The 109,631-nt window shown below is 67.7% G+C and carries 114 protein-coding genes, 2 tRNA genes, 2 riboswitches and 1 other annotated feature (1 of these 119 running past the window's edge); of the genes, 42 read left to right on the top strand and 74 right to left on the bottom strand.

The features are described 5' to 3' along the window. Window positions 1-357: the 3' portion of a DUF1501 domain-containing protein gene (locus tag ACODSC_RS00580; protein ID WP_488810819.1), read on the top strand. Its footprint begins 846 nt before the window's first position; only the last 357 of its 1,203 coding nucleotides appear in the window; its start codon lies off the left edge, out of view; it ends in the stop codon at window positions 355-357. A gap of 48 nt (window positions 358-405) precedes the next feature. Continuing rightward, window positions 406-469: a sequence feature (sul1 is cis-regulatory element that is thought to sense ions involved in sulfur or methionine metabolism; They are found in Alphaproteobacteria), on the top strand. 39 nt (window positions 470-508) lie between these two features. Beyond that, entirely contained in the window at window positions 509-1,993 is a 1,485-nt protein-coding gene (locus ACODSC_RS00575; RefSeq protein ID WP_488810817.1) for a SulP family inorganic anion transporter, read from the top strand. 6 nt (window positions 1,994-1,999) lie between these two features. Here the strand turns inward: ACODSC_RS00575 and ACODSC_RS00570 are convergent, their stop codons facing one another. Continuing rightward, the gene (locus tag ACODSC_RS00570) at window positions 2,000-2,239 is read right to left on the bottom strand and encodes a hypothetical protein (protein ID WP_488810815.1); all 240 of its coding nucleotides are present in this window, start codon (window positions 2,237-2,239) and stop codon (window positions 2,000-2,002) included. Between the two features lie 237 nt (window positions 2,240-2,476). Here ACODSC_RS00570 and ACODSC_RS00565 point away from each other — a divergent pair, with 237 nt between their 5' ends. Then, on the top strand, window positions 2,477-2,689 hold the full coding sequence (locus ACODSC_RS00565; protein ID WP_008260410.1) for a cold-shock protein: 213 nt from the start codon (window positions 2,477-2,479) through the stop codon (window positions 2,687-2,689). A 554-nt stretch (window positions 2,690-3,243) separates the two neighbouring features. On the opposite strand, the gene ACODSC_RS00560 is transcribed toward ACODSC_RS00565, so the two are convergent. From ACODSC_RS00560 to ACODSC_RS00535, 6 genes are all read right to left on the bottom strand, one after another. Continuing rightward, a complete protein-coding gene (locus ACODSC_RS00560) occupies window positions 3,244-3,798 on the bottom strand; it encodes an NADPH-dependent FMN reductase (RefSeq protein ID WP_488810812.1) in 555 nt (184 codons plus the stop codon). Between the two features lie 67 nt (window positions 3,799-3,865). Continuing rightward, window positions 3,866-5,080 (bottom strand): M16 family metallopeptidase, encoded by a 1,215-nt coding sequence (locus tag ACODSC_RS00555; protein ID WP_488810810.1) that lies wholly within the window; start codon window positions 5,078-5,080, stop codon window positions 3,866-3,868. Window positions 5,081-5,127: 47 nt separating this feature from the next. After that, window positions 5,128-5,829, bottom strand: a complete 702-nt coding sequence (locus ACODSC_RS00550; protein ID WP_488810808.1) for an SURF1 family protein — start codon at window positions 5,827-5,829, stop codon at window positions 5,128-5,130. Beyond that, the gene (locus tag ACODSC_RS00545; RefSeq protein WP_488810806.1) at window positions 5,826-6,227 is read right to left on the bottom strand and encodes a DUF983 domain-containing protein; all 402 of its coding nucleotides are present in this window, start codon (window positions 6,225-6,227) and stop codon (window positions 5,826-5,828) included. Before ACODSC_RS00545 ends, ACODSC_RS00550 begins: the two co-directional genes overlap by 4 nt. Beyond that, window positions 6,224-7,132, bottom strand: a complete 909-nt coding sequence (locus ACODSC_RS00540; protein WP_488810804.1) for a cytochrome c oxidase subunit 3 — start codon at window positions 7,130-7,132, stop codon at window positions 6,224-6,226. The genes ACODSC_RS00545 and ACODSC_RS00540 overlap by 4 nt, the downstream gene beginning before the upstream one ends. 96 nt (window positions 7,133-7,228) lie before the next feature. Continuing rightward, the gene (locus tag ACODSC_RS00535) at window positions 7,229-7,930 is read right to left on the bottom strand and encodes a hypothetical protein (protein ID WP_488810802.1); all 702 of its coding nucleotides are present in this window, start codon (window positions 7,928-7,930) and stop codon (window positions 7,229-7,231) included. Between the two features lie 165 nt (window positions 7,931-8,095). Between ACODSC_RS00535 and ACODSC_RS00530 the strand changes: the two genes are divergently transcribed. After that, the gene (locus tag ACODSC_RS00530; RefSeq protein ID WP_488810800.1) at window positions 8,096-8,773 is read left to right on the top strand and encodes a basic secretory protein-like protein; all 678 of its coding nucleotides are present in this window, start codon (window positions 8,096-8,098) and stop codon (window positions 8,771-8,773) included. Here the strand turns inward: ACODSC_RS00530 and ACODSC_RS00525 are convergent. The 6 genes from ACODSC_RS00525 to coxB all read right to left on the bottom strand — a co-directional run bounded on the left by ACODSC_RS00525 (window position 8,770) and on the right by coxB (window position 13,688). After that, entirely contained in the window at window positions 8,770-9,201 is a 432-nt protein-coding gene (locus ACODSC_RS00525) for an NUDIX domain-containing protein (protein ID WP_488810798.1), read from the bottom strand. The two genes, ACODSC_RS00530 and ACODSC_RS00525, sit on opposite strands and share 4 nt — an antisense overlap. An 11-nt stretch (window positions 9,202-9,212) precedes the next feature. Further along, window positions 9,213-9,758 (bottom strand): cytochrome c oxidase assembly protein, encoded by a 546-nt coding sequence (locus tag ACODSC_RS00520; protein ID WP_488810796.1) that lies wholly within the window; start codon window positions 9,756-9,758, stop codon window positions 9,213-9,215. Continuing rightward, window positions 9,755-9,928: a hypothetical protein gene (locus ACODSC_RS00515; RefSeq protein WP_488810794.1), complete on the bottom strand. Its 174-nt coding sequence runs from the start codon at window positions 9,926-9,928 to the stop codon at window positions 9,755-9,757. The genes ACODSC_RS00520 and ACODSC_RS00515 overlap by 4 nt, the downstream gene beginning before the upstream one ends. 4 nt (window positions 9,929-9,932) lie before the next feature. Further along, on the bottom strand, window positions 9,933-10,898 hold the full coding sequence (cyoE, locus tag ACODSC_RS00510; RefSeq protein ID WP_488810792.1) for a heme o synthase: 966 nt from the start codon (window positions 10,896-10,898) through the stop codon (window positions 9,933-9,935). Between the two features lie 90 nt (window positions 10,899-10,988). After that, window positions 10,989-12,674 carry a cytochrome c oxidase subunit I gene (gene ctaD, locus ACODSC_RS00505; protein ID WP_488810790.1) on the bottom strand — a complete coding sequence of 562 codons (1,686 nt, stop codon included), beginning with the start codon at window positions 12,672-12,674 and terminating at the stop codon, window positions 10,989-10,991. 15 nt (window positions 12,675-12,689) lie between these two features. Beyond that, the gene (gene coxB, locus ACODSC_RS00500) at window positions 12,690-13,688 is read right to left on the bottom strand and encodes a cytochrome c oxidase subunit II (protein ID WP_488812116.1); all 999 of its coding nucleotides are present in this window, start codon (window positions 13,686-13,688) and stop codon (window positions 12,690-12,692) included. Between the two features lie 254 nt (window positions 13,689-13,942). Here coxB and ACODSC_RS00495 point away from each other — a divergent pair, with 254 nt between their 5' ends. The 5 genes from ACODSC_RS00495 to ACODSC_RS00475 all read left to right on the top strand — a co-directional run bounded on the left by ACODSC_RS00495 (window position 13,943) and on the right by ACODSC_RS00475 (window position 17,755). Beyond that, a complete protein-coding gene (locus ACODSC_RS00495) occupies window positions 13,943-14,287 on the top strand; it encodes a PadR family transcriptional regulator (protein WP_159846234.1) in 345 nt (114 codons plus the stop codon). Next, complete coding sequence (locus ACODSC_RS00490; RefSeq protein WP_488810788.1) at window positions 14,284-14,883, top strand: DUF1700 domain-containing protein; 600 nt, start codon at window positions 14,284-14,286, stop codon at window positions 14,881-14,883. The genes ACODSC_RS00495 and ACODSC_RS00490 overlap by 4 nt, the downstream gene beginning before the upstream one ends. After that, window positions 14,880-15,662: a GIN domain-containing protein gene (locus ACODSC_RS00485; RefSeq protein WP_488810786.1), complete on the top strand. Its 783-nt coding sequence runs from the start codon at window positions 14,880-14,882 to the stop codon at window positions 15,660-15,662. Before ACODSC_RS00490 ends, ACODSC_RS00485 begins: the two co-directional genes overlap by 4 nt. A 249-nt stretch (window positions 15,663-15,911) precedes the next feature. Then, window positions 15,912-16,916: a UbiA family prenyltransferase gene (locus tag ACODSC_RS00480; protein WP_488810784.1), complete on the top strand. Its 1,005-nt coding sequence runs from the start codon at window positions 15,912-15,914 to the stop codon at window positions 16,914-16,916. Between the two features lie 14 nt (window positions 16,917-16,930). Further along, window positions 16,931-17,755 (top strand): DUF3298 and DUF4163 domain-containing protein, encoded by an 825-nt coding sequence (locus ACODSC_RS00475; RefSeq protein WP_488810782.1) that lies wholly within the window; start codon window positions 16,931-16,933, stop codon window positions 17,753-17,755. 132 nt (window positions 17,756-17,887) lie between these two features. Here ACODSC_RS00475 and ACODSC_RS00470 read toward each other — a convergent pair whose 3' ends face one another. From ACODSC_RS00470 to ACODSC_RS00460, 3 genes are read right to left on the bottom strand one after another with little or no spacing between them, the layout of a single operon-like run. Next, window positions 17,888-18,814, bottom strand: a complete 927-nt coding sequence (locus ACODSC_RS00470) for an alpha/beta fold hydrolase (RefSeq protein WP_488810780.1) — start codon at window positions 18,812-18,814, stop codon at window positions 17,888-17,890. 39 nt (window positions 18,815-18,853) lie between these two features. Beyond that, the gene (locus tag ACODSC_RS00465; RefSeq protein WP_039244155.1) at window positions 18,854-19,054 is read right to left on the bottom strand and encodes a helix-turn-helix transcriptional regulator; all 201 of its coding nucleotides are present in this window, start codon (window positions 19,052-19,054) and stop codon (window positions 18,854-18,856) included. Next, window positions 19,051-19,458, bottom strand: a complete 408-nt coding sequence (locus ACODSC_RS00460; RefSeq protein ID WP_488810778.1) for a hypothetical protein — start codon at window positions 19,456-19,458, stop codon at window positions 19,051-19,053. Before ACODSC_RS00460 ends, ACODSC_RS00465 begins: the two co-directional genes overlap by 4 nt. Window positions 19,459-19,585: 127 nt before the next feature. On the opposite strand from ACODSC_RS00460, the gene ACODSC_RS00455 reads away from it, so the two are divergent. Beyond that, window positions 19,586-20,554, top strand: a complete 969-nt coding sequence (locus tag ACODSC_RS00455; RefSeq protein ID WP_488810776.1) for a fatty acid desaturase family protein — start codon at window positions 19,586-19,588, stop codon at window positions 20,552-20,554. Further along, window positions 20,551-21,201, top strand: coding sequence for a class I SAM-dependent methyltransferase (locus tag ACODSC_RS00450; protein WP_488810774.1), 651 nt, complete (start codon window positions 20,551-20,553; stop codon window positions 21,199-21,201). Before ACODSC_RS00455 ends, ACODSC_RS00450 begins: the two co-directional genes overlap by 4 nt. 15 nt (window positions 21,202-21,216) lie before the next feature. On the opposite strand, the gene ACODSC_RS00445 is transcribed toward ACODSC_RS00450, so the two are convergent. Then, window positions 21,217-21,813, bottom strand: a complete 597-nt coding sequence (locus ACODSC_RS00445; protein ID WP_488810772.1) for a type 1 glutamine amidotransferase domain-containing protein — start codon at window positions 21,811-21,813, stop codon at window positions 21,217-21,219. Window positions 21,814-21,951: 138 nt separating this feature from the next. On the opposite strand from ACODSC_RS00445, the gene ACODSC_RS00440 reads away from it, so the two are divergent. The 3 genes from ACODSC_RS00440 (at window position 21,952) to pgm (ending at window position 24,978) form a co-directional block, all read left to right on the top strand. Then, window positions 21,952-22,332 (top strand): hypothetical protein, encoded by a 381-nt coding sequence (locus ACODSC_RS00440; RefSeq protein WP_488810770.1) that lies wholly within the window; start codon window positions 21,952-21,954, stop codon window positions 22,330-22,332. Window positions 22,333-22,427: 95 nt separating this feature from the next. Then, window positions 22,428-23,279, top strand: coding sequence for a KPN_02809 family neutral zinc metallopeptidase (gene ypfJ / locus ACODSC_RS00435; protein ID WP_488810768.1), 852 nt, complete (start codon window positions 22,428-22,430; stop codon window positions 23,277-23,279). Window positions 23,280-23,340: 61 nt separating this feature from the next. Further along, complete coding sequence (gene pgm / locus ACODSC_RS00430) at window positions 23,341-24,978, top strand: phosphoglucomutase (alpha-D-glucose-1,6-bisphosphate-dependent) (RefSeq protein WP_488810766.1); 1,638 nt, start codon at window positions 23,341-23,343, stop codon at window positions 24,976-24,978. 4 nt (window positions 24,979-24,982) lie between these two features. On the opposite strand, the gene ACODSC_RS00425 is transcribed toward pgm, so the two are convergent. Next, window positions 24,983-25,927: a retropepsin-like aspartic protease gene (locus ACODSC_RS00425; protein WP_488810764.1), complete on the bottom strand. Its 945-nt coding sequence runs from the start codon at window positions 25,925-25,927 to the stop codon at window positions 24,983-24,985. 347 nt (window positions 25,928-26,274) lie between these two features. On the opposite strand from ACODSC_RS00425, the gene thrC reads away from it, so the two are divergent. Further along, window positions 26,275-27,663, top strand: a complete 1,389-nt coding sequence (gene thrC, locus ACODSC_RS00420; RefSeq protein WP_488810762.1) for a threonine synthase — start codon at window positions 26,275-26,277, stop codon at window positions 27,661-27,663. A 147-nt stretch (window positions 27,664-27,810) separates the two neighbouring features. On the opposite strand, the gene ACODSC_RS00415 is transcribed toward thrC, so the two are convergent. The 3 genes from ACODSC_RS00415 to ACODSC_RS00405 form a co-directional block, all read right to left on the bottom strand. Then, complete coding sequence (locus ACODSC_RS00415; RefSeq protein ID WP_488810761.1) at window positions 27,811-28,119, bottom strand: CsbD family protein; 309 nt, start codon at window positions 28,117-28,119, stop codon at window positions 27,811-27,813. A 358-nt stretch (window positions 28,120-28,477) separates the two neighbouring features. Continuing rightward, window positions 28,478-29,422, bottom strand: coding sequence for a homoserine kinase (gene thrB, locus ACODSC_RS00410; protein ID WP_488810759.1), 945 nt, complete (start codon window positions 29,420-29,422; stop codon window positions 28,478-28,480). Window positions 29,423-29,425: 3 nt separating this feature from the next. Next, complete coding sequence (locus ACODSC_RS00405; RefSeq protein WP_488810757.1) at window positions 29,426-31,171, bottom strand: amino acid kinase family protein; 1,746 nt, start codon at window positions 31,169-31,171, stop codon at window positions 29,426-29,428. Window positions 31,172-31,589: 418 nt separating this feature from the next. Then, a riboswitch (SAM riboswitch) is annotated at window positions 31,590-31,706 on the top strand. A gap of 75 nt (window positions 31,707-31,781) precedes the next feature. On the opposite strand from ACODSC_RS00405, the gene metX reads away from it, so the two are divergent. The 3 genes from metX (at window position 31,782) to ACODSC_RS00390 (ending at window position 34,130) form a co-directional block, all read left to right on the top strand. Beyond that, a complete protein-coding gene (gene metX / locus ACODSC_RS00400) occupies window positions 31,782-32,822 on the top strand; it encodes a homoserine O-succinyltransferase MetX (RefSeq protein WP_488810755.1) in 1,041 nt (346 codons plus the stop codon). After that, on the top strand, window positions 32,819-34,003 hold the full coding sequence (gene metB / locus ACODSC_RS00395) for a cystathionine gamma-synthase (protein ID WP_488810754.1): 1,185 nt from the start codon (window positions 32,819-32,821) through the stop codon (window positions 34,001-34,003). The genes metX and metB overlap by 4 nt, the downstream gene beginning before the upstream one ends. 52 nt (window positions 34,004-34,055) lie before the next feature. Then, window positions 34,056-34,130: transfer RNA gene (locus ACODSC_RS00390), tRNA-Glu, on the top strand. Between the two features lie 294 nt (window positions 34,131-34,424). Here the strand turns inward: ACODSC_RS00390 and ACODSC_RS00385 are convergent. After that, the gene (locus ACODSC_RS00385; RefSeq protein WP_488810752.1) at window positions 34,425-34,682 is read right to left on the bottom strand and encodes a hypothetical protein; all 258 of its coding nucleotides are present in this window, start codon (window positions 34,680-34,682) and stop codon (window positions 34,425-34,427) included. 222 nt (window positions 34,683-34,904) lie between these two features. Between ACODSC_RS00385 and ACODSC_RS00380 the strand changes: the two genes are divergently transcribed. Both ACODSC_RS00380 and galE read left to right on the top strand, forming a co-directional pair. Continuing rightward, a complete protein-coding gene (locus tag ACODSC_RS00380) occupies window positions 34,905-35,171 on the top strand; it encodes a hypothetical protein (RefSeq protein WP_488810750.1) in 267 nt (88 codons plus the stop codon). A gap of 114 nt (window positions 35,172-35,285) precedes the next feature. Next, entirely contained in the window at window positions 35,286-36,302 is a 1,017-nt protein-coding gene (gene galE, locus ACODSC_RS00375; protein WP_488810748.1) for a UDP-glucose 4-epimerase GalE, read from the top strand. On the opposite strand, the gene ACODSC_RS00370 is transcribed toward galE, so the two are convergent. The 4 genes from ACODSC_RS00370 to ACODSC_RS00355 form a co-directional block, all read right to left on the bottom strand. After that, the gene (locus ACODSC_RS00370) at window positions 36,303-37,202 is read right to left on the bottom strand and encodes a hypothetical protein (protein ID WP_488810746.1); all 900 of its coding nucleotides are present in this window, start codon (window positions 37,200-37,202) and stop codon (window positions 36,303-36,305) included. It lies immediately after the preceding gene. 41 nt (window positions 37,203-37,243) lie between these two features. Further along, the gene (carA, locus tag ACODSC_RS00365) at window positions 37,244-38,410 is read right to left on the bottom strand and encodes a glutamine-hydrolyzing carbamoyl-phosphate synthase small subunit (protein ID WP_488810744.1); all 1,167 of its coding nucleotides are present in this window, start codon (window positions 38,408-38,410) and stop codon (window positions 37,244-37,246) included. 82 nt (window positions 38,411-38,492) lie between these two features. Beyond that, window positions 38,493-40,730: a glycoside hydrolase family 3 N-terminal domain-containing protein gene (locus tag ACODSC_RS00360; protein WP_488810743.1), complete on the bottom strand. Its 2,238-nt coding sequence runs from the start codon at window positions 40,728-40,730 to the stop codon at window positions 38,493-38,495. A 246-nt stretch (window positions 40,731-40,976) separates the two neighbouring features. After that, on the bottom strand, window positions 40,977-41,777 hold the full coding sequence (locus ACODSC_RS00355) for a ZIP family metal transporter (protein ID WP_488810741.1): 801 nt from the start codon (window positions 41,775-41,777) through the stop codon (window positions 40,977-40,979). Window positions 41,778-41,844: 67 nt separating this feature from the next. Here ACODSC_RS00355 and proB point away from each other — a divergent pair, with 67 nt between their 5' ends. Both proB and ACODSC_RS00345 read left to right on the top strand, forming a co-directional pair. Further along, entirely contained in the window at window positions 41,845-43,014 is a 1,170-nt protein-coding gene (gene proB / locus ACODSC_RS00350; RefSeq protein ID WP_488810739.1) for a glutamate 5-kinase, read from the top strand. Then, window positions 43,011-44,288, top strand: coding sequence for a glutamate-5-semialdehyde dehydrogenase (locus ACODSC_RS00345; protein WP_488810737.1), 1,278 nt, complete (start codon window positions 43,011-43,013; stop codon window positions 44,286-44,288). Before proB ends, ACODSC_RS00345 begins: the two co-directional genes overlap by 4 nt. Window positions 44,289-44,460: 172 nt before the next feature. Here ACODSC_RS00345 and ACODSC_RS00340 read toward each other — a convergent pair whose 3' ends face one another. Next, window positions 44,461-46,890, bottom strand: a complete 2,430-nt coding sequence (locus ACODSC_RS00340) for a membrane-bound PQQ-dependent dehydrogenase, glucose/quinate/shikimate family (RefSeq protein WP_488810735.1) — start codon at window positions 46,888-46,890, stop codon at window positions 44,461-44,463. 228 nt (window positions 46,891-47,118) lie between these two features. Between ACODSC_RS00340 and ACODSC_RS00335 the strand changes: the two genes are divergently transcribed. The 5 genes from ACODSC_RS00335 (at window position 47,119) to ACODSC_RS00315 (ending at window position 55,259) form a co-directional block, all read left to right on the top strand. Continuing rightward, a complete protein-coding gene (locus tag ACODSC_RS00335) occupies window positions 47,119-48,546 on the top strand; it encodes an NAD(P)-dependent oxidoreductase (protein ID WP_488810733.1) in 1,428 nt (475 codons plus the stop codon). Then, the gene (gltB, locus tag ACODSC_RS00330) at window positions 48,543-53,057 is read left to right on the top strand and encodes a glutamate synthase large subunit (RefSeq protein WP_488810731.1); all 4,515 of its coding nucleotides are present in this window, start codon (window positions 48,543-48,545) and stop codon (window positions 53,055-53,057) included. The genes ACODSC_RS00335 and gltB overlap by 4 nt, the downstream gene beginning before the upstream one ends. Before the next feature lie 35 nt (window positions 53,058-53,092). Next, entirely contained in the window at window positions 53,093-54,406 is a 1,314-nt protein-coding gene (locus ACODSC_RS00325; RefSeq protein ID WP_488810729.1) for an ammonium transporter, read from the top strand. A 115-nt stretch (window positions 54,407-54,521) separates the two neighbouring features. Then, window positions 54,522-54,944, top strand: a complete 423-nt coding sequence (locus ACODSC_RS00320) for an Hsp20 family protein (protein WP_488810727.1) — start codon at window positions 54,522-54,524, stop codon at window positions 54,942-54,944. A gap of 63 nt (window positions 54,945-55,007) precedes the next feature. Continuing rightward, complete coding sequence (locus ACODSC_RS00315; protein WP_488810725.1) at window positions 55,008-55,259, top strand: DUF1150 family protein; 252 nt, start codon at window positions 55,008-55,010, stop codon at window positions 55,257-55,259. A 21-nt stretch (window positions 55,260-55,280) separates the two neighbouring features. Here ACODSC_RS00315 and ptsN read toward each other — a convergent pair whose 3' ends face one another. The 8 genes from ptsN to ACODSC_RS00275 form a co-directional block, all read right to left on the bottom strand. Then, window positions 55,281-55,748, bottom strand: a complete 468-nt coding sequence (gene ptsN / locus ACODSC_RS00310; RefSeq protein ID WP_488812114.1) for a PTS IIA-like nitrogen regulatory protein PtsN — start codon at window positions 55,746-55,748, stop codon at window positions 55,281-55,283. 79 nt (window positions 55,749-55,827) lie between these two features. Continuing rightward, window positions 55,828-56,490 (bottom strand): ribosome hibernation-promoting factor, HPF/YfiA family, encoded by a 663-nt coding sequence (gene hpf, locus ACODSC_RS00305; RefSeq protein WP_488810723.1) that lies wholly within the window; start codon window positions 56,488-56,490, stop codon window positions 55,828-55,830. Between the two features lie 75 nt (window positions 56,491-56,565). Continuing rightward, window positions 56,566-58,065: an RNA polymerase factor sigma-54 gene (rpoN, locus tag ACODSC_RS00300; RefSeq protein ID WP_488810721.1), complete on the bottom strand. Its 1,500-nt coding sequence runs from the start codon at window positions 58,063-58,065 to the stop codon at window positions 56,566-56,568. A gap of 249 nt (window positions 58,066-58,314) precedes the next feature. Continuing rightward, complete coding sequence (gene lptB, locus ACODSC_RS00295) at window positions 58,315-59,109, bottom strand: LPS export ABC transporter ATP-binding protein (RefSeq protein WP_488810719.1); 795 nt, start codon at window positions 59,107-59,109, stop codon at window positions 58,315-58,317. Between the two features lie 27 nt (window positions 59,110-59,136). Beyond that, a complete protein-coding gene (locus ACODSC_RS00290) occupies window positions 59,137-59,634 on the bottom strand; it encodes an LptA/OstA family protein (RefSeq protein WP_488810717.1) in 498 nt (165 codons plus the stop codon). 2 nt (window positions 59,635-59,636) lie between these two features. Next, entirely contained in the window at window positions 59,637-60,296 is a 660-nt protein-coding gene (gene lptC / locus ACODSC_RS00285) for an LPS export ABC transporter periplasmic protein LptC (protein WP_488810715.1), read from the bottom strand. Between the two features lie 7 nt (window positions 60,297-60,303). Further along, window positions 60,304-60,918 carry a ribonuclease D gene (locus tag ACODSC_RS00280; RefSeq protein ID WP_488810713.1) on the bottom strand — a complete coding sequence of 205 codons (615 nt, stop codon included), beginning with the start codon at window positions 60,916-60,918 and terminating at the stop codon, window positions 60,304-60,306. Between the two features lie 144 nt (window positions 60,919-61,062). Beyond that, window positions 61,063-61,149, bottom strand: a tRNA-Leu gene (locus ACODSC_RS00275). A 224-nt stretch (window positions 61,150-61,373) separates the two neighbouring features. Here ACODSC_RS00275 and ACODSC_RS00270 point away from each other — a divergent pair. The 3 genes from ACODSC_RS00270 (at window position 61,374) to ACODSC_RS00260 (ending at window position 64,308) form a co-directional block, all read left to right on the top strand. Further along, entirely contained in the window at window positions 61,374-62,285 is a 912-nt protein-coding gene (locus ACODSC_RS00270; RefSeq protein WP_488810711.1) for a WecB/TagA/CpsF family glycosyltransferase, read from the top strand. Between the two features lie 100 nt (window positions 62,286-62,385). Next, on the top strand, window positions 62,386-63,624 hold the full coding sequence (locus tag ACODSC_RS00265) for an FAD/NAD(P)-binding protein (RefSeq protein WP_488810709.1): 1,239 nt from the start codon (window positions 62,386-62,388) through the stop codon (window positions 63,622-63,624). A 147-nt stretch (window positions 63,625-63,771) separates the two neighbouring features. Continuing rightward, window positions 63,772-64,308 carry a polysaccharide biosynthesis/export family protein gene (locus tag ACODSC_RS00260; RefSeq protein WP_488810707.1) on the top strand — a complete coding sequence of 179 codons (537 nt, stop codon included), beginning with the start codon at window positions 63,772-63,774 and terminating at the stop codon, window positions 64,306-64,308. Between the two features lie 8 nt (window positions 64,309-64,316). Here ACODSC_RS00260 and ACODSC_RS00255 read toward each other — a convergent pair whose 3' ends face one another. From ACODSC_RS00255 to flgB, 4 genes are all read right to left on the bottom strand, one after another. Further along, window positions 64,317-64,697, bottom strand: coding sequence for a VOC family protein (locus ACODSC_RS00255; protein ID WP_488810705.1), 381 nt, complete (start codon window positions 64,695-64,697; stop codon window positions 64,317-64,319). A 61-nt stretch (window positions 64,698-64,758) separates the two neighbouring features. Beyond that, window positions 64,759-65,073 (bottom strand): flagellar hook-basal body complex protein FliE, encoded by a 315-nt coding sequence (gene fliE / locus ACODSC_RS00250; protein ID WP_488810703.1) that lies wholly within the window; start codon window positions 65,071-65,073, stop codon window positions 64,759-64,761. 10 nt (window positions 65,074-65,083) lie between these two features. Next, the gene (gene flgC, locus ACODSC_RS00245; protein ID WP_488810701.1) at window positions 65,084-65,503 is read right to left on the bottom strand and encodes a flagellar basal body rod protein FlgC; all 420 of its coding nucleotides are present in this window, start codon (window positions 65,501-65,503) and stop codon (window positions 65,084-65,086) included. Window positions 65,504-65,516: 13 nt separating this feature from the next. Further along, window positions 65,517-65,924 carry a flagellar basal body rod protein FlgB gene (gene flgB / locus ACODSC_RS00240; RefSeq protein WP_488810699.1) on the bottom strand — a complete coding sequence of 136 codons (408 nt, stop codon included), beginning with the start codon at window positions 65,922-65,924 and terminating at the stop codon, window positions 65,517-65,519. A gap of 144 nt (window positions 65,925-66,068) precedes the next feature. Between flgB and ACODSC_RS00235 the strand changes: the two genes are divergently transcribed. From ACODSC_RS00235 to ACODSC_RS00225, 3 genes are all read left to right on the top strand, one after another. Next, window positions 66,069-66,344, top strand: a complete 276-nt coding sequence (locus ACODSC_RS00235; protein ID WP_488810697.1) for a FliO/MopB family protein — start codon at window positions 66,069-66,071, stop codon at window positions 66,342-66,344. Further along, complete coding sequence (gene fliP / locus ACODSC_RS00230; RefSeq protein WP_488810695.1) at window positions 66,341-67,153, top strand: flagellar type III secretion system pore protein FliP; 813 nt, start codon at window positions 66,341-66,343, stop codon at window positions 67,151-67,153. Before ACODSC_RS00235 ends, fliP begins: the two co-directional genes overlap by 4 nt. Window positions 67,154-67,267: 114 nt before the next feature. Beyond that, window positions 67,268-67,546, top strand: a complete 279-nt coding sequence (locus ACODSC_RS00225; protein ID WP_087120554.1) for an HU family DNA-binding protein — start codon at window positions 67,268-67,270, stop codon at window positions 67,544-67,546. Window positions 67,547-67,736: 190 nt separating this feature from the next. Here the strand turns inward: ACODSC_RS00225 and ACODSC_RS00220 are convergent, their stop codons facing one another. Then, on the bottom strand, window positions 67,737-70,580 hold the full coding sequence (locus tag ACODSC_RS00220) for a tetratricopeptide repeat protein (RefSeq protein ID WP_488810692.1): 2,844 nt from the start codon (window positions 70,578-70,580) through the stop codon (window positions 67,737-67,739). A 134-nt stretch (window positions 70,581-70,714) separates the two neighbouring features. Between ACODSC_RS00220 and ACODSC_RS00215 the strand changes: the two genes are divergently transcribed. Then, window positions 70,715-71,104 carry a DUF983 domain-containing protein gene (locus ACODSC_RS00215; protein ID WP_488810690.1) on the top strand — a complete coding sequence of 130 codons (390 nt, stop codon included), beginning with the start codon at window positions 70,715-70,717 and terminating at the stop codon, window positions 71,102-71,104. Here ACODSC_RS00215 and ACODSC_RS00210 read toward each other — a convergent pair. The 27 genes from ACODSC_RS00210 to ACODSC_RS00080 form a co-directional block, all read right to left on the bottom strand. Next, window positions 71,101-71,679: a nucleotidyltransferase family protein gene (locus ACODSC_RS00210; RefSeq protein ID WP_488810688.1), complete on the bottom strand. Its 579-nt coding sequence runs from the start codon at window positions 71,677-71,679 to the stop codon at window positions 71,101-71,103. The genes ACODSC_RS00215 and ACODSC_RS00210 overlap by 4 nt on opposite strands. Window positions 71,680-71,831: 152 nt before the next feature. Then, window positions 71,832-72,677, bottom strand: coding sequence for a bifunctional hydroxymethylpyrimidine kinase/phosphomethylpyrimidine kinase (thiD, locus tag ACODSC_RS00205; RefSeq protein WP_488810686.1), 846 nt, complete (start codon window positions 72,675-72,677; stop codon window positions 71,832-71,834). Further along, a complete protein-coding gene (locus tag ACODSC_RS00200; protein ID WP_488810684.1) occupies window positions 72,674-73,018 on the bottom strand; it encodes a DMT family transporter in 345 nt (114 codons plus the stop codon). The genes thiD and ACODSC_RS00200 overlap by 4 nt, the downstream gene beginning before the upstream one ends. A 55-nt stretch (window positions 73,019-73,073) precedes the next feature. Continuing rightward, window positions 73,074-73,898, bottom strand: a complete 825-nt coding sequence (gene folP, locus ACODSC_RS00195) for a dihydropteroate synthase (protein WP_488810682.1) — start codon at window positions 73,896-73,898, stop codon at window positions 73,074-73,076. Then, window positions 73,895-74,197 carry a winged helix-turn-helix domain-containing protein gene (locus tag ACODSC_RS00190; RefSeq protein WP_488810680.1) on the bottom strand — a complete coding sequence of 101 codons (303 nt, stop codon included), beginning with the start codon at window positions 74,195-74,197 and terminating at the stop codon, window positions 73,895-73,897. Before ACODSC_RS00190 ends, folP begins: the two co-directional genes overlap by 4 nt. A gap of 3 nt (window positions 74,198-74,200) precedes the next feature. Beyond that, the gene (locus ACODSC_RS00185; protein ID WP_488810678.1) at window positions 74,201-74,854 is read right to left on the bottom strand and encodes a hypothetical protein; all 654 of its coding nucleotides are present in this window, start codon (window positions 74,852-74,854) and stop codon (window positions 74,201-74,203) included. Window positions 74,855-74,916: 62 nt separating this feature from the next. After that, window positions 74,917-76,131, bottom strand: coding sequence for an acyltransferase family protein (locus ACODSC_RS00180; protein ID WP_488810676.1), 1,215 nt, complete (start codon window positions 76,129-76,131; stop codon window positions 74,917-74,919). A 323-nt stretch (window positions 76,132-76,454) separates the two neighbouring features. Beyond that, the gene (gene ftsH / locus ACODSC_RS00175; RefSeq protein WP_488810674.1) at window positions 76,455-78,413 is read right to left on the bottom strand and encodes an ATP-dependent zinc metalloprotease FtsH; all 1,959 of its coding nucleotides are present in this window, start codon (window positions 78,411-78,413) and stop codon (window positions 76,455-76,457) included. An 85-nt stretch (window positions 78,414-78,498) separates the two neighbouring features. After that, a complete protein-coding gene (gene tilS, locus ACODSC_RS00170; RefSeq protein ID WP_488810672.1) occupies window positions 78,499-79,743 on the bottom strand; it encodes a tRNA lysidine(34) synthetase TilS in 1,245 nt (414 codons plus the stop codon). After that, window positions 79,734-80,579: a tetratricopeptide repeat protein gene (locus ACODSC_RS00165; protein WP_488810670.1), complete on the bottom strand. Its 846-nt coding sequence runs from the start codon at window positions 80,577-80,579 to the stop codon at window positions 79,734-79,736. Before ACODSC_RS00165 ends, tilS begins: the two co-directional genes overlap by 10 nt. 57 nt (window positions 80,580-80,636) lie before the next feature. Continuing rightward, complete coding sequence (locus ACODSC_RS00160; RefSeq protein ID WP_488810668.1) at window positions 80,637-81,785, bottom strand: DUF3667 domain-containing protein; 1,149 nt, start codon at window positions 81,783-81,785, stop codon at window positions 80,637-80,639. A 115-nt stretch (window positions 81,786-81,900) separates the two neighbouring features. After that, on the bottom strand, window positions 81,901-82,464 hold the full coding sequence (gene pal / locus ACODSC_RS00155) for a peptidoglycan-associated lipoprotein Pal (RefSeq protein WP_488810666.1): 564 nt from the start codon (window positions 82,462-82,464) through the stop codon (window positions 81,901-81,903). Between the two features lie 139 nt (window positions 82,465-82,603). Continuing rightward, window positions 82,604-83,986 (bottom strand): Tol-Pal system beta propeller repeat protein TolB, encoded by a 1,383-nt coding sequence (gene tolB, locus ACODSC_RS00150; RefSeq protein WP_488810664.1) that lies wholly within the window; start codon window positions 83,984-83,986, stop codon window positions 82,604-82,606. 105 nt (window positions 83,987-84,091) lie between these two features. Further along, a complete protein-coding gene (locus tag ACODSC_RS00145) occupies window positions 84,092-84,958 on the bottom strand; it encodes a hypothetical protein (protein ID WP_488810662.1) in 867 nt (288 codons plus the stop codon). Between the two features lie 6 nt (window positions 84,959-84,964). Beyond that, window positions 84,965-85,420, bottom strand: coding sequence for an ExbD/TolR family protein (locus ACODSC_RS00140; protein WP_409716589.1), 456 nt, complete (start codon window positions 85,418-85,420; stop codon window positions 84,965-84,967). Window positions 85,421-85,423: 3 nt separating this feature from the next. Beyond that, on the bottom strand, window positions 85,424-86,176 hold the full coding sequence (gene tolQ / locus ACODSC_RS00135) for a protein TolQ (protein ID WP_476694845.1): 753 nt from the start codon (window positions 86,174-86,176) through the stop codon (window positions 85,424-85,426). 139 nt (window positions 86,177-86,315) lie between these two features. Next, entirely contained in the window at window positions 86,316-86,747 is a 432-nt protein-coding gene (locus ACODSC_RS00130) for a hypothetical protein (RefSeq protein WP_488810659.1), read from the bottom strand. Between the two features lie 25 nt (window positions 86,748-86,772). Continuing rightward, window positions 86,773-87,234 carry a tol-pal system-associated acyl-CoA thioesterase gene (gene ybgC / locus ACODSC_RS00125; protein WP_488810657.1) on the bottom strand — a complete coding sequence of 154 codons (462 nt, stop codon included), beginning with the start codon at window positions 87,232-87,234 and terminating at the stop codon, window positions 86,773-86,775. 9 nt (window positions 87,235-87,243) lie between these two features. Then, window positions 87,244-87,624: a hypothetical protein gene (locus tag ACODSC_RS00120; RefSeq protein ID WP_488810655.1), complete on the bottom strand. Its 381-nt coding sequence runs from the start codon at window positions 87,622-87,624 to the stop codon at window positions 87,244-87,246. Next, window positions 87,621-89,090, bottom strand: coding sequence for an alpha/beta hydrolase (locus tag ACODSC_RS00115; protein ID WP_488810654.1), 1,470 nt, complete (start codon window positions 89,088-89,090; stop codon window positions 87,621-87,623). Before ACODSC_RS00115 ends, ACODSC_RS00120 begins: the two co-directional genes overlap by 4 nt. A 55-nt stretch (window positions 89,091-89,145) precedes the next feature. Further along, window positions 89,146-90,177: a Holliday junction branch migration DNA helicase RuvB gene (gene ruvB / locus ACODSC_RS00110; RefSeq protein WP_488810652.1), complete on the bottom strand. Its 1,032-nt coding sequence runs from the start codon at window positions 90,175-90,177 to the stop codon at window positions 89,146-89,148. Window positions 90,178-90,292: 115 nt separating this feature from the next. Beyond that, a complete protein-coding gene (gene ruvA, locus ACODSC_RS00105) occupies window positions 90,293-90,910 on the bottom strand; it encodes a Holliday junction branch migration protein RuvA (RefSeq protein WP_488810650.1) in 618 nt (205 codons plus the stop codon). After that, complete coding sequence (ruvC, locus tag ACODSC_RS00100; RefSeq protein WP_488810648.1) at window positions 90,907-91,425, bottom strand: crossover junction endodeoxyribonuclease RuvC; 519 nt, start codon at window positions 91,423-91,425, stop codon at window positions 90,907-90,909. Before ruvC ends, ruvA begins: the two co-directional genes overlap by 4 nt. Window positions 91,426-91,472: 47 nt before the next feature. Next, on the bottom strand, window positions 91,473-92,165 hold the full coding sequence (locus ACODSC_RS00095) for an MgtC/SapB family protein (RefSeq protein ID WP_488810646.1): 693 nt from the start codon (window positions 92,163-92,165) through the stop codon (window positions 91,473-91,475). An 82-nt stretch (window positions 92,166-92,247) separates the two neighbouring features. Beyond that, on the bottom strand, window positions 92,248-92,766 hold the full coding sequence (locus ACODSC_RS00090) for a hemerythrin domain-containing protein (RefSeq protein WP_488810644.1): 519 nt from the start codon (window positions 92,764-92,766) through the stop codon (window positions 92,248-92,250). Window positions 92,767-92,857: 91 nt separating this feature from the next. Beyond that, window positions 92,858-94,201: a hypothetical protein gene (locus ACODSC_RS00085; protein WP_488810642.1), complete on the bottom strand. Its 1,344-nt coding sequence runs from the start codon at window positions 94,199-94,201 to the stop codon at window positions 92,858-92,860. Between the two features lie 131 nt (window positions 94,202-94,332). Beyond that, window positions 94,333-95,106: a YebC/PmpR family DNA-binding transcriptional regulator gene (locus tag ACODSC_RS00080; protein ID WP_488810640.1), complete on the bottom strand. Its 774-nt coding sequence runs from the start codon at window positions 95,104-95,106 to the stop codon at window positions 94,333-94,335. 137 nt (window positions 95,107-95,243) lie between these two features. Here ACODSC_RS00080 and ACODSC_RS00075 point away from each other — a divergent pair, with 137 nt between their 5' ends. Then, a complete protein-coding gene (locus ACODSC_RS00075) occupies window positions 95,244-95,444 on the top strand; it encodes a hypothetical protein (RefSeq protein ID WP_488810638.1) in 201 nt (66 codons plus the stop codon). A gap of 463 nt (window positions 95,445-95,907) precedes the next feature. On the opposite strand, the gene ACODSC_RS00070 is transcribed toward ACODSC_RS00075, so the two are convergent. Further along, window positions 95,908-96,342, bottom strand: a complete 435-nt coding sequence (locus ACODSC_RS00070; RefSeq protein ID WP_488810636.1) for an acyl-CoA thioesterase — start codon at window positions 96,340-96,342, stop codon at window positions 95,908-95,910. Between the two features lie 138 nt (window positions 96,343-96,480). On the opposite strand from ACODSC_RS00070, the gene ACODSC_RS00065 reads away from it, so the two are divergent. Further along, window positions 96,481-97,611, top strand: coding sequence for a zinc-dependent alcohol dehydrogenase family protein (locus ACODSC_RS00065; protein ID WP_488810634.1), 1,131 nt, complete (start codon window positions 96,481-96,483; stop codon window positions 97,609-97,611). On the opposite strand, the gene ACODSC_RS00060 is transcribed toward ACODSC_RS00065, so the two are convergent. The 4 genes from ACODSC_RS00060 to ACODSC_RS00045 all read right to left on the bottom strand — a co-directional run bounded on the left by ACODSC_RS00060 (window position 97,608) and on the right by ACODSC_RS00045 (window position 101,020). Next, the gene (locus ACODSC_RS00060; protein ID WP_488810632.1) at window positions 97,608-98,453 is read right to left on the bottom strand and encodes a ribokinase; all 846 of its coding nucleotides are present in this window, start codon (window positions 98,451-98,453) and stop codon (window positions 97,608-97,610) included. The two genes, ACODSC_RS00065 and ACODSC_RS00060, sit on opposite strands and share 4 nt — an antisense overlap. Next, on the bottom strand, window positions 98,450-99,403 hold the full coding sequence (locus ACODSC_RS00055) for a nucleoside hydrolase (protein ID WP_488810630.1): 954 nt from the start codon (window positions 99,401-99,403) through the stop codon (window positions 98,450-98,452). Before ACODSC_RS00055 ends, ACODSC_RS00060 begins: the two co-directional genes overlap by 4 nt. 226 nt (window positions 99,404-99,629) lie before the next feature. After that, a complete protein-coding gene (gene cuyB, locus ACODSC_RS00050; protein WP_488810628.1) occupies window positions 99,630-100,304 on the bottom strand; it encodes a cysteate racemase in 675 nt (224 codons plus the stop codon). A gap of 137 nt (window positions 100,305-100,441) precedes the next feature. Beyond that, the gene (locus tag ACODSC_RS00045) at window positions 100,442-101,020 is read right to left on the bottom strand and encodes a hypothetical protein (RefSeq protein WP_488810626.1); all 579 of its coding nucleotides are present in this window, start codon (window positions 101,018-101,020) and stop codon (window positions 100,442-100,444) included. Window positions 101,021-101,103: 83 nt separating this feature from the next. On the opposite strand from ACODSC_RS00045, the gene ACODSC_RS00040 reads away from it, so the two are divergent. Then, entirely contained in the window at window positions 101,104-101,514 is a 411-nt protein-coding gene (locus ACODSC_RS00040; RefSeq protein ID WP_488810624.1) for a hypothetical protein, read from the top strand. Window positions 101,515-102,922: 1,408 nt separating this feature from the next. On the opposite strand, the gene ACODSC_RS00035 is transcribed toward ACODSC_RS00040, so the two are convergent. Then, a complete protein-coding gene (locus tag ACODSC_RS00035; RefSeq protein ID WP_488810622.1) occupies window positions 102,923-103,159 on the bottom strand; it encodes a DUF3253 domain-containing protein in 237 nt (78 codons plus the stop codon). A gap of 14 nt (window positions 103,160-103,173) precedes the next feature. Continuing rightward, complete coding sequence (gene cuyA, locus ACODSC_RS00030) at window positions 103,174-104,172, bottom strand: D-cysteate sulfo-lyase (protein WP_488810620.1); 999 nt, start codon at window positions 104,170-104,172, stop codon at window positions 103,174-103,176. Between the two features lie 86 nt (window positions 104,173-104,258). On the opposite strand from cuyA, the gene ACODSC_RS00025 reads away from it, so the two are divergent. The 5 genes from ACODSC_RS00025 to ACODSC_RS00005 all read left to right on the top strand — a co-directional run bounded on the left by ACODSC_RS00025 (window position 104,259) and on the right by ACODSC_RS00005 (window position 109,617). Further along, window positions 104,259-105,089, top strand: coding sequence for a TIGR02587 family membrane protein (locus tag ACODSC_RS00025; protein ID WP_488810618.1), 831 nt, complete (start codon window positions 104,259-104,261; stop codon window positions 105,087-105,089). Between the two features lie 6 nt (window positions 105,090-105,095). After that, window positions 105,096-105,473: a hypothetical protein gene (locus ACODSC_RS00020; RefSeq protein WP_488810616.1), complete on the top strand. Its 378-nt coding sequence runs from the start codon at window positions 105,096-105,098 to the stop codon at window positions 105,471-105,473. Between the two features lie 16 nt (window positions 105,474-105,489). Next, window positions 105,490-105,598: riboswitch (TPP riboswitch) on the top strand. Between the two features lie 137 nt (window positions 105,599-105,735). Further along, window positions 105,736-107,565 (top strand): phosphomethylpyrimidine synthase ThiC, encoded by a 1,830-nt coding sequence (gene thiC / locus ACODSC_RS00015; protein ID WP_488812112.1) that lies wholly within the window; start codon window positions 105,736-105,738, stop codon window positions 107,563-107,565. Between the two features lie 58 nt (window positions 107,566-107,623). Further along, window positions 107,624-109,357 carry an ATP-dependent nuclease gene (locus ACODSC_RS00010; protein ID WP_488810614.1) on the top strand — a complete coding sequence of 578 codons (1,734 nt, stop codon included), beginning with the start codon at window positions 107,624-107,626 and terminating at the stop codon, window positions 109,355-109,357. An 83-nt stretch (window positions 109,358-109,440) separates the two neighbouring features. Then, on the top strand, window positions 109,441-109,617 hold the full coding sequence (locus tag ACODSC_RS00005) for a hypothetical protein (protein ID WP_488810612.1): 177 nt from the start codon (window positions 109,441-109,443) through the stop codon (window positions 109,615-109,617). Window positions 109,618-109,631 lie beyond the last annotated feature (14 nt).

Below are 109,631 nucleotides of genomic sequence, written 5' to 3'. Positions count from 1 at the left end.
CTGGTCACGGGTCTGAAGGACGGGCTGGGCGAAACATGGTCGCGCACCGTCGTCGTCGTCGCCACCGAATTCGGCCGCACCGCCCGCGCCAACGGCACGCAAGGCACCGACCACGGCACCGGCTCGTCGCTTTTGCTGGCGGGCGGGGCGGTGAAGCGCGGCGGTCCCATCGGCGACTGGCCGACCCTGGCCGACAACCGCCTGTTCGAGGACCGCGACCTGGCGCCGACCCTGGACATCCGTTCGGTGTTCAAGGGCGTGCTGCGCGACCACCTGGGCGTCGAACGCGCCGCCCTGGACGGCCGCGTCTTCCCCGGCAGCGCCGCCGAGGCCCCGGTGCTGGAGGGCCTGGTCTAGCCGCCCACTTGCTTTTTGCGGCGCAACATCGCATCAGGACGCCATCACCTTGGACCCGGCCCTGTTCGCAGGCGACGGGTGGCTATCCCCGCCGCCGATCCGCTGGGAAACCGAGCTGTCGGAGTACAGCTCATCCAGATGAAATCCTGAAATGTCCATCATCGCCTCCGCGCGCCAGCAATGGCTCGCCAATCCTCGCCGCGACCTGCTGGCGGGGACCGTCGTGGCCCTGGCCCTGATCCCGGAAGCCATCGCCTTCTCGATCATCGCCGGCGTCGATCCCGCCGTCGGCCTCTACGCCAGCGTGGTCATCGCCGTGACCATCGCCTTCGTCGGCGGGCGCCCGGCCATGATCTCGGCCGCCACCGGCGCCATGGCCCTGCTGATGGTCACGCTGGTTCGCGACCACGGCCTGGAATATCTGTTTGCCGCCTCGATCCTGTGCGGGGTGTTCCAGATCGTCATCGGCGTGCTGAAACTGGGCCGCTACATCAAGTTCGTCAGCCGCAGCGTCATGACCGGCTTCGTCAACTCCCTGGCCATCCTGATCTTCCTGGCCCAGATGCCCGAACTGATCGGCAGGGGCTGGATCACCTACGCCCTGGTCGCGGCGGCCCTGGTCGTCATCTACGGCTTCCCCCGCATCACCAAGGCCGTGCCCTCGCCCCTGGTCGCGATCGTCGCCATCAGCGCGGTGGTGATCGTGATGAAGCTGGACGTGCGCACCGTCGGCGACATGGGCCAGATGCCCACGACCCTGCCGATGTTCCATTTACCGGCCGTGCCCCTGACCTGGGACACCTTCGTCATCATCGCCCCCATCTCGGCGACCCTGGCCTTCGTCGGCCTGCTGGAAAGCCTGCTGACCGCCAATCTGATCGACGACATCACCGACACCCCGTCCGACAAGGACCGCGAGACGCGCGGCCAGGGCATCGCCAACATCCTGTCGCCCCTGTTCGGCGGCATGGCCGGCTGCGCCATGATCGGTCAGTCGATGATCAACGTCACCTCCGGCGCACGCGGGCGGCTGTCGACCCTGTGGGCCGGGCTGTTCCTGCTGTTCCTGATGCTGGTGCTTCAGGACTGGGTCGCGCAGATCCCCATGGCGGCCCTGGTCGCGGTCATGATCATGGTCTCGGTCGGGACGTTCGACTGGTCCTCGGTACGGAACCTGCGCACCCTGCCCTTCCAGTCTTCGGTGGTCATGATCGCCACGACCGTCACGGTGGTCGCCACCCATGACCTGTCCAAGGGCGTGATCCTGGGCGTCCTGCTGTCGGCCGTCTTCTTCATGCGCAAGGTCGGCAAGACCGTCGCCGTGACCGAAATCGAGACGCCGGAGGACGGCGTGCTGCGATATCGCGTCACGGGCCAGCTGTTCTTCGCCTCGGCCGACCTGTTCGCCGCCAGCTTCGAGCACCACGGCCACCCCAGCCGCGTCGAGATCGACATGACGGACGCCCATCTTTGGGATCTGACCGGTGTGGCGGCGGTGGACAAGGTCGTCTTCCGTTACCGCCGACAGGGCGCCCAGGTGGACGTCATCGGCATGAACCAGGCGGCCAGAACCCTGGTCGAACGTGTCGGGCGGTTCGAGAAGGAGCACCTGCCGGCGGGCGCCGGCGGGCACTGAGGACGGTCAGGCGGCGTCCGACGCCGCCTCCGCCTCGGCTTCGGCCCCGGCGTCTGCGGCCGCGTCGGCCTTGGGCATCTTGCAGATGCGGTTCAGGTCCGCCCGGATCGAGCTGCCCTGGAAATGCGAGATCTCCGCGCCGGAATAACCCTCGCCGGACAGGGCTTTGACGACATCGCCGGTGTTCAGGCAGTCGGGCGTACGGGCGAGCTGGTAAGCGCGCTCCACGACGTGGGTGCGGTTCATGGTAAGAGCCTTTCGTAGGCCACATCAACGCGCGGCAAGCTAAACCGTTCCGGCTGTTGAATTTCCTTCACACGGGCCACGCTTGCATTTGTCACAAAGGTCTGCGCACATAGGCTTCGTCGATCTCTCTGCGTAACGCCCACTCTCTCTGCGAACGCACGAGTCAAGGCCGCTCCCATTCAGACCCGACAGGCCGCAGGGGCGTTCCCTCGGTCAACTTCTAACGGAGGTCTCAAAATGGCTACCGGCACTGTCAAATGGTTCAACCCGACCAAGGGTTACGGCTTCATCCAACCCGACGACGGCGGCAAGGACGTCTTCGTCCACATCTCGGCCGTCGAAGGCGCTGGCCTGCGCGGCCTGGATGAAAACCAGAAGGTTTCCTACGAGCTGGAACGCGACAAGCGTTCTGGCAAGGAATCGGCTGGCCAGCTGCAAACCATCGGCTGATTTCAGCTTCACGGCTGATATGGCGACGGCGGCTCCTCACGGAGCCGCCGTTTTCAATTCCGGGTCTAGGCGGCCTCTGACAGAGGCTCGTCGCCCAGGGACCGATCGACAGGTCCCAGGCTGCAATCCTCGGCCCAGACGGCCTTCGGATCGGTCGTCGGTTCGAGACGGGGTGGATCGGGCCGCCTCATACGCGCGCCCAGACCGTCGAGCAGAGAGGCGAAGAGTCCGCCGAGATCTAGAACCTGATGGTCGAAGTGATCTTCATCTTGATACAGAGGCACATGGGTTCGCGTCCAATAACGCTGTTCCCGGTATCAGCGTTTTAGGAAGCATTTTGTTCCATTTCTCTCGCGTTTTTGGATATTTATTCTTCTATTTTATTTGAATGGGTAGAATATTTTACTGACACTTCCCGCAGTTCATAAAATATTCGCGCCACAATAACGTTGGATTTCAAGGCCGTTCGAACCTGACGACTTCCGGCTCCCGAGATTTCACTGGCGCCTTTACAGGCCGCGCTCGACGGCCGAGGCCCCTCGCGACAGAAGCGATCAGCCCTTCGTCTTGCCGATCCACGCCGCGAAGGCGTCCGTGAAGCTCTTCAGGAAATCGCGCGTCCCGTCGTTCTTCAGCTTGCCGCCTTCGTCCAGCAGATCGGCGACATTGCCGACATAGGCCTCGGGCTGCTGCATCACCGGCATGTTCAAAAAGACCAGCGGCTGGCGCAGGTGGTGGTTGGCGCCGAAGGCCCCGATGGCGCCGGGCGAGACGCTGACGATGGCGGCGGGCTTGGCCTGCCAGATGCTGTGGCCATAGGGGCGCGAGCCGACGTCCAGGGCGTTCTTCAGGGCGCCGGGGATGGAGCGGTTGTATTCGGGCGTGACGAACAGCACGGCCTCGGTGGTCGCCACCTCCTCGCGGAACCGGACCCAGGGCGCCGGCGGCGCGTCCGTCTCCAGATCGGGATCATAGAGCGGCAGGTCGCCGATCTCGATCAGTTCCAGCTCAAGCTCCGGCGCGGCGAGCGCCTTCATCTCCAGGCCGATGGCGCGGGAATAGGAGCCTTTACGCAGGCTGCCGACGATCAGGGCGACGCGGACGGACATGGGGACGGCTCCGGGCTGGACGGGTTCAAGCGCCAGCATAACCGATCCGCGCGCTGGGATGTTCCGCTTATCCCGCGAACAGGGCCGCCGCGAACGCCTCACCCGCCGGTCCGGCCGACTTGGGCCCCAGCACGGCGCTGGCCGCCTTGCCGCCCGCCAGCAACCGCCCGCCGACCGCCCGCACGTCCTCCACCGTCTGGGCCTCCAACTGTTCGGTCATCGACAGACTGGAGCGCGGGGCGCCGAAGATCAGGGTCTGGGCGGCGTTGCGGCCCGCCCGGCTCATCGGGTTCTCGTCGGACATCCACAGGCCCGCCTTCATCACCGCCTTGGCCCGCGACAGTTCCTTTTCGGTCGGGCCGGTCTCGGCCATGGCCCGCACCTCGGCCGCCGCCACCTCGGCCAACTCCTTGGCCCGATCCGCCGCCGCGCCCGCATAGATGCCCAGCACCCCCGTATCCTCATACGGCTCCTGATAGGCGTCGATGGCGTAGGCCAGGCCCCGCTCCTCGCGCGCGCTCTGGAACAGGCGCGAGGCCATGCCCCCGCCCAGGATCTCGCCGAACAGCCGCATGGCCGACAGGGCAGGATCGGTCGCCGACAGGGCCGGCAGCTGGAACACCAGATTGGCCTGTTCGATCTTGCGCGTCAGCTTGGCATGACCGCCGACGAAGGCCGCCGGCGCGGGCGTCTCGACAGGGGTCGCGACCGCATCGCCGAACCAGCGCTCGGCCAGGGCCAGCAGTTCGGTCTCGTTCACCGCGCCCGACACCGACACCACCATCCGGTCAGGCGAATACAGCCGCGCACGCCAGGCCTCGACGCTCGCCTTGTCCGCCGGCTTCAGGCTGGCGATCGAGCCCAGGATCGGCCGACCCAGCGGCTGTCCGGTGAAGGCGCGGGTCTGGGCCATCTCGAACACATGGTCGTCGGGCGTGTCGAAGGCCTCGGCGATCTCCTGGGCCACCACGTCCTTCTCGCGCTCGATCTCGGCGGGGTCCAGGGTGGGGCGGAACACCAGGTCCGACAACACCTGCATTGCCAGCGGCAGCGAGCCGTCCAGACCCCGCACCTCGAAACTGGTCCGCTCGTATCCGGTGGAGGCGTTGATCGTGCCGCCCTCGGCTTCGATCCGCTCGACGATCTCGCGCGCGGCCATGTCGCCGGCGCCCTTGAACACCAGATGCTCCAGCAGGTGCGACCAGCCGGAACGATCCTCCGCCTCCCACCGCGCCCCGCCCTTGACGGTGACGACGACGGCTAAAGTCTTGAGCCCCGGCATGGGATCGCAGACGACGCGGACGCCGTTGGACAGGGTGTGAAGGGAAGTCAGGAGATGTCTTTCTTTAGTCTGCGTCGAAGCAGGGCCACATAGAAACCCACGAGCGCGATCGCCAGTCCGAACCATGTCATCGCATAGCCCAAATGATTGTTCGAAAAGGCCGCAGGCGGCGCGGACGGCCTCAGGGCCGGGAACTCGGGATTGACGGCGGTGACGGCGAACACGGCTTCCGGCCGCACCGGCCCCGTGACGTTCAGCGCCTTGGCCATGGCGGCGGTGTCGCGGGCGTAGAACCGTCCGTCCCTTGGGGCGGGGCTCATCGCGCCCGGCTTGTCGAAGGTGCGGAACTCCCCGACCATCACCAGCGGCAGGGTGGTCGGGATCACACGCGGCCGCGCCGTCACCCCATCGCCGACGAAGCCCCGGTCTATCAGCAGGGTGAAATTCGCGCCCGCCGGTTTGCACGCCGAGATCAGCCGCACCCCGGCCTCTCCGTCATGGATGGACTGCAACTCGATGAAGGGCGCGCTGGCCAGGCCCGGACAGACCATCAACGCCTTGCGGAACTCCAGGTCGCCTTCACCCAACACCTGATCCAGCGGCGCAGGCGGTTTCGCCGCCGCCGCATCCGCCGCCGCGATCAGGCCTTCCTTCCATTTCAGCCGCTCGACCTGCCACACGCCCAGACCGATCAGCAGGATCAGGGCCAGGACCGTCAGCACGGTCAGTATCCAGGGAAAACGCTTCATCGCTGGTTCCGGTATTGCAACCCGATCATCAGCCCCCGTCCCGGCCGCATCAAGGCCAGCGACACGGCCACGACCAGCGGCAGCCAGACGATCAGATGCACCCACATGGGCGGATGGAATTTGATCTCGACGAACAGGGCCGAGAACCCGACGATGAAGCCCACGATCTGCATGATGAAGCTGGCGGGACCGTCGCCGGTCTGGATGGTAGTGTAATCCAGGCCGCAGACCGCACAGGCCGGCGCCACCTTCAGAAAGCCCGCGAACAGCGCGCCCTGCCCGCACCGGGGACAACGCCCCCGCGTCGCCGCGCGAACCGGCCTGTCGCAAACGACGACGGCGCGGGACGATCCCTCGTCCCGCGCCGCATCGAGGTCTTCAGGACCGTCTTGGATCAACCGAAGACGACGTAGACGAAGGCGAACAGGAACAGCCAGACCACGTCCACGAAGTGCCAGTACCAGGCCGCCGCCTCGAAGCCGAAATGCTTCTGCGGGGTGAAGTCGCCGGCCAGCAGGCGGATCAGGCAGACCGCCAGGAAGATGGTGCCGATCAGGACGTGGAAGCCGTGGAAGCCCGTCGCCATGAAGAAGATCGAACCGTACAGGCCCGAGTTGATGGCTTCCTCGTTGAAGAACAGGTGCTCGTGGATGATGTGGTGATATTCATACGCCTGAACGCAGGTGAACAGCACGCCCAGGGCGACGGTGATGGCCAGGGCGATCTTGGCGCCCTTGCGGTCGCCGACCTGGATCGCATGGTGCGCCCAGGTCACGGTGCAGCCGCTCAGCAGCAGGGTCACGGTGTTCAGCAGCGGCAGCTGCCAGGGGCTCAGCACCTCGACGCCCTTGGGCGGCCAGGTCGACCAGGCCTTGGCCGTGTCGGCCCAGGTGCCGACTTCCGGCGTCAGCGCCCGCGATTCATGGAACAGGGCCATGTCGAAGAACATCCAGAAGAACGCCACGAAGAACATCACTTCCGAAGCGATGAACAGCAGCATCCCGTAGCGCAGGCCCAGGGACACGACCGGGGTGTGGTCGCCCGCCTTGGATTCCTTGATCACGTCCGACCACCAGCCGAAGGCCGAGATCAGCACGCCGGCCAGACCGGCGAAGAAGACTGCGGCCTTGCCCTCGGCCAGGAAGTTGGCGGCGATCGGTCCGTTCTCGGCCGGGGCCAGGCCCTTCATCCAGATCACCGCGCCGATGAACATGATGGTCGCGGCGATGGAGGACACCAGCGGCCAGGGGCTGGGCGCCACCAGGTGGTAGTCGTGCTGCGGAGTGGCGTGGGCGTCAGCCATGAATCGCGTCTCTTTGGTCGGCCAGAGTCGGTTATGACAGCGGCTATAGCGTCCCCTTTTCCGCGACGCCAGAGCCGTGCCGTGTTTCGGCCTTCTTCAACCGCGCGCCGGCGGATCAGCGGGGTCGTCGGACGTCGAGGTCGCGCCCATGCCCCCGCCCATACCCCCGCCGCCCATTCCGCCTCCCATGCCGCCGCCTCCGCCGCCTCCCCCGCCGGAGCCGCCGCCGCCCCCGCCGCCCCGACCGCCGCTCGACGACGGCCGCGTCGGCCCTTGGAGGGGGATGTCCAGCCCGGTCGGCACGGGCGCCAGATCCAGCGCCTGGCGGACGAAGTCGCGCAGCGAGACCACCAGCTCATGCGTGCGCACCGGCCGCCCCGCCACCAGTTCGCGCGCCGCCTGCTGGGCCAGCCGCACCTGATCTTCGGTCCCCAGCAGGATGATGTCGGCCAGACAGGCCTCCACCGCGTCGCGGATGCGGCGGGTGCGGTCCGAGCCGGCCGCCGCCTCGGCGCTCAGGTCCAGCGTCGCGCCCTCGGCGGGCGCCGTGCGGCGGTTCAGGTCGCGCTTGTGCGTCGGATCGACGGTCAGGGTTCCGGTGAAGGAGCCGCCCAGCACCTTGTAGGCGGCGATCAGCGTCTTGAGCCGTTCGTTGATCTGGCGGTTCATCCGCTCGCGCCGCTGCTGGATGGTGAACATCATCACCAGCCGTATGCCCATGCCGATCAGGGTGACCAGCGCCAGCCCCACCAGGGTCAGCAACAGGTTCTGCCAGGAGCTGAAATCCAGACCGCGCATCGTCGTCTCCTCGGCGCAACCGCGCGTCCACAGGGTAGTGGCGGCAGGGCGGCTGTCCAGAGCCTGTCCGGCCGACAAAATATCCAGCCCGCACCCAGCGGATCGGTCTTGCCCAGGCCGGGGCCGGCATGGTCACTGACCGTCTCGATGCCTGGAGCCGAACCTATGCGCCTTCCCGCCCTTCTCGCCGCCGTCCTGACCCTTGGGGCCGTTCATGCCGGAACCGCCCATGCGGCCGAGACGCGCATCTATGATCGCGACGGCCTGGTGCTGGACTTCCGCGACGCGGCGGGCACGACGGATCAGGCGACGGCGGATCGGATGATCGAGACCTTCTTCACCGTCTATCCCCGGCTGATGGCCGACTTCAATCCGCAGGCGTCGCGGCGCGTGACCTTCGTGATGGACCCGGCGATGGACGGGATCGCGGGCGCTTCCGGCGACGTGGTGATGTTCGGCTCCCGGTATTTCCAGCAGCATCTCGGCGACACCGACGTGGTGACGCACGAGGCCATGCATGTGATCCAGGCCTATGGCGACCGGCCGGTCCCCGGCTGGCTGACCGAGGGCATCGCCGACTATGTCCGCAATCGCTACGGCGTGGACAATGCGGGGGGCGGCTGGAGCCTGGGCGACTATTCTCCCGACCAGAAGCTGGAGGGCGGCTATCGCGGCGCGGGTCGGTTCCTGACCTGGCTGGAGACGCACGGCCATGCCGGGGTGGTGAAGAGCCTGGACGCCCAGGCCCGCGCCGGAACCTACACGGAGGCGGCCTGGCGGACCCTGACGGGCAAGAGCCTGCCGGACCTGTGGGCCGACTACGCCGCCGCGCCCGCCCTCTAGCGAACGCCCTTCTGGCGTTCGGCCAGGGCGGCGAACGCCTTGGCGGAAAAGGCCGACAGCGGCTGGGGCAGGTCCTCCGGATCGAACCAGCCGATGTCCGACAGCTTGTCGGGCTCGGTCAGCGTCGCCTCGCCGGTGAAGTCGCGCGTGACATAGATCAGCGACACCCAGTGCTGACCGTCCGCCGGAATGATCTCTTCGGCCAGGCACAGGAAGTCGACGGCGCCGATCGTCAGCCCGCTCTCTTCTTCCGCCTCGCGGCGAGCGGCGATGTCGGAGGTCTCCATCAGGTCGACCTTGCCGCCGACGATGTTCCAGAATCCGGCCTCGGGGGCCTTCAGCCGTTTGCACAGCAGCACCCGCCCGTCGTCGCGCTGGATCACCAGACCGCAGCCGACGCCCGGAAAATCGACGCCGGGCTTGCCCACGCCGTCCGGTCTCAGGCGGTCGGCCCCGTCGGCGCATCGACCGACGGATAGAAGGTGTAGCTCAGGGTGATCTCGCGCGCGCCCCGCGCCTCGCGGTCGGTGGCCAGCTCGGGAGCGATGAAATACTGCACCGGGAACTGGCGCGTCTCGCCCGCCTTAAGCGTCTGGTCCGAGAAGCAGAAGCATTGCAGCTTCTGGAAATAGGGGCCCGTATATTCCGGCACGACGTTGTAGCCGGCCCGCACCTGAATCGGCTTGTCCGAGGTGTTGGTCACGTCGAAATAGGCCAGGCCCGTCTCGCCGATCCGCACCCTCTGGGTCGCCTGCTCGGCCTTGAAGGTCATGGGCACGCCGCGGACATTGGTGTCGAACCGCACCAGCACCGTCTGGTCCAGCACCGTATCGGGCGCCTTTTCGGCCCGGCGCACCGTGCCGTCGAAGCCCGTGACCTGACAGAACATCCGGTACAGCGGCACCGCCGCAAAGGCCGCGCCCGTCATCCCCATCACGCCCAGGACGCAGAGGATGGCGATCAGATTCTTGCGGCCCGGCTTCATTGCGCCGTGGTCCCGGTCGCCGCCTCCAGCAGCGCCCGCTCGGCCGCCTGGTTCTGCTGCAGGCGCAGGACCGTGGTGGTGAAGACCAGAACGATGAAGGCGACCAGGGCCGCCGCGATCCAGACGTTGCGACGCTTGCGCGCGCGAAGTTCCTCAGGCGTCAGACGCATGGTTTTACGCTCCCAGACCGGACAGGGCCTCGACCAGAAGGGCCGAGAACAGGGCCATCAGATAGAGGATGGAAAAGGCGAACAGGTCGCGCGCCGGTTTGGCCTGGGCGCGCACATCATACAATGCGGCTTCGCGCCCCACGGCCTCGGCCTTGTCGGGCTCGTCGCCCGCGCGCGAGCGATAGAGCCGGATCGCCAGCCCCAGAAAGCCCAGGCCGCCCGCGACCGACACCACCAGATAGATCAGCCCACCCAGACCGGCGAAGGCGGGAGCGATGGCGACCGGCACGAAGACCAGGGTGTAGATCAGGATCTGCAGTCGCGTGGACTTGGCGCCGCGCGCCACCGGCATCATGGGAATGCCCGCCTTGGCGTAGTCGCCGGCCGAATACAGCGCCAGCGCCCAGCTGTGCGGCGGGGTCCACAGGAAGATGATGGCGAACAAGAGCCAGGCCTGCCACGGCGCATGGCCCGTCGCCGCCGCCCAGCCGATCACCGGCGGAAAGGCGCCCGCCGCCCCGCCGATGACGATGTTCTGGGGCGTCCGACGCTTCAGCAGCAGGGTGTAGAAGCCGGCGTAATAGACGATGGTCAGGGCCAGCAGCCCCGCCGCCAGCCAGTTGGCGTTCATGCCCAGCAGCATGACCGAAAACAGGCTCAGGATGACGCCGAACGCCATGGCGTCGTTCTTCTTGACCCGACCCGCCGCCACCGGCCGGCCGCGCGTGCGCCGCATCAGGGCGTCGGTCTCGCCTTCCAGCGCCATGTTCAGGGCGCCGGCCGCGCCCGCGCCCACCGCGATGCACAGGATGGCGATGGCCGCGACGAACGGATTGATCGACCCCGGCGCCACCACCAGCCCCGTCGCGGCGGTGAACACCACTAGCGACATCACGCGCGGCTTCAACAGCTGGAAGAAATCCTCCGGCTGGGCGGTCGATACGAGGGGTCGGGTCTGAACTTCGGTCATCTGTGCGCGCCGCATAGCACACCCAAAAGCAGAAGGCCGCCCCTTCCGATGGAAAGAGCGGCCCTCAGTCTCAGATTGATCTTACGGCGATCAGTGTTCGTCGCCCTTGACCACCGGCAGTTCGTTGAACTGGTGCGCCGGGGGCGGCGAGGACAGGGTCCATTCCAGGGTCGTGGCGCCTTCGCCCCACGGGTTGGCGACGCCCGGACGACGACGGATCGCCGCCTCGGCCAGCATGATCAGGAAGACCAGCACGCCGACCGCCGTGATGGCGTAACCGATCGACGACACGTGGTTCCACAGGGTGAAGGCCTCGGGATAGTCGATGTAGCGACGCGGCATGCCCTGCAGACCCAGGAAGTGCTGCGGGAAGAACACCAGGTTCACGCCCACGAACATGATCCAGAAGTGGGTCGCGCCCAGGAACTCGTTGTACTTCACGCCGAACATCTTCTCGAACCAGTAGTAGAAGCCCGCGAAGATGGCGAAGACGGCGCCCAGCGACAGGACGTAGTGGAAGTGGGCCACCACGTAATAGGTGTCGTGCAGGCTGTAATCGATGCCCGCGTTGGACAGGACCACGCCGGTCACGCCGCCGACGGTGAACAGGAAGATGAAGCCGATCGCCCACAGCATGGGCGTCTTGAAGCTGATGGAACCGCCCCACATGGTGGCGATCCAGCTGAAGATCTTCACGCCCGTCGGCACCGCGATGATCATGGTGGCGGCGATGAAATAGGCGCGCAGATTGATGCTCATCCCGACCGTGTACATGTGGTGCGCCCACACGATGAAGCCGACGAAGCCGATGGCCACCATGGCGTAGGCCATGGCCAGATAACCGAACACGGGCTTGCGGCTGAAGGTCGAGACGATGTGGCTGATGATGCCGAAGCCCGGCAGGATCAGGATGTACACTTCCGGGTGGCCGAAGAACCAGAACAGGTGCTGGTACATGACCGGATCGCCGCCGCCGGCGGGATCGAAGAAGTGGGTGCCGAAGTTGCGGTCCGTCAGCAGCATGGTGATGGCGCCGGCCAGGACGGGCAGGCTCAGCAGCAGCAGGAAGGCGGTGATCAGCACCGACCAGGCGAACAGCGGCATCCGGTGGATCGTCATGCCCGGCGCGCGCATGTTCAGGATGGTGGTGATGAAGTTGATCGCGCCCAGGATCGAGCTGGCGCCCGCGACGTGCAGGGCGAAGATGGCCAGGTCGAAGGCGGGTCCGACGTGGCCCGTGGTCGACAGCGGCGGATAGGCCGTCCAGCCCCCGCCGAAGCCCTTGCCCGGTCCGCCGTCGGTGAACATCGACAGGATCAACAGGCACCAGGCCGCGACCAGCAGCCAGAACGAGATGTTGTTCATGCGCGGGAAGGCCATGTCCGGCGCGCCGATCATGATCGGCACGAACCAGTTGCCGAACCCGCCGATCATGGCGGGCATGACCATGAAGAAGATCATGATCAGGGCGTGGGCCGTGACCACGGCGTTGTAGCCGTGCTTGGACTGCTCCACGAGACCCAGCAGCTGGATCGAAGAGCCTTCCTTGAAGATCTGGATGCCCGGCTCGGCCAGTTCCCAGCGGATCAGGCCCGACAGGGCGCCGCCCACGATGCCCGCCATGATGGCGAACATCAGGTACAGGGTGCCGATGTCCTTGTGATTGGTGGACAGGAACCAGCGGGTGAAGAAGCCCAGCTTGTGGTCGTCGTGGTGATGATGGTCGTGAGCGTGACCGAGGTCGGTCGCGTCGCGGGTTACGGTAGCGTCAGCCATATGTCTTTTCGCCTCTTACTGGGCGGCCGGCGCGGCGGGCGCCGCGGCGGGAACGGGTTGGGCGGCGGTGGCACCGACGGGGGCGGCCGCAGCCGCCTCCGGGGTTTCACCGGCGGCAGGCGCGGCAGCCGCGGCCGGAGCGGCGGCGGTCGGCGCCGCTTCGGGCGGCTTCGGCGTCATGGAGCCGCCCTTGGAGGCGATCCACTGTTCGAACTGGGCCTGGGTCACGACGTTGATCTGGATCGGCATGAAGGCGTGGTCGACGCCGCACAGTTCCGAGCACTGGCCGTAGAAGACGCCGGTGCGTTCGGCCTTGAACCAGGTGGTGTTGATCCGGCCGGGAACCGCGTCGGTCTTCAGGCCGAAGGCCGGCAGGGCGACGGCGTGGATGACGTCGGCGGCGGTGATGACCAACTGCACGGTCTTGCCGACCGGCACGACCATCGGCTCGGTCGCGGCCAGGCGATAGGGCACGCCGCGGGCCTTGGCTTCCTCTTCCGGGAGCATGTTGGAGACGTATTCGGCGACGCCCTGGTCCGGGTACTCATAGGCCCAGTTCCACTGGTTGCCGGTCACCTTCACCGTCAGGTCCGGCGTCGGCATGTCGTGATAGGCGAACAGCAGGCGGAACGAGAACAGGGAGATGAAGACCAGGATCACCACCGGCAGCACGGTCCAGATGATCTCGACCGTCGTGTTGTGGCTCCAGCGCGCGGGCGTCGGATTAGCCTTCTTGTTGTAGCGGAACACGATCCACGCCAGCAGGCCCAGCACCAGCAGGGTGATGCCCGTGATGATCGGCATCAAAACGATGTTGTGGAACCAGATGGCGTCGTGCTTCAGCGGCGCGGCGGCGGGCTGCAGATCGATGCCGCCCGGCGTCGGCTGACCCATCAGGTCCTGCGCCCAGGTCGGCGCGGCGGCGAACATCGCCAATCCTGCGCCCAGAACAACGGAAGACGCAGAAGCCGCAGCTCCCTTGAGCGTCTCTCGGGCTCGCGTGCCCATCCCCATACGAGACTTCCCCATAAAACCGTTTTGCAGCAGATACTTGCGAATGGCTCGCAAGAGATCACGCTGGCGCGACTCCCACGCCCGGCGATCTCGGTCACCTATCGGATCGCTTTCGGCTTGCCAAGCGATCAACGCCATCGACGCCTTCAAGCCGCCGCCAAGCGGCCTCGATTAAATCGCTGTCATGTTTCGCCAGCTACCTTGCACTAACAGATACCTTGCCGTAATCAATCCTCATCAACAGGAGAGCCGAGGTGCCTGAAACCATCGAGATACAGCTGAAGAAGGGAGTGCTGGGGCTTTGCGTCCTGGCCCTTCTGAACCGGGCGGACAGCTACGCCTACGAGATCGCCAGCCGCCTGTCGGACGCGATCGATATGGGGGAAGGGACCATCTATCCCCTGATGCGCCGCATGCAGTCCGACGGTCAGGTCGAGACCTATCTGGTCGAATCCTCCGCCGGGCCTTCGCGCAAATACTACCGACTGACCGAAGCGGGCCGGGGGGCCCTCGCCGCCCAGACCGCCGAATGGTCCGCCTTCACCAAGGCCGTCGACGCCATCGTGGCGAACGACGCCGATCAGGGAGCCGCCCAATGACGCGCGCCGAATTCATCGATCGTCTGAAGGAAGGCCTCGTCGGCCTGCCGACCGCGACCGCCAACGACATCATCGCCGACTATCAGACCCACTTCGACGACGGCCTGGCGGCCGGACGCACCGAGGCCGAGGTCGCCACGGCCCTGGGCGATCCCGTCCGGCTGGCGCGCGAGCTGAAGGCCGAGGCCGGCATCCAGCGCTGGCATCAGGAGAAGAACCCGTCCGCCGCCGCCGGCGCCGTCTTCGCGGTCCTGGGCCTGGGCGCGCTCGACATCCTGATCCTGCTGCCCATTCTGATGGGCGTGATCGGGACCGTCTTCGGCTTCTTCATCGCCGCCATCGCCCTGTTCTTCTCGGGCGGCGTGGTGATGGTCGCCGGGCCCTTCGCCGGCTTCCCCGGCGGGCCGTTCGCCGCGATCCTGATGGGTCTGGGCCTGATGGCCGGCGCCGTCTTCATCGGCGCCCTGCTCAGCATCTTCACCATCTGGCTGGTCAACGGCGTCGTCTGGTTCGCCCGCCTGCACTATCGCCTGCTGAAGCCGGCGCTTGAGCCCACGCCTGCCTCATCCACCCCTGTTTCGGGAGCTTCGGTATGATCCGCACCCTGTTCATCATCGCCGGCGCCGCCCTGGTGCTGTGCCTGGTCACCGTCGGCGGCGCCCTGGCCATCGGCGGCCACGACCTCCAGCGCCACGGCTGGGCCTGGACCTTCAAGGACGACAACGGCGAAAGCGTCCGCTTCGAGCGGGTCAAGGGCGGCGGGACCGACGACCTCGGCCCCCTCACCACCCGCACCCTCGCCTGGACCGGCGGCGACAGCCTGACTGTCGATTCCAGCATCGACGTCGACTATGTCCAGGGCGACGCCAACACCGTGGTCGTCACCGGGCCCAAGGGCCTGACCGACCGGGTCCGCCTGGTCGACGGCCGCTTCGATCTGGGCGACGGCGACGAGCGGGTCGTGTTCGGCTGGGGCGACGGCCATTTCTCCGCCCGCTCCGAGCGGGACGAGCTGAAGGTCGTGGTCACCGCCCCGAACGTCAACCGGTTCACGGCCAATGGTTCGGGCGACCTGAACATCTCGGCCTACGACCAGCCTTCGCTGGCGGTGGACATCTCCGGCTCGGCCGAGGTCACGGCCACGGGGCGCACCGACGCCCTGGACCTGGACATCGCCGGCTCCGGCGAGGCCTCGCTCGGCGACCTGGCGACCCGCGACGCTACGGTCGACATCTCCGGCTCCGGCGACGCCCGCATCGCCCCGACCGGCGACGTCCGGGTCAACATTGACGGCTCCGGCGACGTCGCCCTGGCCACCCGCCCCGCCAACCTGAACAGCAACGTCTCCGGCTCCGGCGACATCTATCAGGACTGATCGGCCCATCACCGACGACTGAAGGGGCTGGATCCATCCAGCCCCTTTTTTTTCTTACCCTCTCCCATTGGGAGAGGGCTTGAGCCTCCGAGAGCGCAGCGATCGGAAAGGCGAAAGGGTGAGGGTCGAATGATGCGAACTGGCCCACCGCCCGACCCTCGTCCGGCCCTTCGGGCCACCTTCTCCCATCGGGAGAAGGATCGTTTCTCCGCCCTTCACCCCCCGCCCCATTCCCGCTAAGCCTGTCGCATGACTTCCGCCCCCCTTCCCGACGCCGGCGCCAACTGGGTGGACCGCCATGCGCCGGACGGGCTGAAGCCCTGGCTGAAGCTTGGGCGGTTCGACCGGCCCATCGGCATCTGGCTGCTGCTGCTGCCCGGCTGGCAGGGGATCGCCCTGGCGCTGGCGCAGTATCGCCAGGCGCCCGGCCTCTATGATCTGTGGCTGTTCGTCGGCTTCGCCATCGGCGCCTGTCTGATGCGGGCGGCGGGCTGCGCCTTCAACGACATCGTCGACCGCGACTTCGACGCCAAGGTCGCCCGCACCGCCCAGCGCCCCATTCCATCCGGCCGCATCTCGGTGAAACAGGCCTGGGCCTTCGTCGTGAGCTGCAGCCTGATCAGCCTTTTGATCCTGCTGACCTTGCCGACCGTCGCCATCCTGCTGGGCGTCGGGTCGCTGGCTTTGGTCGCGGCCTATCCCTTCATGAAGCGGATCACCTGGTGGCCCCAGGCCTGGCTGGGCCTGACCTTCAACTGGGGCGCCCTGATGGGGTTCGCCGCCGCCTTCTCGATAGAAGCCAAAACAATATGGGTCTTGAAGCTGACGAGCTTCGGGTATCCAGGTCATGATATATACGAAGCTTTTGCCCCTGCTGACTATCTTGCGCCCCTCCTCCTCTACCTCGGCGGCGTCTTCTGGACTTTGGGCTACGACACAATCTATGCGCTTCAGGACATCGAGGACGACGCCATGATCGGGGTGAAGTCCTCGGCCCGCCGTCTGGCCTCGGCCGTGCGGCCCGGCGTGGCGGTCTTCTATGTCCTGACGGTCGTCATGGCCGCCCTGACCGGCCTCGCCGCCGGGCTTGGGCCGCTCTTCTGGCTGGGCCTCGTCGCCTACGCCGCCCACCTGGCCCGTCAGGTCGCGCACACAGACCGCACCGACGGCGCCCTGGCGCTGAAACTGTTCAAGTCCAATCGCGAGGCCGGCTTCGTCCTGTTGGCCGCCATCGCGCTCGGATCCCTGGTTTGATGAAGGAGCCTTTCATGCCTCACCCCGCCCGCATCCTGTTGCTGTCCGTCGCCGTCGCCGCGACCCTGGCCGCCTGCCAGCGCGCCGAGGACAAGGCCCAGGCCCCGGCCAAGGCGACGCCCGCCGCCGTCGCTGCGCCTGCGTCCAACACCCCCGTCGGCTATGACAGCAAGACCCCGTACGCCACCGTCAAACTGACCCTGCCCCAGGCGGTCAAGACCACGCCCGCCCTGCACGCCGCCCTCTATGCCGACATGGTGCGCGACCTGAAGCAGTTCGAGGAAGGCGCCCAGGCCGATCTCAGCGAAGCGGGCGGCGGCCCCACCCCCTACGAGAAGACCATAGCCTTCGCGCCCGGCGCCGAGACCGGCAAGCTGGTCAGCCTGGCCCGCACCGATTTCGAGTTCACCGGCGGCGCCCACCCCAACACCAGCTTCGCCTCGGTGATCTGGGACAAGACGACCAACAAGCGGCTGGGCTTCGCCGACCTGTTCCGGCCGGGCGCGGACCTGTCGGTGCTGGACAAGGCTCTGTGCGCCGCCGCCAACGCCGCCAAACAGGCCCGCTCGCCGGGGTCCGAGACCGCCACGATGGATGGCAAGATGTGGACCTGCCCCAAGGCCGTCTCCACCCCGTTCGTCCTGACGCCGGGCACGACGCCGGGCAAGGCGGGCGGCGTCACCTTCCTGATGGGACCGTATCAGATCGGCCCCTATTCGGACGGCCCCTACTGGATCGCCCTTCCCCAGAGCGCCTTCAGCGCCCTGCTCAATCCCGCCTACGCCGACCAGTTCGCCGGCGCCCCCGCCAAGGCCGGCGACGTGACGCCGAAGAACTGAGAACATCTATAAAAGGCCCGTCATCCTCGCCCTTGTGGCGAGGATCCAGACTCCCGGTTCACACCGTGGATCACCGTCATCGACGGAGCGTATGGATCCTAGGCACAAGGCCTAGGATGACGAGTCTAAAAGCTATTCCGCCAGGAACGCATCCACCAGCTCGGCGAACCGCTCGGGCTGATCCGCCATGATGAAGTGCCGCGATCCATCGACCCGGATCAGCGTCACGCCCGGCAGGGCCGCATACTCCCGCCCCCACATCCCGTCGGCCATCGCCGGCGGCGCCCCGCCGTCCGCATCGGCGGCGTACAGCGCCGTCACAGGCGTCGTCATGGCAGCCAGCCCCGGCCGCGCATCCGTGGACATCACATCCTTCATCGCCGAGGCCATCGCGTGCCGGTCGGTCGCCATCGACCAGGCGACGATCCGCGCCTGCTCGCCCGGTGTCCGCGACAAGGCCTTCGCCGTCGCCTCCTGCTGGGCGCGGAAGCTCGCCTCGTCCGCCCCCAGGATCATGCCCGCCGCGTGTTCCGCGAACGGTCGCGCGCTTTCGGCGGTCGCGGTCGGCCCGAACATGGCGCTGTAGAAGGGCAGCGAATCCACCGTCATCACCCGCCCCACCAGACCCGGCTGCTGTTGCGCCAGCAACAGGCCGCTCAACCCGCCCATCGAATGGCCGATCACAGCCGGCCGATCCAGCCCGGCCTCGCGGATATAGCGCGCCAGTTCTTCGACCTCGGGCTGGACAAAGGCCCCGTCGCCATGCGTCCACGGCTCGCCGGCGAACCCGGCCAGCTGCACCAGATGCACCCGGTGCGTCGCCTTCAGCCGATCCGCCGTCGCCCGCCACACCTCGCGCGAGGACGCCAGGCCGGGGATCAGGATCACGTCCGGCCCCGTCCCCACCACCTCGACCGACAGCCGGTCCGAGACGAAGGGCGCGACCGCCGCCGTCTCGGCCCGCGCCGCAGCCACCCCCGATCCCGACGCCAGGGCGACGGCCGAGGCCAGGAAAACGGCGCGCAGCATCGGGCGCGCGCCCGAACGGACGTACATCATCGTCAACTCTCCAATTGTAAGGTTATTCTGACTTTTCGGTCAGCCCGCGTGCGGGTTCTCGAAGATCTCTTCCACCGGCCGTTCGAACACGGCGGCGATCCGATAGGCCAGGTCCAGCGACGGATCGTGCCGCTCGGTCTCCAGGGCGATCACCGCCTGACGCGACACCCCAAGCGCCTGCCCCATCTGTTCCTGGGTCCAGCCCCGCTCGACCCGCAGCAGCTTCAGACGGTTCTTCATCGGCTGGTCTTTATGAAAATCGAAACGACGCCGTACATTCCCCAGAACAGCGGCACGATCAGCCAGGTCTGCATATGCGGCGCCCCGGCGAAACTCTCGCCAAAGCCCCAGAAGGTCGCCACGGCCATCGCCAGGCCCGCCGCCACGATGAACTGTTTGGCGGTCACGCCGCGCACGAACTCGTCGCTCTCTCGCATCAGCGCCAGCGTCGCCCAGATCTGACCGATCACCGGCGCAGACACCGCCGCCGCCAGCACCCACGCCGCCGGCTTGCCCATCAGGTCGTCGAAGGCGTCGGTCGTCATCATCGCCACGCAGATCGCCACATAGGGCGCAGTGAACGCCATCGTGCGAATGATGTAACGCCTATGCGCCGGGGTTCCGGTCTTCCATGCAGCAAACATTATCGGCCTCCTTGTGTAAGGACAACCTGACACCACCCTGATGTCATGTCAACCTGACTTTTTGTAAGGCCCGCCCCACATCACCGCGTTGCTTTTCCAGACGCGCCTCAGGGGCTAGACTGCCCCCATGCCCGCCGCCCCGCGCATCGCCCCGTCCACCCTGTTCACGCCCGAGGAATGGACGCCGTTCCAGCGCCGCTCGGCCTGGGTCGGGCCGCTGCTGGTCGCCCACTGCTGGGCCGTGATCGCCCTGGCGGTCTTCGCGGGCGTCCTGATCCCCTGGCTGATCCCGCTGTGCGTCATGGTGATCGGCACGCGCCAGCTGGGCCTGGCCATCCTGATGCACGAGGCGGCGCACGGCGGCCTGTCCCGGAACCTGCGGCTCAACGACGTCATGGGTCACTGGCTGTGCGCCGTGCCGATCGGGGCCAGCCTGATCGCCTATCGCCCCTATCACCTGGCCCACCACCGCTTCGCCCAGCAGGCCGAGGATCCCGACCTGATGCTGTCGGCGCCCTTCCCCGTCACGCCCGCCTCGCTGCGACGCAAGCTGATCCGCGACCTCACGGGCCAGACCTTCTTCAAACAGCGGGTGCTGCTCCCGCTGGCCCAACTGCGCTCAAGCAGCCCGAAGGGCGATAGCGCAAAAGGAATGGGCGATAGCGCCCACCAGTATGAGTCCGTCGTCACCGGCCGCTCGGTCCTGCCCTTCCTCGCCTTCAACGCCGTCCTGCTGGCGGGCTTCGTCGCGGCGGGGGTCTGGTGGGCCTTCTTCGCCCTGTGGCTGCTGCCGATGGCGACCTGGTTTCCGATGGTGACGCGGCTCAGGAACATCGCCGAACACGCCTGCGTCGCGGGTTCGGCCGCCGACGCCTTCCGCGCCGCCCGCACCACGCGCGCCGCCTGGTGGGAGCGCGCCTTCATCGCCCCCTACTGGGTCAACTTCCACGCCGAGCACCACCTGTTCATGCATGTGCCCTGTTGGAAGCTGCCGTCCCTGCATCGCGCCGTACACGCCCGCCCCCAGGCCGCCGACATGGAGGTCGCGCCCGGCTACGCCAGCGTGCTGAAGACCGCGACCCGCCGCCCCGCATGACCATCGCCGATCCCGCCGCCTTCATCCGCGCCAACACGCGGCTTCAGACCGTGCCGCATGCGCCGGAAATCTCGCTGTGGCTGGCCGATGAGGTGACGCCGATCTGGCGGTTGACGGAGGAAGAGCTGGGCGAGCTGGGCCTGCCCCCGCCCTTCTGGGCCTTCGCCTGGGCCGGCGGTCAGGCGCTGAGCCGCTATCTGCTGGATCATCCGCAAGAGGTCGCCGGAAAGCGGGTGCTGGATTTCGCGGCAGGGTCAGGTCTGGTCGGCGTGGCAGCGATGAAGGCGGGCGCGGCCCATGTCCTGTGCGCCGACATCGACCCCTTCTGCCAGGCCGCCGTGGCCGCCAACGCCCTGGCCAACGGCGTATTGCTGGACTTCACCGAGACGAACCTGCTGAACGCGCCGCCGCCCCCGATCGACGTCATCTGCGCCGGGGACATCTGCTACGAGCGGCCGATGACCGAGGCGGTGCTGGCCTGGCTGGCTCAGGCCCGCGCGCAAGGCACGCGCGTCCTGATCGGCGATCCGGGCCGCACCTATTTTCCGCGCTCGGGCCTGGATTTCCTGGCGGAATACCGGGTGCCCACCACGCGAGAGCTGGAGGATCAGGAGGTCAAACGGTCGTCCGTCTGGGCCATGCCCTGATCCTCCTCACGGTCGTCAGTGCCGGATGTCGGCCCCGGCCTGTTCGGTCTTGTCCGCCTGGCCGCGGTGACGGCCCTCGGCGAATTCCTCGATCATCTTGGCGTTGAAGGCGGGGATGTCGTCGGGCTTGCGGCTGGTCACCAGGCCGTCGTCCACCACCACCTCTTCGTCCACCACCGTCGCCCCGGCGTTTCTCAAATCGGTGCGGATGCTGGGGAAGGCCGTCAGGGTCCGTCCCTCGACCACGCCCGCCTCGATCAGCAGCCAGGGCGCATGACAGATGGCCGCGACCGGCTTGCCCGCGTCGAAGAAGGCGCGCACGAACTTCACCGCGTCCTCATTGGCCCGCAGCTGGTCCGGGTTGGCCACGCCGCCGGGCAGCATCAGCGCCGAATAGGCCGAGGCGTCCACGCCGGCCACGGCCTTGTCCGCCGTCACCTTCTCGCCCGGCGTCAGATGGTCGAAGCCCTGGAACGGCCCCGCCTTCAGCGACACGATCTCGACCACAGCGCCCGCGTCCTTCAGCGCCTTCATCGGTTCGTTCAACTCGACCAGTTCGACGCCGTCTGTGGCCAGGATAGCGACGGTCTTTCCAGAGAGGGTCTGGGCCATGAGAAATGCTCCTTTTGGCGGTTTGGGGGTTCGGCCGATGAACCCGTCGCGCGCCAAACGGTTGCGGCTCCGCTTGGCGATGACCGCTGCCGCCCCCATGTCGGTGGCATGCGACGGCGACCGATCCTGACAGCCCTGATGACGCCCCTGCTGCTGGCGGCGGGGGCGCCCGCCCTGGCCCAGACGGCGCCGCCCTATCGCCCGCCCTACGCCGCCTATCCCGGCGGCATTCCCGCCGCCATCGCCGACCAGCACCGCTACGAGAACGAACGTCTGCGTTTCCAGGCTCAGTCGAACGCCAACCAGGCGCGCCAGCAGCAGATCGAGACCCAGCTGCGCCTTCGCGCCATCGAGGCCGCGCGCGAACCCGCCCAATCCCCCGCGCTTTCGCCCCGCCCGCTCTACAGCCCCGAGCAGGAACGGGTCTTGCGCGAATCCGCCACGGAACGCCGCGAACAGACCGTCCAGGGCATGAGCCAGATCGACGACTGGCTGGATCGTCCCTCCAGTCCTCGATGAAGCGTCCGAACTGAGAAGCGTCCGAACTGACGCATCCCTTCCCCTCTATCCGCGTTCTGGCCTAGCTTGACCGGATCGGTCTCAGGGGAACGCATATGCGCTGGCAAGGTGGACGGACGGGCGGCGGTATCGAGGATCGGCGAGGCCTGGGCGGCGGCGCGATCGCAGGCGGCGGCCTGGGCGTCGGCGTCCTGGCCATCATCGGCTATCTGTTCTTCGGCATAGACCCTTCCACCACGACTCAGCTCGCCAGCCAGTTCGGCGGCGTCGGCGCCGAGCAGCAGCAGGGCCAGACCGGCACGCCCGAGGATCAGGCCGGGCGTTTCGTCGATGTGATCGGCGCCAACATCAACGACGTCTGGGCGCAAAAGCTGAACGGCTATCATCCGCCCCGGGTCGTCCTCTACGAACAGGGCACATCGACCGGCTGCGGCATGGGCCAGTCGGCCATGGGTCCCTTCTACTGCCCGACCGACAAGACCGTCTATCTGGACCTGGGCTTCTGGCAGGAGATGGAGACGCAGCTGGGCGCCTCGGGCGCCGACTTCGCCCGCGCCTATGTCATCGCCCACGAGTTCGGCCACCACGTCCAGACCCTGACCGGAACCTCCGATCAGGTCCGCCAGGCCCAGCAGCGCGCGCAAGGCGAGGCCGAGGCCAACCAGTATTCCGTGGCGCTGGAGCTTCAGGCCGACTGCTACGCCGGCGTCTGGGCCAAGAACGCCTCAGCCGTCTCCAACGGCGAGGTCGCGCTCGACGCGGGCGAGTTCGAAGAGGGCATGAAGACCGCCCAGGCCATCGGCGACGACACGCTGCAACGGCGTAGCGGCGGCCGGGTCTCGCCCGAAAGCTTCACCCACGGCTCCTCGGCCCAGCGGGTCGAATGGCTGCAACGCGGCTATCAGTCGGGCGACCCTGCGTCGTGCGACACCTTCAGCGGCGCCTGACCTCCGCGACCTTCTTCGACATGCGCGTTGAACGTGCGTCCAAAACCGATAGACCGACCCCATGCACGACCGCGCCGGACAGACCGCCCGCCCCGAAGACCTGATCGACCTCGACGCCCTGCTGGGCGCCTATGAGGCCGCGACGCCCGACATGGCCGATCCGGCCCAGCGCGTGGTGTTCGGCACCTCGGGCCACCGGGGCTCCAGCCTGGACGGCGCCTTCAACCGCCCGCACATCCTGGCCATCGCCCAAGCCGTCGCCGAATACCGCGCCTCTCAGGGCATCGACGGCCCGCTGTTTCTCGGTCGCGACACCCACTGCCTGTCCGAACCCGCCTTCCGCACGACGCTGGAAGTCCTGATCGCCAACGGCGTGGAAGTCCTGATCGACAGCCGCGACGGCTTCACCCCCACCCCCGCCGTCTCCCACGCCATCCTGACCCACAACCGCACGAACAGCCGCCAGGCCGACGGCGTCCTGATTACCCCGTCGCACAATCCGCCCCGTGACGGCGGCATCAAATACAATCCTCCCTCGGGCGGCCCGGCCGGGGGCGAGGCCACCGCCGCCATCGCCGCCCGCGCCAACCAATTGATCGAGGGCGGCCTGACCGAGGTCCGTCGCGTCCCGTTCGCCCAAGCCCATGCGGCGGCGGGCCGGTTCGACTATCTGTCCGCCTATATCGACGACCTGCCCAGCGTGCTGGACCTGGACGCCATCCGAAACGCCGGGATCCGCATCGGCGCCGATCCGCTGGGCGGCGCGGCCGTCGCCTATTGGGGCGAGATCGCCACGCGCCACCGGCTGAACCTGACCGTGGTCAATGACGCCGTCGATCCCCGCTGGGCCTTCATGCCGCTGGACGCCGACGGCAAGATCCGCATGGACTGTTCGTCCCCCTGCGCCATGGCCGGTCTGATCAACATGATAAAGGGCGGCTCGGCCTATGATGTCGCCTTCGGCAACGACGCCGACGCCGACCGTCACGGCATCGTCACCCCCGACGCCGGGCTGATGAACCCCAACCACTTCCTGGCCGCCGCCATCGCCTATCTGTTCGCCCATCGGCCCGGCTGGGGCGCGGACGTGGCGGTGGGCAAGACCCTGGTCTCGTCGTCGATGATCGACCGGGTCGTCGCCGGCATGGGCCGCCGCCTGCTGGAAGTCCCCGTCGGCTTCAAACATTTCGTGCCCGGCCTGCTGGACGGAACCGTCGGCTTCGGCGGCGAGGAATCGGCCGGGGCCTCCTTCCTGCGCCACGACGGCACGGTCTGGACCACGGACAAGGACGGCCTGCTGCTGTGTCTGCTGGCCGCCGAGATACAGGCCCGCACGGGCCAGAGCGCCAGCCAGCTCTACGCCGGCCTGACCGACCAATACGGCGCGCCCGTCTATGCCCGCGTCGACGCTCCGGCGAACCGCACGCAGAAGGCCCGCCTCGCCGCCCTCAGCCCTTCGGACATCACCGCGACCACCCTCGCCGGCCAGCCCATCACCGACATCCTCACCAAGGCTCCCGGCAACGGGGAAGCCATCGGCGGCCTCAAGGTCGTCACCGCCGACGCCTGGTTCGCCGCCCGCCCCTCGGGCACCGAGGATGTCTACAAGATCTACGCCGAATCCTTCCTCGGCCCCGACCATCTGGCCACCGTCCAGGCCGAGGCCAAGGCGGTGGTGGCGACGGCGCTGGCGGGCTGACCGCCTACCCGACCGTGATCTCCATCGGCCGCTCGACGAACAGCCCCGGCCCGGCCAGATCCAGCGCCAGCCGCCGATCCTCGAACGCCGCCATCCCCACCAGCGCCTGGGGAAAGCCCGGCACGGCCACGTCGTCATAGATGGCCACGGACGCCTGACGGTACAGTTCGTCGCCGATCGTCAGCGTGCGGACGATGACCGTCTCGGCCCGCACCGTCCCGCCCAGCACGATGCTCTGTCCCGCCGTCCGTTCGCGGCCGTCCAGCAGGCCTACGCCTTGCGCCGTCTCGCGCGTGACGGCCAGCACGGCCGAGGCGCCGGTGTCGATCACGGCCTTGACCGTCGCCCCCTCGACCGTGATCGCGGCCTGCAGCGCCTTGCCCGCCCGCGTCACCGCGACCGGCGCCAGGGCGGACGGCGGAGCCCACCCCTCGCGCGTCACGAACCGCATCCGGTGCTCGGTCGTGTCCAGCTCCAGCACCAGTTCGCGCAGCACGTCCTGGCCCAGGATCAGCGCGGCCCCCAGCCCCTGTTCGCTGGCCAGCGGCCCCAGCCCCAGGATCGCCGCCCTCAGCGCGTTCAGCCGCATCCGCCCGACCGTGACGTCCAGCGTCACGCCGCGCCCGACCTGGGCCTCGCCGCCGACGCCATAGGCCACCATCGGAATGTTGAACACATCGGTCAGCCCTAGGGTCTGGACCAGCGACCGGTCGATCACCGAATATTGCGCCCCCGAATCCACCAGGGCCCGCACCGGTTCGCCATTGACCATGACCTCCACCGTCGGGGTCGCGGCGCGCGGCTCGGCATAGTCCAGCCAGCCCGACGATCCGTCCGCCGGAAAGCCCACGGCGGGCGCCTTCCACAGCACATGGTCGCGCAGCCACCAGGCCCCGCCGACGCCCCCGGCGACCAGCCCCAACCGGATCAGAAGATCGCGTCGTCTCATCCCTCAGACATGGACTGTGGCGAGGCCGGACGCCAGCGGGGAGAATGGTCGCAGGCTCACCTCATGTTCGCGCTCACTCGGCGCCCCACCTTAAAAAGTTTCGTCACCCTCGGCCTTGTGCCGAGGGCCCATACGCCCGGTCTTTCCGCAGAGTGCGCCGGCCCCGACACCGGGAGTCTGGATCCCAGGGACAAGCCCTGGGATGACGGACCTTGAGAGAGACGGCGACAGACCCGGCACGAATTTGTCCCAAAACACCCCGCCCGCAGCCCAGCCGACAATTTCCTCCCGCAAACGTCCAGAAACCGGGTGACGCCGCCGCCCCGTCTGGTTACGACCGAAACACCATGACCACCTCCAGCGCCCGCTACGTCTCTACCAGGGGCCCAGTTTCGAACCTGGCCCCCGAGACCGATTTCGCCGACGCCCTGCTGCGCGGCATCGCCCCCGACGGCGGCCTCTACATGCCGACCGTCTGGCCGACCCTGTCGCCCGAAACCTGGACCGGCGCGGCCGACTACAAATCCATCGCCCTGGCCGCCATCGCCCCCTTCATCGGCGACGCTCTGCCCGCCGGCGCCCTGGACCGCGCCCTGGACCGCCTGACCGCCGGCTTCGCCCACCCCGCCGTCACCCCTCTGGTGGAGCTGGAACCCGGCCTGTTCGTGCTGGAGCTGTTCCACGGCCCCACCGCCGCCTTCAAGGACCTGGCGATGCAGCTCGTCGCCGCCCTGACGGACGAGGCCCTGGCCGCCTCGGGCGAGCGTCTGACCATCCTGACCGCCACATCCGGCGACACCGGCGCCGCCGCAGTCCGCGCCTTCGCCGGCGCCAAATCCGTCGATCTGGTCGTCCTCCACCCGCTGGACCGCGTCTCGCCGGTGCAGCGCCGGCAGATGACCACGGTCCAGGCCGACAATGTCCTGAACCTGGCCGTGCGCGGCGATTTCGACGACTGTCAGCGTCTGGTGAAGGGGCTGCTGGCCGAGAACGCCTTGCGCGAACGCGGCCGCCTGTCCTCGGTCAATTCGATCAACTGGGCGCGGCTGGCGGGCCAGATCCCCTATTACGTCTCCGCCACGGCCCAGCTTGGCCGCCCGGCGACCTTCGTCGTCCCCACCGGCAATTTCGGCGACGCCTTCGCCGGCATAGCGGCGACGAAAATGGGTTTGCCGTCCAACGGCTTCGTCGCGGCGGTGAACCAGAACGACGCCCTGGCCCGCGCCATCAACGACGGAATCTATTCGCGCCGGCCGGCGGTCGAAAGCGGCAGCGTCTCCATGGACGTCCAGGCCCCGTCCAACTTCGAACGCCTGGTCTATGAGGCGACCGGCCGCGACGGCGCGCGCACCCGCGCGGTGTTCGAGACCTTCGCCCGCGACGGCGCCGTCGCCTTCGATCCGGATCTGCTGGCCGCCCTGCGCGCCGCTGTCTCGGCCGTCTCCGTCGACGAGATGGAAACCCGCGCCGAGATCGCCCACGCCCATGAGGCCTGGGGCCGCGTCGTCTGCCCGCACACGGCCGTGGCCCTCGCCGCCGCCCGCCGCGTCGATCGCTCGACCGGCCCCGTCGTCGCCCTGTCCACCGCCCACCCGTCCAAGTTCGGCGCCTTCGTCTCCGACGTCCTCGGCTTCGAACCCGAGCCGGCGCCCGTCATCGCCGCTCTGGGCGACCAGGCGGAGCGGATGACGATTATCGATGGAACCATGGACGCGGCCCTGGCCGCGATCCGCTAAGAATCTCCCTCCCCTTCATGGGGAGGGGCGGCGAAGCGAAGCGCAGCCGGGGTGGGGCCGTCAGAGCAGCACGCTCGCGCCCTTTCGGACCCCACCCTGATCGCTTACGCGATCGTCCCTCCCCATGAAGGGGAGGGAGAATATTCCTTACCGACGGCGCGTCAGCATGCCCATCAGCATCAGGCCCACGCCCGCCACCGACAGCGTCGTCACCAGCGGACGCTTGCGCGCCTCGGCCGCGACCGTGCGGGCCTTGTCGCGGTAATCGACGGGGGTCTTCTCGACCAGACGGTCCACCGCATCCATCGCCTTGCCGAAGGTGTCCAGCGACCGGCCCTTGGCGTCTTCGAACGCGCCCTCGACCTGCAGCTTCTGGTCGCCGACCAGCTTGCCGAAACCTTTTTTCGTCTTACCGGTCGCCGAATACGCGGCGCCCTCGATCCGTTCGTCAGTCATGGTGAAACTCTCATTCTCGGGGAGCGCGGCCGTGGCCGCATCCCCATCAAAACCCCAGCGCGGCCATCAGTTCCAGCGACAAGGCGGCGCAGCCTGTGCGATGTCAGAGGGCGAAGCGTTCAGGCCATCGCGCCGCTGCTCGAATTCAGCGAAGCGAGCGGCCTTCCATCACAGATCCGAAAACAAAATCCCGCCTTTTCAAACCCCTGACGTCCGAAGACCGCAATCGACCTGGCGCCCCTGAAAACCGTGCGATAATGGCCGCGGTCTTTGAAAACCAAATCCCCGCATGCCCGTTCAGGCGCTTCGCCCGCTCAAAAAGTGCACGAAAGCGCACTGCTTTTTTTTTAGCGTGCTATCATGCACTTTCCAGCGCCCGCCAGTGATCCATGCGGCGCAGGAAGACCGCCGGATCCTTGGGCGTCACCAGTTTGGACGGATCGTGGAAGATCCGGTCGTGCAGCCGGGTCACCGTGAACCGCAGCGCCGCCGCCTCGCCCAGGCGCGGCAGGGCCTCCCGTTCCGCCTCGCTCAGCGGCCGCACCGCCTCATAGCCGCGCTGGAAGGCCGCCAGGGCCTCCGGCATCGCCCGCCCCTCGGCGTCGAACCCCCAGGCCGACAGGGCGATGGCCAGATCATAGGCGAACGGCCCGGTGCAGCCGAAGTAGAAGTCGATCACCGCCGACACCGCCCCGCCTTCGAACAGGATGTTGTCAGGGAAATAGTCAGCGTGAATGGCCCCCACCGGCAGATCATCCGTAAACGGATCATCCAGCCGCGCCAGCGCCGCCTCCACCTGATCCAGCAAGCTCCGGTCCGGCCCCGAGGCGCCCGCCGCGCACCGATCCGCCAGCGCGCGCCACATCGCCGGCCCGACCGGGTTCTCGCGCCGCCCGGCGAAGCTGGACGCCGTCTGGTGCAGCCGCGCCAGCACCGCCCCCGCCGCCGCCTGATCCGCCTCTGACGGGCTGCGCAGCCAGGCGCCGGTCTTCCACTCGATAACCGCCGCCGCCCGCCCGTTCAGCCGTCCCAGCCAGCCGCCCGACCGGTCCTCGATCGGCGTGGGACAGGGAAAGCCCCGCCCCGCCAGATGGGCCGTCAGCCCCAGGCAGAAGGGCAAAGACGCCTCGTCCGTGCGCCCCTCGAACAGGGTCAGCACATAGCGCGCACGGGTCGTCTCCAGCCGATAGTTGGTGTTCTCCACCCCCTCGGCGATGGCCGTCAGTTCGACCACCTCGCCCAGTTCATAGGCCGCCAGAAAGGCCCTGGCCTCGTCGATGGACACGGGGGTGAAGACGGCCATGACCTAGCTTAACCCGGCGTCGGCGCGCCGCGCACGCACGATCTCGGCCAGGTCCGCCATGATGCTCTCGGTCGTGGCCCAGCGGCCTGCGCCCCGTCCCCGGCAGCGCCACACCCGGCCGTCGGCGCCATAGACCTTCAGCGCATTGCCCTCTCCCCGCAGATTGGAGAACAGCGGATCGCCGTGGTCGGCGCCCAGCGTGACCGAGGCCTGGATCGCCCCGTCCTTCAGATGGGCGGCGCCGATCTGGCGCACCCCTCCCCCGGCCGATGTCGCCTCGGTCAGGTGGTCACGCGGCGCCTCGGCGTCCGGCGAACGGCCAAAGGCCTCGTGGCACAGCAGCCGCACCTTGGCCGCCGCGTCCAGCCCCTCCAGATCCGCCGAAGGATCCTCCTCCGCAAAGCCCGCCGCCCGCGCGTCGGCCAGCGCCTCGTTGAAGGCCGCCCCGTCGCCCAGCCGCTCCAGCATGAAGTTGACCGTGCCGTTCAACACCGCCTCGAACCCGGCCACCTCGCCGGCGGCCCGCGCGGCCCGCACCGTCTCGATCATGGGCGCGCCGCCCCCGACCGAGGCCGACCAGAAGATGCGCCGGCCGTGCTTCTGCGCCAGGTCCTGCAAGCCGCCCGGATCGCGGCTGACCGCCTGTTTGTTGGCGCTTGCCACGTCGCAGCCGGCCTCCAGCGCGGCGCGGATGACCGCATGCCCCGCCTCGCCTTCCGACAGGGCCTCCAGCACGATGTCGGGCTTCCTGGCCCAGAGGTCCTCGGGGTTCGCCGTGAACAGCGACGGCGGACAGGCCACGTCGCGCGTCTTGTTGGGATCGCGCACCAGCACCCCGACCACGTCATAGCGCGGATCGGCCAACAGCCGCCCCAGCACCCCGCCGCCCACCACGCCGCATCCCGCGACCGCCACCTTCAGCGGCGGCAGGGCCGGGGCCGGTCCGGGCGGCGCCGACTTGGCGCCGATCACCGTGCCGTCCGCCCGGTCCAGGGCCGCGACCTCGATCTCCACGCCCCGGCTCTCGCCCAGGTCGATGGCGTCGTGCTGAACCAGCGCCCCGCCCAGCTTGCGCGCCACATCCCACGACGCGCGGCGATAGCGCAGGGCCGGAGCCGTATTGTCGTTGGGATCATGGTCGTAAAGGCCGTCCACATCCTTGACCAACCGCACCCGCTTCAGCCCCAATTCGGCCGCCAGGAAGACCGCCGTCAAGTCCGATCCGCCCCGCCCCAACAGGGCCACCTTGCCGTCGGGCCGCACGGCGCCGAAGCCCGGCACCACCACCACCTCGTGCCGGTCCAGCGCCTGTTTCAGCTGGTCGGGCCGCAGGCCGCAGGGGCGCGAATGCTCCGGCTCGCCCTCGGCCACGATGCCCAGTTCGCGCACCGACAAGGCGCAGGCGTCCAGGCCGATCCGGTCGCAGGCGATGGCCACCAGGGCCGCCGACTTCTCCTCGCCCAGGGCCACATAGCCGGGCAGCAGATCGTTGGAATGGGCCAGGCCCAGCGCCCGCGCCTCGCCCAGCAGCCGGTCGGTCGCCCCGCCGAAGGCCGAGACCACCGCCACCACCTTGCGCCCCGCCCGCACATGGCCATAGACGGCCGAGGCGACCAGCGGCGCCTCCGCCGGGCTGCGCAGGATGGACGAGCCGAACTTCAGCACCACGACCTCGACTGCGGGCTGGCCCGCGGGTTCGGCGGCTAGGCTGGGGTCGGCGGGTTCTACGACGGCGAGTGAGGCGGACATTGGAGTTCTCGGAAAAGTCGGGATGGGGTGGGGTGAAATAGAAAAACCCCGCCAGGCGGACCGGGCGGGGTTCGGGTTCTGCGGTTGCCGGGGTTCGGCGCGCTAAACTCGTCCCGCCCGTGAGGGCATGGTGGTGGTGGTGGTGCCGGTCGTGCCAATAATCATGCCGAAACGCGTCGCGGCGAGGCCGGCGACGGTGGAAAGTTCGGCGATGAGCGGGCGCTGTTGCACAGGGCAGGTCCGATTGAAATCTGAGCCTAGGGTGATCGGGCCACCCCAATCCTGTCAAGCAGTGATGGATGATTTTTTCGCGACGGGTCGATTTTCGCTCATTTCAAACCCGATCGCGCCAGCCAAAAGGCGCTAATGGCATGAATTTTCCGCTTGACCGGCACCGCCTGTTTGATCAACGTAAAGTCACTCATCAAGACCAGCCGAGGGATTAGGCCCTTTGACGCTGGGGCAACCATCGGGTCTCACAGCTCGAAACGGTGCCAACTCCTGCGAGATCCCTCGGGATCGCGAGAGATGAGTGGAGCATCGGCGAGACGACGCTCCACGATCTGTCACCGCATCGAGCCTTGCTGAGCGAGAACGATGCGGAACGACGATGACACTGGCTGAAACCTCCCTGCTCGAAGACCCCGACTGTCGCACCACGACAGCCAAGCCGCTCGCTCGTGAACGCGGCGGCGCCCGCGACGTCATCGTGCCCATTCCCGCCGACTTCCGCCTGACCTCGGGCGAACGGCTGAACCAGCCCAATATCGTCGGCCGCCTGCACGGCCGGATCGGCGCGCCCGTCGTCGTCGTCGCCGGCGGCATCTCGGCCGGCCGTTTCGTCCACCGCACCGAGACCAACGGCCTGGGATGGTGGTCGGGCGCCGTGTCGGTGCGCGGCCCCATCGACCTGAGCCGTTTCCAGGTCCTGGCCGTCGACTTCGCCCCCGGCGCCGAGTTCCTGGAAACCCCCGTCACCATCACCACCCACGACCAGGCCCGCCTGCTGGCCCTGGTGCTGACCCATCTGAAGATCGAGCGCGTCTCCGCCTTCGTCGGCTGCTCCTACGGTGGCATGGTCGGCCTGGCCTTCGCCGAACTGTTCCCCGACTGGGCCGAGCAGCTGATCGTCGTCTCGGCCGCCCACCGCGCCCATCCCCAGGCCACCGCCTGGCGCGGGATCCAGCGCCGCATCCTTCAGTTCGCCGTCGCCGCCGGTCGCCCCGAGGAAGGCGTCGCCCTGGCCCGCGAGCTGGCCATGACCACCTATCGCACGGCCGAAGAGTTCCACGACCGGTTCGAGACCACCGCGCCCAGCGCCGTCGGCGGCGCCTATCCCGTCTGCGACTATCTGACGGCGAGGGGCCAGGCGTACCGGACCCACACCACCCCGGCCCGCTGGCTGTCGATGTCCGATTCCTTGGACCGCCACAGCGTGACGCCCGAGGCCATCTCCACCCCCGCCACCCTGATCGGCTTCACCTCCGACCGGCTGGTGCCGATCGACGACATCCGCGAGCTGGCCGCGCGGTTGCCGACCCTGTGGCGCTTCGTCGAAGCGCCCTCTCTCTATGGCCACGACGCCTTTCTGAAGGAGGACGCCTTCGTCGGCGACATCCTCCGCGCCGCCTTCAAGGACATCAAAGCATGACTGCCAGCCGCCCCGCCGACCCGCACACCATCGCCGCCCGCACGGGCGTGGATACGGACACGGCCCACGGCGCGGTCATGCCGCCCCTGTATCTGTCGTCCAACTATTCCTTCGCCGGTTTCGAGCAGAAGCGGAAATATGACTACAGCCGGTCGGGCAACCCGACCCGCGACGTCCTGGCCGAGACTTTGGCCGAACTGGAAAACGGCGCCGGCTGCGTCATCACCGCCACCGGCATGGCCGCCGTCGACCTGCCCCTGGCCCTGCTGGAGCCGGGCGACCTGCTGATCGCCCCGCATGACTGTTATGGCGGCACCTGTCGCCTGCTGAACGCCCGCGCCAGGAAGGGCCATTTCGACCTGCTGCTGGTCGATCAGGGCGATACCGTCGCCTTCGAGGCCGCCCTGGCGTTGAAGCCCAAACTGGTCCTGGTCGAGACGCCGTCCAACCCCCTGCTGCGACTGGTCGATGTCGCCGACATCTGCGCCCGCGCCCATGCGGCGGGGGCCAAGGTCGTCTGCGACAACACCTTCCTGTCGCCCGCGCTGCAGAACCCGATCAAGCTGGGCGCCGACTTCGTCGTTCACTCGACGACCAAGTTCATCAACGGCCATTCGGACGTGGTCGGCGGCGCCGTCATCTCGGCCGACGCCGAGGATCATCAAACCCTGGCCTGGTGGGCCAACTGCACCGGCGTGACCGGTTCGCCGTTCGACGCCTATCTGACCCTACGCGGGGTCCGGACCCTGTTCGCCCGCATCGAGCGTCAGCAAGCCACCGCCGGCCGGATCGCCGAACTGCTGGACGCCCACCCGGCTGTGAAGGTCGTCCACTATCCCGGCCTGAAGTCCCACCCCAACCACGCCCTGGTCGCCGCCCAGCAGGCCGGCCCCGGCGCCATGCTCAGCTTCGAGCTGGAAGGCGGCACGGACGCCGTGCGCGATCTGGTCGAGGCGCTGGAGATCTTCACCCTGGCGGAATCCCTGGGCGGCGTCGAAAGCCTGATCGCCCACCCCGCCACCATGACCCACGCCGCCATGACCCCGGAGCAACGCGCCACCGCCGGCATCGGCGACGGCCTGGTGCGCCTGTCGGTGGGTCTGGAGCATGTCGAGGACCTGATCGCCGACCTCTTCCCCGCCTTGGACGCCGTCGTCCCGGCGAAGGCCGAAGCGGCGTAACTTTTCGCTTGCAGCAGGGGCCGAACCGGGGCAAATGCGCCGCCCCGGCCGCGGTCCCTTCGTCTATCGGTTAGGACGTCAGGTTTTCAACCTGAAAAGAGGGGTTCGACTCCCCTAGGGACTGCCACCGGCGATTTCCGATATCATTGGTAGATAGCTGCTCATTTCGGGGCTAGCGTCCCTTTATGTCTAGCTCTCATCCAAAGCTCGTCCCCGACAAATGGCGTGCAATTATTAATCCATGGGTTCGCGACCATGAGCTTGCTCATGCCCTCATTCTTCGATCCTGTGGAGCTACAGCCACGTCGAGCAAAAGCTGACCGATTTGGTGATCCGATGTTCGAGCGAGGCCGAATACAGAGACATTGCTGAAAAACCGCCCTTCAGCAGCTCAGCTAGAGTGAAGTACCTTCGAAAGGTTCTAGCCGCGCCGGGCCCACTCCATCGCTTTCAGTCTTTCGGAACTGCAATCCTCGACCGCTACGATGCAAGCCGCACAGTTCGAAACCGTATGGCGCACGCGGATATGGAAGTCCTTCAGAACTGGGGAATCGTTTTCGATGAAATCGTGATTGATGGTGGCGAAATCAGTCACCGTCGCGAGCGCTACTGGGAAGGACGGCTGGAAGCCGAAGCGGTAAAGGCGGCACGTTTCAGCAAGGCCGTTCAGAAAATCCACTACGCCCTTTTTAGAGACTCCGAGGTCTAAATCTCAGCAGCAGCGATTTTCGCTCCGGGCTCGGATTAAGAGTTCATTAACCATTTTGTTCGGAACCGGGCAGTAAGCCTTTCGATTCATGGACTTTTTTCGGACGCACTCAGGAACTATCCACAGGGACTGTGGTTAACCCACCGTTACCTCGGCGCAGAAGCGCCTCTTCCTCCTGAACCGAGACACTAAATGTTCATCGCCATCGCCCGTCCGGCGGTGGAGCCCCAAGGCCCCGACGCCGTCGCCGTCCCCGGCTCCCCCGCCATCGTCGAAATGTCGCCTCGCGCCCTTCATGCGCGCCTGTTGGAAAACGCCGCCCTTCGCCGGATGCGTGGGCAGGAACGTCGTCGCGAGCATCGGCTCGAAGACGCCCACTACTGGCTCCACGCCGCCCCCATGGCGGTTAGAAAGGCCAGCGCCCTGCGCGAGCAACGCAGCTTCGCCCCGCTGCCCTAAGCCCCCTGCCTGTGCCCCCTGGCCTGAGCCTACCGGGCGCGCCGCTCGGCGTTAAATCGGCGCAGGCCGATTTCCGGCTTGCCTCCGGCGCGGTTGGCGACCGATGAAGGCGACATGGCCGATGTCGCTGCGACCTCCACATCCTCCAAGGCGATCCTGGTGACGGGGGGCGCGGGCTATGTCGGCAGCCACGTATGCGAGGCCCTAGCTGCGGCAGGCTATCGGCCTGTCGTTCTGGACAACCTGTCCACCGGGCGGTCGGCCTTCGTCCGCTGGGGGCCTCTGGTCGAGGGCGACGTGGCCGACGCCGAGCAGGTCCGCGCGACACTGAACGCCCATCAGGCGATAGCCGTCATGCATTTCGCCGCCTCGTCGGTAGTGCCGGAATCGGTGACGTCGCCCCTCGCCTATTACCGCAACAATGTCTCCGGCCTGATCGGCCTGGTCGACGGCATGCGGGCCGCAAGCGTGGACAAGATCGTCTTTTCCAGCACCTGCGCCGTCTATGGTGATCCGGGAGGGGCGGCGATCAGCGAGGCCCTGCCGCCGGCGCCCGTCACCCCCTATGGCCGGTCCAAGCTGATGTGCGAGCAGATTCTGGCCGACGCCGCCGTCGCCCACAGCCTGCGGGCCGTCGCCCTGCGCTATTTCAACGCCAGCGGCGCATCCGCCGGCGGTCTGATCGGCGAGGACCGTCCGCTGGAGACCCATCTGATCCCGCGCGCGATGATGAGGCTGTTAGGACAGATCGACGATTTCGCCGTCCACGGCGCCGACTACGACACGCCGGACGGGACTGCGGTGCGGGACTATGTCCACGTGTCCGATCTGGCGCAGGGCCACCTCGCCGCCCTGGACCGCCTCCTTCAGGGGCGTGAAGGCTTCTCCGCCTACAACCTCGGCGCCGGTCGCGGCCATTCGGTGCGCCAGGTGCTGGAGGCCGTGACGCGCCACGCCGGCCTGCCTTTGCCCGAGGTCGTCGGGGCGCGCAGGGCGGGCGATCCGCCGCATCTGGTCGCCGACGCCGCACTTGCGCGTCGAGACCTGAATTTCAAGCCGACATCGTCGGACCTGGACGCCATCGTCGCCAGCGCCTGGGCCTGGCACAGCCGGGCCGGCCGGGACGCCTGATCAGCGAAGGTCGGGCAACCGACGACCGATGGAGGCCGCCATCTTGCGTCGCCAGCGCGCGCCGGCGCCCGGCCCGGCCTGGACCCGGTCCGGCAGCGCCTGGCTCCACCGCGCCCGCATCGCATCGACCAGGGCGGGGATGCGGTCGTACTGGTGCACGATCGGGCTGATGCCGGCGTCGGGGTTCAGGATCACGCCGTCCTTCACCCGCACCCCTTCGTCGGACATGCCGATGGTGGCGACACGGCGATAGTTGTCCTGAACATCGGCCTCGATCAGTCCATAGCCGACCGCAAAGGCGAGCGACGCCTGATCCACCCCAAAGCCCGCGCCGATCGCCGAGCGGGGAATCGCGCCCAGGGTGACGATCAGTCGGCACAGGCGCGCGATTTCGTCGGCCGGCCCCACGATGGTGCCGGCGCAGATGCAGGGGCGGTCCGACAAGGCCTGGGCCATCGCATCCCCGGCCAGGGCGCGCAGGTGTTTCATCTGGAACCGATGATCCGCCATCCGCCCGCGCTCATATTCGACGAAGACCTCCAGCGTGCGGGGCGCCGGATCGAACGGCGGCGCCTGGAAGACGACGTCGCGGACATCGGTCAGCAGGACGTGACGCAGGTCGGGACGTTGCGCGATGAAGGCGGCGTAGGCGGCGAAGCGCGACACCACCGGCTGGGGCGCCCATTGCGTGTCCTCAGCCACCACCACGGCCTCGACGTCATGGGCGGCCAGAAAGGCCGCCAGGGCCGCATCGTCGCTGACGAACAGGGCGGCCGGCCCCTGGTAAACGGACCGCAGCGAACGGACGAAGGCCTCCACATGCGCAACGCCGTAGCCCGTGGCATACCCCAGAACCATGTCCTGTCCGCCGGCCGCCTGGGCCGCACGAACGGGAGCCATCGCGCCGCCCAGCCAACGAAGGTAGCGCGACCGGGTGATGATCAGGCCTCCTGCGGGCCCATCAGATCGGCGAACCGATCAAACAGATACAGGCTGTCGGCCGGGCCGGGCGAGGCCTCGGGGTGGTGCTGGACGCTGAAGATCGGCTTATCCTTGACCGCGATGCCGCAGTTGGTGCCGTCGAACAGGCTGACGTGGGTTTCGGTCACGGCGTCGGGCAGGCTGTCGCGATCGACGGTGAAGCCGTGGTTCATCGAGACGATCTCGACCTTGCCGGTGGTCAGGTCCTTGACCGGATGATTGGCGCCGTGGTGGCCCTGTTCCATCTTCACCGTCCTGGCGCCCAGGGCCAGGGCCAGCATCTGGTGACCAAGGCAGATGCCCATCAGGGGCCTGCCGCTGGCGACCAGTTTCTGGATTTCCGGCACGGCGTATTCGCCGGTCGCGGCCGGATCGCCCGGACCGTTCGACAGCACGACGCCATCGGGATTGCGTGCCAGAACCTCTTCCGCCGTCGTCGTCGCCGGCACCACGGTGATCCGGGCGCCGGTCGAGGCCAGGGCGCGCAGGATGTTGCGCTTCACCCCATAGTCGATGACCACCACGTCCTTGCGGCCTTGAGACTTCGGGTGACCTTCCGGCCATTCCCACAGGCCCTCGTCCCATTCGAACGCCTGCAGCGTCGAGGCGGGCTTGGCCAGATCCAGACCCACCAGGCCGGTCCATTCGCGCGCCTGGGCGACCAGAGCGTCCAGATCGAATTCGCCGTTCGGATCATGGGCGATGACCGCGTGAGGCGCGCCCTTGTCGCGGATGATCTTGGTCAGGGCGCGGGTGTCCACCCCGGCCAGACCCACCACGCCGCGCCGCTTCATCCAGTCGTCGAAGCTGGCGTCGGACCGATAGTTGGCGGGATCGGTCGGCACATCGCGGAAGATGGCGCCCCGCGCCGAGGTGTCGGCCCCCCCGCCCATCTGTTCGATGTCTTCGACGTTGGTGCCGGTGTTGCCGACGTGCGGGAAGGTGAAGGCCAGGATCTGGCTCATGTAGGACGGGTCGGTCAGGATTTCCTGATAGCCGGTCATGGCGGTGTTGAAGACCACCTCGCCCAGGGCCGAACCGACGGCGCCGACGCCGATCCCCTGCAGGACCGTGCCGTCGGCGAGCGCGAGGACGCCCGTGGCGCCCGGAAGAATCTTCGTCGTCATGGGCGCGCTCCTACACACGAATCCGGCCCGAAAGGCGGCCGGACGCAAACGGCGGCGTCGTTAAGCCCTGCAGTCGCCTGGGTCAACGACCATCGGTGATGGAAGCCGGTCCGATCAGCTGGAAAGTCGCCGTCGCCCCGCCCTGGGCGTGCGGCGCCAGCCACACGTCGAACAGGCCCGGCTCGATGCGCCAGGTCTCGTCCGCCCCGATGAAGCCCAGCTGACGCGGGTTCAGGGTGAAGGTCACCTTCTCGCTCTGGCCCGGACGCAACGACACCCGCTTGAAGTCCTTCAGCAGCCGTCCCGGCTGGGTCAGGCTGGCGACCCGGTCGTGGATGTAGAGCTGCACCAGTTCCTCGGCCGGCCGCTGTCCGGTGTTGGTGACGGTCACGGCGATGTCCAGCGCGCCGGCCCACTGGAGCTGGTCGCTTTCCATCTCAATCGGCCCATAGGTGATCGATCCATAGGTCAGGCCATAGCCGAACGGATAAAGCGCCGTGTTGGTCGTGTCGCGATAGCGGGACTTGTATTCCTCGGTCGCCAGATCGGGATTGGCCGGGCGGCCGGTCGTCTTGCGGTCGTAGGAATAGGGCTGCTGGCCCGACTTGTGCGGGAAGCTGACGGGTAAGCGCGCCGACGGGCCGTGATCGCCGAACAGGACGTCGGCGACGGCATGGCCCATCTGTTCGCCCAGGAACCAGGTCACGACGATGGCCTGGGCGTTTTTGACATTGCCTTCCAGCGCCAGGGCCCGTCCGTTGCGCAGCAGGATGACGATGGGCTTGCCCAGGGCCGTCATGGCGTCGACCAGCGCCATTTGCGGCGCAGGCACGACGATCTCGGTGCGCGACTGGGCCTCGCCCGACATGTTGGTCGCCTCGCCGATGGCCAGGACGATGACGTCGGCGTCGCGGGCGGCCGCGATGGCCTGGTCGATCCCGCCGGCCAGCGGCGTTTCGACGCCCGAACCGCGCGCGATGGTCAGGCGCTGAGGATCGCTCATGGCCGCACGGAAACCGGCCTCCAGCGAGACGCGACGCTCGGGCGCGCCCCAGATGGTCCACGGTCCCCAGACATTGTCCACGTCGTCGGCGAACGGGCCGATCAGGGCGATCTTCTGGCTCTTGTTCAGCGGCAGCAGGCCGTTGTCGTTCTTCAGCAGCACGACCGACTTGCGGCCCGCCTCGCGCGACAGATCGATGTGTTCGCGCGACCCGACTACGGCCTTTTCACGCACCGGGTCGGTCCCGCGATAGGGATCGTCGAACAGGCCCAGGGCCGCCTTGGTGGTCAACAGGCGACGCACCGCCTCGTCCAGCCGGGCCATGGACACCTCGCCCGAGGCCACCAGGCTGGGCAGATGCTCCAGATACAGGCCCGACACCATCGACACATCGACCCCGGCGTTGAACGCCAGCCGGGCGGCGTCGCGGCCGTCCTCGGCGAAGCCGTGGGCCACCAGTTCCTGCTCGGAGGTGTAGTCGGAGACGACGAAGCCCTCGAAGCCCCATTCGCCGCGCAGGATGTCGGTCAGCAGCTTGCGGCTGCCCGAGGCCGGCACGCCGTTGACGTCGTTGAAGGCGCTCATGATCGACAGGGCGCCGGCGTCCACCGCCGCCTTGAACGGCGGCAGGAACACGCCCCGCAGCGTCTGTTCGCTCATGTCGGTCGTGTTGTACTCGACCCCGCCGATGGCTGCGGAATAGCCGGCCATGTGTTTGGCGGTGGCCAGGACGGCGTCGCGGTCATCCAGCCCCTTGTCGCCCTGGAAGCCACGCACGCGGGCGGCGGCCAGCAGGTTGTTCAGCAGCACATCCTCGCCGGCGCCCTCGACATTGCGGCCCCAGCGTTGGTCGCGGGCGACGTCCACCATAGGCGCATAGGTCTGGTGCACCGCCGACGCCGCCGTCTCGACCGCTGCGGCCCGCGCCGTGCGTCGCGCCAGTTCGGTGTCGAAGGCCGCCGCCTCGGCCAGAGGCACGGGGAAGATGGTGGACAGGCCGTGGATCACGTCCGCCGCAAACAGCAGCGGGATCTTCAGCCGGCTTTCCTCCATCGCCACCTGCTGGATGCGGCGGCCCGTCTCGGCGCCGATGCCGTTGAACAGGCTGCCGACCTTGCCTTCGCGGATCAGGGCGGTGACGCGCGCGGGGTCCCCCGTGCCGTCCAGCGGGTTCACCGCCGTGGGCATCCAGCGGAACGGATCGGCCAGCAGGTTCAGCTGCCCCGCCTTCTCCTCGACCGTCATGGCCGCGATCAGATCTTCGATCTTCTGACGGTGACGCGCGACGGTGCGGGCGGTTTCAGCGGAAGCAGGCATGGGGAAGACTCCGGCGCCCATCAGGGCCAAAAGCCCTAGGCCAGACAAGAAATTTCTACGGGAAGCCGCAGGCTTGAGAGGTCGCGTCATTTAAGCTGGCGCTCCTTCCGGGGGACACATCGAGCAGCGAGAGCGCAGGCCTAGCCTCTCGCGCACGACGGCTTCAACCCCCGTCTTCCATGTAAATGATGTAACTGCGCCGCAACCGATCACGCCGCGTTTCGCGAGCCGACGTCAGCCCAGAGATCAACCCAGGGCGATGTCCAGGAACATCATCCCCACCAGACCGATCATCAGGCCGATCATCGACCCTTCGCCCTTGGACTTTTCGCGGGTCTCGGGAATGATCTCGGCGGTGACGACATAGATCATGGCCCCGGCCGCCAGGCCCAGGCCCCACGGCAGGGCGCCGGGCAGCACATCGACCACGCTGGCCCCGATCAGGCCCCCGACCGGCTCGACCAGACCCGAGGCCAGGGCCGCCAGGAAGGCCGGGCCGCGCCCATAGCCCAGGGTGGCCATCGCCGCCGACACGGCCAGCCCCTCGGGCATGTTCTGGATGCCGATGCCGATGGCGGTGGACAGGCCCTGATGCATGTCGCCGCCGCCGAAGCTGACGCCCACGGCCGCGCCTTCGGGGAAGTTGTGCAGGGTGATGGCGATGATGAACAGCCAGATGCGCCGCGACAGGTCGCGCGATCCCGCCGGCCCGATGGCCAGCATGTCCACCGGCGCGAACCGGTTCATCAGCCCGATCACCGTCGCCCCGATCAGCACCGCCGTCCCCATGACCCCGGCCGCCGCCGCCTGGCTGGCCCCGCCCGCCTGCAACACGTCCACGCCGGGAATGATCAGCGAGAAGAAGGACGCCGCCAGCATGACCCCGGCGGCGAAGCCCAGCAGCGCACTCTGGGTCTGAACCCCCGGCCTCTTGATGAACAGCAGCGGCGCGGCGCCGACCGCCGTCATCATGCCCGCCGCCAGACTGCCGAGGCCGCCCGCCGCGATGGGGGCCAGGCCGCCGGAGGCAGGGAAAAGAGATTCCATCATTCGCCTGCATTGCGGTGCGATGCGGCAAGAGACAAGCCCGAATACTCGCGTTAGAGAAACCGTCATGTCCCAGGCCGTCGCCCTCCCCCCGAGCCCAAGCCCTGGAGCTGACGCTGCGTCGGCCCTGGCGGCCGCGCGGCGCGTCGTAGTCAAGATCGGTTCGTCCCTGCTGATCGACGCCGCAACGCGTCAGCCGACGCACGACTGGCTGGCCGCCGTCGCCTCCGATCTGGCCACGCTGAAGGCCGAGGGCCGCGAGGTCATCGTCGTCTCGTCCGGCTCCATCGCCCTGGGGCGCGGGCGTCTTCCCGGCCTGGGCGCGCGGCTGGAGGACAAGCAGGCGGCCGCCTCGGTCGGTCAGTCCCTGCTGATGGCCGCATGGTCCGAGGCCCTGGCTCCGCACGGCCTGATCGCCGGTCAGGTGCTGCTCACCCGAGACGACACCGAACGCCGCCGCCGTTGGCTGAACGCCCGCGCCACGGTCGACGCCCTGCTGGCCCACGGCGTCATCCCCATCGTCAACGAGAACGACACGGTCGCCACCGAGGAAATCCGTTACGGCGACAACGACCGGCTGGCGGCGCGCACGGCCCAGCTGGCGCGGGCGGACCTGCTGATCTTGCTGTCGGACGTGGACGGCCTCTACACCGCCGACCCGCGCCGTGACCCCAGCGCCGCCCACCTGCCCCTGATCGAGACCCTTAGCCCCGACATCCTGGCGATGGGCGGGGGCGCCAACGCCGAGGCGGGCGTGGGAACCGGCGGCATGGCGACCAAGCTGGCGGCGGCCCAGATCGCGCGTTCGGCCGGATGCGCCACCATCATCGCCTCGGGCCAGACCCTGTCCCCGCTGGCCGCTGTTCGCGACGGCGCCCGCGCGACCCTGATCGCCGCGCCCGACGGCCCCATGGCCGCCTACAAGCAGTGGATCGCCGGCAGCCTGTCGCCGGCCGGAACCCTGATGCTGGACGCCGGCGCCGTCACGGCGCTGAAGGCCGGCAAGAGCCTGCTGCCCGCCGGGGTGACGGGCGTGTCCGGCGGCTTCGAGAAGGGCGACTGCGTGCGCCTGATCGACCCGGACGGCCGCTCGGTTGGTGTGGGGCTCGCCGCCTACGCCGCCGACGAGGCCGCGCGCATTCGCGGCCGCCGTTCCGACGAGATCGAGACCCTGCTGGGCTATCGCGGGGCCTCGGTGCTGATCCACCGCGACGACATGGTGCTGGACGACCGATGACCGATCTGAAGACCCGAATGCTGGACCCCCAAATGCTGGAGATGGGCCAGCGCGCCCGCGCCGCCGCAGTCGCCTTGCGCGAAGCCCCCGCCGACGCCCGCACCCGCGCGCTGGAAATCCTGTCCGCAAAGCTGGCGGCGGCCGAACCCGCCCTGTTGGCCGCCAACGCCCGCGACGTGGACGCCGCCCGCGCCAATGGCATGACCGAGGCCCTGATCGACCGGCTGTCGCTGACCCCCGCCCGCGTCGCCGGCATGGCCCAAGCCGTGGCGACCATCGCCACAGTGCCCGACCCCCTCGGCGTCGAGACCGAACGCTGGACCCCCGCCAACGGCCTGGATATCGCCCGCGTCCGCACCCCCATCGGCGTGCTGGGCGTGATCTACGAGAGCCGCCCCAACGTCACCGCCGACGCCGCCGCCCTGTGCATCCGCTCGGGCAATGCGGCCATCCTGCGCTGCGGCTCGGACTGCCTGCAATCGTCGCTGGCCATCGCCGCCCTGATCGCCGAGGCTTTAGCCGAGGCTGGCCTGCCCGCCGACGCGGTGCAGTTGGTCGACACCCCCGACCGCGAGGCCGTGGGGCTGATGCTGACCGGCCTGGACGGCGCCATCGACGTGATAATTCCGCGCGGCGGCAAGAGCCTGGTCGCCCGTGTTCAGGCCGAGGCCCGCACGGCGGTGCTCAGCCATCTGGAAGGCTTGAACCACACCTATCTGCACCACGCCGCCGATGTGGACGCCGCCCGCGCCATCGTCCTGAACGCCAAGATGCGGCGCGTCTCGGTGTGCGGCGCGACCGAGACCCTGCTGGTGGACCGCGAGGCCGCCCAGCGCCTGCTGCCGCCCGTCGCCGCCGACCTGATCGCCGCCGGCTGCGAACTGCGCGGCGACGCCGACGCCTGCGCCCTGGTCCCCGCCATGATCCCGGCGACGGAGGCCGACTGGACCACCGAATACTTGGCCCCCATCCTGGCGGTGCGGATCGTGGACGATCTGGACGCCGCCACCGACCACATCGCCCGCTACGGATCGGGCCACACCGAGGCCATCGTCACCACCGACACGGCCGCCGCCGAACGTTTCGCCGCCAGGGTGGACAGCGCCATCGTCCTGATCAACGCCTCGACCCAGTTCGCCGACGGCGGCGAGTTCGGCTTCGGCGGCGAAATCGGCATCTCCACCAACCGCCTGCACGCCCGCGGCCCCGTCGGCGCGGAGCAGCTGACCACCTACAAATACGTCGTGCGCGGCCAAGGCCAGATCAGGCCCTGACCTTTCTCCCTCCCCGTCCGGGGAGGGTGGCTGAGCCGCAGGCGAAGCCGGGTGGGGGCGGCCCAGCAATGCATTCCTGAACGAAAAGAGGCGGCTCGTTTCCGAGCCGCCCCCACCCGGTCGCTCACGCGACCTCCCTCCCCCGCAGGGGGAGGGAGATTAGTGCGTCACCTCAGCCACGTTGCGGCAGAGCATAGGCGATCACGTAATCGCCCTCCGGCGTCTCCATGAAGTGATGGCCGGCGGCGACGATCACCAGATACTGGCGGCCGTTCTGCTCATAGATCATAGGGTTGGCCTGGCCGCCCGCAGGCAGGACGTCGGACCAGACGGTCTTGCCGGTATCGATGTCGATGGCGCGGATCAGGTCGTCGGTCGCCGCAGCGATGAAGATCAGCCCGCCCGCCGTGACCACCGACCCGCCGTTGTTCGGCGTGCCGATCTCCAGCGGCAGATGCGAGGCGATGCCCCACGGGCCATTCTTGCGCGCCGTGCCGAACGGACGGTCCCACAGGGTCTTGCCCGAGCGCATGTCGATGGCGGTGATGCCGCCGTACGGAGGCTCCTTGCACAGCAGACCGGTCCACTTCACCCGCCAGCCGGCGTTCACGTCGATGGCGTAGGGCACGCCGATTTGCGGATCGCCGGCGCCTTCGCCCTTGGACAGGCTGCCGCCGCGTTCGGCCGCTTCCTTCTGTTGCTGGATGTAGCGGGGGTCGTCGCGCGGGAACCAGCCCTTCTCGTTCGCCTCGGCGCGCGGCACCAGCCGGTTGTAGTTGGGCATGTCGTTATAGTTGGCGACGATCACGCCGCGCGCCGGATCGACCGCCACGCCGCCCCAGTCCGAACCGCCATTATAGCCCGGATAGTTGATGTAGTGGTTGGTCGAGGGCGGGGTGTAGTAGCCCTGATAGTTCGCCTTCTTGAAGTTGATGCGGCACATCATCTGATCGATCGGCGACATGCCCCACATGTCCGCCTCGACCAGGTTCGGCTTGCGCAGGGTGGCGAACAGCGAGAACGGCTGGGTCGGCGAACGCTGGCCCTGCTCGGTTCCGCCGGTGGTGGGAACGCGACGCTCCTCGACGCCATGCAGCAACTGGCCGGTGGCGCGATTGAACACATACATGTCGCCCTGTTTGGTCGGCAGCAGCAGGGCCGGCACGACCCCGCCCGCCGTGGGGAAGTCGATCAGGGTCGCCTGCGAGCCGTGGTCGAAGTCCCAGACGTCGTTATGGACGGTCTGATAGTGCCAGCGTGGCTTGCCTGTGGTCACGTCCAGCGCAACCAGGGAGGTCGAATACTGCTTTTCCAGCGGGCGGCGCGAGCTGGACCAGTAGTCGGCGGCCGAGTTGCCCATCGGCAGATAGACCAGGCCCAGGGCCTCGTCCGCTGTGGCCGTCGTCCACATGTTCGGCGTACCCGGCGTATAGGTCTCCCCTTCGGGCGGCAGGCCGTTCCGGTCGGGACGCATCATGTCCCAGGCGAACCGCAGTTCGCCGGTCTCGACATCGAACCCCTGGATCACGCCGGAGGCGTTCCAGCGCTTCTGGCCGTCCAACACCTGGTGTCCGGTGACGATCACACCGCGCACAATGACCGGGGCCGAGGTGATCGACACCATGCCGGGATAGGGGTCGCCCATGCCCTGCTTGATACTGACCGCACCGTTCTGGCCAAAGGCCGGGCAGGGGCGGCCCGTCCGGGCGTCCACGGCGATGATCCGGCCGTCCAGCGTGCCTTCGATGATCTTGACGGCGCAGGGTTGGGCGGGGTCGGCGTTGGCGCGCGCGTGATAGGTCACGCCCCGGCAGGCGGCGGTGTAGGGGATCTGGTCGTCGGCGACCTGGGGATCATAGGTCCACTTCTGCTGGCCGGTTGCCGCGTCCAGCGCGAACATCTTGTTGCGCGCTGAGCAGAGATAGACCGTGCCGCCGATCTTCAGCGGCGTCGTCTCGGCGCCCCAGCGTTCGCCCGGCAGGTCGCCGGTGCGGAAGGTCCAGGCCCGTTCAAGTCCGCCGACATTGTCCTTGTTGATCTGGGTGAGCGGTGAATAGCGCTGGGCGCTGTCGGTGCCGCCCCAGGCGGGCCAGTCGGCGCCGGTCTTCAGCAGGGCGGGGTCGTTGTAGCCGCCTCGCGCGTCGGGCACCGGACTGAGCACCTGAGCCTTGTTGGCTTGAGCCACGACGAGGCCGAAGACGACGGTCAGGACCGCAAGGCCGAGCGCGCCGCCGCCAGCCAGCTTGCCGCCGCCGCGCTTCTTCAGCACGGGAAGCGTCGCGATGACGAGGAACATCAGCACTAGGGGGCCGACCAGACGCGGCACCAGGGCCCAACCGTTCAGTCCCTTTTCCCACAACGCCCACAGCAGGGTGAAGACAAAGGCTCCAGTGTAGATCCAGGCGCCTCTGACATCGCGAAAGATGAGGAAGACCCCGGCGGCGAGCAGGGCCAGGCCGGCGATCAGATAGTACCAAGAACCCCCGAGGGTCACGAGCTGAACACCACCAATAGTCAAAACGAGACCAATTAAGGCGAGCAGAATGCCCAGGAGGAGCGTCAGCCATCCTCCTAGACCGGCTGGAGTTGTCCATCGTGGCATGTAGGCCCCCTTTGGCTGCTGTGAGAGAACAGCAACGCTCCGAAACACCGTCGGTTCCTAATTGTCGCACCCTGGAACTAAATGCTTGCGCAAATATCGCAGCATTGCCAGCAATGAAATTATTGCGACGGCATGAGACTTGGATTATTTTTGCGTTCTTGCCTAGGTAAGAACCGTTCACACAAACGGTAATTGCGCAACTCCGCCATTTTGCGGCATATGCGCCCCATGCATAAGATTCTGAAGCAAGGCGGAACTTTCGTCGTCGAACCGCGCCGCCTGCCCAAGGCCACAGCCGAACTGCGCGCGCGCGGTTTCGGCGAGATCACGATTCCGCCGTCCACAGAGACGGCCGAGAAACAGGCGTCGCGCTGCACCGACTGCGGCGTGCCCTTCTGCCAGAACGCTTGCCCGCTTCAGAACAACATCCCCGACTGGCTGCGCCTGTCGGCCGAAAACGAGCCGCGCGAGGCCTGGCGCGTCGCGGCCCTGACCTCGACCATGCCCGAAATCTGCGGCCGCATCTGCCCGCAGGACCGGCTGTGCGAGGGCTCATGCACCTTGAACCAGTCCGGCTGGGACGCCGTCACCATCGGCTCGGTCGAGGCCTGGCTGGGCGACCAGGCCTTCGCCAACGGCTGGGTCGAACCGATCCGTCCGGCGGCAGAACGCGGCGAGACCGTCGGCATCGTCGGCGCGGGCCCGGCCGGCATGGCCGCCGCCGACCGTCTGCGCAGCGAAGGCTATCAGGTCACCGTCTATGACCGTCACGACCGGGCCGGCGGCCTGCTGATCTACGGCATCCCCGGCTTCAAGCTGGACAAGCACGTCGTCCAGCGCCGCGTGGATCGTCTGACCGACGGCGGCGTCCAGTTCGCGCTTGACTGCGAGGTCGGCAAGGACGTGACCCTGACCGAGCTGCGCGACCGCCACGACGTCGTCCTGCTGGCCATGGGCGTCTATCAACCCCGCATCCTGTCGGCGCCGGGCCGGGGTCCGGATTCGACCGTCGCGGCCCTGTCCTATCTGACGCACCAGAACCGTCGCGACCTGGGCGACGCCGAGGAAGACGGCTGGCACGAGGCGCGCGGCAAGCGGGTGGTTGTGATCGGCGGCGGCGACACCGCCATGGACTGCGTCCGCACCGCCGTGCGCCAGGGCGCGGCCTCGGTCACCTGCCTGTATCGTCGCGACCGCGAGAACATGCCCGGCTCGGCCCGCGAGGTCGTCAACGCCGAGGAAGAAGGCGTCGTCTTCGAATGGCTGGGCGCGCCGAAGGCCCTGCTGTCTCAGGGCGACAAGGTCACCGGCGTCCGCGCCGCGCGCATGCAGCTGACCGAAGCCGCCCCCGGTCAGCGTCGCGACATCGTGCCCGTTCCCGGCGCCGACTTCGACATTCCGGCCGACATCGTCATCGAGGCCCTGGGCTTCTCGCCCGAGCCGTTCGCGGCGCATGAGCCCGATCTGCGCCTGCGCGACGACGGCACCATCAAGGTCGGCTCCATCAGCTTCGCCACCAGCCTGCCCGGCGTGTTCGCCGCCGGCGACGCGGTGCGCGGCGCCTCCCTGGTCGTCTGGGCCGTCCGCGAAGGCCAGGACGCCGCCGCCGAGATCGACCGCTACTTCAAGACCCGCACCGAGGAGGTCGCGGCATGACCGATTGGCTGAACAAGTACGAAGAGACCCGCGACCGCCTGGAAGCCGGCCACGCCTATGATCGCGCCTCCGAGCGCGACGCCTGCGGCGTGGGCCTGATCTGTTCCATCGACGGCACGCCGCGCCGCGACGTGGTCGAATATGCGATCCGCAGCCTGAAGGCCGTCGCCCACCGGGGCGCGGTCGATCCTGACGGCCTGTCGGGCGACGGGGCCGGCATCATGGCCGAACTGCCCCAGGGCTTCTTCGCCGACCAGGTGGCCTCCATCGGCCAGTCCCTGCGGCCCGGCCCGATCTGCGTCGGCCAGGTCTTCCTGCCGCGCACCGACCTGGGCGCCCAAGACCGCGCCCGCGCCATCGTCGAGACCGAGGCCCTGCGCGCCGGCTTCTGGATCTATGGCTGGCGCCAGACGCCCATAGACCTGTCGGTCGTGGGGACCAAGGCCGGGGCGACCCGGCCCGAGATCGAACAGATCATGCTGGCCCCGCCGCTGGACGACGCAGGCGAACCTCTGAACGGCGAGGCGCTGGAGCGCGAACTGTACCTTTGCCGCCGCCGCATCGAGAAGACGGTCAAGACCGAGAACCTGGCCGCCGTCTACATCTGCACCCTGTCCGCGCGCTCCATCGCCTACAAGGGGATGGTGCGGGCCGAACTGTTGGGGAACCTGTATCCCGACCTGGAGGATCCGCGCTTCGTCTCGGCCTACGCCGTCTTCCACCAGCGCTATTCGACCAACACCTTCCCTGAATGGAAGCTGGCCCAGCCCTTCCGGATGATGGCCCACAACGGCGAGATCAACACGCTGAAGGGCAACCTCAACTGGATGAAGTCGCACGAGATCCGCATGGCCGCCCAGGCCTTCGGCGACCGCGACCGCGAGGTGAAGCCGGTGGTCCAGCCGGGCGGGTCCGACAGCGCCGCCCTGGACAATGTCATGGAGGTGCTGGTCCACGCCGGTCGCCCCGCCCCCATGGCCAAGGCCCTGCTGATCCCCGAGGCCTGGGCCAAGGACGACGTGGTCATGCCCCCCGAGCACCGGGCCTTCTACGCCTATTGCAACGCCGTCATGGAGCCGTGGGACGGCCCGGCCGCAATCTGCGCCGCCGACGGTCGCTGGATCGTGGCGGGCAAGGACCGCAACGGCCTGCGCCCCCTGCGCGCGGTCGAGACCGTCGATGGCCTGCTGATGGCTGGCTCCGAAGCCGGGCTGGTGCCGATCCCCGAAAGCCGGGTGAAGCGCCGCCTGCACATCGGCCCCGGCAAGCTGATCGCCGTCGATATGAAGCACGGCCGTCTGTACGACGAGCAAGAGGCCATCGACGCCCTGTCCGCCGCCCACCCCTATACCGAGTGGCTGGACAATATGGTCGATCTGGAGCCGATCATCGGCCCCGGACCGGAACCCCGCTCGGCCTCGGGCGAGGCCCTGACCCGGCGTCAGATCGCCGCCGGATACAGCCGCGAGGACCTGGACCTGCTGCTGGACGCCCTGGTGCGCGACGGCAAGGAGGCGGTGGGCTCGATGGGCGATGACGCCCCGCCCGCCGTCCTGTCGGCCCTGCCCCGCCCCCTGAGCCACTATTTCCGCCAGAACTTTTCGCAGGTCACCAACCCGCCCATCGACCCGCTGCGCGAAGCGGGCGCGATGAGCCTGAAGACCCGGTTCAAGAACCTGGGCAATATCCTGGCCGAGGAAGAGGCCCAGACCGACGTCTTCGTGCTGGACAGCCCGGTCCTGACCAACGGCATGTACGAGCGGATGGTCGAGACGGTCGGGGCCGGTTCGACCGTGGTCATCGACTGCAGCTATGACACCCCGTCACAAGACGCCCGTCCTGGGGCCGGCCTGCGCGCGGCGCTAGACCGGATCATGGACGAGGCCGAGGCCGCCGCCCGCGACGGCGCGGCCCTCATCGTGCTGACGGATCAGGCAGGGGCAGTGGATCGCCTGGCCGCGCCGATGATCCTGGCCACGGCCGGGGTTCACGGCCGCCTGACCAAGGCGGGCCTGCGCTCCTATTGCTCCATCGTCGTGCGCACCGCCGAGACGCTGGATCCGCACGGGTTCGCGGTCCTGGTCGGGGTGGGCGCCACCACCGTCAACGCCTGGCTGGCGCAGGACCTGTTCCAGGAGCGTCTGGACCGCGGCCTGTATCCCGGCCTGACGCTGCGCGACGCCTGTCTGAACTACAAGGCCGGCATCGAGGCGGGCCTGCTGAAGACCCTGGCCCGCAAGGGGATCAGCGTCATCTCCGCCTATCGCGGCGGCTGCGAGTTCGAGGTGCTGGGCCTGTCGCGCGCTCTGACAGCCGAGTTCTTCCCCGGCGCACCGTCGCGCATCTCGGGCATCGGCCTGGCCGGTCTGGAGCAGGCGGCGATGAAGCGTCACAAGGTGGCCTGGGGCGAGGCCCTGCCCTCCCCCGCCATCGGCGGCTTCTTCAAGATCCGCTCGGGCGGCGAGGCCCATGCCCACGAGGCCAAGACCATCCACCTGCTGCAGGACGCCTGCAACCGGGGCGACTATCGCCGCTTCAAGCAGTTCTCCGAGGTCGTCCGCGCCCAGGCCGACCTGTCCTTGCGCGACCTCTTGGACTTCCGCGAAGGCGTCGCCATTCCGCTGGATCAGGTCGAGAGCGTGTCGGACATCCGCCGCCGCTTCCTGACCCAGGCCATGTCCCTGGGCGCGCTTGGTCCCGAGGCGCATGAGACCCTGAACATCGCCATGAACCGCATCGGCGCCCGCTCGGTTTCGGGCGAGGGCGGCGAGGATCCCGAACGCTATCACCCGCGTCCGAACGGCGACGACGCCAACTCGGTGGTAAAACAGGTGGCCTCGGGCCGGTTCGGCGTCACCGCCGAATATCTGAACCAGTGCCGCGAGATCGAGATCAAGGTGGCCCAAGGCGCCAAGCCCGGCGAGGGCGGCCAGCTGCCCGGCTTCAAGGTCACCGAGTTCATCGCCCGGATGCGCCACGCCGTGCCCGGCACCACCCTGATTTCCCCGCCGCCGCACCACGACATCTATTCGATCGAGGACCTGGCCCAGCTGATCTATGATCTGAAGGCCATCAACCCCGATGCGCGGGTGACGGTGAAACTGGTGTCCGCCTCGGGCATCGGCGCCATCGCCTCGGGCGTGGCCAAGGCCAATGCCGACGCCATCCTGATCGCCGGCCACAACGGCGGCACCGGCGCCTCGCCCCAGACCTCGATCAAACACGCCGGCCTGCCGTGGGAGATCGGCTTGGCCGAGGCCCATCAGGTGCTGACGCTGAACAATCTGCGCGGCACGGTGACGCTGCGCACCGACGGCGGGGTCCGTACCGGCCGTGACGTCGTCATCGCCGCCATGCTGGGCGCGGAAGAATACGGCGTCGGCACCGCCGCCCTGATCGCCATGGGCTGTCTGATGGTGCGCCAGTGCCATTCCAACACCTGCCCCGTCGGCGTCTGCTCCCAGGACGACCGGCTGCGCGAAAAGTTCACCGGCACCCCCGACAAGGTGGTCAATCTGTTCACCTTCATCGCCGAGGAGACCCGCGAGATCCTGGCCTCCATCGGCGCGCGCACGATGGACGAGATCATCGGCCGCACCGACCTGCTGCGTCAGGTCCGTCGCGGCGGCTCGCACCTGGACGACCTGGACCTGAACCCCCTGCTGGTTCAGGTGGACGAGGGCGCGGCCGGCAAATGGGCCGACAAGACGACCCGCAAGCCCATCGCCGACAGCTTGGACGCGCGAGTGCTGCAGGACGCCGTCCGCTTCCTGGATCGCGGCCAGACGCTGGAACTGTCCTATCCGCTGAACAACACCCAGCGCACGGTCGGCGCCGCCGTCTCGTCCGCCATCGTGCGGCGCTTCGGCCCTCAGGGTCCGGCCGGTCGTCTGAAGCTGCGTCTGGAAGGCATCGCCGGCCAGAGCTTCGGCGCCTTTGCGGCCAAGGGTCTGGAACTGCACCTGACGGGCGAGGCCAACGACTATGTCGGCAAGGGCCTTTCGGGCGCCGAGATCTCGGTCAGGACGCCCGAATGGCGCGAGGATCAGCTGATCTGCGGCAACACCACCCTGTATGGCGCCACCTCCGGCCGGCTGTTCGTGGCCGGCGCGGCGGGCGAGCGGTTCGCGGTGCGCAACTCGGGCGCCGAGGCCGTGGTCGAGGGCCTGGGCGCGCACGGCTGCGAATATATGACCGGCGGTCGGGTGGTCGTGCTGGGCTCGGTCGGCTGGAACCTGGCGGCGGGCATGAGCGGCGGCGAGTTGTTCGTGCTGGACCAGCCGGGCTTTGCAGAGCGGGCCCTGAACGGCGACCTGGCGGGCGTGTCCGACATCGACGCAGCGGCGGCCGAACGGCTGCGCGGCCTGGTCGAGTCGCATCTGGCGGCGACCGCATCCCCGCTGGCCCGACGCCTGCTGGGCGACTGGGACAACACGCTGCAAAGGTTCGTGCGCATCGTTCCGCTGACGGACATTGTCACCCGGTCGGAACGGCTTAAGACTTCCGCCTGACCTCGTTTTCTTCCTCTCCTCCCCGAGACGAATCCATGACCCGACACGCCGCCCTCGCCGCCACACTTGTCGCCGGGGCGGCGTCGCTGGCGTCTCCCGTTCTCGCCGCGCCCGCCCTGCTGGCGCACCAGGCGCCGCTGGTGATCGACAATGCTGCGACGGCGTGGATCCTGACCTCGACGGCGCTGGTGCTGCTGATGACCCTGCCGGGCCTGGCGCTGTTCTACGGCGGCATGGTGCGCAAGAAGAACATCATCAGCGTCATCGCCCAGTCGGCGGCCGCCTTCGCCATCGTTTCGGTGCTGTGGTTCCTGGTCGGTTACAGCTTGTCGTTCGGCAAGGGACCGGATGCGATCAACGGCTTCATAGGCGGGGTCCAGGCGGCCTTCCTGAACGGGGTGACGGCTCAGACCGCCCACAGCCTGCTGCCCGGCCTGCCCGAGCTGCTGTTCGTCAGCTTCCAGATGACCTTCGCCATCATCACCCCGGCCCTGATCGCCGGCGCCTTCGCCGAGCGGATGAAGTTCTCGGCCAGCCTGTTGTTCTTCGCCCTGTGGCACCTGATCGTCTATGCGCCGATCTGTCATCAGGTCTGGGGCGGCGGCTATCTGGGCGGGTTGGGCGTGCTCGACTTCGCGGGCGGGGCGGTGGTCCACGTCAATGCGGGCGTCGCCGGCCTGGTCTGCGCCCTGGTGCTGGGGCCGCGTCACGGTTTCGGGCGCGACAATATGGCCCCCGCCAACCTGGTCTACAGCGCCATCGGCACCGGCCTGCTGCTGGTCGGCTGGCTGGGCTTCAACGCCGGGTCAGCGGGCGCGGCGGATGCTTTGGCCGCCACGGCCGCCTTCAACACCATCCTGGCCGCGGGCGCTGCGGCGCTCGGCTGGATGACCATCGAATGGTTCGACCGCAAGCGCCCGACCCTGCTGGGCCTGTTGTCCGGCGTCGTCGGCGGCCTGGTCGCCATCACCCCCGCCGCCGGCTTCGTCGATCCCAAGGGCGCCTTCTTCATCGGCCTGATCGCCGGCCCGGCCTGCTATGCGGGCGCGGTCTGGCTGAAGCGGGCATTGAAATACGACGACACCCTGGACGCCTTCGGCGTGCACGGCGTCGGCGGCATCGTCGGCGCCCTGTTGACCGGCGTCTTCGCCACCACGACCGTCAACGCCCTGTCGGACGGCGCCACCGTGTGGAAACAGGCCGTCGGCCTGGGCGGTGTCATCGTCTGGAGCGCGGCCGGCACCTTCGTCGTCCTGATGATCTGCAAGTTCACCACCGGCCTGCGCGTGACCAGGGACGAAGAGGTCGAGGGGCTGGACTATACCCAGCACGGCGAGGCCATCCACTGACCCCACAGGTGGGGGCGGTTGATCCCGCCCCCGTCCGCCCCCATCTTCATCTGTGACGGAAGGTCTTGCCGATTGCGGGGGACCGGCCGCTCGGTCGCTTTATTCGAGGACCCAGATGACGACGACGCGCACCATCCTGTTCGACAGCCCCTTCCTGCTGGGGTTCGACCACACCCGCGCCCTGATCGACCGCGCCGCCAAGGCCGCGGCCGAGAGCTATCCGCCCTACAATGTCGAACAGATCGGCGACGCCGGCGTGCGCATCAGCCTGGCGGTGGCCGGGTTCGCGCCGGACGAGTTGGCCATCACCCTTGAGGGGCGCCAGCTTACCATCGGGGGCAAACGGGACGACGCGGGCAAGGGCGAACAGGCCTTCCTGCACCGCGGCATCGCCGCACGCGGCTTCGTGCGCAGCTTCGTCCTCGCCGACGGGCTGGAGGTCCGGGGCGCCCGGCTGGAACACGGCCTGCTGCACGTCGATCTGATCCGTCCCGAGGCCGAGCGCCAGGTGCGGCGAATTCCCATCACGGTCGGCTGAAAAGCATAGCCGTTCGAACCGCCCGGCGATCCGGGCGTTGTCAAAATGAAGGAGGCGGTCCTAATGACGCCGATGACGATGACCAAGGAAGATTTTGCAGGACTGGGCGCGCCCGACCTCGTCTATGTGCGCGAGATCAAGGCCTCGGACCTGCTGGAAGAGGCGGTCGAAATCAAGGATGTGAGCATCGACCCCAGCCAGTCCCTTTACGCCGTCCACAGCGCCGACGGCGAACGTCTGGCGGTCATGCTGGACCGCGATACCGCCTTCGCCGCCGCCGTGGCGCACGAGCTGGAGCCGGTTTCGGTTCACTGACGGGCGGCGGACGGCCGCCTGTCAGGCGGCCGTGGCGGGCGTCTTGTCCGTCACGAACAGCGCTCTGATCGCATCGGGGGTACGCGCCTGGCGCAGTTGCTCGCGCAGTTCGGGCGAGCGCAGGGCGCGCGACACCGCCGCCAGCGCCCTCAGATGTTCTGCCCCGGCCGCAGGCGGGGCGAACAGGCCGAACAGCAGGTCGACCGGACGGTCGTCCACCGCCTCATAGGCCACCGGCGCATCCAGACGCACGAACACCGCGACGACGCGGTCGATCTCGCTCAAGCGGGCGTGAGGGACGGCGATGCCCGACCCCAGTCCCGTCGATCCCAGGGCCTCGCGCTCCATCAGGGCGTCGAAGATCCGGCTCTCTTCAATGTTAAGAACGTTCGACGCGGCCTCTGCGAGCGCATGAAGGGCCTGTCGTTTCGAGGAGGCTCCGCCGCGCAGCACGATGCCCTTGGGCGCGAGCAAATCACCGATGTCCATCAAGACAACCTCAATACACGCAGACGACCCGGCGCGGGCGCCCCTTTAGAGGGTCCCGCGCCGAAGTCAAACTAAGCCGTTAGTTGACGGCGCCGTTGGCCTTGGCCGCGCCGTTGGCTCCGGCGGTCCGTTCAGGGTCGATCCAGCCCACGTTTCCGTCCGGGCGCCGATAGACGACCGACAGTCCGCCGTGCGCCGCATTGCGGAACAGCACGACCGGATAGCCCGTCATGTCCAGCTCCAGCACCGCGCGGCCGACCGTGATGGTGCGGATTTCGTGCTCGGTCTCGGCGATGACCATGCCCACCGGCGGCGGGCCGTCGTTCTCGCCCGTGTCGCCGAAGACGTCGTCCTCCACGCTGTCGGGATCGCGCAGCACGATGCTGCGTGCGACTTCGCGGGCGGCGTTCTCGGTCTTCTCGGGCGACAGACCCTTGGGTCCGATGTGGTGATCCTTGAGCCGACGCTTGTAGCGACGAACCCGCTTTTCGAGCCGATCCAGCGCCTCGGTGAAGGCGGAATGGGCGTCGCCGCCCATGCCGGTCGTCACCAGGGTCTGGCCCGACGCGAGGCGGACCCAACAGTCCACCTTGAAGTTGTGGCCGTCCTTGGACACCACGACTTCGGCGTCTTCACCGCCTCGGGCGAAGTATTTTCCGACCCCGTCTTCGAGTTCCTGGGAGATGCGCGAGCCTAACGCTTCGCCGACATCCACTTGCTTGCCGCTGACTTGGACTTGCATGCGGATAGAACGCTCCCGACCGCATTTGGTGTCAATCGGGATCACCGTTTTGTGGTCACGCTTGCCCGTCCGACTTCAGGCGGTCTTCAGCATCCTGCGGCGTTCGACGGAGGATGGAATCCTCAAGGCTTCCCGATACTTGGCGACCGTGCGGCGGGCGATGTCGATGCCCGTCTCCTTCAGGATTTCGACGATGCGGTCGTCGGACAAAACGTCGCCGCCCAGGCCTTCGTCATCGATCATCGTCTTTATCCGATGCCGGACGGCTTCGGCCGAGTGGGTCGAGGCGCCGTCCACCGACTGGATGGCGGCGGTAAAGAAGAATTTCAGCTCGAACACCCCACGCGGGGTCGAGACATATTTGTTCGAGGTGACGCGGCTGACCGTCGATTCGTGCATGCCGATGGCGTCCGCCACCGTCTTCAGGTTCAGCGGCCGCAGGAACTCCACGCCGAAGGCCAGGAAGGCGTCCTGCTGGCGCACGATTTCGGACGACACCTTCAGAATGGTCTTGGCCCGCTGGTCCAGCGACTTGACCAGCCAGTTGGCCTGGGCGGCGCAGTCAGCGACGAAGGTCTTTTCCGTATCGGACCTCGCGCCCGCCTGGACCAGGCCGTGATAGCGCTTGTCCACCAAGAGGCGCGGAAGGGTGTCGGCGTTCAGCTCGACCCGCCAGCCGCCGGCCGGATCAGGCCGCACATGCACATCGGGCACCACCGTCTGGGCCGGTTCGCCGCCAAAGCCGGCGCCGGGGCGCGGCGTCAGCGCCTTCAGCTCGGCGATCATGTCCGTCAGGTCCTCGCCATCGACGTCGCAGACCTTCTTCAGCCCCGCAAGGTCGCGCCTGGCCAGCAGGTCCAGATTGTCCAGCAGGGCCGCCATCGCGGGGTCGAACCGATTGCGCTCGATCAGCTGCAGCTTCAGGCATTCCGGCACCGAGCGCGCCATGACGCCGGTCGGTTCGAACCCGTGGCAGACGGCCAGAACCGCCTCGATCCGCTCCAGCGACACGCCCAGCCGGTCTGCGAACTCGCTCAGCTCGCCGCGCAGATAGCCGCCTTCGTCCGTCGCATCGATCAGGGTCATGGCGACGCCGTGGTCGGCGACCGAAAACCCGGCCGAGGAGGCTTGGGCCTGAAGATGTTCCCACAGGGTGAGCTCGTGCGCGTCCGGCCGTTCGCCGTCGCCCTCGAACATCTGACCGCCCTTGCCGGCGCTGGACCAGTCCGACAGGCCCGGTTGGGCCTCGTCGGTCATCCGGTCGCTGGTGCGCTCGCCCGGCGCCGCGTCGCCGTAGACATCGTCCGAGCCCGCGTCCATCGAGGCGACGGACTCATGCCCCACCCCGTCGCCGAACGACATCTCGCCGTCCGCCGTCGCCTCGACCCGCTCGACCGGCTCGGGCGTCTCGCCTTCCGGCTCGTCGCGTTGCAGCAGCGGATTGCGCTCCAGCTCGGCCTCGACGAAGTCCTCAAGCTCGAGGTTGGACAGTTGCAGCAGCTTGATCGCCTGCTGCAGCTGGGGCGTGATGACCAGCCCCTGCCCCTGCCTGACCTCTAACCTTTGCCCGATCACGTTCGATTATCCCGTCGAGCCGCCAACTGGCCCGAAACTTGCTGGGCAGAATGTCGCCTAAACGGTTAACGTCAGACAAACGTCGTCTTGTCTCCTCCCTGTCGCGTAGCGACGGGGAGGTGGCGCGGCGCGTCTTCGCGTCGTGACGGAGGGGCTTTTTGGCCGCATCACAGGCGTCCGTGGAGCTTCCAGAGCCCCTCCATCACTTCGTGGTCCCCCTCTCCATTGCATGGGGAGGAGACATTTGGATCAAACGTAGTTTTCGCCCAGATACACCCGACGCACTTCGGGGTCGTGAACCGCCTCGTCCGAGGTGCCTTCGAACAGCACCGCGCCGTTCGAGATGATCGAAACCCGATCGGTGATGTCCAGCGTCTCGCGCACATTGTGGTCGGTGATCAGCACGCCGATGCCTTGCCCGGCCAGATAGCGGATCACGTTGCGGATGTCGGCGATGGCCAGGGGGTCGATGCCCGCGAAGGGTTCGTCCAGCAGCATGAAGGACGGCCGTCCAGCCAGCGCCCGCGCGATCTCGACCCGCCGACGTTCGCCGCCCGACAGGGCCGTGGCTCTGGCATGACGCAGGTGGTCGATGTGCAGTTCGTGCAGCAGCCGGTCGGTCTCGACGCCGATCTGGTTGGCCGGATAGTTCAGCTCGACCACCGAGCGGACGTTCTGCTCCACCGTCATGCCGCGAAAGATCGAGGCTTCCTGCGCCAGATAGCCCAGCCCCATGCGGCTGCGCTGGTACATAGGCTGGCCCGTGATGTCCTCGCCGTCCAGCCAGATCGAGCCGGCATCCGGCGGGATCAGACCGGTGATCATGTAGAAACAGGTCGTCTTGCCCGCGCCGTTCGGCCCCAACAGGCCCGCGACTTCGCCGCGCTGAACCGTCAGGGACACGTCGCGCACCACCTGCCTCTGGCCGAAGGCGCGGGCGATGTTGCGCACCCGCAGCCCCTTTTCGGCAGGGGCGACTTCCGGCTGCGGCGTCGTCGCCGGCCGGTCGTCCAGGTTCAGGGCTGACAGTTCCTTGCGCGCCAAATGCTCAGGTCCAGACGGCCGACGGCCTCAGTTTGCGTTGGGGTAGAAGACGCCCTGCACACGGTTGCCGGCTGCGCCACGTGGCGCGCCGTCCATCCGGGCCGTCTCGGTGTTGACGTTATAGACCAGGCGCGAGCCCGTCAGGACGTTCTTGCCCTGGGTCAGGACGACATTGCCCGTCACCACGATCTCGCCGCTGCCCAGATTATAGACGGCGCCGTCGCCGCGCATCGACTGGTCGGGGGTGACGAAATAGACCGTGCCGGAGGCCTCGGCCCGTTGCAGGTCGCCGCCTTCGCCGCTGACCAGGGTCAGGGTGTCGGCGCGAAAGCGGTTGCCGCCCTGGGTCGCCTCGGCGCGTCCCCGCAGGATTATGCGGTTGGGGCCATATTCCACCGTGTCGGCGCCATAGGCGACCGGCTGGTTCGTTGTCTGGGCGGACGACGATTGGGCGTCGCCGATCGTCGGCAGGGCCAGGACCGTCACGGCTGCGATCGCCGCCAGGCTGTTCGAAATCTTCGTCATGATCATCCGCCTGACCCCGTGGGCGTCAGCACGCCCTTCACCTTGTTGTCGCCCGCGCCCTCGAAAACGACGCGCTGGCCCTGATCATAGATCGCATAGGACGATGCGTTGATGGTTCCAATAGGGCCTGAACCCTGAACGCCCTTTGAACCCGTGACGATTCCGGTCGACGTATCGACCACCGCCTCGGGCGTAGTCAGCACGAAGCCCGTCCCGCCGTCAGAGATTCGCACGTTCGGCCCGATGGTCACCGTCCTGGCCTGTTCGTTATAGGTGCCGCCGTCGGCGGTCAGCTCGGTCACCTTGCGCCCGCCCAGGTTAAGCTTCAGCGCCGGTCCGATCAGGCGGAAATGGCCGGTGGCCGGATCACGGATGGCGCCCTGCGCGCCGACGGTGAAGGCGCGGCCCTGCGCGTCCTGGCCGTGGAACAGGGGGGCGTCCAGGCGAACTTCCTGGCTCTGGCTGGCCTTGCGCTCCACCCCCGACATCACTGTGCGGAAGACGGTCCAGGTCAGGGCGCCGCCCGCCAGCACCAGGATGATGATCGGCAGAACCCGGCGATACAGCTTCACCCGCCGCGAGCGCGCACGCCAGCGGGCACCGGCCAGGGCGACCCTGGCCTCGTCGGCCTCGATGCGGGACTGTTCGCCGGGTTCGGTCAAGCGCGCCTCAGCTGTGGGCGAAGATGTCGATCTCGTCCCAGCCGGCGAGGTCGAGCGCCGACCGCGTCGGCAGGAAGTCGAAACATTGGGCCGCCAGCTCGGCGCGCCCCTCGCGCGCCAGCATCAGGTCCAGCTTGGCCTTGGCCGCGTGCAGATAGAGAACGTCCGAGGCGGCGTAGTCCAGCTGCGCCTGGGTCAGCGTTTCGGCGCCCCAGTCAGAGGACTGCTGGGCCTTGGACAGGTCCACGCCCACCGTCTCGCGCACCACGTCCTTCAGGCCGTGCCGGTCGGTATAGGTCCGCGCCAGCTTGGAGGCGATCTTGGTGCAATAGACCGGCCGGGTCTCGACCCCCAGGTGCAGCAGGAACATGCCGATGTCGAACCGGCCGAAATGGAAGATCTTGGTCACCGCCGGATCGGTCAGCACCCGCTTCAGGTTCGGACAGTCGTAGTCGGGCCGTCTCATCCGCACGACGTGGGCGTTCCCGTCGCCGGACGACAGCTGCACCACGCACAGCGGGTCGCGGCGGAAGCGCAGGCCCATGGTCTCGGAATCGACGGCGACCTCGGTTCCCAGGTCCAGGTCGTCGGGCAGGTCGCCCTCGTGCAGGTAAACGGTCATGCTCTGGCTCTTACACGGCGAACGCGGTGGACGGAACGGCTTACAACACGACTGGGGGGCCTCAGCAGCAGAGCGCCGCGTGCGCTGCGGTAGGCCAAAAAGAATGAAAGCGCCGCACCGTTCGGTGCGACGCTTTCAATAATATGGTGCCCAGAAGAGGACTCGAACCTCCACGGCCGTTAAGCCACTGGCACCTGAAGCCAGCGCGTCTACCAATTCCGCCATCTGGGCCCCGTCGGCAGCGCCTTGCGGCGTTTCCATCGGGAAGGCGCGGACCTCTAAGGCAGCGAAACGACGGGGTCAACAGAGGTTTTCCACCCCACGTCGTTTTCTTCCGCAAGCGGAGCTGAAAGCTCCGAAGGACGGCGTCACACAGCCTCTCTGGACGGGGCTTAATGCGCGCTAAGCCTGTTTCATAACTCTGCCTTGAGACGAGGCGGGCCATACCGGGCCCCATGGCGGACCCTTCCATCAGCCCCCGCGCGCCCGAGCGCCGCGCCGCCCCCCGGCCCGCGTTCCGCAAGCGCCGCCGCCAACGCGAGCGCGTCCATATGCTGGGCCAGCGGGTCGATCTGGTGAAGCCCGAAGAGGTGCTGCATCACGTTCAGGAGGCGGTGCAGCAGGGCCGAAAGAGCCTGATCGCCAACCATAATCTCCACAGCCTGTATCTGATCCAGAAGCAGCCCGAACTGGCGGCCTTCTACGCCCGGGCCGAACTGGTGGAGGTGGATTCCACGCCGATGATCGCCTTCTCGCGGGCCTTGGGCCTGCACAGCCGGGGCTTTCACCGCTGCACCTATCTGGATTGGCGCGCCCATTTCTGGAGCGTGGCCGAGCGTAACGGCTGGCGCGTCATGTCGGTGGGCGGCGCGCCCGGCGTCGGCGAAGCGGCGGCGCGGCGGCTGCGGGAAACCTGGCCCAAGGCCGACATCCACATCCACCACGGCTATTTCGACGTCCGCCGCGATTCGCCCGAGAATGCGGCGGTCCTGGCCCGGATCGCAGCCTTCCAGCCCCACATCCTGTTCGTCGGCATGGGCATGCCGCGCCAGGAGTTGTGGATCGACAACAACTACGACGCTCTGCCCGACTGTGTGATCCTGTCGGTCGGCGCGGCCTTCGACTATGAGGCCGGGGTCCAGAAGGCTGCGCCGCGCTGGATGGGGCGCGCCGGGATCGAATGGGCCTATCGTTTGGTCCAGGATCCGAAACGGCTGTTCGTCCGCTACTGTGTCGAGCCGTGGTCGCTGCTGCCCCTGGCCCTCGACGACCTGCGCGCCGCGCGCCGTCGCCGCGCCGGCAAGCCGCCGGTTCGCGCTCAGGACTTCGGCGCCGCCCCGGCCGAGGATGCGCCTCGCCGCGTCTGATCACTTTATTCCTACTGTCAGATAGATATTTATCGCCATGATCGGCCCCCGATCGCCGCGTGTTATCGACGCGGACGGAAAACCGTAACGGGGGACGCGAATGCCGCAGCAGAACGGACCGCATGTCGCGATCGTCGGGGCCGGATTCAGCGGCCTGCTGACCGCCGTCAATCTGCTGAGGACCTCGCTCGACGTGCGGGTGACGCTGATCGAACGTCGCGCCGTCTTCGGTCCCGGCACCGCCTATGACACCGGCAATCCCGGCCATCTGCTGAACGTCCGCCTCGACAATATGAGCGCCTTTCCCGACCAGCCGGGGCATCTGGCCGACTGGCTGGCGGAACAGCCGTCGTGGCGCGCCCAAGACGGCTTCATCACCCGCGGCGTCTATGGCGAATATCTGAAACACCTGCTGGACGAGGCGCTGCAAGATGCGCCCGACCGGCTTATCCTGTCGCGCGGCGAGGCCCTTTCGCTGGACCGCTGCGACGACGGCTGGCGCATTCAGACCAGCGGCGGCGAGGTCACGGCGGATCAGGTAGTGCTGGCGTTGGGCAATCTGGAACCCGCCTCGCCGCCGGGTGTGGACGAGGCCGTCCGCGCCTCGGCCGCCTATGTCGAAAACCCCTGGCGGCTGGACCCCCGGTCGGTAGGCGACGCACGCAACATCCTGCTGATCGGCGCGGGCCTGACGATGGTCGATGCGGCCCTGACGCTGCGCCGTCCGGGACGTCGGCTGACGGCCCTGTCGCGCCACGGCCTTTTGCCTCGCGCCCACGCCACCGTGCCGCCCGTCCCCTTCGTCGGCGACTTCTCCGGCGACCCGGCGGGGGTGTTGAAACAGGTGCGGACTGCGACGGCCGACGCGGATTGGCGCGCCGTCTTCGATCGTTTGCGTCATTCCGCCCGCACCCTTTGGCGCGACTGGTCGCAAGGGCAGCGCAGCCGGTTCCTGCGCCATCTGCGGCCGCTATGGGACGTGCATCGCCACCGGTTGTCGCCCGGTTCGGCCCGCGACATCCATTCCATGCTGGCCAGCGGCGAACTGACCGTGCTGGCGGGCAAGCTGACCGAGTTGAGGGCGACCGACATGGTCGAGGCCGTTTGGCGCCCGCGCGGCCGCAAGCGCGCCATCCGCGACCGCTTCGACCTGGTGGTGAACTGCACCGGGCCGCTGGGGGTCATCGCCAAGAGCACCGAACCGATGATCCGCGACATCCTGGACAAGGGCTACGGCCGGCCCGACCCCCTGGGCCTGGGGCTGCAGGTCGACGACGACGGCCGGCTGATGGACGGCGCGGGCGGAGCGGCCAGGGGTTGCACGCCATCGGCCCCCTGACGCGCGGCGCCTTTTGGGAAATGACCGCCGTGCCGGACCTGCGTGGCCAGGCCCGCGATCTGGCCCGCCGCATCCTGTCGGATCGGTCCTAGACCTGAACAACCGACGCGTTTAGCCTCCACACCCAGGAAATCGGGGAAGGCTGACATGCGGCAAGGACTGCGCACCGGCATGATCGGCCTTGTCCTGGCGTTCGCCTTGGCCGGCTTCGCGCCCCAAACGGTTTCGGATTATCGCCTGGCCTCCGCCGACAAGGTGCGCATCGACGTCTTCGGCGAGGAGGCCCTGAGCGGCGAATTCATCATCGACGCCGAGGGCGAGATCGCCTTGCCCCTGATCGGCGAAGTCCAGGCCGCTGGCCTGACGATCGCCCAGCTTCAGGACGCGGTGACGCAGGCTCTGATCCAGGGCTATCTGAACCAGCCGCACGTCACGGCCCAGGTCCTGACCTATCGGCCCATCTACATCCTGGGCGAGGTCAATCGGCCGGGAGAATACCCCTATGCGCCCGACCTGACGGTGCTCAACGCCGTGGCGACGGCCCAGGGCTTCACCTACCGCGCCAACACCCGCCGCGTCTTCGTGCGTCGCGCGGGATCACAGACCGAAGAACCCCAGCCGCTGACCGCCGACACGCGGGTCTTCCCCGGCGACACGCTGCGGATCGGCGAGCGCTATTTCTGAACCCCGCGTCACATCCCCTCGACCAGGTGGATCAGATTGCCGTCGGGATCGGCGAACCAGGCCAGCTTGACGGGACCGCTCTCGTGGACGTCGCCATTCAGCGACAGGCCGGGCAGGTCGTAATGTTCGAAAACCACGCCCCGCGCCTTCAGCGTCCGGACAGTCTCGACCAGGTCGCCGTCCATGGCGAAGGTGACGGCGTTGGCCTTGTTGGTTCCGGCGTACTGCGACGGATAAACGGTCAGCCGCGTCGCGCCGGTGCGAAAGGTCAGGGCCTGGCCCATCCCCTCGTCCTCCAGCGTCAGACCCAGCACATCGCGATAGAAGGTCTTCGCCCTGTCGATGTCTCTGACGGCGATGATGGCGGATGAGTCGCGGTCTTCCAGCATGGCGTCCTCCTTTGGTCGAAGGGCCAGCTAAGAGATCGGCGATAAGGTTCCGAGCGTCGGCTCAGATCGGCATGGCCATGATTTCCTTGTAGGCGGAAATCACCTGGTCGCGCACCGAGATCACCGTCTCCAACGACGCCTCGGCCGAGCTCAGCGCCGTGACCACGTCAATCAGATTGCCCTGGCCCTGGACCGACTTCGTCATCTGGGTTTCGGCCGAGCGCGACTGCTGGGTCATGTCGGTCATGGCGGTCTTGACCAGGTCGGCGAAACCGCCGTCTCCGGCGCCGGGCGCTTGCGCTGCGCCGGATAGCCCGGTCGGCATGGCGCCGCCCTGGACGGCGGCATAGGCCTTGGCGGCCATCATCGGGTTCATGGCCTAGTCCTCAGCGCTTGATGATGTCGAGGGTGCGGCTGTCCATCGACCGCGCCGTCTCGATGACGTTCAGATTGGCCTCATAGGCGCGCTGCGCCTCACGCATGTCCATGGCCTCGACCAGGGTATCCACGTTCGGCCGCATCACATAGCCCTGGGCGTTCGCCGCCGGGTGGGACGGGTCGTAGTCCATCTTGAAGTCGCTGTCGTCGGGCCGGACCTCGGCTAAAGTCACCCCGGTCGCCCCATCGACCTCGCGCGCCTGGAAGACCGGGATCTGGCGACGATAGGGCTCGCCGCCCGGCGTGCGGGCCGTGGACTGGGCGTTGGCGATGTTCTCGGCGATCACGCGCATGCGCGACTGCTGGGCCTTGAGGGCCGAGGCCGCCACGGCCATGGCGCTGTTGGAGGGTGCGATGGGATCGGGCATGGTTCAGTCGTCCTCAGCTCGCGCCGGGCTTGCGCGCGGCCATGCGGATCATCGACATGGATTTCTGGTAGAAGCCGATGGCGGCGTCATAGGCCATGCGGCTCTCGGCCATCTTCAGCATCTGCTCCTCGACCACCACCGAGTTGCCGTCCAGCGTGGTCTCCGAATCGGGCGACTTGGTCGGGTCGAACCGGACGGGCGTCCCTGCGGGCGCAATGTGGGCGGCGTTGGTGCGCGCCATCTGCAGCCCCCCGCCCGCTCGCATGGCGGCGGCGAAATCGGCAGGCTGCTTAAGGTCGCGGCCGACGAAGCCGGGCGTGTCGGCGTTGGCGACGTTCTCGGCGATCACGCGCTGACGCTCGTCCAGCCAGCCCAGCCGGCCCTTGATCTGCCCCAGCAGCGGTATGTCGGCGACGCCCATGGCGATCTCCCGTGCGACGCGAATGCGCGCGATGGGCAGAAAATGCCGCCTGCATGGTTAATAACCCCTTATCTCAACGCCTCGTTAACCGTGGTGGTTAACAGTCAGGGCCTAAGCGCCGACAGCGCGGGGCCTCAAAGCGTCATGAATTTCCTCGATCTCGCCCGGGCGGTCTTCGGCCTGGCCTTCACCCTCGGCCTGATCGGGATCGTGGCCTGGGCCGCGCGCCGCTATGCGCCCCAGCTGCTGGCGAAGCTCAGCGCCGAACGCGGCGCCCGCCGGCTTCAGGTGGTCGAGACCCTGGTCCTGGACCCCGCCCGCCGCCTGGTCCTGGTCCGCGTGGACGACGAGGAACGGCTGATCCTGCTGGGCGAAGGCCGCGAACTGATCGAGCCGCGCCAGCAGGGGTCGGGCCAGTGAAACGCGCCATCTTCACCACCCCGACCGGGGCCGAGCTGAAACGCGCGGCCCTGCTGTCGCTGTTCACCACCCTGGTCTGTCTGGCCTGGCCCATCGCCGCCCTGGCGCAGGAGGCGGCCCAGTCCGGTTCGGCCGTCAACATCGACCTGGGCACCGGCGCCGGCCTGACCCAGCGGGTGGTGCAACTGGTCGGGCTGATGACCGTCCTGTCGCTGGCGCCGTCCATCGTCATCATGACGACCAGCTTCGTGCGGATCATCGTGGTCCTGTCGCTGCTGCGCACCGCGCTGGGCCTTCAGCAGTCGCCGCCGAACGCCGTGCTGATCTCCCTGTCGCTGTTCCTCAGCGCCATCGTCATGGCCCCGACCTGGCAGGACGCCTATGATTCGGGCATCCGTCCGCTGCTGGATCAGCAGATCGAACTGCCCCAGGCCTTCGATCAGGCGTCGGAACCTGTGAAAACCTTCATGCTGGCCCAGGTGGACCGTGGCGACCTGGCCCTGTTCACCCGTCTCAGCCAGATCGAGCCGCCCCAGAACGTCCAGGAACTGCCCCTGCGGGTGGTCACCCCGGCCTTCATGATCAGCGAGCTGAAGAAGGCGTTCGAAATCGGATTTCTCCTTTTTGTTCCGTTCCTTGTGATCGATCTGGTGGTGGCCAGCGTGCTGATGTCCATGGGTATGATGATGCTGCCGCCGGTGGTGGTCTCCCTGCCCTTCAAGCTGATCTTCTTCGTGCTGGTGGACGGCTGGCGACTGGTCGCCGGAAGCCTGGTCGAGAGCTTCCAAAGAGCGTCCGGTACCGGATAATCCCCGGCCCCATATGGCTTTCAGCGTCATCGGCGCTTGCAAAGCCGATGGAAATCCGTGTTGATCCCTCGGTCCTCGCCCTGAATCGGGCGACTAACACTGGAAACGCTTCTTATGACCACTCAAGCCGAACTGATCGCCGCCGTCGCCAAGGACGCCGGTGTCTCGCAGGCCGACGCCGGCAAGGTGCTGACCGCCATCGTCGAAAACATCCACTCGACCCTGAAGTCGGGCGGCGACATCCGCATCTCGAACCTGGGCGTCTTCGACACCGCCGCCCGCGCCGAGCGCGAAGGCCGCAACCCGGCCACCGGCGCGACCATCAAGATCGCCGCCTCCAAGGCTGTGCGCTTCCGCGTCTCCAAGCCGCTGAAGGACGCCGTCAACGGCTAAGCCTTAGATCCTCCCCCGCACCGCGGGGGAGGGGGACCGCCGTCAGGCGGTGGAGGGGGCTACCGCACCACCGGTGCCTGGGTCCGCCCCCTCCACCACTTCGTGGTCCCCCTCCCCCGTAAAGCACGGGGGAGGATCATAGACGCTTCGACGGGCGGGGGTCGCGACGCGATCTCCGCCCGTTTCAATTTCAGGCGGCGGCTTTCGCCTCCGCTTCTTTTCTGAACGCCTGTTTGGCCGTATTGACCCAGCCGACGAAGGTGTCCGCCTGGGTCGACAGTCCGCCGAAGTCCCCGGCCCCCGCCACGCCCGATAGACTGTCGTCCAGCGCCACGCGGATGGCGGCCCCGGATCGAGCCCCCGCGATGAACGGCGAATACCGCCCGTGCAGCCGTTGCAGGGCGGCCCGGTTTCCGCTCAGCGAATAGCCCACGCCCGCCCGAATCAGCCAGCTTTCCTCAGACGCCGTCAGCGGCGTCCCCGGCGTCTTGTAGCGCTCGTCCAGCCGCGCCTCATAGACCGGCGCCGCATCGCCCCACTTCTGCTGCTTCCAGAAGATGTCGGCCCGCACCTCGCGCGCCGGGGCCGACTGGTCGCGGTCCAGCACTTCCAGCGCATGATCGAACCGGCCCAGGTCCATCAGGGCGCGGGCCTCCAGCGCCCGGCGCTCGCTGTTCATCGCAGCGGGCAACAGGGTGGTGCGCGAGCCCCAGATGGCCTGCAACGCCTTCTCCGGCTGGCGGTCCATCAGATAGACGGTGGCCAGGTTGGTGGCGACCTGCGCCTTGGCCACGCCGTCCAGCCGCTCGTCCACCTGGTGTTTCAAAAGCTCAGCGGCCTGGTCCAGCAGATCGACGTCGATCAGACGGCGCGACAGGCGGCGCACCATCTCGTCCCCGTCGGCCCCGATCGGCGTCAGTTCGCGGAAATCATAGAACAGGGCCAGCGCCTGAACCGGCTGCAATCCGTCCGCCGCCCCGTCCAGGAACAGGGCGCGGAAGGCGTCGGACTGGTCCGCCTGGATCTCGGACGCGCCCGGCACGCCCGCCATCCGCTTGCCCGCCCCGCGCAGGGCGTCCAGCGCCTCGCGGTATCGGCCCTGCTTCAGATAGATGTCCGAAAGCTTGCGGATCACCGCCAGTTCGGTCGCATCCCCGCGCCAGCGCCATTTCAGCTGTTCCAGCTGCTGCGCCGCCTGGTCCGGCGTGATCGCGCCCTTGTCCATTTCCAGGCTGATTGCGCTCAGTTTCGCCGGCGTGGCGATCCCGTCCAGCGGCGCGCGCGCCACGGCCTTGTAGATCGCCAGCGCCCGGTCCTTGTCGCCGTTCAAATCGAACAGCCGCGCCTGCACCAGTCGCGCCATGAGTTGATCCACGGCGGGCGCGTTCTGGCTGAACACATAGGCCAGAAGCTGCTGGGCGGCGGGCAGGTCGTTCAACTGGATCGCGGCCATGGCGTGGGCGGCGCCGAAGCGCGCGCGCCATTCCTTGGGGAAGTCGTCGATGACCGAGGCCCCGGCGGTGAAGTTGCGCCGCGCCCCCTCCCAGTCGCCGTTCTCCGAGGCGATATAGCCCAGCCAGACCTTGGTCGCCGGATCGTTCGCCAAGGCCGCGCCCGAGAAATCGACCTGGGCCTCCTCCAGCCGTCCGACCCCGACGCGGGCGACGCCGCGCAGGCCCCGCACCTCCGGCTCGCCCAGCATGTTGGGCGCCTTGGCGACCAGGGCGTTCAAAACGCCGATCGCTTCATAGTTCAGGCCCGAGGCGACCAGGAACCGCGCCAGGGCCAGCCGCGCCTCGATCGGCGCGCGCGGATTGTCCGTGCCGGCGATGGTCTCCAGACCCGCCGCGTCCTGCAGACGGCGATAGCGATCGGAAAAGCCCGCCTCGCCCGTCGCGGCCCAGCTGTCGACGATCAGGGCCGGGTGCGCGGCCCGTTTGGGCGCGTCGTCGGCGTGATCGCCGCCGTCCAGCGTCGCCGACGGCGGCGACAGCGTCAGGCCGTTGGGCCGGCTCAGGGTGACCAGATCGCCGGCCGCCTCGATCTTCAGGTCGTCGGCCCCGGTCTCGACCGCCATCCCCTGGGCGGTAGGGATCAGGGTCAGGTCGATGGTGCGACGCTCGCCGGAATAGCCCTTGCCTGGCGCAAGCGCGGTCACCGCCGCAAAACGGTCCCCCAGCAGCGGATCGGTCAGCCACACCGCCTTGGTCGCGCCGGCCATGCGCGCGACCAGCACGGGCGAACCGTCTTCGGACCGATCCACCTCGACGCCCGATGCGCCGGCCGGGACGCCGCCGATGGTCACGGTCCAGGTCCCGCCCTGGCCCTGGGCGGCCACCGTAAGCCCCTCCGGCGCGGCGACGCGCATGGCCGTATAGCCCGGCCCCGCCGCCCAGCGCGCGTCCTTGGCCGGCCCCAAGGCCTTGGCGCTGCTCATGTCCATGCGCGCGACCGTGTCGAACACGATCCATACGGCCTCGCCCCGGCGGAAGACCGCCGCCCCCACGGGCGCCCCCCAGTCGAAGGTCAGGACCGTCTTTTCCGGCGTCGATTCGGCCTTCACCGGCACGACGGCATTGACGGCGGCGGCCTTGTCCTCGCCGTCCGTCGCGGCCTTGCCCGGCGCATAGAGGTTCAGCCACACCACGCCGTCGGCGACGCCGGACCGCGCCTGCGCCCCTTCGTCCAGGGTGATGATCAGGTCGGTGCCGCCCGCCCGCGCCATGCGCGTCTCGACCGACTTCACCCCCTCGGGCGGATCGACCTTCAGGCGCGACACATCGGGCGCGGCCGTGGTGCCCAGCCGCACCACCACCTTGTCGCCGTCGCGGCTGACGCGCGAGCGCACGCCGATGACGCCGCCGAATTCGACGCGGGTGAACTCGGCGTTCTGGCCGATGTTGATCGACAGCGGATCGCGCGACCGGCCCGCCTCCTGCGCCAGCGGGGCCAGCGGCGCGAACACGACGGCGCCGACCGTGGCGGCCGCCACGGTCGTCTTCAGGATGCGCTTTGTCGGCGAGGCCCCGGACATATCTCCTGACCCTTGCCCCACAAGGCCTTTAATCGCGGTTAACCGCCGTTCACCGTAGTTCTACGGATAGGTCGCCCCTGGATAGGACAACCGGTCCAAGCGACAGAACCGCGTTCAGGGCGCATGATGGACCAATGACCGACTATCCCCGCCTCAGCACCCTCAAGACCGGCCTGGCCTGCCGCTGCCCCCGCTGCGGCAAGGGGCCGCTGTTCAAGGGCTATCTGACGCTTCAGACCGAATGCCCCGAATGCGGCCTCAGCTACGCCTTCGCCGACCCGGCGGACGGCCCGGCCTTCTTCGTCATGTCGGCGGTGGGTATCGTCGGCATGATCCTGCTGATGGTGTTCGACTTCACCATCCACCCGCCGATCTGGGTGCATCTGGTCGTCACCCTGCCGATCCTGATCGCCATGTGCCTGGGCTGCCTGCGCCCCTTCAAGGCCTGGCTGGTCGCCGAACAATACATCCACAAGGCCGCCCCGCCCGAGTTCTCCTCGAACGGCAAGCACGGCCCCTTCTAGGGTTCGATCACCGTCAGTTCGGGCCAGCGCGCCCGCGCATTCTCGATGGTCTTCGCCCACCCCTTGGCCAGCGGCCGGTTCGGATTGGGCCGGATCGTCATAGAGAAAACATCCTCCAGCCCGAACGGCGCGGCGACGCTGATCGCATCGTCCGCCTCCAGCCGCACCCCGATCCCGAACGCCGGCGCCACAAATCGCCCCAGCGCCTGATCGGTGGAGGTCAGCGGCGCGCACGGCTCGCCGAACCGCTTTTCGAACCACAGATGCACCCGCGCCTGATTCCTGACCTCGACCCGGCTGCGGAACGGTTCGTCGAAGGCGGCGGCGACGCGCTTGATGACCACGTCCTCGGCTTCATAGGACAGGTCCGACGCATCGAAATAGGCCAGGTCGTAGTCCTTGATCCCATAGCCCGCCGGACGGCCGGTCTCGACGTTCCAAACCTGCTGATAGACCGCCCCCGACACCAGCCGCCAGTCCGGCAGGCCCAGCGCCCGCACCGTCGTCAGCACATGCATCAGCCCGGCGTCGGCGCGCACGATGTCGGTCAGTCGTTGGTTCAGGACGTCGCTCATCCCTGATCATTAGCGAGCGCGCCGCTAGCAGGGGAGTGGCGATTAGCGCCCGCCCACACCCTTTTGCTCGTCATCCTCGCCCTTGTGGCGAGGATCCAGACTCCCGGTGTTTCCGCAGGGTGCGCCGGCTTCGAACGCGGAGCGTATGGATCCTAGGCACAAGGCCTAGGATGACGGCGTGGAGGATAGGTTCGCCCCTGCCCCCGCACCGGCCAGCTGTGGTCCAGCGGCCCGTGTCCGCCGCCCAGGCCCGGCGCACGGCGAATTGCCTCGCCGACATAGGCCCAGGCCTCCGCCACCGCGACCTCCAGCGGCCGGCCCAGCGCCAGTCCGGCCGCGCATGCGCTGGCCAGGGTGCAGCCGGTGCCGTGGGTGTGGCGGGTGTCGATGCGCTCGGCCTCCAGCACCGTCTCGCCGTCGGTTGTCATCAACAGGTCGATCACCGTCGGCCCCGACACATGCCCCCCCTTCATCAGCACCGCCCGCGCGCCCATGGCCAGCAGGGCCTCGCCGGCCCGCCTCTGGCCGTCCAGATCATGGACGGCGAACCCGGTCAGGGCCTCGGCCTCGGGCGCATTGGGCGTCAGCAGGGCCGCGCGCGGGATCATCAGGCGCTTGACCGCCTCGACCGCCGCATCGGGCAACAGCGGATGGCCGCCCTTGGCCACCATGACGGGATCGACCACGGCCGGGGCGTCTGCCTCGTCCAGCAGGGCGGCGACCGTCTCGACCACCTCGACCGAGCCCAACATGCCGGTCTTGAAGGCGTCGGTCCCGATATCCTCCAGCACCGCCCGCGCCTGGGCCGCGATCAGGTCCAGCGGCAACGGATAGACCCCGTGAACCCCCAATGTGTTCTGCACCGTGATGGCCGTAATCGCGGTCGCCGCGAACCCGCCCATCATCGTCACGGCCTTGATGTCGGCCTGGATGCCCGCGCCGCCGCCTGAATCCGACCCGGCCAGGATCAGCACCCGCCCCTGATGAAGCGCGCTCATGCATGGGCTCCCGAGAACAGCTTCAGCCCGACGATGCCCGCCACGATCAGCAGGATGCACACCGCCCGCACGGCCGTCGCCGGCTCGCCGTAGACCACGATCCCGACCACGGCCGCGCCCACGGCGCCGATGCCGGTCCAGATCGCGTAGGCGGTGCCGATCGGCAGCCTCTGCGTCGCCACCCACAACAGGATCATGCTGGCCGCCAGCGCGACCAGCACGCCCAGCGACGTCAGCGGCCTTTGCAGGCTGACGTTCTTCAGGCCGGAGGCCCAAAGCACTTCCAGCAGACCGGCGACGACCAGCGTCACCCACGGATTGATCGACATGACCCAGGACATGCAAACCAGATGGAACAGCCGGCCACCGGGGGCAAGCCTGCCACAACGCGTGGCCTCAATCGGTCAGGGGACGAAGCACCCGAAAGGCGTCCACCGCCGCCTGAACCTTCAGCGCCTGCACCGTCTCGCGCACGTCATGGACCCGCACCATCCGCGCCCCGCGCCGCGCCCCCTCCAGCGCCAGGGCGATGGAGCCGCCCAGCCGGTCCGTCGCATCCACCGCCGTCGCATCCACCGCCTGGATCGTGCGCTTGCGGCTGGCGGCGTACAGCACCGGAAAGCCCAGTTCGACCAGCACGTCCAGCCGCGCCGTCAGCGCCATATTGTGCGCCAGCGTCTTGCCGAAGCCGATGCCCGGATCCAGCCAGATCCGCTCGCGCGCCACGCCCGCCGCCATCGCCGCCTCGGCCCGGTCGCTCAGATAATCCCGCACCTCGCCCACCACGTCTTCATAGCGCGGGTCCGCCTGCATCGTGCGCGGCTCGCCCTTCATGTGCATCAGCACCACGTCGCACCCCAGCTCAGCCGCGACCGCCACACTGTCCGGCGCATGGCTCAGCGCCGTCACGTCGTTCCACATCGTCGCCCCGGCCGCGACGGCGGCGCGCGCGACGCCGGGCTTCATCGTGTCGATGCTGATCGCGCCGTCCCAGCGCGCGCGAACGCCCGCGATCACCGGCGCCACCCGCTCGATCTCCTCGCCCTCGCCCACCGGATCGGCGCCCGGTCGGGTGCTCTCGCCCCCGATGTCCAATACGTCCGCGCCGTCCGCGACCAGCCGCATCGCCTGATCCACCGCCGCTTGCGTCGAAGCCCAGCGCCCGCCGTCAGAGAAGCTGTCGGGCGTGACGTTGACGATGCCCATCACCTGAACCCTCATGACGGCCTCCCGATCAGCCCGCCCAGCGCCTCCAGATAGGCGGCGAAGGCCTTGCGGCCGGCGGGCGTGATCGACACGCGGGTCAGGGGCTTGTTGTTCACGAAGCTCTTGGCCACGGCGACATAGCCCGCCTCCTCCAGCTTCTTGATATGGACGGACAGATTGCCCTGCGTCGCCTCCAGCACCGTCTTCAGCTCGGTGAAGTCGGCGGCTTCCGCGTCGGCCAGATAGACCATGATCCCCAGCCGCATGCGACCGTGGATGACCTCGTCGATCCGTCCGAGATCGTTCAGTCCCATGGTTCAGTCGGCGACCGGAACGGCGGTGCGAACGCGCAGGGCGTCGCGCGTCATGATCCAGCCCGGCCCGGCGAACAGCACGAACAGCGCGGCGGTGCAGACGTAAAGATACAGGATCGGGTCACGCACCAGCAGGCCCAGCGCCACCGCCGTGACCCAGGCGCCGATCGACGCCGCCAGCATCCAGCCCTTCTTCTTCAGACTGTAGGCCACGAACCAGGCCGCCGCCTGCAGCGCGAAGATCATCGCCGGATAATAGAGCCAGATGGCGAAGTCCTTGTCCCGCGCCGCGCCGAAACCGAACACGACGACGATGGCCAGGTTCGCCATCCCCGCTCCGCTGAAGGCCGCATTCAGGGTGCGGGTCGCGATCGGCCCGGCCGTTCCCAGCTTGCGGTCCTCGCGCACGGCCCAGGTCAGCACGATCAGGAAGGCGACGGTGATCGCGCTGACGAAGGCCAGATTGGCCAGGCCGGGCCAGCGAATCCATCCCACCGCCTGGCCGATGTGAAACAGGCACTGAAGCCCGTACAGCAGCCCGCCGGCCAGATAGGCCACGCCCAGCGTCAGGGTCGCCTTGGGATTGTCGCCGCCCTGGACGATGGACCTCAGAAAGGCCAGATCGGCTTCGGGCGTGCTGCGGGACTTGTCGGACATCGGGTGATTCCTGTGCGACGGGCGCGCGTTCTCGGATGAACGCCGCCGCCGGGGTTGGCAAGCTATTCGGCGGGGATCAGGGCGGGGGTCGGCTTGTTACGCCACGGCACGCGCCGCCCGTTCAGCCAGCGTCCCAGGGCGGTGTGGCGGACCAGAAGTTCATAGCTGGCGAACGACAAGGCCAGCACGCCCCCGACCACGACCGCCAGCTTGACGACCCACGGCAGGCTCCAGTCCTGCACCAGGACCTGGGCGGCCATCACCAGCGGCAGGTGGACGATATAGATCCAGTAGGAGGCATCGGCGACGTAACGGCGCGCCGCGCTGTGTCCGCCGAAGAACCGCAGGGCCAGACCCATGGCCGCAAAGGCCGAGGCGTAGGTCGCCACGCCGAACGCCGCCGCCGTCATCGCCTTCATCGCCGGATCGGTCATCGGGACCAGATGGGGGTTCGGCCCGCCCGCCAGCATCAGGGCGGCGACCCCGGCGGCCACCGCCACCCCCAGATAGACCGCCCACAGGCGCCGGATCCTCTCCAGCAGATCGCGCCGACGATCCAGCAGGGCGCCGAAGCCGAACGCCAGGCCGAACCCGACCAAGGCAGCCGGATTGGGAACCAGACCCGCATCCGGGGTCGGCACGCCGAAGAAGGCGATCCAGTTCGGCTGCATCCACAAGGCCACGGACAGGGGCGCGCCCAGCACGAACGGTCCCCACGGCCCGATCAGCCCGCCTGTCGCCCGGTCCACCGCCCGGCCCCATGCTCCGCTGCGATCCAGCGCCTGGAACGGCGCGCGCAGGATCAGCATCCCGGCATAGAGGATCAGCAACAGCCACAGGAACCACAGATGGGTCAGCGGCATGTTGGTCCAGTCATATTTGGGCGGCGGCGGCGCATCGGCGACGGTCAGGCCCTGCAACGACGCATTCCAGATCACCACCGCCACGATGGCCATCAACGCCACGCCCCAGAAGACGCCGAAGGGCGCGGCGATGCGGATCATACGGTTCCTGACGAAGCCCCTCATGCCCATCCGCCCCAGCATCATGTGCGCGAACAGTCCGGCGATCAGGAAGAAGGTCGTCATCCGAAACAGGTGGATGGCGAAGAACAGGCCGCTGGCCCAGACCGACCGCTGGTCGTCCGCGACGATCCAGATCTGGGTCGGAAAGAAGGACATGGCGCCATGCAGCACCACCCCCAGCAACAACGCCGCCCCCCTCAGCGCATCGAGCCCGTGCAGGCGCTCGGAGGAAACAGTTTCAGATGCCGACATGACGACCCCTCCCAATGTGGAAGCCGCCATATCTCACAGACTAGTCTGTAATGCAAACTTGTTCGTTATATCTCGATCCAAACGTCATCCTTAGGCCTTGTGCCTAGGATCCAGACTCCCGGTGCATGAAGTGAGGCAGGGCGGCGAGGCCCGGTCGTCACCACCGCCTGAGTCTATGGATCCTAGGCACAAGGCCTAGGATGACGGCGTGGGAGCAGGGCATCTCCCCGACTTCGCCGCCTCGCCCCCGACGCCCGCCCCAAAGAAAAACCCGCCGGGAGATCGCTCTCCCGGCGGGCCTTCATTCGATCCTGAACCTCGGTTCAGTGAACCGTCGGCACGCTGGTCGCAGCCGGGGCGGCGACCGGGATTTCGATGTCGGTTCCGTCCGACACCGGCGTCACCGGCACCGAAACCGAAGGTCCGGCATTGGGGAAGTTGTTCTCGTCGCGGTTCGGCGCGACGCCCTTCTCCAGCAGGTCCTTGATCTCCTCGCCCGACAGGGTCTCGTATTCCAGCAGGGCCTGGGACAGCTTCTCGTGATCTTCAGCCTTGGTGGTCAGGATGTGGCGCGCATCGTCCCAGCCTGCGGACACCAGACGACGAACCTCTTCGTCGATGGTGCGCGCCGTCTCTTCCGAGACGTTCTGGCTGCGCGCGACCGAGTGGCCCAGGAAGACCTCTTCCTGGTTCTCGCCGTAGGCCACCGTGCCCAGCTTCTCGGAGAAGCCCCAGCGCGTGACCATGGCGCGGGCCAGCTTGGTCGCCTGTTCGATGTCGGAGCTGGCGCCCGAGGTGATGTTCTCCTTGCCGAAGATCAGCTCCTCGGCGACGCGACCGCCCGCCATGATGGCGATCCGGTCGATCATCTGCTGGTATTTCATCGAATAGCGGTCGCCTTCCGGCAACTGCATCACCATGCCCAGCGCCCGGCCGCGCGGGACTATGGTCGCCTTGTGGACGGGGTCGGCCATCTTGACGTTCATGGCGACGATGGCGTGACCGGCCTCGTGATAGGCGGTCAGGCGCTTTTCTTCCTCGTTCATGGCCATGGAGCGACGCTCGGCGCCCATCAGCACCTTGTCCTTGGCGTCCTCGAAGTCGCGGTGGGTGACCATGCGACGGTCCTTGCGGGCCGCCGTCAGGGCCGCTTCGTTGACCAGATTGGCCAGATCGGCGCCCGAGAAGCCGGGCGTGCCGCGCGCGATCGTCTTGACGTTGACGTCGGCGGCCAGGGGCACGTCCTTCATGTGGACGCGCAGGATGCGTTCGCGGCCCGAGACGTCCGGGTTCGGCACCACCACCTGACGGTCGAAACGGCCGGGACGCAGCAGGGCCGGGTCCAGCACGTCGGGACGGTTGGTGGCGGCGATCAGGATGATGTTCTCGGACGCTTCGAAGCCGTCCATCTCGACCAGCAGCTGGTTCAGCGTCTGTTCGCGCTCGTCATTGCCGCCGCCCAGTCCGGCGCCGCGATGGCGGCCGACGGCGTCGATCTCATCGATGAAGATGATGCAGGGGGCATTCTTCTTGGCCTGTTCGAACATGTCGCGAACCCGCGACGCGCCGACGCCGACGAACATCTCGACGAAGTCCGAGCCCGAGATCGAGAAGAAGGGCACGCCCGCCTCGCCTGCGACCGCGCGGGCCAACAGCGTCTTGCCGGTGCCGGGAGGGCCGACCAGAAGCGCACCCTTGGGGATCTTGCCGCCCAGACGCTGGAACTTGCCCGGATCCTTCAGGAAGTCGACGACCTCCTGCAGTTCGTCCTTGGCCTCGTCCACGCCGGCGACGTCGTCAAAGGTCTTGCGGCCCTTGTGCTCGGTCAGCAGCTTGGCCTTGGACTTGCCGAAGCCCATGGCGCCCTTCGCCCCGCCCTGCATCTGGCGCATGAAGAAGATCCACACCCCGATCAGCAGCGCGATCGGCAGGATGCCCAGCAGCAGGCTCATCCAGATCGACTGGCCGCCCGACTTGGCGTCGATCTCGACGTTCGCCGCCAGCATGGCGTTCATCAGCTGTTCGTTGGGATAGACGGTGGTGGAGGTGAAGCGCTGGCCGTTCTTGAACTCGCCGTTCACCTTGTCCAGCCGCACCGTCACCTGTTTGACGTCGCCGGCCTCGACCCGCTGCACCAGTTGGGAATAGCTGACTTCTTCGGGACGGCCGCCGGCCGGCTGGCCGCCCACGCCGGTCATGGCGCCGCCCTGCGAAAGCATCGCATAGCCCGCCAGCAGCACCATGATGATCACGCCGGTAACGGCCAGATTACGCAGGTTCATTGAGGTCCTCGGTCGTCCGCGGACCCGGATGGGCCGACGGTCTGGAATGTCTGTCACGGAAAATAGGAGCTTCCGTGGCGTTACGCTATTGCGCGGCGGAAATCAGGTCGTCTTCGTGCGTCGTTTCGTCCAGCGCCAGCCTGAGCCGTTCCGCGACAAGCGCGCGCCGTTCGACCCCCTCGCCTGCAAGAACCGGCGCCAGAGCCCCGTCCCTGATCAACACAGGCCAGGCTCCCCGCGTCGCCGCCGGCAGGCGATTGATCTCGGCCCGATCGGCGTCCGACAGGCCCGCCAGCCGCCCCCGCGTAGCCACGACCGACCAGCCGGCCTGTTCGGCGCGAAAGGCGAACCGCCCCTCCCACACCGCCTCGACGCCGGGTGCCAGCACCAGCGGCGCCGTCCCCCGCCGCCCCATCTCGCCCGCCTCGCGCATGACCCGCACTTCATCGCCGGCCGCCTCGATGCGGGCGCCGCACAGGGTCGCTGCGAAGTCCTCGCCCGTTTTCAACCGCGCCATCAGACCTTGCAGCCGCGGGCCCCTCGGCGGCGTCGCCCCGCCCCCGAAGCAAACCAGGGCCGCCGCCATCGCCCGCGCCCCAATGTTGCGGGCCACCCTTGCCATCGCCTCGCCGTCCATCGTGGGCCGTCCGCCGACCTGCGCCCGTGCATCGTCCATTGCCTGCGGAGCAGACCCCGCCAACGCCTGCCGCGCCCGGCTGCGTCCGAATCTCGGATCGGCGTTGGCGGGGTCCTCGATCCAGTCCGCCCCCTGCTGCAAAAGCCAGTCCCGCAACACCGCCCGCCGCTCGCCCAGCAGGGGCCGCAGCAGCATCAGTCCCCGCCCCTGCGGCCAGGCCGGCGACGGCGACCATTCGCGCAGCCGCCCCAGGGTCGAGCCTTCGCTGCGCATCAGGTCCGCCTCGGCGATGTCATCAGCGGTGTGGGCGAACAGCACGACCCGCGCGCCCGCCTCGCGCGCCGCATCCGCGATCAGCCCATGCCGCGCCGCCCGCGCCGCCGCCGTCAGGCCGGTCAGGGGCTTGTCTCCGTCCCAGCTCAGCCCGCGCCAGTCCGCCCCCGCCGCCCGCGCGGCGTCTTCGGCGAATGCGGTCCAGCCGCCGCTGGCGGGGTTCAGCCCGTGATCCACCGTCAGGGCCAGCACCGGCCGCCCCCTCTCCCGCGCCCAGTCGCTCGCCAGCCGCAACAGGGCGATGGAATCCCCGCCGCCCGACAGGGCCAGCGCGACCGGCCGCCCGGTGTCTCGGGTCAGTCGCGCGTCCAGCCGCGCGAAGACCCGCGCCTTCAGCGCGTCATCGAACCTCAGCTGCACCCGCCCGTCGTCTTCAACTGCGCCGCCCGCGCCTTTTGCGGGTCCGAGGCGGCGGGCGCATAGCGGCGCGTGAACTCGCCTAGCGCCGCGCACCCTTGCGTCTTGCGATCCGTGGCGAACAGGGCGTCGGCCAGTTTCAGCGTCGTGTCCGCCGCCCAGCCGATGCGCGGCCAGTCCTTCAGCGCAGCGGCGTAATAGGGCACAGCCCCCGCCTTGTCGTTGGCCGCGACCCGCAGGTCGCCCAGGCGCGAGTTCGCCTCGCGCGATTGCGGCGTGTCGGGCCAGGCCGCGATCACCGTCTCCAGCGCCCGCTCGCCGCGCGGCCGGTCGCTGCCCAGCAGACGCACCGCCGCCGCCAGATCCTGCCCCGCGTCGCCGGTCGGCGAGTCCGCCTCGATCGGCGCGTTCAGCTCGGCCGCCGTTTCCAGCGCCTCGAGACGGGCCTCCGCCTGGGTCAGGCGTGCGGTCAGGGCGGTGTTGTCGCGCGTGGCCTCGTCCAGCTGGAAGGTCAGCCGCTCATTGTCGCCGTTGATGCGCCGCACCGTGGCCTCCAGGTCGCCCAGGCGCCGATCCATCAGGGCGAACTGCCCCTGCAACGTCACCACCTCCGGGTCCGGCTCCACCAGCACCGGCTGGCCGGCGGCATTCCTCTGGGTCAGGGCGCGTTCAAGCCGACGCACATTGCGGTCCAGCTGCTCCAGCCGACGGTTGTCCCACTGGGTCCGCTCCATGATGTTGGGCTGGGCCTGCTGGGCGACCGCGGCGCCGCCCATCAGGACGACCCCGACAGCGGCGGCGATCAGGGCGTGGGTGCGGGAAAGGGAGAGCTTCGTCATGCCCTCTAGCTTTCACCGATTTGGGGCCGCCGCAAGGCCGGTCTTCCGCGTCCCCGCCTAATGCCCCAGACCCAGATAGACGATGGCCGTGACGAACAGGCCGATGACGATGTTGCAGAACACCAGCAAGGCCGTCGTCCGCCACAGGGCCGAGAAGATGGACAGCGAATAGGCGCCCTTCATCTGGGCGAACATATGGGCCGGGACCGCCAGCATGCCCGCAAAGATGACGAACCGCCCCAGCCCGCCTGCGAACGTCGCCGCCAGCACCATCAGCATCAGCAACATGGCCATGAAGGTCAGCGAATACAGGACGAACACCCCGTGATCGTACAGGGTGAAGCCGCGCTTCCACAGGAACAGCAGGGCCACGAACGGGATCGACAAGGGCACCAGCAGGAAGGCGAATTTGTACATCGTCTGCTGCAACTTGTAGAGCGCCAGGTCCGGGTTCTGCAGCTTCTTCAGCACCGTCGCCCCGACCCCGTGGCCTTCCTTGTGGGCGTCCTGGCCCATGACTTTCAGCTTGGTCTCGCCGCTCTCGCCGGTCGCCATATCCTTGATGCCCGCCTGCCAGCTGCCGGGCGTCAGACCGTCGGCGCGCCCGTCGCGCTCGTCGGCCTCCAGTCGCGTCAGCGACGCGCGCCGATCATCCACCAGCTTCTGTCCCGCGGTCAGCGCGATCTGCGTGGCCCGATCGGGCTGGGCGCCGCTGTCGGCGCGCAACTGCGCCAGCGCCTTTTCGGCCTCCGTCAGCCCCGTCCGCTCGGCCGCGATCCGCTGCTGCACATCCGCCTCGCCGGTCTTGGATTCCGGGTGCGGCATGAAGCTGAGCGCGAAGAACATCACGAACAGGGTGAACAGGAAGATCGCCAGCGGCGAGACATAGCGCGTCCGCCGCCCTTGGACCCACTCACGCGTCAGCCGGCCGGGGTTCAGCCACAGCAACGGCAGGGTCCGCCAGATGCGGGCGTCGAAATGCATCACCCCGTGCAGCAGTTCCTCGCCCAGGTGCAGCAGGCTGCGGTGGACATGGGTCGGCTGGCCGCAGTTGGCGCAGAAGTTGCCGCTGGTCTCGGCGCCGCAGTCGGAACAGACGCCGTGCGCGTGGACCTCGCCGGCCTTGCCCGTCGGCTTCTCGATCGCTCCCGCGATCAGGCCGCCCGTCACGACGCCGCCCGCACCTTCGATATCCATCTTGGTCATCCCCCAACGCCAGAGCAGCGTTCTGCCGCCGCGCCGCCGTCAGGACAAGCGCCCAGACGAAAAGAGGCGCCGGCCTTCGCCGACACCTCTCTTCAGATCAGCCTTTTTTCGCTGCTTAGCGCGGCGCGCCCGACACGATGGCGGTGTGGGCGTTGCGGTTGCGCGCGAAGGATTCCTCGGTCGAGCCTTCGGCGATCGGACGCTCCTTGCCGAAGCTGATGGTGTCGATCCGGCCCGCCGGAATGCCGCGGTTGATCAGATAGGTGCGCACCGATTCCGCGCGGCGGGCGCCGAGCGCCAGATTGTATTCGCGCGTGCCGCGTTCGTCGGCGTTGCCTTCGATGCGGATCGTCACCGACGGATAACGCTGCAGCCACTGGGCTTGGGCGTCCAGGCGCGGCATGGCCTCGGGACGGACCTCATAGCTGTCGAGGTCGAAATAGATGCGGTCGCCGACGTTGACGACGAAGTCCTGTTCGGTTCCCGGCGCGGCCGAACCCATGTTTCCACCGGTGACGGGGCCGGTCGGCGCGGTCGGATAGGCGGGGCCCGTCGGCTGCGTCGTGCCGGCGTCCGGGCCGGGCACGCCGGTGTCCACGGGCGGCTTGCGGGTGCAGGCGGCCATGGCGGCGACGGCGCAGCCCACCATCGCCAGCTTCAGAATGCGGGAAGTCTTCATGGGGTCGTCTCCTGACGGTGTTTCTTATGCGAGGCGGGGGACCTCAAGCGTGGCCTTACTGTCTGCCTTGGGCGACTTGCAGGCGCCAGAGGCGATAACGCACTGTTGAGCTTAAAGGCTCCCCCTGCTGGGGCGGGGCTCAGGCCGGGCAGCTGTCGGCGCCCTGGCCGAAACCGAGGTTGGTCGGCGGGCGGTCCAGCAGCGGCGACCAGGCGGGGTCGGTGCCCCGTCCGTTGTACCCCGCCTGCGACACCACCCGGCCCGACAGGTCCACGGTCCACAGCCGCGTGTCGCCGCCGCGCGTCTGGCGCGCGAACATGACGTAACGGCCGTTGGGCGCCCAGTTGGGGCCTTCCTCGAAATAGCTGGACGACAGGATGCGCTCGCCCGAGCCGTCGGCGTTCATCACCCCGGTCGAGAACCGGCCGCCGCCCTGTTTGGTGAAGGCGATCAGATTGCCGGTCGGGCTCCACGACGGCGCCGTATAGAGGCCCGAGCCGCGCGAAATCGGTCGCTGGCCCGATCCGTCGGACCGCATCACATACAGACGCGCCGAACCCGACCGGTCCGAGGTGAAGACGATCTGGCTGCCGTCCGGACTGAACGAAGGCGAGGTGTCGATGCCGGGATCATTGGTCAGGCGCGTGATCTGGCGGCTGCGCAGATCCATCACATAGACGTCGGTATTGCCGCCCCGGATGATCGAAAACGCGATCCGGTTGCCGTCGTTGGAGAAGCGCGGCGCCAGCACCTGACCGTCGAACTCGCCCAGGCTTTCACGCCGGCCGGTCGTCAGATTGTACAGATAGATGCGGCTGTAATCCTTGCCCAGCGCCACATAGGTGATCTCGTCCGGCTGCGACAAGGAAAAGCGCGGCGACATGATAACCTCGTCGCCCTGCGTCAGATAGGTCGGGTTGAACCCGTCCTGGTCGGCGATGGTCAGGCGGTTGATCCGGTTCAGCTGCGTGCCCTCCTCGGACACGAAGATCACGCGGGAATCGAAGAAGCCGCTCTCGCCCGTCATCCGCTGATAGATGACGTCCGAAATCTTGTGCCCGATCCGGCGCCACTGCTCCTGGGTCGCGGTGAACTGATAGCTGACCAGCTGGCACTGGCGATACGGATCATACAGGCGAAAGCCCACGTCCAGCCGCCCGTCGCCCCGCGTCGTCACCCCGCCGTACAGCACCGCCTGCGCCCCGATCTGGGTCCACTGCGGAAAGTTCGGCGCATTGGCCAGCGTCAGCCCCGTCTCGATGAAACTGGCCGGGTTCAGCGGCTCGAAGAAGCCCGACCGCCTCAGATTGGCGCTGACCACCCCGGTGATGTCCGACCCGTGGTCGCCGGTGAACGGCACGATGGCGATCTGCAACGGCCGCAGCACGCCTTGATCGACCACGACATCCTGGGTCTGGCCTGAGGCGGCGGGCATGGCTGCCTGCGCCTGGACGGAGCTTTGCACCAGAGCGCCGGCCGTCACGATGACGGCGGCGGAGGCCATAAGAAGGTTCAGACGCATGGTTGTTTCCCTCGGCAGTCCAGAGACACGTTCGACCCTTATCGGCAGGTCGTATCGGTTTCGCCACGCTTCATGGCGAATGGGGCTTATTTTCGGACCGACACCCTAGCGATTTCCACATTGGCGTGCGGTTTCGAACCGGAACGGCACTTCCTGAGCCTGGAAGCCCGCCGGTACGTCAAAGGGGGCGGTGGCGCGAAGCGCGCGCAGCATGGCGTCGGAGGCGGCCCGTCCCGTCGCATCGGTGCGCGGCTGCTCCAGCCGAGGCGTGCCGACGATCTGACCGCCCGCCGTCAGTCGCACGGTCACGCGTATGACCAGCGAATCCATGCCAGGCAGGTCGCAGTTCAGATTCCAGTTCGGGGTGACCTGAGCGCCGAGAGCGGCCAACTGCGGGCCGGTCGCACGGCTGGCGGCTCCGCTGCCGGTCTGCCCCGTCGCAGGGCGGCCGCGATTGTTGTTCGGGCGCGTCGGTCCGGCCAAGGCGTCCAAGTCCAGGCTCGGCTCGGGCCGTTGCGGCGCCGGACGGGCGGGCGCTGGGGTCGACGGGCGCGGATTGGTCGGGGCCTTGGTCGGGGGCTTGGCCGACGGCGGCTGGGGCCGGGGAGGCGTCGGACGCGGCGGGGTCGGACGCGGCGTAGGCGTCGGGGCGGGCGTGGGGCGTGCTGGCGTGGGTCGAGGGGGCGTCGGCGAAGGACGCGGCGCGGGCTGAGGCGGTGTCGGCTCAGGCGTCGGCGGAACCGGATCAGGCTGCTGCACCGGCGCGGTCGCGGCGTCGTCGGGCGACGGTTCGGGCTGGGGATTGTCGGCGGCGGCGGCCTGGACGACCTCTTCCGACACGATGGACACCGGAACCGAGGCCACCAGCGGCGTTTCATCCTCGGTCTTGTGCGAGACCGTCACGAAGGCGAGCGCGATCACCCCGGCATGCAGGGCGAGGGATCCGAGGATCGCGGGGCTCGGACGACGCAAAGGGGCTCAGGCCTCCGGCGCCGTGTCGGTGATCAGGTTCAGCTTGGTGAAGCCCGAGGCGCTGAGCCGCGCCATCACCCGCGCCACCGCCTGATAGGGCGCACGTCCGTCGGCCCGCACGAATACCGGCCGCTCGGCCGCCTGTTCCGCGCCGCCGGCCTCGGTCAACAGGCGCGTCGACAGGGCGTCGAACGCCGTCTCGCTGTCGCCGACGAAGATGGCGCCCTGCTGGTCGATGCTGACCGACAGGGGTTCCGACTTGATCTCGACCGCACTGGCCTCGGTCTTGGGCAGTTCGACCGGCACCCCGACCGTCAGCAGGGGCGCCGAGATCATGAAGATGATCAGCAGCACCAGCATCACATCCACCAGGGGCGTGACGTTGATCTCGGTCAGGGGCCCCTTTCGCCCCCGCCGGCCGCGTCGTCCCCCACCGCCGCTCGAACCACCGCCCAACGCCATGGTTCAGCCGCCCCGCTTCAGGCTGAGGTCGCTGGACGCCACGGGCGGAGGCGGCGGCGCAGAGGGACTGCCCAGGCGCCGCGCCACGGCGGCCTGCAGGTCGTCCGCAAACGCCTCCAGCCGGTTCGAGAACTTGCCCGCGTCGATGGAGAACTTGTTGTAGGCGATATAGGCCGGAATGGCCGCCGCCAGGCCGATGGCCGTGGCGAACAGGGCCTCCGCAATGGCCGGCGCCACCGTCGTCAGATTGGTGTTGCCCGCCGCCGCGATACGGCCGAACGCATTCATGATCCCCCACACCGTGCCGAACAGGCCGATGAAGGGCGAGGCGGTCGCCACCACCGACAGCACGCCCAGCCCGCCCTCGATCCTTTGACTCTCGCGCGTGATCAGGCTGTTCATCGCCTTGTCGATGCGCACCATCAACAGGTCGCCCTGGTGTTCGTTCAGCGCCCCGCGCTGACGCGCCTCGCGCCAGTCCGACAGGGCGATCACCAGCATGCGCGGCAGGGCGTGGTCCGGCTGCGGGCCGGCCTGGGCCGCGACGTCCTCCAGCGACCGGCCCGACTGGACCGCCTTTTCGAAGTCGTCGGCCTGTTTGTTCAGCGCCGTGAAGCGCACCGCCTTGTCGATGATGATGGTCCACGACCAGATCGAGGCCGCCGCCAGACCGATCATCACCGTCTTCACCACCCAATCGGCGGTCATGAACAGCTCGACGGGGTTCATCATCGAGGCGTCGACGGGCATGGTCATTCAGGCGCTCCGGGCGGAATCGAGTTCGCTCACGTCCTCTTCGACCCAGCGGACGTGACCATTGTGTGGCGTCCGGCCCGTTTAGCTCCGACCCGACCGCCCGTCATCTGACAGGCGCGTCATAAGGGTTAACGAAGGGTTATTCCGCGCCCGATCTACGGCTCGGATCGACCGCCACGGACACCGGCGCCCCGACGCTGATGATCACGCCCTCATGGCCCTCCTTGGCGATGGAATAGGTGGCCGCGTCGCGCACCAGCTGCTCCTCGCAAACCCGGTCGCCCTCGCGCCCCAGGGCCGCGCAGCCGCGCTTGGCCGCGTCGGTCCAGCCCAGCACCCGGCGCGTCGCCGCCTCGGCCCGCTTGATCGCCGCCTCGTCCTCGGCGGCCGCCTGAGCGATCAACGCCTGACGCGCGCCCTTCTGGTATTGCAGCTCGGCTTGGCCCGCCATCTTGCGTTCCCAGACCTTGTAATACGGACAGCCCACCAGCCCGCCGCCGACCAGCAGCAGGAACAGCAGGACCGTGACGATCACCGCGCTGGCGGACATCTTGTAGGTTTCTGCAGCCACAACGTTTCCCCTCGTTCACGCGATCCTAGTCTGGGGTCCGGCTCTTCGCCAGCCACGGCGTCACCTTCTCGATCAGCCCCTTGGAAGGTCGGCGCGGCCGGCCATCCAGATGGATGCAGACCGCCGTCACCTCGGCCCGGCACAGCACCTCGCCCGCCCGCTCCACGCTCTGGCGGATCATCAGCCGCACGCCCTTCACCTCTTCGTAGATCGTGCGCACCACAAGGGCGTCGTCGATCCGCGCAGGCTTCAGATATTTGATGTTCAGTTCGGCCACCACGAAGGCCAGGGGCTGGTCTTCCCCCAGCAGGTCCGAATGGCCCACGCCTATGGCGCGCAGGAAGTCGGACCGCCCCCGCTCGAAATAGCGCACATAGTTGGCGTGATAGACCAGGCCGGTGAAATCGGTGTCCTCGTAATAGACGCGCACTGGCAACAGGTGGTCTCGCCCCTCAAAACGGCCGGCGGTGGGAAGATCGTCGTTCATGGCCTCAGTCTAGCGCACGGCGGCCGGTTGCGGAGGCCCCTGCATGAAGCCGGGACAATATCGCTGGCGCATCTCGCGGAATTCGGTCGGCAGGGGATCGTCGCTGAACAGGATGCGGTTGGGGATCGACACGAACCCGACCGGCGGCTGGCCAGGGCCTCTTCCGACATAGCCGCACATTCCCCGTCTCTGGCCCGCCTCGGCGTAGCGCAGCTCGGCGCCCGGCCCCAGCTGCGTATGCAGCTGGCGTTCTACCCGCACCGAGGCCTGTTCCGGCGCGGCGATGCGGGGCCGACTGGTCATCAGCCACAGCCCGACGCCCAGCACGACGACCATGACGACCGCCGCCGCCATCCATTGCCGCTGAGAGAGCGTCCGGTCCCCGATCATGCGGCCGACGGCGTCGCTTCGATGAAGTCCAACGGCGTATCGGCGGCGGGCAGGCAACTGCGATCCACGGGCTTGGACGGATCACGCAGGAAGTCGCGGGCCATCTTTCGCGTGCAGGTGCTGGCGTTGATAACCCCGTGGGTGGCGTTGGTCACGATCACCACCTGGCTGTCGGAATAGCCCTTGGCGGCCGCCTCGGTCAGGGGCGGCGGACAGCCCGGATCGATCTCGGCGGCGACGAACAGGGTCGGGATGTCGGTCGTGACCGGCGCATTCTCGATCGGATCGGCCGGGCGCTCGCCCACCGCGTCGCACACATCGAACAGGCGCGACAGCGACGGGACCAGCACCTGCGCCACCGGATCGCCCGCCGCCCCCGCCGCAAGCCGCGCCTTGGATTCGAACGGCAGCTCCTCCTTGCACAGATGCGCCATATGCTGGCCCTCGGTGTAATAGGTTCGGTCTTCGGCGATCTCAGCCACGGGGCTCAGGTCGCCGGCGATGATGGCGTCCAGATCAGCCGGCAGGCGACGCACGCCGGCGCGGTCATAGGTGGTGTCCATCAGAAAGGCTGACAGATCGTCGACGTTGAAGGTCCGCCCGTCCTTGCCTGTCACCGGCCCCGCCAACCATTTGCGCGCCTCGGCCTCGAACCGCGCCTGAAGGTCGGGATGGCGCGCCCCGCACGCGGCCTGGGCCGCGCATTTGGCCAGGATGATCTTCACCGCCGCCGACACCTGTTCGGGCGTGCCGACGGCCCAGTTGCCCTCGGGCGGCCAGGGGCTGTCCATCACTGCGGCGCGCACGATCTGCGGCTGGTGGGTGATGACGGCGGCCTCAATGCGCGGCCCATAGGACCCGCCCCAAAGGTCGATCTTGGAAATGCCCAACGCCTGGACCATGTCCTTCACATCGTCGGCGATGACGGCGGCGTTGTACTGGTTCAGATCGACGCCCTCGGCCTGATATCCCTTCAGACAGGCGATCAGCCCGTCGCGGTCGGCGTCCGAAGGCGGCCCGGCGTCGGTCAGTTGCACCCCGGGACAGTCCATCGACGGATCGCTCGCCCCGCCGCCCCTCTGGTCGAACAGGATCACGTCCTGGTCCACCGCCATCAGGTCCGGCCGCTGCGACAGGGCCCTCAGCATGCCGCCAACTGCGGGCGTCAACGCCCCGCCAGGTCCGCCGTGGAACATGACCATGGGCGGTAGAAACTGGTCCGAGGCGTCCTTGAACGGCTGGCTGGCCTTCAGGATCACCACGGCCACGCCGATCCGCCGGTCGCTGGACCCGTCGCGCGCCTCATCCACCGTCAGGGTTCCGCACCGCACCTCGCGCACGTCGCTCGGCCAGTCGGCCGGACAGGCCTTGTCGGTGAAGACGGGCGCTGCGGCCCGCGCGGGGGCGGGCGCCAGGGCCGTCAGGCCGGTGGCGAGGGCCATCAAGGCCAGGCTGCGCAGGATCATGGGACGGCTCCGGTTCACCGACAGCAAACCCCCGCCCGCCCCTCTTGGCAACCGCCTATTCGAACAGGTCGCCCGGTATCGGCCCGGCGGCCGGCGGCGCAGGCGCGCTCAGGCCCAGGTGCGCATAGGCCTTGGCGCAGGCGACGCGTCCGCGCGGGGTGCGCATTATGAAGCCCTGTTGCAGCAGATAGGGTTCGATCACGTCCTCGACCGCGTCGCGCGCCTCGGCGATGGCGGCCGCCAGCGTGTCCATCCCCACCGGCCCGCCGCCGTAGTTCTCGATCAGCGCCCTCAGGAACCGCCGGTCCAGACTGTCCAGCCCGGCCTCGTCCACCTCCAGCCGCGCCAACGCGCGCGCCGCCACCAGTTTGGAGATCGTCTCCGCCCCTTCGGCGGAGGCGAAATCCCGCACCCGGCGCAGCAGACGCCCGGCGATCCGCGGCGTGCCGCGCGCCCGCGACGCGATCTCGCGCGCGCCCGCCTCGTCGATGGCCGCGCCCATCTTGCGCGCCGTGCCGCGCACCACCGCCGTCAGTTCGTCGGCCGAATAGAACTCCAGCCGCAGCGGAATCCCGAACCGGTCCCTCAGCGGCGTCGCCAGCAGGCCGGCCCGCGTCGTCGCCCCCACCAGAGTGAAGGGCGCCAGGTCGATCCGCACCGAGCGCGCCGACGGTCCCTCGCCGATGATCAGGTCCAGCACATGGTCCTCCATGGCCGGATAAAGAATCTCCTCGACGTTGGGGCTCAGTCGGTGGATCTCGTCGATGAACAGGACATCGCGCGGCTCCAGATTGGTCAGGATCGCCGCCAGATCGCCGGCCTTGGCCAGGATCGGCCCCGACGTCGCCCGGAAACCCACGCCCAGTTCGCGCGCCACGATCTGCGCCAGCGTCGTCTTGCCCAGCCCCGGCGGTCCGAACAGCAGCACATGATCAAGCGCCTCGGCCCGCCCCCGCGCCGCATCGATGAAGACCTTCAGATTGCCCTTGGCCTGCGATTGCCCGACGAACTCCGACAGGGTCTGCGGCCGCAGGGCGCGGTCGAAGGCTTCGCCCGTTTCGGCTTCTGGAGAGATGACGCGGGTCATTCGAAACCTCCGACCCTTCTCCCCTCGGGGGAGAAGGTGGCTCGCGGAGCGAGACGGATGAGGGGGCTGCCGGAAACGCGCAGGCTCTCAAGGTCGAGAGGCGGACAGAACCCCCTCACCGCCCCAACTCCTGCAGGGCCGCCCGGATCACCGCCGACAGTTCCGCCTCTTCGCCCAGCCGGATCAGCGCCTGATCCACGGCCCGGCGCGCATTGACCTCGGCTACGCCCAGCCCCAGCAGGGCCGACACCGCCTCGCCGGTGATGGACGGCGCAGGCGGCGCGATCTCGACATGCATCCCCGGCGCGGTCGGCGCAAAACTGACGTCGCCCAGCGGCTTGCCCTTCAGCTCGGTCACGATCCTCAACGCCAGTTTCGGCCCCACGCCATTGGCGCGCGCCACGGCCGCCTTATCCTCGCGCGCCACGGCCCCCGCCAGTTCGCCCGGCGGCAGCACGTCCAGCACCGCCAGCGCCGCCTTCGGACCCACCCCCTGGATGGCCAGCAGGGTCGTGAAGGCCCGCCGTTCGTCGCGCGTCAGGAACCCGTACAGGCGCGGCCCCGCATCCTCGCTCCACTGCGAATGCACATGCACCGTCGCCTCATCGCCCGGCGCCGGCAACCGCCCCAGGGTCCGCGCGCCGCACGCCACGACATAGCCCACGCCCGCACAGTCGATCAGGCACTCCGCCTCCCCAACCTCGGCCAGCACGCCACGCAAACGCCCGATCATGCCGCCCCCCGATGCATCGCTTCCAGCAAGGACCGTTTCCTCAGTTGCGCATGGGTGACCGCCACGGCCAGCGCGTCCGCCGCATCCGCCTTCACGTCGCCGGCCGTCGGCAGCAGCCGCTTGATCATGAAGGCGATCTGGCTCTTGTCCGCGTGCCCCGCGCCCACCACCGCCTTCTTGATTAGGTTCGGCGAATATTCCGCCACCGTCAGCCCCAGCTTGGCCGGAGCCAGCATCACCGCCGCACGCGCATGGCCCAGCTTCAGCGTCGAGGACGGGTTCACATTGACGAACACCTCTTCCACCGCCGCCTCCTCGCAGCCGTGGTCGGCGCAGATGACGCCCAGCGCCTCGAACAGATGCAGCAGCCGATCGCTGAACGGCGCGCTCTCCGGCGGTGTCACCACCCCGTGCGCCACCCACCTCAGGCGCGCCCCGTCGGACACGATCACCCCCCAGCCGGTGCGTCGCAGACCGGGGTCAAGGCCGATGATTCTGACAGGTTCGTTCGCCATCCGTTCCCCTCATGCCGCAAAGAGGGTTATCGGGCAATGAACGGTTTTCAGTCGTCGCGCGGGTCCAGGCTGTAGCCAGTCACGCCCGGCACGGCGCACAGCCGTTCCGCCAGCCGTCTCAGCTCGTCCTCGGTCGCCGCCTGCAGTCGCCAGGTGCGACGCACGATCCGTCCCGCCTCGATCAGCTCGAACCGGTCGTGACGGGCGGTCGGATCCACCGTCTTCAGCGCCGCCTCCACCGCCGGCTCGGGCGAGACCTCACGCCGTTCCCAGCACACCAGGACATCCACCACCGTCCTCGCCGGCAGTCTTGCATTGATCAGTTTGAACCCGATCAGGATCACCGCCGTGACCCCGGTCGCCGCCGCCCCCAGGGCATAGAGCCCCGCCCCGAATAACAGGCCGATGGCCGATGTGATCCACAGCGACGCCGCCGTCGTCAGGCCGTGGATCGAAAACCCGGTGCGGAAGATCACCCCCGCACAGAGAAAGCCGATCCCCGTCAGCACGCCATGCGCCATCCGAGTCGGATCGGTGACGATGTTCTCGTCCGGCAGGGCGCGGAACGCCCAGTCCGCCTGCGACATGGCCGCCAGCATCAGCAGGGCCGAGGCGAGGCTGACTAGGATATGTGTCCTCAGGCCCGCCGCCCGCCCACGCCATTCCCGCTCGAAACCGATCACCCCGCCCGCGGTCACCGCGCCGAGGATCGGCAACACCGCGCCTTCCAGATTGCCCATATTCATCCGCCTTCAACCGCGCGACGCGACCGCATGTTCCGTAGGCGGACAGTCCTGCGACAACCTGTTCGCAGGCTGGCGGTCAGCCGTGCTTCTCGACATAGGACTCGGGGTCCTTGTTCACCGGCTTGATCCCCGTGATGTGCTCGGCCTCGAAGGCGGCGAACCTGACCGCCAGCGCATGGCGCGTCTCGATGTCCGCATTGATGCGGAAGTCGGTCAGGCCCTGCCGTTCCTCTTCGCCCATGTGCTTGGAGTTGACGACGTTCGCCTCGCCCACGGCGTCGAACCAGGCCTTGGTTCCCACCTCCTGCTGCTCCACCGCCTTGACTGCATCGCGCAGCTTGTTGTGATCCTCGATGGCGTCCTCGGTCTCGCCCTCGACCGTGCCGTCCTCGGCGTCGTTGGCGCCCTCGCCCAGCTTCATCAGGTCGGGATAGAAGAACCGCTCCTCGGCCTCGGCGTGCACGTCCAGAAACGCCGACAGCCTCAGCCACACGGCGCTCAGCGCATCCACGTCCTTGGGATCGATCTGTTCGATGATCGCGAACAGCCGGCGCTGTTCGGCATGGTCGTCGAGGATCAGCTGGGTGATGTCCATGGGTCGCTCCGGGCGTAACGGTGAAGCCACGTTACGCCCGCCGAGCGGTGGAGTTCCCTGCGAACGACTCGCTGGCGTCAGACGCCTGACTTCAGCCGACGATGGCCTGCAGCTGGGCCGCCGCCTCGGCGATGGTCGCACGACCGCCGCGACCGCGACGTGCGGCGTCCAGGGCGGCGGCGGACATGGCGCCCTCGGCGCGCGAGGTCTCCAGATCCTCGCGCAGGGCGCTGATCTGCTGGGTCAGGGTCTGGACGCGCGCGTCATGTTCGTCCTGGGCGGTGGCAAGCTTGGCCTGCAGCTTCACCATCCGCTCCTCGGCGCGGGCGATGGCCTTGTCGTGGGCCATGGCCGCCTTGCTCAGGGCCTCGGCGCGATCGACGGCCGCGACGCGGGCGACCTCCATGGCCGACTGACGCTGGCGCGCCTCCTCGGTCTCGATCTCCAGGGCGCGGACGCGTTCGACCGCCCGGTCCAGCGTGACCTGCAATGTGTCGGCGCGACGCTCGACGGCGTGACCGCCGGTTTGCAGCGCGTTCAGCCGCGCAGCCTGTTCGCTGTTCAGCACCTCCAGCCCGTTGGCGCGGGCGGTGGCGGTGTCCAGTCGGGCCGTAAGGGCGGCGATCTCGGCACGGGCGGATTCCACATGGCTTTCCAGCGAGCGAATGGCGCGTGCGGCCTCGGCCTGTTCGGAAGCGGCGCGGGCGCGTTCCGTCGCCAGCTGCCCTTCGTTGGCCGCCGAGGCGCGCGCCAGGCCCGCCACCTCGGTGCCGACCTCGTCGACCCGGCGACGCAGCGCCGTGTTTTCGTCCACCACCAGGGCCAGGTCGCGCTGGACTTGGCCGCGCGTGGCCTCAGATTCCGACCGCGCGGTCTCGGCCGACTTCAGCTGGTTGCGTAGCGATTCCTGATCCTGCTCCAGCTCGCGGATGCGCTGGGCTGAGGCGCGCTCGACGGTCTCCAGCCCCTCGATCTTCGTCGCGGCCTGGGCCAGTTCGTTGCGCAGCCGACCCAGTTCGACCCGGGCCTCCTGCAGATTGACCGTGGTCTCGCCCCCGCGCGCCGCCAGATCGTCGGCCTTGGCCTCGGACTCGGCCAAGGCGTCCGACAGCTTGCGCACCTCTGCGTGCAGCAGGCTGGCCTGCTTCATCGCATCGGCGTTGGCGTTGCGCAGATTGACCAGTTCGACGTGGTTGTCGCGGCGCGAGCGGAACTCGGCTTCCAGCGGATCACGCAGCTGGCCCAGCAGGGTCTCGAAGGTGCCGAACCGCTGCGCCATCTCCGACAGTTGATCCAGACTGTCCTGAATGGTTTCGAACCGCTCGCCGATCAGACCGGCGACCTCCTGTTCGGTCGCCCGGTTCGAGCCTACGGCCTCGTCCTTGCCCTCGGTCTTGCCACGCGACAGCACCCGGTCGATTCTGGTCAGCTTCATGGTCGCGCCCCCGCGTGTACCCGCTTCGCGACGGCGACCCCAACCCGCCCCAAAAGACGAATCGAACCGCTCACCGTCCTATGGCGAGACGTTAATCGGAGGTTACGACCCTGTCGAGACCCGCGTTCGCCCTAGCCCGCGTATTTGGCCGCGTCCTCGTCGGAAATCTCTTCGTTGGAATAGACCGACGACACGTCGTCCTCGGCGTCCAGCGCGTCCAGCAGCTTCATCAGCGTGCCCACGGCCTCGCCGGTGACCGGCACGTTCGACTGCGGCTTCCACACGATGGCGGTGGACTTGGGATCGCCCAGCACCTTGGACATGGCCTCGGCCACCTCGTTCAGGTCCTCGAAGGCGGTCCAGATCGTGTGGCCCGGCGCGTCCTCGTAGATGTCGGGCTTGACCAGGTCGCTCTCGACGTCCTGGGCGCCGGCCTCGATGGCGGCCTCCATGACGGCGTCCTCGGTCCCGGCCTCGGCCTTGTATCTGATTTGCCCCACTTTATCCCACATGAAGGCGACCGAGTTCATCTCGCTCAGCGCCCCGCCGTTCTTCTTGAACGCCGCGCCGATGTTGGACGCCGCGCGGTTGCGGTTGTCGGTCAGGGCCTCGACGATGATGCCCACGCCGCCCGGACCCCGGCCCTCGTAGCGGACCTCTTCCATCGTATCGACGTCGCCGCCCGAGGCCTTGTTGATGGCCCGCTGGATCACGTCCTTGGGCAGGCTCTCGGCCTTGGCGTTGTTGACCGCCAGACGCAGGCGCGGGTTCAGCGCCGGATCGGGCATGCCGTTCTTGGCCGCCACGGTGATGTCGCGCGACAGTTTGGAGAACAGCTTGGAGCGCTGCGCATCGGCGCGCCCCTTGCGGTGCATGATGTTCTTGAATTTCGAATGGCCGGCCATGGGATCGTCTTCGCGCGTTCTGAAACCTGAGCCGGGCGTCCTAGCGGAAGAGCGGCAGGCTGTCACGATGCCGCTTCGGTGTGGAACCTCGACCGTTTGCGCGTATTGATCCCCCGGCAAGCAGACGGAGCGCAGCCATGACCGCAGAAGACACCATCTACGAAGCCGAAGGCTATATGGACGACGACCTGCACGAGGCCGACATCGTCGAATGGTACGAGGCCCGCCCCGTCACCGTCCCCGCCGCCGTCGCCGCCGGCTCCATCATCGCCGCCTTCACCCTGGGCGCCCTCACCGCCGTCGGCGCCCTGTTCCTCATCGGCCGCCTGGACGACTGAGGCTCACACGCTTTTCTAGTTGCCGTCATCCTCGGGCTTGTCCCGAGGATCCAGACTCCCTGCCTTCCTCCCCGCCTTCGCTATCGCCCCCAGGCGAAAACAGCCCGGTCTCGAAGGGCTCTCACACCCCAGACGAACGCCAAGCCTCCCCCAGCCAAGACCATGTGACCGACAATCTCCACTGGTCGCGCGCCAGCAGCGAGGAACAGGCTAAGGCAGAGCCCTCCGAGCGCGCCCAGCAACGCTACAATCAGATATTCCCACCAGAGAGATATTGGCGAGGACGCCATGAATATCGTCGGCACGATCAGCATCATAAAGCAGAATGCGATCCCGGCGCCGAAGAGGGTATGAGTCTGACCGGACGTTCGCCCGCCCAGAGCGGACAACACGACCGCCAGGGCGGCAAGAACAACAGCTGTAGCCCGGACAATCCTTGGGCTTTTGTTGAGCGTCACCAACCTCACCCCGCCCGCAGGTTCTCCACCACCGCCCTCAGCTTGGCCGGCAGCGGCTTGGGCCGGCGCGTTTCGGCGTCGACATAGACATGCACGAAATGGCCGATGGCGGCGGGGACGTCGGCGCTGCGCTTGAACACGGCGAAGCCGTAGCTGACGCTGGAGGTGCCGACCTTGTCCACCTTGATCCCGACCTCGATCACATCGGGGAACTTCAGCGCCGAGGTGTAGCGGCAGCCCGAATCCACCACCAGGCCGATGGATTCGTCCAGCGCATTGGCGATCAGCAGGTGGGCGTTCACGGCCGAGTCGACGAACTCGTAGAATTTGGCGTTGTTGATGTGGCCGTACTGGTCGTTGTCGGCCCAGCGCGTCGAGACCATGTGGAAGGCCTTGTAGGTGGCGCGTTCGGCCAGCGGGCCTTCGTTTCTGTTGGACATCGTCTCTCTCCCTCGGCGACGTCCGACCCGTCGCTCTCCCCGTGACGCTCGGGCTTGGACGACGTGGCGTCAAGCGCCTATCGAAGGACCAGCGATCACGAACGCGCTGGCCGACAGCGCCCCAGAGGGCCGACCGACATGAGCCTCCAGACCCGCGCCGCCGTCCTGTCCCGCATGGGCGCCGCCCGCCCCTACGCCGACAGCCGCCCCCTGTCGGTCGAGACCGTGACGCTGGACCCGCCGGGCCCCGGCGAGGTCCTGGTCGCCATCAAGGCCGCCGGCCTGTGCCACTCGGACCTTTCCGTCATCAACGGCGACCGCCCCCGCCCCCTCCCCATGGCCCTGGGGCATGAGGCCGCCGGCGTGGTCGAGGCTTTGGGCGACGGCGTCACGGACCTCCAGATCGGCGATCACGTCGTCATGGTCTTCATGCCCTCCTGCGGCCATTGCGACCCCTGCGCCGGCGGCCGTCCCGCCCTGTGCGAGCCCGGCGCCGTCGCCAACGGTCGGGGCGAGCTTCTGTCCGGCGCCCGTCGCATCTTCCGAGAAGGCGAACCGGTCAACCACCACCTCGGCTGTTCCGCCTTCGCCGCCCACGCCGTCGTCTCGCGCCGCTCCCTGGTCAAGATCGACCCGGACCTGTCGTTCGAGGAGGCGGCCCTGTTCGGCTGCGCCGTCCTGACCGGCGTCGGCGCGGTGGTGAACACGGCGGGCGTCAAAGCGGGCCAGAGCGTCGCGGTCATCGGCCTGGGCGGCGTCGGCCTGGCCAGCGTCCTGGGCGCCCTGGCCAGCGGCGCCTCCCCCGTCATCGCCGTCGATCTGTCCGAGGAAAAACTGGCCCTGGCCCGCACCCTCGGCCCGGTCCAGACCGTCAACGGCGCCGATCCCGATGTGGTCGATCAGGTCCGCGCCCTGACCCACGGCGGCGCCGACTTCGCCTTCGAAATGGCCGGCTCGGCCCGCGCCCTCGACAACGCCTGGAAGATGACCCGACGCGGCGGCGCCACCCTCACCGCCGGCCTGCCGCCCGCCGACGCAGCCCTGGCCGTCAACATCGTCTCCCTGGTCGGCGAGGAGCGCACCCTGAAGGGCTCCTACATCGGCACCTGCGTCCCCAACCGCGACATCCCCCGCTACGTCGCCCTCTACCGCCAGGGCCGCCTGCCCGTGAACCGGCTTATGAGCGGCGTCATCCCGCTCGACGACATCAACGCCGGCTTCGACCGCCTGCACGCGGGCGAGGTGGTGCGGCTGATCGTGCGCCCCTAACGCGCCAGCAGCGCCTCGACCTCATCCCGCTCCGGGGCCGACGGCTGAGCCCCCGCGCGTGTCGCCGCGAACGCTCCCGCCGCGCAGGCGAACCGCAGGGCCTGCGCCGGTTCCATGCCTTCCAGCAGGGCCACGACGATGGCCGCCACGAAGGCGTCGCCGGCGCCGGTCGCATCGACCGCCTCGACTGCGGGCGGGGTCGCCCAGGCCATTTCGACGCCGCGCTGGTACATGGCCGCGCCCTTGGCGCCCTTGGTCACCACCACCCTGCCGCCGCCCCGGTGCAGGCTGTCGCCATAAAAGGCGGCCTCGGTCTCATTGACGACGATCAGATCGCAGCGGCGCAGCAGGGCCTCCGACACCGGCGCGGCGGGCGCCAGATTGGCGCAGACGAAGCCGGTCGACCGACCCACCGCCGCCTCCACCGTCGCGAGCGGCAGCTCCAGCTGAACGATCAACGCCCCCTCGATCCGCTGCGGCAGTTGTTCGGGCGTCACGAAATGATTGGCGCCGGCCGCGACCACGATCTGGTTCTCGCCCGATGGATCGACGGCGATCAGGGCCACGCCGGTCGGCGCCGCCACATCGACCTCCACCCCCGCCAGATCGACGCCCAGGTCCGACATCAGCGCCAGGGCCTCGCCCGCCATGGCGTCGTCGCCGACCCGGCCGATCAGACAGACCTCGGCCCCCAGTTTCTCGGCGGCATAGGCCTGGTTAGCGCCCTTGCCCCCCGGATAGCGCGCCAGGGTCGCCCCGGTCACCGTCTCGCCCGGCGCCGGCAGGCGGGGCGCCGCCGCGACCAGGTCCAGGTTGATCGAGCCGACGACGGTGATCCTCATGCCCCCGTTCCTCGCGCCTGATCCCTCAACTTGCCGACGATCAGGTCGAACACCCCCTGCCCGTCCGCGGCCACGACCCAGCGATGCCGCGCCGTCGCCGGATCGACCCGGAACTCCACCGCCGTATGACCGCGGGTCAGCTCCGACGTCGTCTCGACCTCGATCCGGCACGGCCGGGTCTGGAACAGTTCCGGCTTCAACAGCCAGGCCACGGTGCAGGGGTCATGCAGCGGGGCTGAATCCCACCCCACCACCTCGCGCTCGACCCGCTGCGAGAACCTCAACATCGCCGCCGTAGCCCGCGCCGCCTCGCTGCCCACCGCCTCGATCGCGGCGATCCGGTCCTCCGTCGCGCGCACCTGGTGGGTGGCGTCCAGCCCCAGGGCGATCACCTCGCACCCCGATCCGAACACCACCGCCGCCGCATCCGGGTCGGCCCAGATGTTGAACTCGGCCGAGGCGGTGATGTTGCCGCCTTCGGACCGCGCACCGCCCATGACGACCACCGGTCCCAGCCAGTCGGCCAGCCGCCGCTCGCGCCGCATCGCCAGGGCCAGATTGGTCATCGGCCCCATGACGGCGACCGCGACCGAACCCTGCGGCCGGCTCATCACCAGATCGACGATGGCGTTGGCCGCCGGCCCGTCGCCGACGATCCCCGTCGGTTCGAACGGCTCCAGATCGCCCAGCCCCTCGGGCCCGTGAAACTCGCCCGCCCCCGCCGGCGGACGCTTCAGCGGCCGTTCCGCTCCGCCGAACACCGGCACATCCTCGCGCCCGGCGATCTGGCGCACGATGCGCGCATTGCGCTGGGTCAGGGCGCCGGGGACATTGCCCCCCACGGTCGCGACCGCCAACAGATCCAGCTCGGGCGCCGCAAAGGCCAGGAACAACGCCACGGCGTCATCCACGCCGGGGTCGCAATCGATGATAAGGGATTGAATAGACACCCGCTTCGTTTGCCGCCCCAAGCGCCGCCTAGCAAGCCCCTCCACAAAACCCTTTCGTCATCCTCCGACGAGCCGCCTCTTCGCGGCGCAGATCGGGGGACCCAGCGGCGCGCGAGAGCGCGAACCTGTCACGAATGCAATCGCTCAAACGTGGTGCTGCGGCGAGATCGCCGTCGGCGCCGCTGGGTCCCCCGGTCTCGCTCCGCTCGCCGGAGGATGACGAAAGTTACAGACACGCCCCCACGCACACCCGCGCCAGCACCTCGGCCGAGTCCGTCAGCGGAACGGCTGCATCCTCCGCCCCCAGCAACAGCGGAACCTCCGTACACCCCGCGATCAAGGCCTGCGCGCCTGCCTCCGCCAGGGCCTGGGCCAGCCCGCGCATCCCCACCCGCGCCGCCTCGCCCACATCGCCGCGCTTGACCCCATAGACCAGCGCCATGAAGGCCTCGCGGTCCGCCCCGTCCAGCAGAACCGTCTCCACCCCGCGCGCTCCCAGCGCCGCCTGATAAAGCCGCTCCCCGTCCGGCGTCGCCAGCACGGCGATCCGCTGCACACCCGACACGACCGCCGCATCCGCCGTCGCCGCGATCATGTCGATGAAGCTTAGGCCCTGCGCCTCACACACGGCCCGGATCGCGCCCGCCTGCGCATGGGCGGTGTTGCAAGGCATGGCGATCACCTCGGCCCCCGCCGCCGCCAGCCGCGCGGCCATCTGACCCAGAACCACCTCCGCCACGCCCGGCCGGGTGTTGCGATCCGGCACCTGCGGGTTCAGGTCCATCAAAACCCGGATGTGATCCGCATCCCCCTGCGCCGGCGTCAACGCCTGCACCCGGTCCAGAAACGCCACCGTCGCCGCCGGTCCCATACCCCCGATGACGCCCAGAATCTTGCTCATGTGCTATTCCAGATGAAGCTTCGGCTTTTCGACGCAGCAAGACGGCATCTCGCCTAGACGAAGTTTGCGCTCTGTAGACAGTCCCAATATCGGCCATGGTTGGAAACCTGCCATTAGCGCGAGCGATGTATCGGGCCTCAATTACTGGAGCCCGCTGTCAGGACATCAACTCCCTCCAGCGTCGGCGGCGCGAGACCGGCAAATGTGTGTAAGCGCGCGAGGGCGTCCTCGGCCCAATGCGAAAGATCACCGACGATGAGCGTTCGATCGGCGTCCGGATCAAGGTATACGGCGAGCCGCATCGTCTCCGCGCAGTGGGCGGGTCTGGGCGCCGTAGCACATGTCGAATGCAGGATGGCCACCGCCATGATTTCTCCGCTTGATGTGAGAAACACAGCCCCCTTTTCGGGACAGGAATGAAGTCGGCAGGCCGTGAATCTATAGAGATTTTCGACGATGATCGGCGCATCGGGCGGACCGCCCAGCACGGCCCGTGCTTGGTCACGAACCGATCCGCGTTCCCATAGATAAGCGGCCTGGCGCTCACCCAGGAACCGCCCCAAAGCCTGTCTGAACCCAGTATCCCAGACGAGATTGTTGGTCGTGCGACAAGCGCTGAGGCTGGAAAGACCGCAGGATGTCGGCGGGGTCTGCTCGGGGCTTTGCTGCGGCGCGGTCGAGAACGCCAGAAGCAGGCCGAGAACCTTCCAGATCATGGGGAGCTCAATTCCATCAACGGACGTGCCGCAACGGGACCATCACAGAGTGGTCGACCGTCCGCAATGGGTTGGCTTGCGTCATGGACGACATCGCCGAAACCGGAACCTCGAAGCGCAGCCGACGACACTCCGGGGTTCGGCTGAGGGTGGAAAGCGGACATCGGCAGATATACGCTTTGTCGAGCGGAGGATCAGCAGTGTCACACGGAGCTAACGTCGGTGCCTACGTTCTCGCAGTTTATGTGCTGCCAGCAGCGGTAGTCGTCGGAGTTGCCTTCGCCTTCGTTAAACCGAAGGCGCGGGCCATAATCGCCAGCGCAGTTGCGGCGCTTTTCTGGTGCTATTCGCTGTGGGTCGGTGGGTCGATGCTGCTTTACCCCGCGCCGCTGATGACCGCCCTTGGGGGCATAGCTGGGCTGATCGCCTTGGCTATAGTTTCGTCTCTGATCGCGCGGTGGGCTTATGTGCGAGCCTTCTCGAAGGTCCGCTAAGGGTGGGAAGCGGACATTGTAGCGCGAGGCTTAACTCTCTAGAGCCCATAGCGCGAGGCCACCGATTACCATCATGGTCGCCAGCCCCATGATGTAGGCAGGCGTCTGCTGATCCCGGTTTGGTGCGCTCAGCAAAGCAACTCCGCAGGCGGCTGCTGCAATAAGAAAGCCGGTTATCAGCGACACTCCGTAGAATGTGCGAACGAGCATAGAGATAAGCACCGAACCAACGGCCACTGCGGTGAGGATTATGAGCGTTTTCGCGGTCGGCTGCATCTTCGACCATAATCGCTAATCGGAGGCTGTCCGCAATGGGTCGAGTTCAGTCTTGGGCATCACCGCCGAAAGCATTCGTTGGCCTTTAGGCCGAAAACGGACGCGCCGAACTGCGGCTAGGGGTGGACAGCAGAAGTTGCCCATCTCTATCTTCAGGCTGAGGTGGATAGTTCATGGTTGACTTGCACGAAGGTCGAGGACCTAAAACGAACAGCCGCGCAGCGGCCGTTACGTGGGGAGGATTGGCTTTGCTTGCCGCCCGACTTCCCGCGGAAATGCTCAGCGCCGGTCCTTTGATCGAGGAAGGGCTCTTCTACGTGGGCCTAGTCGCTGTCTTCGCCGGCGTCGCTTGGCAGCAACGGTCGGAGAGGCGAGCGAAGCGCTAACCGACGTCTGCAACGACTCGATTTCGGTCCTGGAACTTGGCTCCGAAAGTGAACGTTGGCCGCCAGGACGGAAAGCGGTCATCGCCGTCGTCCGGTAGGGGTGGTTAGCGGACGTTAGTTTACGTAGTAGCGTCCAACTTATGAAGCGCTCCCTATTCGTCTTATTCGCCGCTTTACCCTCATGCGCGCTATCCGCTGATCGCCAAGAGGAACGGCTGATCGGGAGAGCAAAACAAGTCGTAGAAGCCTGCGCTCTGAGGGAAGCCTGCGCTCAGCGTTCAGATCGAACAGCCAGTGGATATCGAGCCTGCTCCGCCGCTAGGCTCGCACTCCGATCCTCAAAATGGATTGATGATAAAAGGCTGACTGTGACGTTGAGCTGCGCAACTGGTGATGGTTATCTCTTCCAAGTTGTCGTCGAAGGTGCCAGTGGGCCTACATTTGAGGAAGTTGTCCAATGTCGCCGAACGGGTTGCCCTGCACTTGAGGTCGCCTTCGCGCCAGCTCTGTAGGAGAACGTCCGCAAAGGGTCGGGTTGCGAAGTTAGCGCTTGGCCCAAAAGCGGACCTCACGCCTCTGCATCATTTGATGAGGCTCATTGGCGATCCTTTCGCCGCCAGGCGCGGCGCCTTTCGACAAGGACAGTGACGACCACGACGAGCAGCCCTGACAAGAGAAACAGAACGCCCACCCACGTTTAGTAGGACAGGACCTGAAGCCAATCGGTTCTGGTCATAGAGTCTCTCCTATCCGCCGCGACCGATCCGATACGGCCCCGCCCGCGTCGCCAGCCTGTGACCTTTCCAGCTCAGACGCACCAGCCCGTCGCTCACCATCTGATCGACGACCGCGTGAACCTCCGGCATCGCGTCACGCCATTCCCCGTCCGGGCCAGCCAAAGCCCGCGCCACCTCGCTGGGGCAGACGGTCGCGTCCTTCGCACGGGAGGCCAGCAACGCCAGCGTCGCCTCGCGCGCGTCCACGCCGCTCGCCGCCCCTACAGCGCCCCTTCGATCTCGCTCTGATAGCCGAACAACCCCTGCGCCCCGCCGGTATGCAGGAAGACCACCGTCTCGCCGCGGAACTGCCCGGCCCGCGCCAGGGCGATCAGCCCCTTCATCGCCTTGCCGGAATAGACCGGGTCCAGCACGATCCCGTCCAGACGCGCCGCCAGGGTCAGGGCGTCGATCACCCCCTGGTCGATCAGGCCGTAGCCCTCGCCCACATAGTCGCAGTCGGCGACCACCCTCTCGCGCGTTACCCGCCCCGGCTGGCCCAGCAGGGCGGCCGTCTCCTCGGCCAGTTTGAAGACGTTGGCCTCCTGCTTCTCCCTGGGCGCCCGCACCCCGATGCCCAGCACCGGAATGTCGGCCCCCATGACCGCCAGCCCGGCGACCAGGCCCGCATGGGTGCCCGCGCTGCCCGTCGCCGTCACGATCCGGTGGACCTCCAGGTCCATCTCGTCGGCCTGGACCACGATCTCGCGCGCGCAGTCGACATAGCCCAAGGCTCCAATCGGGTTCGAACCGCCGCCAGGGATGACATAGGGCTTTCCGCCCCGCGCCCGCACGGCCTCCGCCGTCGTCTCCAGCTCGGCGACCATGTCCGTCCCGCCCGGCACGGTGCGGATGCTGGCCCCGAACAGCCGGTCCAGCAGCACGTTGCCGTTGCCGACATAGTCGCTGGCCTTGGACCCCGTCCGCTCCTCCAGAATGATCTCGCAGGCCAGGCCGTGTGCGGCCGCCGCCGCTGCGGTTTGCCGCACATGGTTCGACTGCACCGCCCCTTGCGTCACCAGCGTATCGGCGTCCTGCTCGAACGCCGCGCCCAGCAGGAACTCCAGCTTGCGCGTCTTGTTACCGCCGCCCGCCAGGCCGGTGCAGTCATCGCGCTTGATCCACAGATCCACGCCCAACTCCTCCGACAACCGGGGCAGCGGCTCCAGCGGCGTCGGCAGATGGGCCAGGCGGATGCGGGCGAAACGGGCGAGATGCATGGGGAAGGGTCCTGTTCACCGCCTTGATAGCGCGCCCGCATGACAGGCCCAAGGAGCCAAAGCCTTCCACCAAGCGTTGCCGTCGCATGACCGCCGCCGCCCCCCTTTTCGATCTTCGTCGCGAGCGCGCCTATTTCCGCGATCTGGGCCGCGCCTTCGCCGGCGCCCTGGTGTTCAACATCCCGCTGCTGATGACCATGGAGATGTGGGAGCAGGGCGTGGTCATGGGCCGCTGGCGGCTGCTGGTCTTCATCCTGGCCGGCCTGCCGCTGCTGTACGGCCTGGCCTATTACGCGGGCTTCTCGAAGCGGCGCGGCCTGCGCAACGACATGCTCGACACCGCCGTGGCCCTGGCGGTCGGCTTCGCCACCGCCTCGGTCCTGTTGATCCTGTTCGGCGTGGTCCAGTGGGACGCCCCGCCGCGCGAGGCGGTCGGCATGGTCGCGCTGCAGGCCGTGCCCGGCGCCATGGGGGCGCTCCTGGCCCGGCGGCAGCTCAGCGGCGATGGCGGCGGCGACACCGACGAGGAGGAGGCCTCCTATTTCGGCGAGCTGTTCCTGATGGCGGCGGGCGCGCTGTTCTTCGCCCTGAACATCGCCCCGACCGAGGAGATCATCCTGATCGCCTACAAGGCCACGCCGATACATGCCTTGGCCCTGATCGCGGTCTCTCTCGGTCTGCTGCACCTGATCGTCTTCAATGCGGGCTTCGCCGGCCAAGAGGAGGCCGAGCATCCGATGCGGGCCTTCCTGCACTTCACCCTGCCCGGCTACGCCCTGGCCCTGGGGATCAGCCTGTTCGTGCTGTGGATCTTCGGCCGGGTCGAGGGGCATTCGCTCGAAGGCGTGGTCCAGACCATGATCGTGCTGGGCTTCCCCGCCTCCATCGGCGCCGCCGCCGCCCGTCTGCTGGTCTAAGAGCTCATGTCCGCCCGAAAGAAGATCGCCCCCGCGCCCCGTCCGGTCCTGCAATGGGCGATGGCCGCCGTCGGCGCCGTCGTCACCCTGTCGGTGGTCGGCGTCGTCATCTGGGAGGCGGTTCAGCCCGCCGCCCCGCCAGACCTGAGCGCCCGCATCCTGCGGATCGAGACCAACCCGTCCGGCCATGTCGCGGTGGTGCGGGTGGTGAACGCGGGCGACGACACCGCCGCCGCCGTCGACATCGAGGGCGTGCTGGGCGACCAGACCGCGACGGCCAGCCTGGACTACGTCCCCGGCCACGGCCACGCCCAGGCCTATCTCCGCTTCGACGCCGACCCGCGCGCGGCGTCCGTCTCGGTCAAGGGCTGGTCGGCGCCCTGAGCCTGGGTTATGGTCCCTTCGTTCTCCGGGGGGTCGCGATCGAGCGGCTGAGATTGGCGTAGCCGCCTGACCCGTCGAACCTGATCCGGGTCATGCCGGCGAAGGGATGGGAAACGCTACGGGTCCACGCAACAGGACCGTTCCGCCCGACGTCGGCAGACCTCAACCGTTTGAGGCCGCCATGAACATCCAAGTCACGCCCCCCGCCCTGCCCGAAGAGCCCAATGTCGAGCTCGCCCTCAAGGACGCGCGCGATGAGGTCATGCGCGAGACCGGAACCATCCCCACCGGCGAACGCGCGGGCAGCCGCAAGGTCTATGTCGCCGGCGAGCTTTACCCCGACATCCGCGTCCCCTTCCGCGAGGTCGCCGTCCACCCGAGCGCCAACGAGCCGCCGGTGACCATCTATGACAGCTCCGGCCCCTACACCGACCCGACGGTCACCATCGACATCAAGAAGGGCCTGCCCCTGGTCAAGTCCAGCTGGCAACTGGATCGCGGCGACATCGCCCCGGTGGCGAACCCCCGCGAGGTCAAGCCCGAGGACAACGGCCATGCGTCCGGCAAGAACCTTGCCCCCCGTTTCGACGTCTCCAACCACAAGGTGTTCAAGGGCGTCGAGGGCCGCCCCGTCACCCAGTTCGAATACGCCAAGGCCGGCATCATCACGCCCGAGATGGAATATGTCGCCATCCGCGAGAACCTGCGCCGCGAGCAGGCCGCCCCCTGCATCCGCGACGGCGAGGATTTCGGCGCCGCCATCCCCGACTTCGTCACGCCCGAGTTCGTCCGGCAAGAGATCGCGCGCGGCCGCGCCATCATCCCGCACAACATCAACCACCCCGAGGTCGAGCCGATGATCATCGGCCGCAACTTCTTGGTGAAGATCAATGCGAACATCGGCAACTCGGCGGTCCTGTCCAGCGTGGACGACGAGGTCGACAAACTGGTCTGGGCCACCCGCTGGGGCGCCGACAACGTCATGGACCTGTCGACGGGCCGCAACATCCACAACATCCGCGACTGGATCATCCGCAACTCGTCCGTCCCCATCGGCACCGTGCCCATCTATCAGGCCCTGGAGAAGGTGAACGGCATAGCCGAGGACCTGACGTGGGAGGTGTTCCGCGACACCCTGATCGAACAGGCCGAACAGGGCGTGGACTATTTCACCATCCACGCGGGGGTGCGCCTGCCCTTCGTGCCGATGACGGCCAAACGCGTCACCGGCATCGTGTCGCGCGGCGGCTCCATCATGGCCAAATGGTGCCTGTCCCACCACAAGGAGAGCTTCCTCTACGAGCATTTCGAGGACATCTGCGACATCATGCGCGCCTACGATGTCAGCTTCTCATTGGGCGACGGCCTGCGCCCCGGCTCCATCGCCGACGCCAATGACGAGGCCCAGTTCGCCGAGCTGCGCACCCTGGGCGAACTGACCAAGATCGCCTGGGCCAAGGGCTGCCAGGTCATGATCGAGGGCCCCGGCCATGTGCCGATGCACAAGATCAAGGCCAATATGGATGAGCAGCTGAAACACTGCCACGAGGCGCCCTTCTATACGCTTGGCCCGCTCACCACCGACATCGCTCCCGGCTACGACCACATCACATCCGCCATCGGCGCGGCCATGATCGGCTGGTTCGGCACGGCCATGCTCTGCTACGTCACGCCCAAGGAGCATCTGGGCCTGCCCGACCGTCAGGACGTCAAGGACGGCGTCATCACCTACAAGATCGCCGCCCACGCCGCCGACCTGGCCAAGGGCCACCCCGCCGCCCGCCTGCACGACGACGCCCTGTCGCGCGCCCGGTTCGAGTTCCGCTGGGAGGACCAGTTCAACCTCGGCCTCGACCCCGAAACCGCCCGCAAATACCACGACGCCACCCTGCCCAAGGAAGCTCACAAGACCGCCCACTTCTGCTCCATGTGCGGCCCGAAATTCTGCAGCATGAAGATCAGCCAGGACATCCGCCGCGATGCCCAGGCGCAGAACGACGCGGGCGGTTCGCTGGCGGAAGCCGAGGCCGGCATGGCGGAGATGAGCGCGAAGTTCAGGGCCGGCGGCGGGGTGGTGGAGGTGAAGGTGTGAATTCAACCCTTGATCGTGTTGGCTAACTCACTACGCTCCCGACTGGGGGAGACCACGTATGCGCCTAGAATCATTCTCGGTAGAAAACTACCGTAGTATAACTCAAACACGAAAAATCGCGCTTTCTGACAACACCGTTTTGATCGGTGCCAATAACGAGGGAAAATCAAACATCCTCCGAGCACTAAGCGCAGCCATGTTTGCGCTTACACGTCATCGCCTCGGATTGCGTCGCTATCCAGCAGACAGCCAATACTTAGCGCGGCGGTCTGGAAACCCTGATCGGGTATTTATTTGGGAGCGCGACTTTCCAGTCGCGCTTCAAAATAAACCCAACGGGCGCTCGACCAAGATAATTCTTGATTTTCTGCTAGATGAAAAAGAGATTGCCGATTTTAAGACAGAGATCAAAAGCACCCTGAACGGATCACTCCCGGTCTGCGTCACGTTTGAAAAAGACTCTGTTGAGATTCACATAATAAAACAGGGTAAGGGCAGCGCACCACTTAATGCCAAGAGCGATAGGATAGCGAATTTTTTAGCAAGTAGAATTCAATTTCAGTATTTGCCTGCCGTTAGAACCGCAAAATTTGCTTCTTCTATAGTTGAGGAAATTGTTGCATCTGAGCTTCTTGCTTTGGAGCGGAACCCCGCATTCAGAGAGGCTGTCGGTGCCATTAGAGAGCTCCAAAAACCTGTATTAGAGGGATTTTCAAGCAGAGTTACAAATACGCTACAAGCTTTTCTTCCCGGCATAAAATCTGTCCAATTTTCAGTGAATGACGAGAGACGATTTAACGCGCTTCGTCACAACATTGATATTTCTGTAGATGACGGAAATGTCACCAGCTTAGACAGCAAGGGAGACGGTATCCAGAGCATTGTAGCTTTGGGTTTACGCCGACACGCACTTGAAGAAGCGAGAAACAAGTCGTCTTATATATTTGCTATCGAAGAACCGGAAGCCCATTTACATCCCGACGCAATCCATGAACTGCGGTCAGTTATTGCTGACTTAGGCAATATTGATCAAATCATTCTGACAACACACAGTCCACTGCTCGTGAATAGAAACAAAATACAGAGCAACATAGTGGTGAGCAGCTCAAAAGCCGAACCAGCAGTGAAGCTGGCTGACATTCGAACGGCCCTAGGAGTTAGATCTTACGACAACTTAGTAAATGCTGAGGTCGTTCTATTAGTTGAAGGGGATGATGACAAGATTGCCATGCGGGCTATATTATCCGATCGATCAGCTGATCTCGCCGCCGCGATCGCTGATGGCAGACTAAACATCGAACCCCTTGATGGAGCAGGATCACTGGGTGCTAAAGCTGGTTTGTTCAAAGGAATTTTGTGCTCAATCCACTGCTTTGTTGATAATGATCAAGCTGGAAGAACTGCCATCGACAAAGCCAAACTCGCCAACATTATTGGCGATGGCGACTATGGTTTAACTATTGTCGCTGGCCGACCAGAGGCTGAGTTCGAGGATATGCTTGATCCTGCAATCTACCTTGAAGCCGTAAATGCTCGATTTGGCGTCGATCTTTCCGTGATCCGACCACGCAATCGCACTGCTAAATGGTCGGCACGAATGACGGATGCGTTCAGCCAAGCTGGTGTCCCATTTGATGACTTGGTCAAAATGCGGCTTAAATTAACACTGGCTCACGCAGTAGCTGACAACCCGGCGATTTCTATCGTTTCACATTTTGAAGGCATCATCAGCACACTAGTTTCTCGTTTACAGACTAAACTATCGGTAGAAACTGACGGGTCCAGATCATAGGCCTTCGGCAACGTCGCCCCTTAGCCTATCTACGCTCGCCGTAGGACAAGGAGAAAACGGCAACTGCTAGATTGGGGACCGCGATGAACAAGATGCTGATCGACCGCGAAACCACGCTGAAGGCCCTGCGCGACGCCGCCCTGATCGCGCGCACCGGCACGCGCGAGGAGAAGTCCGGCAAGTTCCTGCCGCCGCCCGGCTGGAAGGGGCATCTGGTCACCGCCGCCGACGCCCCGGCTGCACCGAAGAAGCGCGGCTAGGCTCCCCTCTCCCA

The sequence above is a fragment of the Brevundimonas sp. FG128 genome, assembly GCF_057809775.1.
The sequence above is the reverse complement of the archived record's forward strand: the minus strand, read 5'-3'. Positions and strand labels throughout refer to the sequence as shown.

Excerpts from the sequence above, each read along its gene's own strand:
- cuyB (WP_488810628.1), bottom strand. The coding sequence starts at position 100,304 with ATGAGCAAGATTCTGGGCGTCATCGGGGGTATGGGACCGGCGGCGACG.
- ybgC (WP_488810657.1), bottom strand. The coding sequence starts at position 87,234 with ATGAACGACGATCTTCCCACCGCCGGCCGTTTTGAGGGGCGAGACCAC.
- ACODSC_RS00060 (WP_488810632.1), bottom strand. The coding sequence starts at position 98,453 with ATGAGGATCACCGTCGTCGGCTCGATCAACCTGGACCTGGTCGCGGCG.
- ACODSC_RS00425 (WP_488810764.1), bottom strand. The coding sequence starts at position 25,927 with ATGAGACGACGCGATCTTCTGATCCGGTTGGGGCTGGTCGCCGGGGGC.
- ruvC (WP_488810648.1), bottom strand. The coding sequence starts at position 91,425 with ATGGCGAACGAACCTGTCAGAATCATCGGCCTTGACCCCGGTCTGCGA.
- hpf (WP_488810723.1), bottom strand. The coding sequence starts at position 56,490 with ATGCAAGTCCAAGTCAGCGGCAAGCAAGTGGATGTCGGCGAAGCGTTA.
- ACODSC_RS00355 (WP_488810741.1), bottom strand. The coding sequence starts at position 41,777 with ATGGAATCTCTTTTCCCTGCCTCCGGCGGCCTGGCCCCCATCGCGGCG.
- fliE (WP_488810703.1), bottom strand. The coding sequence starts at position 65,073 with ATGAACCCGATGATGGCCGCCAAGGCCTATGCCGCCGTCCAGGGCGGC.
- ACODSC_RS00370 (WP_488810746.1), bottom strand. The coding sequence starts at position 37,202 with ATGGCTCCCGTTCGTGCGGCCCAGGCGGCCGGCGGACAGGACATGGTT.
- ACODSC_RS00560 (WP_488810812.1), bottom strand. The coding sequence starts at position 3,798 with ATGTCCGTCCGCGTCGCCCTGATCGTCGGCAGCCTGCGTAAAGGCTCC.
- ACODSC_RS00575 (WP_488810817.1), top strand. The coding sequence starts at position 509 with ATGTCCATCATCGCCTCCGCGCGCCAGCAATGGCTCGCCAATCCTCGC.
- cuyA (WP_488810620.1), bottom strand. The coding sequence starts at position 104,172 with ATGCATCTCGCCCGTTTCGCCCGCATCCGCCTGGCCCATCTGCCGACG.
- ACODSC_RS00220 (WP_488810692.1), bottom strand. The coding sequence starts at position 70,580 with ATGTCCGGGGCCTCGCCGACAAAGCGCATCCTGAAGACGACCGTGGCG.
- ACODSC_RS00555 (WP_488810810.1), bottom strand. The coding sequence starts at position 5,080 with ATGCCGGGGCTCAAGACTTTAGCCGTCGTCGTCACCGTCAAGGGCGGG.
- flgB (WP_488810699.1), bottom strand. The coding sequence starts at position 65,924 with ATGGGCGTCGCCGACATACCGCTGCTGGGGCAGATCAAGGGCCGGCTG.
- ACODSC_RS00290 (WP_488810717.1), bottom strand. The coding sequence starts at position 59,634 with ATGACGAAGATTTCGAACAGCCTGGCGGCGATCGCAGCCGTGACGGTC.
- ACODSC_RS00005 (WP_488810612.1), top strand. The coding sequence starts at position 109,441 with ATGAACAAGATGCTGATCGACCGCGAAACCACGCTGAAGGCCCTGCGC.
- ACODSC_RS00020 (WP_488810616.1), top strand. The coding sequence starts at position 105,096 with ATGTCCGCCCGAAAGAAGATCGCCCCCGCGCCCCGTCCGGTCCTGCAA.
- ACODSC_RS00480 (WP_488810784.1), top strand. The coding sequence starts at position 15,912 with ATGACTTCCGCCCCCCTTCCCGACGCCGGCGCCAACTGGGTGGACCGC.
- ACODSC_RS00535 (WP_488810802.1), bottom strand. The coding sequence starts at position 7,930 with ATGCGCGGTCTGGATTTCAGCTCCTGGCAGAACCTGTTGCTGACCCTG.
- ACODSC_RS00565 (WP_008260410.1), top strand. The coding sequence starts at position 2,477 with ATGGCTACCGGCACTGTCAAATGGTTCAACCCGACCAAGGGTTACGGC.
- thiC (WP_488812112.1), top strand. The coding sequence starts at position 105,736 with ATGCGCGAGACCGGAACCATCCCCACCGGCGAACGCGCGGGCAGCCGC.
- ACODSC_RS00085 (WP_488810642.1), bottom strand. The coding sequence starts at position 94,201 with ATGAAGCTGACCAGAATCGACCGGGTGCTGTCGCGTGGCAAGACCGAG.
- ACODSC_RS00140 (WP_409716589.1), bottom strand. The coding sequence starts at position 85,420 with ATGGCGTTGGGCGGTGGTTCGAGCGGCGGTGGGGGACGACGCGGCCGG.
- ACODSC_RS00325 (WP_488810729.1), top strand. The coding sequence starts at position 53,093 with ATGACCCGACACGCCGCCCTCGCCGCCACACTTGTCGCCGGGGCGGCG.
- ACODSC_RS00200 (WP_488810684.1), bottom strand. The coding sequence starts at position 73,018 with ATGTCCTGGGTCATGTCGATCAATCCGTGGGTGACGCTGGTCGTCGCC.
- ACODSC_RS00530 (WP_488810800.1), top strand. The coding sequence starts at position 8,096 with ATGCGCCTTCCCGCCCTTCTCGCCGCCGTCCTGACCCTTGGGGCCGTT.
- ACODSC_RS00470 (WP_488810780.1), bottom strand. The coding sequence starts at position 18,814 with ATGATGTACGTCCGTTCGGGCGCGCGCCCGATGCTGCGCGCCGTTTTC.
- ACODSC_RS00185 (WP_488810678.1), bottom strand. The coding sequence starts at position 74,854 with ATGTCCGACAAGTCCCGCAGCACGCCCGAAGCCGATCTGGCCTTTCTG.
- ACODSC_RS00340 (WP_488810735.1), bottom strand. The coding sequence starts at position 46,890 with ATGCCACGATGGACAACTCCAGCCGGTCTAGGAGGATGGCTGACGCTC.
- ACODSC_RS00485 (WP_488810786.1), top strand. The coding sequence starts at position 14,880 with ATGATCCGCACCCTGTTCATCATCGCCGGCGCCGCCCTGGTGCTGTGC.
- tolQ (WP_476694845.1), bottom strand. The coding sequence starts at position 86,176 with ATGACCATGCCCGTCGACGCCTCGATGATGAACCCCGTCGAGCTGTTC.
- ACODSC_RS00570 (WP_488810815.1), bottom strand. The coding sequence starts at position 2,239 with ATGAACCGCACCCACGTCGTGGAGCGCGCTTACCAGCTCGCCCGTACG.
- ACODSC_RS00265 (WP_488810709.1), top strand. The coding sequence starts at position 62,386 with ATGCCGCAGCAGAACGGACCGCATGTCGCGATCGTCGGGGCCGGATTC.
- ACODSC_RS00380 (WP_488810750.1), top strand. The coding sequence starts at position 34,905 with ATGTTCATCGCCATCGCCCGTCCGGCGGTGGAGCCCCAAGGCCCCGAC.
- thrB (WP_488810759.1), bottom strand. The coding sequence starts at position 29,422 with ATGGCCGTCTTCACCCCCGTGTCCATCGACGAGGCCAGGGCCTTTCTG.
- ACODSC_RS00040 (WP_488810624.1), top strand. The coding sequence starts at position 101,104 with ATGGACGACATCGCCGAAACCGGAACCTCGAAGCGCAGCCGACGACAC.
- ACODSC_RS00515 (WP_488810794.1), bottom strand. The coding sequence starts at position 9,928 with ATGCGTCTGACGCCTGAGGAACTTCGCGCGCGCAAGCGTCGCAACGTC.
- ACODSC_RS00235 (WP_488810697.1), top strand. The coding sequence starts at position 66,069 with ATGAATTTCCTCGATCTCGCCCGGGCGGTCTTCGGCCTGGCCTTCACC.
- ACODSC_RS00455 (WP_488810776.1), top strand. The coding sequence starts at position 19,586 with ATGCCCGCCGCCCCGCGCATCGCCCCGTCCACCCTGTTCACGCCCGAG.
- ypfJ (WP_488810768.1), top strand. The coding sequence starts at position 22,428 with ATGCGCTGGCAAGGTGGACGGACGGGCGGCGGTATCGAGGATCGGCGA.
- ptsN (WP_488812114.1), bottom strand. The coding sequence starts at position 55,748 with ATGGACATCGGTGATTTGCTCGCGCCCAAGGGCATCGTGCTGCGCGGC.
- ACODSC_RS00335 (WP_488810733.1), top strand. The coding sequence starts at position 47,119 with ATGCATAAGATTCTGAAGCAAGGCGGAACTTTCGTCGTCGAACCGCGC.
- ruvB (WP_488810652.1), bottom strand. The coding sequence starts at position 90,177 with ATGACCCGCGTCATCTCTCCAGAAGCCGAAACGGGCGAAGCCTTCGAC.
- ACODSC_RS00165 (WP_488810670.1), bottom strand. The coding sequence starts at position 80,579 with ATGACGAAGCTCTCCCTTTCCCGCACCCACGCCCTGATCGCCGCCGCT.
- ACODSC_RS00540 (WP_488810804.1), bottom strand. The coding sequence starts at position 7,132 with ATGGCTGACGCCCACGCCACTCCGCAGCACGACTACCACCTGGTGGCG.
- ACODSC_RS00490 (WP_488810788.1), top strand. The coding sequence starts at position 14,284 with ATGACGCGCGCCGAATTCATCGATCGTCTGAAGGAAGGCCTCGTCGGC.
- ACODSC_RS00025 (WP_488810618.1), top strand. The coding sequence starts at position 104,259 with ATGACCGCCGCCGCCCCCCTTTTCGATCTTCGTCGCGAGCGCGCCTAT.
- metB (WP_488810754.1), top strand. The coding sequence starts at position 32,819 with ATGACTGCCAGCCGCCCCGCCGACCCGCACACCATCGCCGCCCGCACG.
- ACODSC_RS00120 (WP_488810655.1), bottom strand. The coding sequence starts at position 87,624 with ATGATCGGGGACCGGACGCTCTCTCAGCGGCAATGGATGGCGGCGGCG.
- coxB (WP_488812116.1), bottom strand. The coding sequence starts at position 13,688 with ATGGGGATGGGCACGCGAGCCCGAGAGACGCTCAAGGGAGCTGCGGCT.
- ctaD (WP_488810790.1), bottom strand. The coding sequence starts at position 12,674 with ATGGCTGACGCTACCGTAACCCGCGACGCGACCGACCTCGGTCACGCT.
- ACODSC_RS00095 (WP_488810646.1), bottom strand. The coding sequence starts at position 92,165 with ATGGGCAATCTGGAAGGCGCGGTGTTGCCGATCCTCGGCGCGGTGACC.
- ACODSC_RS00345 (WP_488810737.1), top strand. The coding sequence starts at position 43,011 with ATGACCGATCTGAAGACCCGAATGCTGGACCCCCAAATGCTGGAGATG.
- flgC (WP_488810701.1), bottom strand. The coding sequence starts at position 65,503 with ATGCCCGATCCCATCGCACCCTCCAACAGCGCCATGGCCGTGGCGGCC.
- ACODSC_RS00225 (WP_087120554.1), top strand. The coding sequence starts at position 67,268 with ATGACCACTCAAGCCGAACTGATCGCCGCCGTCGCCAAGGACGCCGGT.
- ACODSC_RS00550 (WP_488810808.1), bottom strand. The coding sequence starts at position 5,829 with ATGAAGCGTTTTCCCTGGATACTGACCGTGCTGACGGTCCTGGCCCTG.
- tolB (WP_488810664.1), bottom strand. The coding sequence starts at position 83,986 with ATGCGTCTGAACCTTCTTATGGCCTCCGCCGCCGTCATCGTGACGGCC.
- ACODSC_RS00260 (WP_488810707.1), top strand. The coding sequence starts at position 63,772 with ATGCGGCAAGGACTGCGCACCGGCATGATCGGCCTTGTCCTGGCGTTC.
- ACODSC_RS00320 (WP_488810727.1), top strand. The coding sequence starts at position 54,522 with ATGACGACGACGCGCACCATCCTGTTCGACAGCCCCTTCCTGCTGGGG.
- ACODSC_RS00445 (WP_488810772.1), bottom strand. The coding sequence starts at position 21,813 with ATGGCCCAGACCCTCTCTGGAAAGACCGTCGCTATCCTGGCCACAGAC.
- pal (WP_488810666.1), bottom strand. The coding sequence starts at position 82,464 with ATGAAGACTTCCCGCATTCTGAAGCTGGCGATGGTGGGCTGCGCCGTC.
- galE (WP_488810748.1), top strand. The coding sequence starts at position 35,286 with ATGGCCGATGTCGCTGCGACCTCCACATCCTCCAAGGCGATCCTGGTG.
- ruvA (WP_488810650.1), bottom strand. The coding sequence starts at position 90,910 with ATGATCGGGCGTTTGCGTGGCGTGCTGGCCGAGGTTGGGGAGGCGGAG.
- ACODSC_RS00190 (WP_488810680.1), bottom strand. The coding sequence starts at position 74,197 with ATGGGACTGAACGATCTCGGACGGATCGACGAGGTCATCCACGGTCGC.
- ACODSC_RS00115 (WP_488810654.1), bottom strand. The coding sequence starts at position 89,090 with ATGATCCTGCGCAGCCTGGCCTTGATGGCCCTCGCCACCGGCCTGACG.
- gltB (WP_488810731.1), top strand. The coding sequence starts at position 48,543 with ATGACCGATTGGCTGAACAAGTACGAAGAGACCCGCGACCGCCTGGAA.
- proB (WP_488810739.1), top strand. The coding sequence starts at position 41,845 with ATGTCCCAGGCCGTCGCCCTCCCCCCGAGCCCAAGCCCTGGAGCTGAC.
- thrC (WP_488810762.1), top strand. The coding sequence starts at position 26,275 with ATGACCACCTCCAGCGCCCGCTACGTCTCTACCAGGGGCCCAGTTTCG.
- ACODSC_RS00080 (WP_488810640.1), bottom strand. The coding sequence starts at position 95,106 with ATGGCCGGCCATTCGAAATTCAAGAACATCATGCACCGCAAGGGGCGC.
- ACODSC_RS00180 (WP_488810676.1), bottom strand. The coding sequence starts at position 76,131 with ATGTCGGCATCTGAAACTGTTTCCTCCGAGCGCCTGCACGGGCTCGAT.
- ACODSC_RS00315 (WP_488810725.1), top strand. The coding sequence starts at position 55,008 with ATGACGCCGATGACGATGACCAAGGAAGATTTTGCAGGACTGGGCGCG.
- ACODSC_RS00215 (WP_488810690.1), top strand. The coding sequence starts at position 70,715 with ATGACCGACTATCCCCGCCTCAGCACCCTCAAGACCGGCCTGGCCTGC.
- ACODSC_RS00475 (WP_488810782.1), top strand. The coding sequence starts at position 16,931 with ATGCCTCACCCCGCCCGCATCCTGTTGCTGTCCGTCGCCGTCGCCGCG.
- thiD (WP_488810686.1), bottom strand. The coding sequence starts at position 72,677 with ATGAGCGCGCTTCATCAGGGGCGGGTGCTGATCCTGGCCGGGTCGGAT.
- ACODSC_RS00280 (WP_488810713.1), bottom strand. The coding sequence starts at position 60,918 with ATGACCGTTTACCTGCACGAGGGCGACCTGCCCGACGACCTGGACCTG.
- ACODSC_RS00415 (WP_488810761.1), bottom strand. The coding sequence starts at position 28,119 with ATGACTGACGAACGGATCGAGGGCGCCGCGTATTCGGCGACCGGTAAG.
- ACODSC_RS00405 (WP_488810757.1), bottom strand. The coding sequence starts at position 31,171 with ATGTCCGCCTCACTCGCCGTCGTAGAACCCGCCGACCCCAGCCTAGCC.
- ACODSC_RS00360 (WP_488810743.1), bottom strand. The coding sequence starts at position 40,730 with ATGCCTGCTTCCGCTGAAACCGCCCGCACCGTCGCGCGTCACCGTCAG.
- ACODSC_RS00045 (WP_488810626.1), bottom strand. The coding sequence starts at position 101,020 with ATGATCTGGAAGGTTCTCGGCCTGCTTCTGGCGTTCTCGACCGCGCCG.
- folP (WP_488810682.1), bottom strand. The coding sequence starts at position 73,898 with ATGAGGGTTCAGGTGATGGGCATCGTCAACGTCACGCCCGACAGCTTC.
- ACODSC_RS00460 (WP_488810778.1), bottom strand. The coding sequence starts at position 19,458 with ATGTTTGCTGCATGGAAGACCGGAACCCCGGCGCATAGGCGTTACATC.
- ACODSC_RS00160 (WP_488810668.1), bottom strand. The coding sequence starts at position 81,785 with ATGACCAAGATGGATATCGAAGGTGCGGGCGGCGTCGTGACGGGCGGC.
- pgm (WP_488810766.1), top strand. The coding sequence starts at position 23,341 with ATGCACGACCGCGCCGGACAGACCGCCCGCCCCGAAGACCTGATCGAC.
- metX (WP_488810755.1), top strand. The coding sequence starts at position 31,782 with ATGACACTGGCTGAAACCTCCCTGCTCGAAGACCCCGACTGTCGCACC.
- ACODSC_RS00450 (WP_488810774.1), top strand. The coding sequence starts at position 20,551 with ATGACCATCGCCGATCCCGCCGCCTTCATCCGCGCCAACACGCGGCTT.
- ACODSC_RS00270 (WP_488810711.1), top strand. The coding sequence starts at position 61,374 with ATGGCGGACCCTTCCATCAGCCCCCGCGCGCCCGAGCGCCGCGCCGCC.
- ACODSC_RS00090 (WP_488810644.1), bottom strand. The coding sequence starts at position 92,766 with ATGGACATCACCCAGCTGATCCTCGACGACCATGCCGAACAGCGCCGG.
- ACODSC_RS00465 (WP_039244155.1), bottom strand. The coding sequence starts at position 19,054 with ATGAAGAACCGTCTGAAGCTGCTGCGGGTCGAGCGGGGCTGGACCCAG.
- ACODSC_RS00255 (WP_488810705.1), bottom strand. The coding sequence starts at position 64,697 with ATGCTGGAAGACCGCGACTCATCCGCCATCATCGCCGTCAGAGACATC.
- ACODSC_RS00075 (WP_488810638.1), top strand. The coding sequence starts at position 95,244 with ATGACCGCAGAAGACACCATCTACGAAGCCGAAGGCTATATGGACGAC.
- cyoE (WP_488810792.1), bottom strand. The coding sequence starts at position 10,898 with ATGACCGAAGTTCAGACCCGACCCCTCGTATCGACCGCCCAGCCGGAG.
- ftsH (WP_488810674.1), bottom strand. The coding sequence starts at position 78,413 with ATGAACCTGCGTAATCTGGCCGTTACCGGCGTGATCATCATGGTGCTG.
- ACODSC_RS00010 (WP_488810614.1), top strand. The coding sequence starts at position 107,624 with ATGCGCCTAGAATCATTCTCGGTAGAAAACTACCGTAGTATAACTCAA.
- ACODSC_RS00440 (WP_488810770.1), top strand. The coding sequence starts at position 21,952 with ATGACGCCCCTGCTGCTGGCGGCGGGGGCGCCCGCCCTGGCCCAGACG.
- carA (WP_488810744.1), bottom strand. The coding sequence starts at position 38,410 with ATGACGACGAAGATTCTTCCGGGCGCCACGGGCGTCCTCGCGCTCGCC.
- ACODSC_RS00070 (WP_488810636.1), bottom strand. The coding sequence starts at position 96,342 with ATGTCCAACAGAAACGAAGGCCCGCTGGCCGAACGCGCCACCTACAAG.
- ACODSC_RS00520 (WP_488810796.1), bottom strand. The coding sequence starts at position 9,758 with ATGAAGCCGGGCCGCAAGAATCTGATCGCCATCCTCTGCGTCCTGGGC.
- ACODSC_RS00065 (WP_488810634.1), top strand. The coding sequence starts at position 96,481 with ATGAGCCTCCAGACCCGCGCCGCCGTCCTGTCCCGCATGGGCGCCGCC.
- ACODSC_RS00210 (WP_488810688.1), bottom strand. The coding sequence starts at position 71,679 with ATGAGCGACGTCCTGAACCAACGACTGACCGACATCGTGCGCGCCGAC.